This is a genomic window from Dokdonia sp. Asnod1-B02, from assembly GCF_045063955.1.
Taxonomy (GTDB): Bacteria; Bacteroidota; Bacteroidia; order Flavobacteriales; family Flavobacteriaceae; genus Dokdonia.
Map to the genome: position 1 here is coordinate 1,839,874 of NZ_JBEFNW010000002.1, position 115,343 is coordinate 1,955,216.

Below are 115,343 nucleotides of genomic sequence, written 5' to 3' on the forward strand. Positions count from 1 at the left end.
ATTAAACACCTGAGATAAAATCTGAATTTCAATAGGGTTAGCTCCAAAAGCAGGTCCTAGTAATGCAACCACACAAGCGATAGCTGTGATGATTCTAAACTGTTTTGAGTTTGTATCCAAAGTACCTGATTGATAATCTGCGATAAGTAATGGAGCAATTAATAAGCAAGGAAAGATAGAGGATAGGCCTGCACTTAGAGCTCCAAAAAAGAAAATAGTCACAGCCCATTTGCCCGCTGCTGGCTCTAATGTATTTGCCATATCTAGTACATTAGACACTCCTTTACCATCATAAAATAGTGCTCCTGTAGCTACTGCCATAATAGCCCCACTTATTATAAAGATTAAAACAGCTGCAGTGATGGCGTCTCTCTTTTGCTGTTTTAGATTGCTTATGGTCCATCCTTTCCCTTTTACAAATAAGGGTCTAGATAAAAATGTGGCAGATGCCATGGTAGTACCTACAAAAGCAGCTACTAGCATTTTACCATCTGTTACATTAGGAATGGTAGGCACTAATCCCTTGAGCACATCTGCTGGGAGTGGTTGTACAAAGAAGAACGAAAGGAAGAAGGAAAAACCCATGATCGTAACAAAAATGATCAAGACCTTCTCAAAAAAGGTGTACTTGCCCACGAGCATAAGCAAGTAAAAAGTAATGATGATAATGGTAGCTATGAGTAAGACACTCTCATATTTATAAGCTAACAATCCTTCAAAATTTATAGATAGTATCTCGTAAATAATATTTGATGAAATTCCTAAAATACCCATTAGGGAATTCCACTGTCCAAAGGTGATGCCTACAATGATTAAAATTGCTAGCAGCTTACCATATTTAAAGTGTTTTTTGAAAGAATAAAGGGCAGTTTCTCCAGTAAGAAGCGCATAATTTCCATATGCAAATATGAGCACACCAGAAAACAAGCAGCTCAATAAAAGAACCCATAATAATTGCATCCCAAATTTACTTCCTGCAACAATCATAGACGTCACACTACCGGTACCTATGGTATAGCCAATAGCAAAAATTCCTGGACCAAATCCTAAAATCAAGGCTAGTGTTTTTTTAAAGAATGATTTTTTTTTAGTGGTAGTTCCCATAGGAAAAATTGAATTTTACAAAAGTAAATTGATTTGGGCACCCAAACTGGGCACCCAAATATATACTATTGTAATTCAACTTTTAAAGAATAATGTATTAAATAACACCTTATTGTTGCAGTATTTCAATTTTTCTGTTAAAATAAGAAGCAAATGTCAATGTCTGACGCTTGTGTTTTAAACTCTTAATACCAAAATATTTAATCAGATAGCCACGATTTAAATGAAGTATATATAAATGTTACGCTTTCGCGAAAGCGTAATAGAGCTATCTATGCCTAAAACCTTATTATTACGAGGTGAAATACTAGCCAATTCAAAAGACTAGTGAAATGTATTTTTTAGTTTTTTTGTACAAGTAATTACCTTCATAATTGTTTTATTGGTGTCGTTTTTTCTCCAGTGTATATAGAGGTCAATATGTTGCACTAAGTCTATAAAACGAACATTTTTGAATTCTGAATATTTAAATGAATGGGGCAGTATAGAAATACCAAGGCCTTTTGAAACTAGATTTAATATCATCCCACCAAAATCTGACTCAATACTAATCTTAGGAGTAAATCCGTATTGCTTGAATACATTGCGCAGAAGCGTAGAAAAGAACGTAGTCTGGTGTAAGCCTGAGATTATAAATTGTTCTTCTTGCAATCTTTTAATATCATATAGGGTAGTGCTGTCTAGCCAGTGGTTTTCTGGTACTGCAATACATATGGGCTCTGTAAAAAGCTTTAGGGAATTAATATTATGATGCTCAATAAGATCTCTACTAAAAGCGATATCTGTATGATAGCTGAGTAGTAATTTCTCATGATTGCCATCAGTAAGCTCAGCAAGTTCTAATTTGAGTTCTGGTAAATCACTTTTTATAATTGCCAAGAAATCTGGTAATAAACTAAAGGTAATAGAACCAGGGTAAGATATCGCAACTACGCCTAGATCACCATCATTAATTTTTTTTGCCTGCTGGTAAAATTGATCTAAGTCATTTAATGTCTTTGACCAATTTTCCTTAAGAAATTGACCAGCATCAGTAAGTTTTACATTACGCTTATTTCTCTCAAATAATAAGAACCCCAGCTCATCTTCTAGCGCTTGTATCTGTCTAGATAATGTGGACTGTGATATATAAACTTTCTCTGCAGTGTTCCAAAAGTGAAGTTCTTCGGCTAGCACTAAAAAATATTTTATTTGTTGTGTAGTCATAACTAATCCTATTATTGCATTAATGGCATAAAAATATGTATTTCTTAATAGACATTCTCTTATTTTCTTTGTGTTATTAATTACTCATAAAATCAATAACAATGTTGGGAATAGAAAACTATATACTCTTTATGATGACTGCATTATTTTTTATAATGATACCTGGTATTGATACCGTATTTGTATTAAATAAAACAATTACGCGAGGTAGGAGGTCTGGGTTCGTATCTGCTATTGGTGTAAATGCTGGCATATTAACTCATACGGTAGTTTCTGCTTTGGGACTTACCGCTATACTATCAAAATCGGAAATAGGTATGATGGCGATACAATATATAGGTGCAGTATATCTAGTTTTTATGGGTATCAAGCAGCTCAATAATAAAACTGAAGTATTTCAAAATAGTAAGGTAACAGAAAAGTTAAAAAATGACTTTTGGGCTGGTTTTTCTACAAACTCATTAAATCCTAAAGTTGCATTATTCTTTTTGGCCTTATTCCCTCAGTTTATTGTGCCTACTCGCATTAATGATCCACAACCATTTTTATTATTAGGATTCACATATGCAGTCATTGGGATTATTTGGTATATGCTATTGACACTATGTGCTAGTACTTTCTCTAATAAAATTAGAAATAATGCGACTTACGGTCTATGGATTAATAGAGTGAGCGGATTAGTATTTATTCTTATGGGTTTACAAATTGCTTTAGGAAAATAGTCTGTAAGATTACAGTGAGACACTTTTTGTGTAATATGTAATTGAGTTCGTGATATGGGTTAAATCTAGGCTATCATCTTTTTTGAAAGTATAAAATAAGCAGTCGGTTCTTTTTCTTTTATTTTTGTAGAAAAAATAAAAACTCTTTACATTATGTTGTAATAGGGACTTAAACGTATAATTTGCTATGAAAGATACCCAGTCTCACCTAGCTCCTTTTAATGAAGCAGAAAAATTTATTTACTGTCTTGAGGCAGTTCCAGATGTCGATCAGGATGTTGCCACAGAGGTCGTAATAACACTCGAAGATATCGCTCTAAAACAAGGAATTGCTAGTATCTACAAGACTTGCGACACCATAGAAGGGCTAGAGGAAAGTTTAAACACGCTCGTGTATGATGACCATAACTTCAAAGATTATGAACTCATTTACCTCATAATGCCAGGCCAAGCTAACAATATCATGCTCAATGATTATTACTACAGTATTGAGGAAATTGCCGAAATTTTTGAAGGAAGAATGACAGGTAAAATCATCCATTTTTCAAATAAAAAAGCACTCGACTTAACTGACGAAGAATCGCAATATTTCCTTGATGTTACTGGTGCTCGAGCAATCTCTGGCTATGGATCTAGCAAGAACACATTATCGAGCACAGATACCATAGATAGAGTGTTTTTTAATATGTTTCAAGAAAATGAAGACTTTAAAGAAGTGGTAGAGGAGATGTTTCAAAAACACTATAAACTCTGTAAGCTACTTGATTTTAGACTGTATTATTAATCGTTAATTTAGGCAGGATATTATAAAATACGCTTTCGCGAAAATGTGACAACTCAACATTACCTTCTCATTAATTCAGCACATTGATAAGAACAGGTTATAAACTTAATATCAATATAATTGACGAAATATAGTACGCTGTAAAGCACACTAAAGCAATAGCATAACAAGATTCCCTGCAGTTAAAACCTGCAAGACAAAGACTAAGATGCTTAAGTCTTTTTTAAAGCCATAACTGATGCCTAAAGCGAGAAGGACAAGCAGTGGAGGTGCCAGCCCAGACACTACTCTAAAAGAATAGTGGTGGCTCTTCTCTGACGTAGCTAGCTTATACCTATTAACTTCTTTAAAAATCAAAGACACCGCATAAACAACTTGCTTACCCTCCAAAGTGGTTGCAACATCTTTTGAAACCGAAAACTGACGAGTAGGAGTCACGACGCGATAGGTATTATGGGAGTTTCCGCCAGCATTATAATATTTTTCTTTGTTTCTAGATACGGAAACCACATCTTCCGAATACCGAGTTCCAGGTAAAGCAAAATCTATAAGCACTACCAGTGATATGAGTACGGTAATACCATATAATATGCGGTTGGTGAGTGATAGTGGATACATGATTTTAATTTATAACGTTCTGGAGATTTACATAGTTATTAGTTAGTACGTAAATCAGCAATTTTGTTACGGTATTGAGAGTTTTGGGATGTTAGGAACAGTGAATGATAGAAAGAACAAACAATTAAAATTATAGATAGCTATTAGCTTTAAGACTCTGCTAGGAGAATTCAAAGTAGGTATATATTTGACAATTAGAAATCAGTCATATATTTACAAATTGCGTTTTAATTTTCTAAAGCAATAATCAGATTCAAAGATATCAGAGATTGACCTAATTAGTTCTTTTGCTTTTTTCTTATTATTTATTGAAATGTAAACTCGATGAATCCCTTTCCAGTTTTTTGTAAAATTCAGTTCAAGGATCAGGCTTGCTTTACCCCAATCAAACTTTTCTGATGAGTTTATACTTACATATTCGTTATTTTCCATATTCAAGTATAACGTCTTTAATAAGTTTTTATAATTTAAAACTTTGATGATTTTTGAATTTTTTATCGAATCCGTTTTTATATCCCCACATTGTTCCATTGTCAGGTCTTCTACTTCCCATTGCTCTGTATAAATACCAACTGAAAAGTCCTTGTTGGGGATTATTAAATTAGTACATAAAATATTTGAGGAGTTATTTATATCAGAAAGAGCTTTTTCATAAGTTATTTCACTTTGTGAAAATGAATATGTGAAGATTAAAAGGAAGAAGATATTAATTGCAAGCTTCATTTTTTGTGGAACATTTATATTATTGGTAATAGAGAATTACTCTCATGTGCTGTAATTTTTATAATTATTCTATCGTTTAAATTTTGAAGGTCTTTTAGCTTATCCTCTAAACCTATATTTAACTTCGGTCTTACTCTACTATATGTTTTACGATATCTTCTGGCCAAATTATAAACTGACCATACTGACCACTTTTTTCAATCCCTCCAATTTCCTTACCACGCTTAGTAGTTATCCAATCATCTTCCTTCTTATACATTAGTTTTTTATCCTTAAACCAGCTATTTACTTTTCTACTACTTAACCCTGTCAACTGAGATAGTTCTTTAGTGGTTAAAAGATTTGTTTTGGAGGAATCTTTTGTTTCAACAATTTCTGAGATTGTTTTTTCAGATTGTCTTTCAAAATCTTTGTTCACTTTCTTGACGGATACTCTTATCTCCTCACTAATAGATAAAAGTCTCAAAGCCTCTTTTCTAATATCATTGTATAAATCTTCGTCATCTTCTCTTCTTACATAAATGCCCATCTCATCATTATTCTGTTGAGAAAAAGAATATAAGTTCATAGAAGTAACAATGGCTTCATTTTTATTCAGATAGCACTTAGCGTGGAGAGAATTACAAAGACTTGTTCTTATACCAATTTGACTTTCCAGCCAATTACTTTCTTCAACCTGCAGCTTGTTCTCTCTATAAATAATTCTAATATCTATTTTTTGGATATGTAAATATTCTAAATTATCCTTTACTCTTTTGTGAAATTGTAGGTAGGGACTTATTAGAATTAATTGATCCTTTGTATTTTTTATTAGTTGTTCTAAGTGATATGAAACACCAGTGGTGTCTAAAAATTTTGCCATTCTAAATAGTTTTTACGATTTTCTAACTTCTTACTAAGCAACATAGATATCAAACGTATCCTTAAAGTGCAAGTCGTTATGATCTTTATCTAAAATAGAGAGCTCAGCGCTACCTGCAGCAACTGTGATATAATTGTTATTATAATAAAAGCGTATAAATGTAAAAAGGTCTTTTTGTCCTTTTACTATATTACCATTTATCATAAACTCATCTTTATCTATTCCATATTCGCACTTTGCTATAGATTGATGTATTAGCTTTCCAATGGTTTCAGTTTGTCTGGCTTCATATACTTGCCATAAGTCGGGAAAGTCTTTGAAATCATTTTCCTTAAGTCTAAAGTTAAGCTCCGACAAGGCATTCAAATCTAGTTTTATGTGATCACCATCAAAACCGCCTTCAATTTCAAGATACTTATCAAAACGCACAAATGTTATAAATAAAAGCCATGGTAGGTGAGTGTCTTTATTTTCATTGAAATCTACTTGATACACGCTCTCAACAGTCTGCCCGATAATTTGATTTAAGAAGTGATCTGGTGGTGATTTCATTAGTGTAAGGTCATTCAATGTTTTATAGTCAACTTTACGATTTTAATTATTCTGTTGGCTACCCATTTTTGAGGCACTTTTAAACCATACAAATAAATTAAATGTCACCTCTGGATATATTTTTAATCTTATTTTTCTAGCTTATTTGTAAAATGAATTTTAAAGTTATGTGCCGCGCATAATATTACAAATAAAGCTTTAACATCATCTCAATAGATGTCAAAATAATGCATCCGTCACTTTTTAAAACCCAAAAAGGAGTTGTTAAACATACAACTCCTTTTTGTTCTTTACATACGGTTTTCCGCATTATGGTGGTATTTAATGCAATTATGTGATTAGGATTCACATTTTCGCGAAAGCATACTTTTAGTAACGCACGTCTTTCATATCAATTTCTTCGGCAACAGTTGCTTTGTTATAATTACCTCCTAGATCTGGACATGCCATGAGGGTAGCGGCTCCTTTAAAGGGTACTGCTACTTTATTGTATCCATACACATCTGCTAGGGTCTGGGTAAGGTTTTTATCTCCTAGGTTAATATCTACATCGTCCATGGTGAGCTGGCAAGGGTGCTCGTAGCCGCAGGCGCGAGTGATTTCTAGTAATTCTTTCTTGAAATTTTTAAAGTAATAGTGTGTGCGCTCTGCTTTATCTGGAATGTCTATGCCGCGTTGTAACCACTTATTTTGAGTCGCAACACCAGAAGGGCAGGTGTTGTTATGGCACACCTTTGCTTGTATACAACCTACGGCAAGCATAGCTTCACGGGCAACATTGATACAGTCTACACCCATCGCAAAAGCCATGGCGGCCTTAGCCGGGAAGCCTAACTTTCCTGAGCCTATAAATACCACGCGCTCAGTGAGCTGGTACTCCTTAAAAATCTTATAAATATCTGAGAATCCATATACCCACGGTAGCGCCACATGATCTGCAAAACTTGGTGGGGCAGCACCGGTACCACCTTCACCACCATCAATGGTGATAAAATCTGGTCCCTTACCAGTAGTTGCCATTATTTTTGCTAGTTCGCGCCACGCATCCAGTTTTCCTATGGCAGCTTTAATCCCTACTGGGAGTCCTGTTTCATGAGCAATACTTTCTACAAAGTCAACCAATTCTGGCACATTAGAAAATGCCTTATGATTAGGAGGAGAGAGTACATCTTTCCCTACTTCTACACCACGTATTTCGGCAATTTCCTTGGTGATTTTTGATCCTGGGAGTACGCCTCCTTTTCCAGGTTTGGCTCCTTGTGAGAGTTTTACTTCTATGGCGCGTACTTGAGGATTTTCGTCCACAAGTTTTTTCATTTTTGGCATTGAGAATCCGCCATCTTCAGTGCGCACTCCAAAGTACCCAGTTCCAAAATGAAATACCACATCACCGCCTTTTTTATGGTAAGGTGAGAGTCCGCCCTCACCAGTATTGTGATATGCGTATGCTTTTGCACAACCTCGATTTAAAGATTCTACAGCTTTCGCCGAAAGGCTACCAAAACTCATAGCACTCACGTTAATAATAGAACTAGGTCTGTAAGGGCGCGATCTTCTACCAGCACCCATAACTTTTGCACATGCAAGGAAGTAAGGGTCTTTTGCATTGGGGTGATTTTCTTCTACCTTATATGGCATCATGGCATTATTGATAAAGATATAATGCGACTGATTGATGTCACGGTCGGTACCAAAACCTTCGTAGTTATTTTCATTTTTGGCAGAGGCATAAATCCACCCGCGCTCTATACGATTAAAAGGAAGTTCCTCACGGTTATTTGCGACAATATACTGGCGCAACTCTGGCCCAATACTCTCAAGCATATACCTAAAATGCCCCACAACTGGGAAGTTGCGCGTGATGATATGTTTTTTGTTAAAAAATATATCTCGTATAGCGACAATAACCACCACCAAAATCAACCACATCCACCATGAGATATTACCTAAAAACTCGAGTACTCCTTCCATTTATTCAATTTTTGCACTAAAATACAATTTACTATCTCGTAGTCTGAAATTTTAATTCAAGTTTATTATTTACTTCTCTTGGTAAGTTTTAGTTGATGCGTTATGTGTTACATCTCCCTGACTCCCTCTTCAAAGAGGGACACTGTTGTGTTTTTAAGTTTTTTTGCTGCGCAAAAAGAACTTCTTTAGTTTCCCTCTTCCTTGCATCCGACGAGGGAGGAACGACCGAGAGGAATGCATAAGGTTAGGGGAGATGTTTTTGAGTTTGAGTGAGCCATTTTCATACGTTATGCGCAACATCTCCCTGACTCCCTCTTCAAAGAGGGACACTGTTGTGTTTTTAAGTTTTTTTTGCTGCGCAAAAAAGACTTCTCTAGTTCCCCTCTTCCTTGCATCCGACGAGGGAGGAACGACCGAGAGGAATGCATAAGGTTAGGGGAGATGTTTTTGGGTTCGAGTGAGCCATTTTCATGCGTTATGTGTTACATCTCCCTGACCTCTTCAAAGAGGGACGCTGTTGTGGGGTTTAGGTTTTTTTGCTGCGCAAAAATAACTTCTATAGTTCCCCTCTTCCTTGCATCCGACGAGGGAGGAACGACCGAGAGGAATGCATAAGGCTAGGGGAGATGTTTTTGGGTTCGAGTGAGCCATTTTCATATGCTATGCGTGACATCTCCCTGACTCCCTCTTCGAAGAGGGACACTGTTGCGGGGTTTAAGTTTTTTTGCTTTGCAAAAAGAACTTCTTTAGTTTCCCTTTTCAAAGAGGGGTTAGGGGAGATGTTTTTGAGTTCGAATGAGCTATTTTCATGCGTTATGTGTTACATCTCCCTGACTCCCTCCTCAAAGAGGGACACTGTTGTGTTTTTAAGTTTTTTTGCTGCGCAAAAAGAACTTCTTTAGTTCCCCTCTTCCTTGCATCCGACGAGGGAGGAACGACCGAGAGGAATGCATAAGGTTAGGGGAGATGTTTTTGGGTTCGAGTAATAACATCTTATTAGTTACATCTCCCTGACTCCCTCTTCAAAGAGGGACACTGTTGTGTTTTTAAGTTTTTTTGCTGCGCAAAAAGAACTTCTCTAGTTCCCCTCTTTGAAGAGGGGTTAGGGGAGATGTTTTAGGTTCGAGTGAACACACCAAATCAAACCCCTCCACACCCTCACAAATCAAATAACTTATCATAAATTTACGGAAGACTATAAAGAGCACATCTACATTGAAAAAACATAAAATCTTATTAATTATTGGCTTACTTCTCATTCCGCAGATGGTGTTGGTTCGCTGTCTGGCGAGTTACCCGAAACTGGTAGAGCAATATTATAGCAACGGATTGTATCCTATCATTTCAAAGGCGTCTCGATATGCTTTTGGCTGGTTGCCGTTTTCATTTGGTGATATCATGTATGCGGTGCTTATTGTGCTCGCTTTGCGCGAAATTGTACTACTCATTAAAAATAAGTTTAGAGGATTTAAAACCTTTCTTCTAAAGACGCTAGCCATCATTTCGATAGTGTATGGAGCTTTTAATTTGCTTTGGGGAATGAATTATAACAGGCTTCCATTGCACGAATCCTTAGGAATAGATAATGAGTACACCACCGAAGAGCTTGTACAACTTACTGAGAAGCTTATTGAAAATAGCAATAACCTCCACAATCAGCTCGCCGAGGATAAAAACAGTCGCGTTGTTTATTGTGACAAAATAGAAGGTGAAAATGCTTGTTTGCAAGAAATTTTCAACGGAACGCTTAATGGTTACGAGACGCTTAAAACTCAGTTTCCAAAACTTAGTTACCCACCTAAGAGTATTAAGAATTCGCTATTGCGATACCCTCTGTCTATAATGGGGTATAGCGGTTATCTCAACCCTATTACTAATGAGGCGCAAGTTAATGGGATGGTGCCAGCTCATCGATGGCCAGTGATTTCTTCACATGAGCAAGCACATCAGCTCGGTTTTGCAAAGGAAAATGAAGCCAACTTTATTGCGGTAATGGCAACGCTTAATAATGAGGATTTATATTTTCAATATTCAGGGAGTATTTTTGCGTTGCGTTATGCGCTCAATGATGTGTACAGCCGTGATAAGGAATTAGGAGAAGACTTGAAAGCACGTCTTAATCCAGGTATTTTAGTAAATTATCAAGACTCTAGAGATTTCTGGGATGCGATGGATAATCCGCTAGAGCCGCTGTTTGATCTGTTTTACAGCAATTACTTAAAGGCAAATAATCAGCCAGGTGGATTAAAGAGCTATAGTTATATGGTAGCACTTTTGGTTAACTATGATCAGCGTTTTCCAGATACATTCTGATGTTAAAAGTCTCTTAAAAGTTTCCTAAACCTTAATAGAACGTTAACGCGGTGGCTATCTTTAGGATCTAAACTTTCAACCTATGTTCTTTAAAAAATTACTTGTCTTTGGGCTAGTAAGCTGCTCATTTACGATGTATGGGCAAGATTACTTTCCAGCAAACGCTGGAGTCAAGTCCAAAAACCAAAATTACACGGTGTTTACAAACGCCACGATCCACACAACTCCCACAGAAACCATTAAAAATGGAACACTTGTAGTGCAAGATGGAAAAGTGGTCTCTGTAGGCAAATCTTCATCATATGCACAAAATGCTATTGTTGTAGATCTTAATGGTAAACATGTCTATCCATCTTTTGTAGACATCTATACTAATTTTGGTATCGATAAGCCTAAGCGCGCAGGAGGATCTGGACGTGCTTCACAATATGATAACTCTCGCGAGGGAGCTTACTGGAATGACCATATCTTATCTGAGCAAGATGGCTATCAAGATTTTAAATATGATTCAAAAAAAGCAACCGAATATCTTGAGGCTGGTTTTGGCGTAGTTGCAACACATCAACATGATGGTATTGCACGTGGTACAGGAGCGCTTATCGCACTTAATAATGATGGAAATACCGCAAACCGCGTGATAGAAGATCGCCTTGGTCAGTATTTCTCATTTGATAAGAGTGTAACCTCACGCCAGTCATACCCATCGTCTAAGATGGGTGCAACAGCATTATTACGCCAGTTACAACACGATTTAGACTGGTATGAGAAAGGAAATATAGCTACAAAGGATCTTTCTTTAGAGGCGCTTTCGCGAAACAAAGGTCTTCCGCAGTTTTTTGAAGGTGATGGCTTATATGATGACCTTCGTATAGATAAACTAGGTGACCAGTTTGGTATCGACTATGTAATTATTGCCGGTGGTGATGAGTATAAGCGTATCGGAGAAGTTAAGGCGATGAATCGTAAGATGATTCTCCCACTTAAATTTCCAGATGCATACGATATGGAAAATCCATACGCTGCCGAATATGTAGCGCTTTCTGATATGAAACATTGGAATCAAGCACCTACAAATCCTAAAGCATTACAAGATGCAGGAGTAACATTTGCACTTACTACATTCTCACATAAATCTCCAAAAGATTTTAAAGACCACTTGATGAAGGCAATTAAGTATGGTCTGTCTAAAGAAAGAGCGTTAGAAGCACTTACTACTATTCCAGCAACAATGATTGGAAAGAGCGGACAGCTAGGAGTTCTTAAAACAGGAGCTTGGGCAAACTTCATGATTACTTCTGGAGAAGTATTTGAAAAAGACACAGAGCTTTATGAGCACTGGATTCAAGGCAACAAAACAGTAATCAAGGATATGAACACAGTTGATATTGATGGTGTTTATACAATGAATATTAGTGGAGCTACTTATGAGCTAGAGATTAAAAACGCGCTAGAAAAAGCAAAAGCATCTCTTAAAAAGGGAACAGAAGATGTAAAAAGTGAGTTCGCTTATAAGGATGAATGGGTGACAGTAACCTTCCCTCAAAGCGAAGGAAAATTTGTACGTCTTGTAGCAAGAGCATCTGCAGATGCTTTAAGCGGCAAAGCAATTCTTGCAGATGGCTCTGAGAAAAACTTTACTTCTACTAAGAAAGCACTAGCTAAGAGTGGTGATAAAGACGATAAGAAAGAAGAGGACAAACCTCTTACGGTAATGCCACTTACCTTTCCTAATATGGCTTTTGGTTTTGAAACAAGACCAACTCAACAAGATATCTTAATCACAAATGCCACTGTGTGGACTAATGAAGCAGAGGGTGTTCTGGAAAACACAGATGTCTTAATAAAAGATGGAAAAATCAGTGCAGTAGGTAAAAATCTTTCTGCTCGTGGTGCTATGGTAGTAGACGGTACTGGTAAGCATGTAACTTCTGGTATTATAGATGAGCACTCTCACATTGCGGCTTTTGCAATCAACGAGTCTGGTCACAACTCTACGGCAGAGGTTCGCATGAGTGATGTAGTTAATCCAGACGATTCTGATATCTATCGCAATCTTGCTGGTGGAGTTACAGCTATTCAATTATTACACGGATCTGCAAATCCTATTGGAGGACAGAGCGCAGTAATGAAATTAAAATGGGGAGCACCTATTGATGAGATGGTGATTGCAGATAAGAAGTTTATCAAATTTGCTTTGGGTGAAAACGTAAAGCAAGCAAACTGGAATAGCTTCTCAAGATTCCCACAAACGAGAATGGGAGTAGAGCAAGTATTTGTGGATTATTTTACAAGAGGAAAAGAATACGAAGCAAAGAAAAAGAGCGGTCAACCTTATCGCATGGATGAGGAGATGGAAACTATAGTAGACATCCTTAATATGGATCGTTTAATTTCTTGTCACTCCTATGTGCAAAGTGAAATCAACATGACCATGAAAGTGGCAGAGCAGTTTGGTTTTCATATCAATACATTCACACACATACTTGAAGGATATAAAGTTGCAGATAAAATGGCCGAACACGGTGTAGGAGGATCAACATTCTCAGACTGGTGGGCTTATAAATATGAGGTGAATGATGCTATTCCTTACAATGCAGCCATCATGCACAGAGCAGGAGTAACCGTTGCTATCAACTCAGATGATGGTGAGATGTCAAGACGTCTTAATCAAGAAGCTGCAAAAATTCATAAGTACGGTGGTATTTCTGAAGAGGATGCATGGAAAATGGTAACTCTTAATCCAGCAAAACTATTACACATGGATGATCGCGCAGGTAGTTTAAAACCTGGTAAAGATGGAGATGTTGTAATATGGACAGATCATCCACTTAGTATTAAAGCGAGAGCAGAGAAAACGATTATTGAAGGAAAAGTATTTTTTGATATGAAAAAAGACGAAGAACTTCGTAAGACCGTACAGCGCGAGAAAGCACAACTTACTGCAATGATGCTTGCAGAAAAGAATAAAGGCTTACAGACGCAACCTGCCAAAAAGAAAGAAAAACAACGTATGCATTGTGATACAGAACAAACACTTTACTAAGATGAAAACACTACAACAACTATTAGTAGCCGTTGTTTTCCTTTTAGGAGCAACTGCAAGCGCACAGCAAACACCTGCAGCAGCACAAGCTGCCGCATTTACTATTACGGGAGCAACTGCTCACATAGGTAACGGAACCGTAGTAGAAAACGCCACTATCGTTTTTGAAAACGGTAAAATAAGCACGATTCAAAGCGGAGGAACAGCCACTAAAGGCGAAGTCATTAATGCTACTGGAAAGCATGTGTATCCTGGTTTTATTGCAACAAACACCACATTAGGTCTTGTAGAAGCAGCAGCCGTGAGACAATCTAATGATGATGATGAGATAGGCGAGTTAATACCGCATGTACGTGGTATTATCGCTTACAATGCAGAATCTAAAGTAGTGGAGAGTATGAGACCGAATGGCGTACTTATGGCGCAAATTCGTCCTGTGGGAGGCACCATCTCTGGGTCTTCTTCTCTCGTACAACTTGATGCTTGGAACTGGGAAGATGCTGCTTATAAAACAGACGAAGGTATCTTTATGGAATGGCCTCGCACGATGCGCCGTGGGCGCTGGTGGTTAGGTGAAGAGCCAGGTTATAAACCAAACAAGGATTACAGTAAAGATGTAAACGAAATCAAAACCTTTTTCAAAAACTCACGAGCTTATGGAAAAGGGAACACCTCAAAAAACCTTCCTTTTGAAGCGATGCGTGGTGTTTTTGAAGGAACTCAAAATGTGTATGTTTCAGCAAATGATCAAAAGCAAATACTTGATGTGATTGCTTTTGCAAAGGAGATGAATCTCACAAACGTTGTGCTTGTGGGAGGATACCAGTCCTACAAAGTAACTGCAGAACTTGTAGCCGCAAATATGCCAGTAATTTTACAACGTGTACAAGAACTACCTTCTATGGAGGATCATGATTATGACTTACCATATAAGCTACCTAAGCTTCTTGCAGACGCCGGTGTTACAGTTGCGTTAGGATATGACTCAGAGTACTGGCAAGTGCGTAATCTTCCTTTTTATGCGGGACAGGTTACTCAATTTGGTATGAGTGATGAAGATGCACTTAAAATGATCACTATGAATCCTGCAAAAATAATGGGAGTTTCAAATACTGTTGGGACACTTGAAGTAGGAAAAGATGCAACACTTTTTATAAGCGAAGGAAATGCACTAGACATGAGAGGAAACATTCTTTCGAGAGCATTTATCCAAGGACGTGATATAAGTTTAGAGTCTCACCAGACCAAGCTTGCAAAGCGTTATGCAGAGAAGTACGGACAGAAGGAGTAATCCTTAATCTTAGTTATATTAATTAGTAAAGCCCGAGCAATTGCTCGGGCTTTTGTTTTGGGGTAATTTAGTAACTGCTATTTAATCACTTTACAACCTTCACCAGAAATTCGGCTGGAGTAGCTGTCTACTTGAAGTCCATTACGTTCATAAAGTGCGGTACTTTCAGATAGGTATTTATCTATGTCCGCTTTCGCGAAAGCGAGACAAAACATACTAGGTCCGCTGCCAGAAATACCAAAGGCTATGCATCCATTCTGTTGAGAAATCGCTTTAATCTCATCAAAATGCGGAATCAATTGCTTGCGATGCGGCTCTACGAGTACATCTTTAATACTCTCGGTAAATAATTCCTTATCCCATTCATAGAGCGAGGCAACAAAGCCTGCCAGATGTTGTGATTGTGCAATGGCATCCTTGAGAGGCACGTGCGTGGGTAAAATCTCCCTCGCTTCTTTAGTTTTGATAGTGATATGAGGATGTAAAATTCCAACGTAAACCGTATCCATGGGAGGTAAGGCGATTACCTTAAATGGGTTGTAGCCAGTTACTAGCGTGGTACCTCCATAAATGCAAGGTGCCACATTATCTGCATGCTCATTACCACTCGCCAGTGCTTCGCCTTTCATAGCGTAGCGCGTGAGTTCAAGATTAGATAATGGTTTTTCTAAAAACTGATTAATACCATACACAGCTCCTGCTGCGCTAGCACTGCTGCTACCTATTCCAGAACCGGAGCGTATTTTTTTATGAATCTCTATTTCTACTCCAAAGTTGGCGTTAATGTCTTCTAGCATGGCATTGCCCGCCACACCAGCAACATTATTATGAGCTTCCATGGGGAGCTTGTCGCCTGTGATTTCTGTAATCGTTACTCCGCGACCTTCGGTTTTTTTAAAAACCATCTCATCGCCTATACCTTCGAGCGCAAAACCTAGCGAATCAAAACCACAGTTTACATTTGCCACTGTAGCGGGACAAAATACGCGTATCGCAGTAGGATTATCAAGGCTTTGTATGGTGGCTTTTTTATGTATTTCTTGAGACATATAATTATTATCTAAGTCTTATGATATCGCTAAAGAGTCCGCTGGCGGTAACATCACCACCTGCACCTGCACCTTTTACAATGAGCGGCTGCTCTGGGTAGCGTGCTGTGTAAAATAAAACAATATTGTCAGACCCTTCAAGGTTGTAAAACGGACTGTCTGCACCTACAGACTGTAAGCCTACGCTTGCTTTACCATTATCCAACTGCGCTACATATTTAAGGCGTTTTCCTGCTGCTGTAGCATCGGCAACTAGTTTTTCAAAGTGTGCTGCGTCTTCTTTAAGTGTTTCAAAGAAGTGAGGAACGTCTGTGCTTTCCAGGTTATTTGCTGTAAGAAATGGAGTGTTCACGATATCTTCTAGTTCTAATTCAAGTCCGCTTTCTCTTGCGAGTATTAGGATTTTACGAGCTACATCTACACCACTCAAATCAATACGAGGATCTGGCTCTGTATAGCCCTCCTCTTTGGCTTGTTGTACCACATCATAAAAGCTATCACCACTTTTAAAGTTATTAAAAACAAAGTTTAAACTTCCAGAAAGCACAGCTTGTACTTTAGTAATACTATCACCAGACGCGATAAGGTTCTGTAAAGTATCTATTATAGGTAAACCAGCACCTACGTTGGTTTCAAACTTAAAGGGAGCATTATATTTTCTACTCAATCGTTTAAGATTTGCATAGTATTCTTGTTTTCCAGCGGCAGCAATTTTATTACATGCAACCACTGCGATGCTATTTCTCAAGTATTCTTCATATGCCATCGCCACAGGTTCATTTGCCGTAATATCTACAAAAACTGAGTTGCGCTGGTTGAGAGCAATTACGTTTTCGCGAAAGCGTACAATATCTGCCTTCTCACCTTGAGCAAGCGCCTTTTCCCAATTATCTAAATCAATAGCTTGTTCTGAGACGAGCATCTTGCGACTGTTTGAAAGTCCTAGTACTCTTATATTAAGGTTAAGATGGTCTTTGAGATATTTTTTCTGACTGTTAATTTGATCTAGGAGTTTTGCTCCCACATTTCCTACACCTGTAATGAAGAGGTTAATTTGCTTTCTGTTTCCTTCAAAGAAAACTTCATGCAAGCTGTTAAGCGCTTTCTTTACATCCTTTTCGGCAATTACTGCAGAGATATTTTTCTCACTCGCTCCTTGTGCTATGGCGCGTATATTTACGTTGTTTTTACCAAGTGTGGAGAACATTTTTCCAGAAATCCCTTGATGACTTTTCATAGATTCTCCTACGAGTGCGATTATTGCAAGAGAAGTCTCAACAATCACCGGGTCAATCTTACGTAGCGATAGCTCGTAAGCAAACTCTGTTTCTATTGCTGTTTTTGCACGCAAGGCATCTGCCTCCATTACTCCTATACATATACTATGTTCGCTAGAAGCCTGTGTAATAAGGATCACATTAATCTGCTGTAAAGAGAGTACTTCAAAAAGGCGTTTTGAAATTCCAGAAATTCCCACCATTCCTGCGCCTTCCAGCGTGAGTAGTGCAACATCACTTATATGAGAGATTCCCTTAATAGGGTTTCCATTGCTTCCTTCTTGCTCGCCTATACGAGTTCCAGCTTCATCTGGAGCCATTGTATTTTTGATATAAATAGGGATATTTTTACTAAGCGCAGGCACAATAGTAGGAGGGTAGAGCACCTTTGCTCCAAAATGCGATAACTCCATCGCCTCGTGATATGATATATCACGTATAGGCTTTGCCTGTTTTACAAGCTTCGGGTTTGCAGAGAACATCCCACTCACATCTGTCCATATTTCTAGTTGGTCGACCTCTAGCGCAGCTGCAATTATAGCCGCAGTAAAGTCTGAGCCACCACGACCTAGTGTACTTGTTTCTCCCGTAGCTGTGCTCGCTATAAATCCTCCTAGGATGGTAATGTTTTGTGACGCTTTCGCGAAAAATTCTTTGATATTTTCATTAGTGCGATCATACAATACACTGGCTTTGGTATGATTGCCATCGGTAATGATAAGTTGTCTACTATCTTTCAATGTGGCTTCAATCCCTTGATGGTTGAATGCTGCTGTTATGATACGGCTGCTGGTAAGCTCTCCAAAAGCAGCGAGCTTGTCTAGTGTTTTAGGAGAAAGCTCGTTGATTAAGAAAATACCTTTGAGTAAGTCGTCTAGGTGCGACATAAGCGCACTTATATCTGCCATTACTATGGCATCACCTTCGGTAAGTGCTTTTGCAAAAGCCGTGTGTTTTTGGTGTATTTCTAAAAATACATCCTTATAGGTTTCGTCTTTTTGAGCAGCAAGCGTTCCGGCTTTTAGCAACAAATCTGTAATTCCACCCACTGCCGAAACAACAACAGCTACTGGATGTGAAGCAGCTTGGTTATTTACAATGGCAATTACTTTTTCTATGTTCTTGACACTCCCCACAGAAGTGCCTCCAAATTTTAATACGCGCATAGTATGCAATTTTACATTTTCGCGAAAGCGAAAATGGTATGAATAAACTAATTAATTTGTGTGTGTGGAAGAGATCCTTGCTCGCGCAAGTAATAGATAGATAATATGTACGACTATAACCCCAACGGGGTAATCGTACCAATAGTAATAGTGGTAGTCAAGAAAATCGAAGTGTATTGTGTTGTTCTCATCTTGTTTCTGATATGTTAAATGTAGTACATTTACCTAAGGAGGCAAGATGTAGTTCTGAGTTTTGAGGATATGACAATTCTTGACGTACTTCTAGCACGATACTGATAATGTGATAATTTGAAGTTTACTTTCGTGAATATTTAATGAATTAAAGAACATTTTTCTTCATAAAGATGAAGAAACTACCTAATTATAGCTAAATGAAAATATACAGCGCCAAACAAATTTACGAAGCAGATAAAGCAACCATTGAAAAGGAAGGGATTCCATCTTATAATCTCATGGAACGCGCCGGTGGGTACGTTTATGAGTGGATGAACCAGCGTTTACAAGGACAGCCTGTGCCTATAAAAGTATTTTGTGGTATCGGTAATAATGGCGGTGATGCGCTAGTAATTGCTCGCTTACTTCTTAAAAATGGCTATAATGTTGATACTTATATAGTACACTGTAATGATAAGCGCTCTCCAGACTTCTTAAAAGCGTATGACGCTCTCAAGAGCGAAGTAAAAAAATGGCCAGAAATCATTAAAAGTGTCGAAGACTTTCCAGTAATCACTCCGCAAGATATTGTGGTAGATGGAATCTTTGGGATAGGACTTAACAGATGTCCAGATGATTGGGTAAAAGCACTTTTTGTAAAAATTAATGAGTCTAAGGCTTACACACTTTCTATAGATATTCCATCTGGAATGTATTCAGATAGAGGACCAGCAAAGGATGATGTAATTGTACATGCAACGTTTGTACTAAGCTTTATGTCACCAAAACTTGCTTTTTTCTTGCCAGAAACGGGTAAGTACATTAACATGTGGGATACAATTGATATAGGTCTAGATCCAGAGTTTCTTGCAAAAACTCCTACAGATGTAACGCTAATTTCAAAACCTGAAATCCAGCAGATGTACAAAGGGAGATCACAATATTCTCACAAGGGAATGTACGGTCATAGCTTAATTATAGGAGGAAGTTTTGGAAAAATGGGCGCTGTGCAACTTGCTAGTAAAGCTGCTCTTAGAGCGGGTAGTGGTCTTGTGACGGCTTATGTACCGCAAATAGGAGTTCCTATATTACAAACGGCGCTTCCAGAAGTAATGGTAGAGACCGATAATTATAATGGAAAAGTGTTTGAAGAAATTGATTTTCAAACCGAAGCAAATGCTATTGCAATAGGCCCGGGAATGGGAACCGATGAGAAAACGGTAAGAGCAATGGAGTCTTTCTTAAAGAAGCAAAAGCAACCATTAGTGATAGATGCAGATGCAATTAATATCATCTCAAAACGACCATCACTTATGGAGCAAGTACCTCCATTATCTATTTTTACGCCACACCCAGGTGAGCTGGAGCGTTTAATAGGCAAGTGGGATGACGACTTTGATAAGCTAGAGAAAACGGCAAAATTTGCCAAAAATCATAATGTCATTATCGTAATTAAAGGTGCTCATACAATTACTGTTTATGATATGAGACTTTATATAAATACTACTGGTAATCCTGGATTATCAACTGCTGGTACTGGAGATGTGCTTACAGGAGTTATCACTGGGCATATAGCACAAGGATATCACCCTATGGAAGCCGCTATGATGGGAGTTTATTTTCATGGACTTGCAGCAGATGTTGCCGTAAATCAATATGGAATAGAAGGACTCATAGCAGGTGATGTGACAGAGTTTTTAGGGAGAGCAGTAATGAGTCTTTTTGAAAAACCAGAACAAGAAGGTGGAGCAGCACCACAGCAATAAATTATAGACACATCAAAAAAAAATGGATAGCGTGTAAACGCTATCCATTTTTTTATACATGAAAGTTGTCTTATTCTGTAATCGCTACAGGAAAAGAAACTTGTACATCTGTCTCACCTCCAGCATTACTTAAAGTTCCATCGTTAGGCTTTGTAGGCTCATGACGTAGTGTGATAGTAAGTGTACCAGAACCTGCAGTAGCACCAGTCGTAAGTGTAACTTGAGTTCCTAGTGGATTACCGTTACCATCAAAATCCTCATAAGTCACAGCTGCGTCAAGGCCTGTACTAGGAGTATAGAATACTTGGTGCTCATCTGCCTCTTCTTCTACTTCTTCGGTGATATCCTCGGCTGGGCTTTCTGTTTCATTCAGAAACTCAATACTACCGTTATAAACAGTATTTACATCTAAGTCACCAGAAACGGTTATTGTAGGAGCATTTGGTCCATCTCCATCAAGATCTTGTGATGTGAGAAGAACGCTGCTTGTGTCTGACATCAATGTAAGAGATACTGTTGTGATAATTTCTTCTTCGTTTACAATCTCTGGAATTGCTCCATCATCATCACTAATACAAGAGGTGATTGTTATTGCAGTAAAGGCAAGGAATGTATATTTTATAAAGTTTTTCATTGTTTGTTTTGTTAAGTACGCTTTCGCGAAAGCGTGATTTTAATAATTAATTTTAAGTTGTAGTAAGATATTTCTACCCAAATCGTCTGCAAAATAGCGCTGGCGATTTAGGTACTCCCTGTAAGAGGTGTCAAATAGATTGTTTACCATAAGACCTACATTAAGATCACTTTTATCGTTGATTGCAAAATCAACAGATCCCTTAAAATTTATGAGATGATAGGCATCGGGAGGTGTGCTTATATCTAATAGTTCTGTAGTGTTGGTTTCTGGTATAAATACGTCAAAGTTTGTATCTGGAAATTCATTTTGACGAAATACATAGTTACTTTCAAGTGACAGCTTTAAATTTTTAACTTCAGGAATACGGTATGTAATGGTGTTACGCGTACTCGCCGAAGGCATATTAATTAAAGCATTTTCTAAGGTTATGTCTTTTCCTTTTACTAACGAAAATTGGTTAGAAAATTCAAAACGATCTGTTACTTGAACGTTGTTATCTATGTCAAAACCTAACAGTCTAGCTTGTGTCTGCCTATACTCCCATACAGGAAAACTTCCTCTTATAGTTTGCTGTACGCCTGTAGGCTCAATGAGGATAAAATCCTCGATAAAGTTTGCAAACGGAGCAATAGTAAAACTCCAAGTGTCTGTAGATTTTGTAAAATTTAATGAAATTTTATTTGCGACTTCTTGATTAAAACTTAGGTCACCTAGCTCTATACGTGCAGCACTCTGGTGTAACCCGTCAGAAAATAATTCTGACACGTTAGGTGAGCGAGATGCGAGCGCATAGTTAAAAGATATATTACTTGCGTCAGAGATTTGATAAGATACTCCTACAGTGGCAGATATATTCTTGTACTCAAAATCTGGCTCTACAAAAATTTGGTTATCAAATTCTTGACGTACAAACTGAGCAAAGTCTACATTGTATCCTCTTTCTTCCCATAGGCTCGTAGTATAAAACTTTTCGGCTAAGATTCTGTTATAATCATATCTAGCACCAGCCTCGATTATCCATTTTCCAAGATCTTTAGATGCTAATGCATAAACTCCAAAATCTTGAGCTTGGTAATCTGGTATGAGTCTTCTTACCCCTGTAGATGGATCTGGAAAATGTTTTTGATACCTTCCAGATACGCCTATTTTTGCTGTAAGCGTATTGTCTGCAGTGTAATCAAAATCAATTTTTCCACCTACAGTTTCAAGTTGTAAGTCTATAGAAGGTCGTAAATCATCACTATCTCTACGTATATCAAATTCTAGTCTATTATTGCGCTGGTAATCATACTGTGCGCTTAATTTTCCAAAGTTATCAAAACGATAAAATGATTTTAGTTTTGCAATTTGATGCTTTACTTCCTGTCTAGGGGCATTAATATCGTACGTAAATGGCGCTACCACAAATGGCTCTTGGCTATTTATTGCAACCGAGAGATCTGCAGCATTACCTACGTGTGATGAGCGTAAAATACCAGATTCTTTGTCAAAAATCGAGTAACTAGCCTCCACACCGTAACGATATTTATTAACTCCTATACGTGCAGAAAGGTCTCTCTCATACAAGGCTGTATTACTTAGGACATAATCTGGCGCTTCAAAATCTCCAAAACGTTTTAAAGTCCCGTTTATGCCACCATACCAGCCATTATTATAAGACTTTATTAATGAAGTAGTAATGGAACCACCACGACCATTGGTCGCACCGGTAATAATTGTTCGTCCAAAAAGGGTATCCTTTACAGGTACCTGCTCTGGTTCTATAATTATAGTACCACCTATAGCATCACCGCCATATTGTAATCCTGCGGCTCCTTTAATCACAGTGACTTCGCCAGCAGCATTTACATCAATATTAGGAGCATGTTCTACACCCCATTCTTGATCTTGTAAACGTGTACCTTCTGTAATAAGAACAACCCTACTAGAGTGTAGCCCTTGTATTACCGGTTTTACTACAGAGTTACCTGTATTTAATGAGGTAACCCCGCTCAGATTTTTAAGAGCATCACCTAGTGAGGCTGCACTATTACTTTCAAGTAAGCTGTGATTTACAACAGCTTCTGTCGCTGTACGGCTTTTGCTTTTATGAGCATGTGCAACAATCTGGACATCGCCTAGAGATTCTAGATGATGCTCCATGTTGATGTTGCGAGTAGTATTTCTACTTACATCTACTTTTATAATTTGTGTCTCACATGCTGGATGTGATACTTGTAGTGTGTAATTGTTGGCACAAAGTCCTGTGATAACATATTTGCCTAGGCTATCTGTCATTACAGCGTCTTCAGACCCTGCAACAATAATGGTTGCACCAGATAATACTTCATTATCGTGCAGGTCTATAATATAACCAGATAGGGTATAGGTACACTCTTGTGCTGTACTCGTAATGCTCAGCAAGGCAATGCTAAGCCATAAATAAAATTTCATAAAAAAATGTTTTGCTAATTATTGAATGTAATTCAATGCTTAACAAAACGGGGGACCACGGTCTGAGGAACTTAAGATGGTGGTTGTGTACGATGTCTGTAATAGAACATCTACTTCTTTTGAAATATGTATGATGGGTGATTGGTACGCTTTCGCGAAAGCGTAAACTCCTGCTTTAACGACATGTAAATCACCAAGATCACAATCTAGTTTTGATTCATGAACGTGTACTTCTCCTGTAAATTTACAAGTATCATAATGTTCATGGTCTGCTGTGCTGTGAGAAAAAGATACTACACTAGGTAACAAGAATACAAGCATTGTAAACAATGCTGTAAGTCTTATAATTATATGAGTTTTATCTTTTTTCAAGCTTCTTTTGAAAATAAAAATCCTAGTCCCAATCTGGAAACCATTTTTGTAGCAAACGCTTTAAAGAACGCATACTGACCAAATAGCCAACCAAATATCACTAAAAGCACTTGATAAATGGGAAAAATTAACAAGATTCTAACAGGCCAGTAAATCCAACCAGTTGTAACATCCTTACCTAAGCCTATAAGATCCATTAAAGGATTAGAAAGTCTTCCAGCTGTTGAACCGGTTACTGCAAATGCAAGAAATATTGCTACGAGCTCCCAGCGATAAGTAACTCCCCATCTTGAATAGAGCTTTTTAAATAGCCAAAGCGTGATCCATATAATTAAGAAAGCTATAGGCAAACTAAGTAAAATAGTTGCTACGGGTACAGAAGTATCATATGCAGGCACATAAATAGCTCGAGCAATTAAATATGCCGAAAAAAGAGCAGCTATCAATCCAAGAATAATATGTATAAATTGCCAGTTTTGAGTGATTTCCCAGCGTTTTTTAAAGTCTTTCATAACGCTGCAAAAATACGATTATCGTAGTTTCTGATTGTTGCGTTCTTGAAAAAATTCAAACCAATTATATAATAGGTAATTAACTTCATACCCATAATTGGTATTTGAATTGTAATCTATGCGCTGGATATATAGATTAGGGTCGTATTGTGATATATTATTTACTCTGTTGTTATATTCAGTGACATAAAACCTATTTTTATTTTCTAAGAAAAACTGCCCATAAAACCCTCTAGGTCTTTGTGTAACTAGCCATGTATTAAACCCCGGTTCTATAATAATAATTTCATATTCTAGACTGTCATTTGCAATACGTATCGTGTCTGATGCATTATCTGCAGTATTGCCTATGTCTTTTGTACCACTTGTAGTTGCACAACCTATTATGGTAGCGGTAAGAATTGCTAAGTAAATTATCTTTTTCATAATCTTAAAGTTAAAGATTTTACCTGTGATACAGGTTTGTTTTATCGTAGTATTAACGATAGTACTAATTGTTATACCGTGTAAACTTACTAAGCAGTAACCTCTATTTAAAGCTACAATGAGTAAATGAGACCTCTCAATGAGGGAACAAAAAAAGAGTGCCTGAAAAGGCACTCTTTATATATGAATAGATGATTTATAGATTATTTTCCAAAAAGTCCTCCCAGAAGACCTCCGATACCACCTTCTTTTTTATTGCTTCCTAGTACCATTCCTGCTACGTCATCTAAGATGCTTCCATCTCCATCTGCGTCTAGTAGGGTAGTGATTAGGCTTTGGTTTTCTTGAGGTTGACCACCTAGCATGCTTCCTAGTAGTGCACTCATACCAGTACCATCACTTACATTATTTTCTTTAGTTTGCTTTCCTAATACTCCCATAAGGATAGGTGCAGCAACTTTTAATATTTGAGCTACAGATCCAGCGTCTACACCAGACTTGCTACTTAATGCATTTTCAACAGCAGGTTGTTTGTTTCCTAAAAGGTGTCCTAAAATTCCAGCACCATCATTTACTACGTCGTCACTAGGTCCTCCGTTACCCATAAGGTCTCCAAGTTGGTCTAAAATACCACCACTATGCTTTCCAGATAAAGCGCCCATTAATCCAGCTGCTCCCTCTGGTGTCTGTACGTTTTTCTTCATGGCTCCCATAAGTACTGGAAGTGCCATACTTAAAACCTGCGCAGTTGCACCTTCAGATTGTCCTGATTTTGCACTTGCTCCACTAATAAGAGATTTTCCTATATCACTATTTAATAAATCTAATAATCCTGCCATCGTTGTTGTTTTTTAATGTTTACAAGATTCAAGGTACAAAATATTATAAGTTCTAAAATTGCTGACATAAAAAAACCATCCTTTTGGATGGTTTTTTTAGAATCTTGTCGATTAAAATTAATTTTAAATCGATTAACAGTAATTCTAACATCGAATGTTTAAGCTTACTGCATTTGTAAATGTTATTGTTATTTAAGGATTTTTATGATCTGCTCTGCTAGTTCTGTACCAATACGATCTTGGGCTCCACCAGTTGCTGCTCCAATGTGTGGAGTTAAACTCACCTTAGGATTCATAAGTACTTGTACCGCTGGAGTAGGTTCGTTTTCAAAAACGTCTAGACCTGCAAATGAAAGTTTGTTACTATCTAAAGCAGCTACTAGAGCTACTTCATCTATAACACCACCTCTTGCAGCGTTTACTAGTGCAGCGCCATCTTTCATAAGATCGAACTCTGCTTTACCTATTACATAGTCTTTTTGTGCAGGAACGTGAAGTGTTATAAAATCTGCAGATTTTAAAACTTCCTCTTTTGATACAGAAGTAAGATCAAATGCTACTGACTGTCCGTCAAAGAAAGGAACAGTAACTGTCGCTTTTTCTGTAAACGGATCATGAAAGATAACTTTCATTCCTACTCCCAAAGCAATTTTTGCAGTCTCTTGACCTATACGACCAAAACCAATTACACCTAGTGTTTTACCACGTAGCTCGGTTCCTTTCGCGTAAGCTTTCTTTAATCCTTTAAATTTTGTGTCACCTTCAAGTGGCATGTTACGGTTAGAATCAAATAAGAAACGAACTCCGTTAAACAAGTGAGCAAATACGAGCTCTGCTACAGATGCAGACGATGCTGCTGGTGTATTAATTACATGAAGTCCTTTATCTCTGGCATATTGCACATCAATATTATCCATTCCTACGCCACCACGTCCTATAATTTTTATAGATGGGCAAGCGTCAATAAGTTCCTTACGCACTGTGGTAGCACTTCTTACTAAAATAACATCAATCTGTTTTTCATTGATGTAGTTTTCCAGTTGGTCCTGAGCAACATTTGTTGTAATTACTTCAAATCCTCCAGCTGTAAGAGCGTCTACTCCCGTTTGTGATATTCCGTCGTTTGCTAATACTTTCATAGTAAATGCTATTATATGCGGTTTAATATTGTTGTTTTATCCTTGTGGATTTAAGCTTTTCTTTCTAGTTCGCTCATTACGTCTACTAGTACACCTACGCTATCCATAGATAGGGCATTATACATAGAAGCTCTATAACCGCCTACACTTCTGTGACCATTTAAACCATTAATGCCTGCTTCTTTCCACATGGCATCAAAGGCATCTTTAAGATCACCATCTGTAAGTGAGAATGTAGCGTTCATGGTAGAACGATCTTCTTTGGCAGCAAATCCTTTAAATAGTGGATTAAGTTCTATCTCACTATAAAGTAGTGTTGCTTTTTTATTATTGATCTCTTCAATCGCTTTTACGCCACCTTGTTCTTTTAACCAGCGCATAGTAAGCATTGAGATATATACTGCATATACAGGAGGTGTATTAAACATACTTCCTTTACTTATGTGCGTTTGATAATCCAGCATAGATGGAATCTTACGAGTCACTTTACCAAGAATATCTTCTCTTACTACAATAAGTGTAGTTCCTGCTGGTCCCATATTTTTCTGAGCACCTGCATAGATTAAGTCAAATTGATTAAAATCAATCTCTCTAGAGAAGATGTCACTACTCATATCACATATAAGAGGACAATCAACCTCTGGGAAGTGCTTAATTTGTGTCCCAAAAATAGTGTTGTTACTTGTGAGGTGCAGATAATCTAAGTTTTCTGGAAGTATAAATCCTTTAGGTATGTAATTGAAATTTGCCTCCTTACTAGATGCAACCTCAGCAACTTCTCCAAAAAGTTTTGCTTCTTTGATAGCTTTATCACTCCAAGTTCCAGTGTTTATATAACCAGCCTTTGTTTCTAGTAAGTTGTATGCTACCATTAAAAATTGCATACTCGCTCCACCTTGTAAAAAAAGTGCTTTATAACCTTTACCTTCTAAGCCCAGTAATTCTAATGCTAGATTTCTAGCCTCATCCATTACATCTACAAAGTCTTTACTTCTATGAGAAATCTCAAGAATAGAAAGTCCGGAATCATTAAAGTCTAATATAGCCTGTGATGCTTCTTTAAAAACATCTTGAGGTAAGATACAAGGTCCTGCGCTAAAGTTGTGCTTCTTCATGGTGTGCTATTTTATGCGTTTTGTGCTTTACAAAGATGCCCAAAACGTTATAAAAAGCAATAGATAAATCGATAAAATATTGGCTATAATGATGTCAAAAATGTAATAGTATCAACCCCATCTGCATAATCATAAAGCTCAGGTTTTTGAGTTTTTCCTATTGGAGTGAGCTCCTTAACTTGGCTTTCTAGTGCTGTATTCCCCACAACGCATTGAATACGATCTTTATCTGCTTCAAGCTTTTCAACTAGGCTGTCCATTGACTCATATTTTTCATAAAATAAAGTGGCGATAGGTGAGCCGTAGCTTTCATCTTCCTTGAGCATTAAGAAACCATTCTCTAAGAGCTCAAAGAGGCTCATTAAATATACCGCTTTATTGTAGTCATAATTATTGGCATACTTTGCACCATTCATAATATCGCTCCAGTGATAAATAGCTTTGAAAAAGGCATCAAAATTGTAATCTTCTGGCACATACAATTTTGATACATTACGGCATCCTAAACCGTAGTATCTAAATATATCTTCACCTAGCGCAATAAGCTCATCTTCTGTTTCATTACCTGTAAGTACTGCAACAGAATTTCTGTTTTTACGGATGATGTTAGGCTTTTTACCAAAGTAATATTCAAAATACCTAGCCGTGTTATCGCTTCCCGTTGCAATCACTGCATCGTAGGCTGGTAATTTATCTTCGGTGAAGCTTATGGTTTCCTTAAAAGCAGGTTCTGCATATTCTAGATATTTTGCAAGAAAGGGTAGGAGGTGCTTATCATTAGACGATTGTTTTCCTACAAATTTATGCCCAGCAATTAATACGCACATAAAGTCATGAAAGCCTACTAATGGGATATTACCTGCCATGATTACGGCAACGGTTTGTTGTGGTTGCGCTTTCGCGAAAGCGGTATCATACCCAGCAAGCCACTCAGTAAGTTTTTCTTGAGTAAGTGACTGTGCCCAGCCTTCTAAAGCGAAGAGTATATTTTCTTTAGTGAACCAGCCGTTGTTTTCGCTGGCTAGTTTAAACTGATGCTGCATTCCGTCAAAGAAGAGATCATTGTGTAATACTTCTTCTTTTTGGGCAATTGAGTCACGTGTAAACTGACTTAAAAATTTTCCTAGCTCAATAAAAGCGTTAATTCGTAGTTGAAGTGTCATAGGTTTTGGCAAATCGGTGTCTAGGCGTTATTTTTGTGCAAAGTTACCCAAAAAGAAAACTATGGCAATTATCATAACAGACGAATGTATAAACTGTGGAGCTTGCGAGCCTGAGTGTCCTAACACTGCCATTTACGAAGGCGCAGATGACTGGCGCTATGCAGATGGAACAGACTTAGAAGGAAATGTTGTCTTACCTAACGGAAAAGAAGTAGATGCAAATGAAGCACAACAACCTGTGAGTGATGAGATTTACTATATCATTCCAGATAAGTGTACCGAGTGTAAAGGTTTTCATGACGAGCCACAATGTGCTGCAGTATGTCCAGTAGATTGCTGTGTACCGGATGATGAGCATGTAGAAACAGAAGAGGTATTACTAGCAAAACAATCTTTTATGCATAAAGATGCATAAGTATTATGCTTTATAAAACAACAAAGCCATCCCGTAAGGATGGCTTTGTTGTTTTAAATAACCGCTACAAGTTCTCCGGTAATGTTATGGATAACTTGCTGTAATCTTCTAGCATAGTCCAGCAATGCTTTAATTTCTTTTATAGTAGCAGGTCGCTCTTTGTTAAAAATAAGTAGCTGATCTCCGTTTGATTCTATGTGGTAATAAGGATTGCTCTCTAAGAAATGAATAAGCTCATTAGAAAAGAAACTCTTAATGGCATACTCGTTTTCTCCTAATAAAAAGAATCGATTAGAAAAGTCTGTGTGACCATCAATGTTGATGTCATTCCAACCTGTTATCGCATAAAACTTTTCTAAAAATCCTTCTTTATCTATTGTAAACGATGGAATAGGAGTAGGCAAGTCTATGGTGATCATAGTTGAGCGTACGGTTCCCTGTGCTATAAATTCTCCTTCTGAGTAAATAATATCGAAGAGATGCAGCACATTATCATCATCCTTAAACTCGTTATATGAGTGATTTATATGTTTTGTCTGGAAATAAAGGAAATCTGTAAGCTCATGAACATCTTCATTTTTTTCTGGATGATATTCTAGATTATAGCTTTGAGCAAGTTCTTCAAGTGATACTTGGCGTTTGGTTTTACTCTTTGTAAACATCTTAGGAACTGTTATCATCTTGCGTAGTGCAAAAGGATGTGCAGAGTCTGTATCATGCATATCGAGGCCTACAACCTCAAAGTGCCCGCCTTTTTTACTGAATACTTCTTGAAAGTCGTGAAGATTCTCCATGACTGTGTGATCTACAAAGCTACATTTTGAAAAATCTACCACCACGTCTTGACTCTCAGGAATAGCTTCGAGCCTTTGTTTGAGTTTGTAAAAGTTTAAAAAGGTACAAAAGTGTTTTACACTCACATAATAGTTACTCCCTCCTTTGTCTCCCGTTTCTTGGAACATCAACACGTTAGGCTTAAACATGTTTCTAAGAAATAGCCCTGTGCTTTTATTTAAAAGAATATGAATGACAAATGTGATGACAATACCTGCTAGAATACCAGAGATAAGATCTACAAACAAAGTAGTCAATAGCGTAACAAAGAAAATAAGTACTTGTTCTTTACCAATAGTAAACATCTTTCTCACAACTACAGGTGATGCAAGCTTATATCCTGTATACACAAGAATAGCCATTAAAGCCGGCAAGGGAATACGCGTAAGTTGAGTACTAAATAATGCGATAAAAATGACTAAGAATGTAGCGTGGCTAAAGTTGGCACTTCTATTAGTACCTCCATTATTTACATTTACAGAACTTCTAGCAATTACAGTAACTACGTTAAGACCTCCTAGAAACCCAGAGCCTACAGTCGCAAGACCTAAGGCCTTGAGGTCACGATTAATATTTGATCTACGTTTGAGGGGATCTAGCTTATCTACTGCTTTTATACTAAGCAACGATTCTATACTTGCGATGAGGGTAAGTGACAAGACACTTGTCCAGAAGGTAAATGTCCCAACAGACCCAAAATTAGGTATTGGTAAATCCTCTACGATATCTCCTAGTGCTGGGATACCACTTATCATATATTCTTGAGCAATAGGGTTAGGTAAACCAAGTACAAGCTCATAATAATAACTAAAACCTATAGAAAGCAACACAATCCACATAGGTGCAGGAACGAGTTGTAAATATTTATTTCTGATTTTTCCATAAAAAATCATGATTGCAAGACTGCCTAAGCCAAAGATAGCGGCAAATATGAGTCCTGTATCTGTATAACTGAAAACGCCAATAATTGAATTTGGGATCTCAAGTAGATAGTCAATGCTCCCGTCGCGAGTAATTTTATTCCCGAGCATGATATGGAACTGCTTTCCTAGAATAATAAGACCGATGGCGGCTAGCATCCCTTGTATGGCAGAAGATGGAAAGAAATCTGCTAGTTTTCCCATACGCAGAAAACCCAATAACATAAGTAGTCCGCCAGAACAAATAATAGCAGCATAGGTGCTTTCTAATCCTAGGGCTGTAATTGCTATGAGTACTACTCCCACAAGACCATTCCCAGGTCCTGTGATAGTTACATTACTTCCGCCAAGTATGGATACTAATATTCCTCCTACAACAGCAGTAATAATTCCTGAGATAGGTGGAGCCTCACTAGCCATTGCAAGTCCTAAACCTAATGGTAGTGCAATAAGACTTACCACAAATCCCGAAAAAATATTTCGCGGAAGCGTTTTAAAAAAATTATTTATAGAATTCTCTTTTGGACTCATCGTACAATTAAAACATCTGTAGGGAGTTCTGTGAGAATATGCTCAATATCATGTGGAAATAAACGATCCCAAAATGATGTTTTTGATGGGGCGTTCATGATTAATAAATCTGCTCTTACGACCTCCGCATAATGACCGATGGAGTATCCTCGTTTACCAAAAATGGCTTGAGACCTTGCATCTACACGTTGCTGTATTTTTTGAGGTACTTTATTTATAATTTGCTGTACTCTGCTTTCCTCTCGTCTACGCAGTTTTTCCTTAGCAATATTTGCTCGGCGTAGTGAGGTATCATCATCTACATTTACGTGAATTTCGTTCTCCGTAATTTCTTCTACGATGGTCATTTTATCTGCACTTAGACCGTGAGCAACGTAAAAGGCAGTGGTTATGGTTTGTTCTGTTTTGGGGTCTTCAAGGCCATTTACAACTACATGTTTACAGGGAATACGTGTTACAGAGGGATTGATAAGTAAGAGCACAGAGCAAGAGGCACCTCGCGTTATTTTTCTGGCAATAGACCCTAAGTAGTAATTGACAAAATTTTCTCTTTGAAGCGCACCAACAATGAGTAAATCAATCTTTAAAGTACTGGCAGCTTCTATCATCACTTTAACAGGATCTCCAGGCTTAAATACTATTTCAGATTTAAGGCCTTCTTGATGAAAACTAGTGAGTAACTTCTCAAAAGATTGATATTTCTCATCTGTATAATCACCTACGTGAATCACTACTAACGTTGCATTAAAATGAATACATAGTCTAGCAGCCTCGTACAAGTTTGCTTTGAGGTTAGGAGAGAAGGTGGCGCCTACGCCTATAATTTTAAAGGGATTGGGACTCACAGAGTCGTTTAGTTTTATGAGTGAGTCAAGGTAACATAATTATACGTAACAATGATGTATATCCTGACTTTCCAGATATGATGACAACAAGCTGTTGTAAAACAGAACATCCAGATGCCTGAACATCTGGATGTTATTATAACGTAGTTTTTAATTACTATTTTTTGAGACTACTGTATATAGCATATTGCTCTTTAGTTAAAAACGTTTGCATGTTACCGTCTTTACGCTTAGCAAGTTTAGCAAGCTCTTCTTTTTTATCTGCAGCGCTAAGACCTCCAGCTCTAAGTCTATCTTCTGTAGATTTAAATGCTTTTATAGTTTTTGAAATATTTGCTACTTGTTCTGAGCTAAGATTGAGTTTCTGTGTAAGCATGTCAATCTCACTTACTTTTTCTGTATTTGTAGTACTTATGTTAGGGCTTTGTGCTTGAACATTTGACATTCCAACAAAGGCAAAGAGTACTAATGCGATAATTATTTTCATAATATTTATTTTTAAAATTATAAGCTCAAGAGCTTTTCTATATTTTCTAGAGGTCGTCCAATAACGGCCTTTTTTCCGAGAACTACAATGGGACGCTCTATTAATTTAGGATATTGAGACATAGCGGCTACAACATCCGTATCGCTAAGTTCTTTTCCTTTATAGTTTTCCTTCCAGATAGTTTCGCCTTTTCTTACGAGTTCCATAGGAGCTATATCAAGCATATCAATAAGAGACGTAAGCGCTGTTTCAGAAAGAGGACTATCAAGATATTTTATTACTTCAAATTCTTTTCCGGACTCTTCTAGCAAAGCTAGACCTTGCCTGCTCTTTGAACAGCGAGGATTGTGATATATTTTAATCATATGTAATAGTTATTTTTTTTGTAGTGTTACGTGCACTCCTTTTGATCTAAGTTGGACCGCAAGTGTTTGTGCATCTGTAAAATGAATACCTGTTATTCCACCCACTTCACAACCTTGGATATTTTTTAGACTATCATCTATAAATATAGCTTGAGACGGTTCAATCTTATAACGATCCAGCATAAGATCATAGATATCTCTAAAGGGTTTACGAGTTCCCTCATCTCCAGAGACTAGAATTCCTTCAAACCATTGCAACCAAGGAAACTTTTTAAGCGCAATAGGGAATGTCTCACCACTCCAGTTAGTAAGTGCAAGCACTCTATAGTCGGGATTATCTATAAGTTCTTTAAGAATCTGTAGCGTGCCTTCATGAGCAAAACCGAGCATTTCTTCCCATCGGCCGTAATACATTTTTATGAGCCTTTCATATTCTGGAAACATTGCTATGCGTTCTTGTGTAGCTTTTTCTAGAGAATAACCAGCGTCTTGGTTAACATTCCAGTCCCATGCGCAAACGTGATTGAGAAACCAATCCATCTTTGCTCGATCTCCTCTAAATTCTTTGAGATAAACGTATTCTGGACTCCAGTCTATAAGTACACCGCCTAGATCAAAAATAATAGTATTAATATTTTGTTCTTTCATAGCTCTTTTTTTAGTCAATAATCGTGTGTGGGACGGTATCTAGATTCCAGTCTATCACTAATCCACCCGCTAGTGAACGTGCTATTTCTGCACCATACAAGTGTTCTGTAAGGTAGAGTGCGGCCTCAAAACTTTTGGCACCACCAGCAGAGGTGATGTATTTTCCGTCATGCACAAATAAGGTTTCTTTTCTAATATCAAGGTCTGGAAACTTAGCTCTCATTTTATCTATATCACTCGGGAAAGTAGTAGAAACTTTATCATTGAGAAGTCCTGCCTGTGCAAGCACAAAAGCACCATCACAATGAGAAGTCATAAAAAGAGCTTCTTTATCTACTTTCTGAACAAAAGAAATCATCGCCTCATCATCTAGATCTGTATCTAGGTGATGCTCTGCGCTCGGGATTACTAGAATATCAATCTTAGGCATATTCTCTTGTGTATAATCAAAATCGGGTAGGAGGTACATACCTTCAAATGTTCTAATAGGATCCAGTGTATTTGCAACGGTAAACACATTCATCGCCTTAATGCTATCTCTATAAATTGTGTGTTGAAAAATATCAAAAGGCGCAGTGAGTTCCGTATTAAAAGTGCCATCCATAATTAAGAAAGCTACGTTGTACCTAGATGTATCTAATACAGGTTGCGCTTTCGCGAAAGCGTTATTTTCATTTGTAATATGCTCTTGTAATGACTTTTGATTGTCCTTATTAGTATTGCATGCTTGTACCAAAAGGGCACTTAAAATGATAATAATAATTCTCATAAATCTTATTTTGAAGTTAAAGATACAGGTTCTGGCGGTGTTTCATTTGCAAGCATGCGCTTAACAATATATAACAATAGCCAAGCGATAAGCGTGAGCCCTATCAAAAATATCCACGTCGTTTGAAAACCAAATGCTTCTGTGATTTGCATACCACTATTGTGCCCAAAAATATGCGCTACCGAAAACGACATGCTGTAAACGCCCATGTATGCACCTTGTCTTCCCAACTTGGAGCGATCTAAAGCAAATTTATTACTAAAGGGAAACGAAATCATCTCCCCAAAGGTTGCGATAATCATCCCAATGACTATGATGCCTACCCATGTTTCCCATAGTAATAACACAAAACTAGCACCTGTCATGAGTAATCCCAAGATGGTGCTTTGTACGTTAGAGAGATTTTTCTTTTCCATCCAGGCGATGAGTGGCATTTCAAACACTACAATCAAAATACCATTAAGAGCAAGAATGAGTCCTATGGCATCCTCACCAAGTTTATATTCATCTTTATAATATAATGGCACTGTCGAAAAGTATTGTACAAAGACAATCCCAAATAACGCAAGCGCAACGAGAAACAGCACATAAGGCGTATCAAGTAAAGGTTTTTTAGGATTTTCAATCATGACTTCTTTATCAAGTTCCTTTGTTTTTTTAGGATTTAATACTTGAGTCATCAGGATTGCAGCAAAGAGACACGTCAAGCCGTCTACATAGAATAGCGCATCATATCCTGCAGTGGCAATAAGAATTCCTCCCACAGCGGGCCCTACAGAAAAACCTAGATTAATAGCAAGTCGTATGAGGGTAAGCGAGCGTGTTTTATTTTCTGGTTTTGAGTAGGCACTAAGCGCTACAAAGAACGCAGGACGCCCCATATCTGCTAGTGCCATGAGGATAAAAAATGAGAAACACATTACCCAGAAAGTCTCTACGTGCATCACCCATAAAAAGTTTATTCCAGTAAAAATTAAACTTAAAAGGATGACTTTATAATAACCAATTACGTCACACAATTTACCGCCTAGCCATGCTCCCGCAAAAGAACCAAGACCATAAGACGTCATAATCCATGCAACATCTGGTAGACTAAAATGGAGATCTTTATTTAAATAAATAGAGAGAAAGGGAATCACCATCGCGCCCGCTCTGTTTATCAATGTGATGAGCGATAGCCACCAGATTTCTCTAGATAGTCCTTTAAAAGTATTTGTATAGTTGCGTAGTAGTGTTTTCATAAACGATAGATTAGATGGTAAAGTCCTACGCTAGACCATAAAAGTAAAGAGTCCAGCGTGGTGGCCGGACTCTTTTGTATTGTTACTCTTTATAATCATATAGTGACAACATATCAAGTCTGGCGCAGCGTTGCACACGAGATGAATGTATATGTTGTGATTAATATCATACTATGTGTAAAGTTATAAAAATAATTGAGTTGAGTACGCTTTCGCGAAAGCGTAACGTTTATACAATCTCTCCTCTTGATTTCAATTCTTTTTTGATAGCTTTTCTCATAATAAACTGTAATGGAACTGTACCCAAGCAAGAAATACCAACTACCAGTGTAGCTATAAAAGAATTTGAATCCTCCCTTGTAGTAATCCCGTAAATCGAGATACCAATGAGAAATGATATCACGATAAGCAAGGCAACAATAATCACTGTAATCAAGTTAAGATTAGAGCGAAGTTGGTTCGAGGTTTTATTAGAAAGATCTATTTTCATTTTGACAGATATGTTTTAAAAATAAATTAAATATTACGATTACATCTCGCTACCAAAGAAGATAGCGTTCATTAATAATTTATTGGTACCATACCAGAATGCTCTAAAGTTTGTGTTATCTGTAAATAAAATCACCTCTCCACGTCCAGAACTTTGATGTACAAAAGGTCTAGTTTCTGGAATTGCTTTTAGGTTAATTTTGGAAATATAACCAGCTTGTAAAGGAGTCTTAGTATACTGGATAGGATTCTTATAACTAGTAGAGTCTGCTTTTACAAAAATCGTGGTATTTCTAAATAAGGAAACCTTATCTCCTGTATATCCAAAGTTAATAGGGTGAGATCTATCTTGCTTTGCTTCAAAGATTGCTCCTCCTATTACTTGCGCACCGCTAAAATCTCTGCGCTGCTCAAAGCTCACATTCTTAGCAGGATTTTTAGTTTCCTCAAAAGAAATATTCAGCATTTTGTTACCCTTGAACCAGTTGGCTACATTTTTATATCCTATAAGTGTACCACCATCACGTACCCATTGTTTAATATCTTCTGTCGTGCCTTTATCTATAGCGCTTCCCCAAAGGTTAGGTAAAATGATATCTGTATATTTTGAGAGGTCTGTGCGTCCTAAGTTTTTAGTGTCGAGTTTTGTGATACGCATATTATAACGTGTATCAAATAGATGCCAGATTTCTCCTGCATCGTACGGGTTAATGCCTTCTCCTACAATAATGGCAACTTTTGCAGGCTTAAGCGCTCTAAACTGATTACTACCGAGATCTATTCCTTGTGTAAGTCCGGTGCTCACAGATTTGATAGTTACATGTGCATCTTGAGCTACCTTATTTATAAAGGCATTTAACTCTTGCGGATTCAATGATTGATTTTGCACAGGAATCATAATAGTTCCATAATCATAAGTAGCACCTTCTAGGGTGAATTGCTCCATACCTACTTTTGCTCTTATTCCTTTATTTATGATACTGTTAAGTGCCTTTGGAGTATAGTAGTCATGCCATTCCATCAAGTACGCATAGGTACTTGAAGCTACGGCAGGCGTTGGTTTCATAGATAGTTCTTGAATCTCATTACCTGCATTATTTAACGATGCATTTTCTGAGAAGTCTACACCAAATGCTAGTGGGAAAGACCATGCACTAATATCATAAAACAAACTGTCTTGAAACGTAGTACGTTTTTCAAACATTGCCTTTATCAGGCGGCTTTGTCTTTGGTTTTTTGGAACCATATAGCTCATTCCTTTTTTGAAGTTGCTATTACCTTCGGTAAAGTCTTTGGCTACTTCATGCACTTTAATTTTATGACGCTTTAGTATTTCAGCAAGGTGATAAGAGCTACTTGCATCTTTTTCACTCCCGAAAACGTATGCACCATTCGCTTTTTCGCCTCGAGCGTTATTAAAGAAATCGCGCTGATAGTCTAGTAATTTTGAACGCATTCCTTGCGCTGCTTCTAATGTGGATAAGATAGCAGTAAACTGATTACGTATAGTAAATTTAAATTCTAGTAATCCATTTTCTGTTTCTTGAGCGTGGCCACGACTACTTCCTTGTTCAAAAAGAATCCCAATACCTCCATTTATATCTGGAAATGTTGATCCTTTTCCATAGTAAAAATCATCAAAGCTTTCTTCTGTGTAGTAGAAGCTACCTATTTTATCTAGTGCTGCTGCGTGGTAATTACCTATTTGCTTTGTGAGCTCTTGGTTTAAAGCAGGCGTAAGCGGGTGTGTACGTGATTGTATTCCTGGCTGGAAGAAAAAACTACTGTTAGATCCCATCTCGTGGTGATCTGTAAGAATATTAGGATACCAGTTGTGAAAGGTATTGATACGAGCACGAGATTCTGGAAGTTGTACAGGAAGCCAGTCGCGGTTCATGTCAAACCAGTAGTGGTTAGTACGTCCACCAGGCCATACCTCATTATATTCACGATCCTGTGGATCAGGATTGATGTTTATACTCTTATTAGTATTTGCCCAGTATGCAAATCGTTGTAAACCGTCTGGATTAAAGGAAGGATCAAAAAGGATGATCGTGTTCCTAAGTAAGTCATCGATTTTAGGGCCTTGTGCAGCGGCAAGATAGTAGGCAGCTACAAGTCCAGCATTTGCCCCAGAAGGTTCATTACCATGTATAGAAAGTCCTTGATATACTACGATAGGCATATCACTAGTATTTAAAGAACTGCTTCCGTTTTCTGTAAGTTTTACGTGCTCTGCGCGTATCGCTTCTAGGTTGTTATGATTGCTAGGAGAAGTTATTGTAAGTAAAAGAATAGGGCGACCCTCAAAAGTTTTACCTCTGTTTTCTATTGTAATTCTATCACTAGCAGCTGCGAGTGTACGCATGTACTCAGAAAGTTTATCATGACTTACGTGCCATTCTCCAGGCGTATAGCCTATAATGCTTTCTGGTGTAGGAATAGATTGATCATAAGTAACATCTTTAGGAAGGTAGTAATCCATATCTACACTGCCAGTTTGAGCAAGTGTGTTAAGGCAACTTAATAGTAGGGTAGTAAGTGTAAGTAATAAACGCATTCTGTTGGTCGATTTAAAGTTGTTACGCTTTAAAAGTAAACAAAAGAAATCGTGCTCGCACGTGAGAAGTGTAAACTCAAATAATAACTACTAGTAAATGAAAATTAATATTACTTGCGTTCCATTTTATCAAGATACCCACAAGCTGCTCCTATAATACCTGCATGATTTTTGGTTTTGGCAGCTACGATAGGGATATCTGTAGTAAGATATTTTTCAAATTCCTCCATGTGTTTGCTTATGCCACCACCTATGATGTAGTGGTTAGGAGTACAAATCAACTCTACATTTTTTAAGAAAAAATTAAAACGCTCTGCCCATTCTTTGTAAGTCAAGTCTTCTGCTTTGCGCACAGAGTTTGCAGCATATTGTTCAATAGGCTTTTTCTTGTATGGTAAACGACCTAATTCAAAATTAGGGATGAGCTGGCCATTATAAAACAAGCCAGAACCAATTCCAGTTCCTACTGTAATCACAGCAACAAGACCTTTTAAATCCTTTCCTGCGCCATATCTTACTTCTGCAAGGCCAGCTGCATCTGCATCATTTATGGCAGAGCATGGAAGTCCTGTTTTTTCGGTAAAAAGTTCGTCTATTTGAACACCTTGCCAGCTTTTATGCATATTGCCGTAAGCCATGGCCTTACCATCTACCACTACTGTAGGAAAACCTACACCTATGGGACCAGTCCAATTAAAATGTTCTACAAGTTCTTGTACGCATTGAGCAATAGCCTTGGGTTTTGCGGGACGTGGTGTTTCTATTCTAAAACGTTCTCCTAGATATTCTTGAGTTTCAAGATCTACGGGAACTCCTTTAATTCCGGTTCCGCCTATGTCTATGCCTAGTATTTGCATGTAGTGATGGTTTGCTTTGGGAAGTGAAAGATAGGAATTTTGAATAAAACTCAAAGAATGATCTCTAAGTTACGCTTTCGCGAAAGCGTAAAACAAATACTAGTAGGTAGTTATAGTACTTCTTTTTCTTCCTCATGAACCTCTTTACCGTACTCTTGCTTGTAAATTTTTACAATAAGTAGAAAAATACTCACTACAATAGGGCCGAAGATTAAGCCTATAAAACCAAAAAGCGGCACACCCACAATAACTCCGATAATAGTTACTAACGGGTGTACATCTGCGAGACGTTGCTGTATCACTAGCCTAAATAAATTATCTGTAGATCCTACAACGATAATACCGTATAAGGCAAGCACTATAGACTGCCAAACATCACCAGCCGCATATAAGATAATACATACTGGAATTACCCCTAAAGCGGTCCCTACAAATGGAATCATAGATCCTACGGTTACTATTGCAAACCAAAAAAATGGATCTTCTACACCTAGAATCAGGAATCCGATGAGAGCGACTACACCTTGCAGCAGTGCAACCAGCGGAATACCAATGGCATTAGATTTTACTAGATCTACACTGTCTTTTCCTATTAATTTCAAGTTTTTGTCACTAAGTGGAATGTACTCTAAAAGTGATTCTCTAAATGTTCTCCTATTAGTGAGCATATAGTAAAGCATGAAGTACATGATCCCTATAGCGATAAATATATTAAACGTGCTTCCTACGAGGCCTTGAAGATTATTACTAACCCACTCTGTAATGGAACTTGTATCTATCGAACTAGCGAGATCCATCCCAAACCTAGTCTCTAGAGAAGATAATTGCGTTTTAACAATATCTATGACTTTCCCGCTATTTTCTACTGCCTTACTTATTTTTGAGGTAAGCATAAGTACTAGCCCAGCGATAGGGAGGAGGATTACGAGAAAAGACGCAGTCATTAATAATCCTGCTGCTACTCCTGGATTCCACTTACGTTTTTTTACAAGATATCCTTGCCATTTACGCATTAATACAAATAGCGTGATTGCTCCCAGAACACCTGAAAGATACGTTGCCATTTCTTTAAAAATAAGCCATCCTAATAGTATGATTAGGAAAATAACAAAGGCTTGTCTAAGTAATCCAGGTTTTATTGATTGCATATATTATGTTGCAAAGATTTGAGAATCGTCTTTAAAAGCTTTAAATTCTAAAGCATTACCGCAAGGGTCATAAAAAAACATTGTTGATTGCTCTCCTACAAGTCCTTCAAAGCGTGTATAAGGAGCTATTACAAAAGTTACGTGGGGTGCAATTTCCTCAGCAAATTTTTGAAATTGATTCCATTCTAAAACTACTCCAAAATGTGGGACGGGAACTGCTTTACCATCTACCTCATTGTGAACTTCATCTACGGTAGATTTTTCTTTATAATGTATTACTAGCTGGTGCCCAAAAAAATTAAAATCTACCCAATGATCGCTACTGCGGCCTTCAGGTAGATTTAAAATATCTCTATAAAAAACTCTTGCTTTCTCTACGTCATCTACGGGAATAGCAAGATGGAATGGTCGTACTGTCATAATGGATGTTTTGAAGTACTAATTTACACCATTTTTTGCTTTGTTTATTTTTCAGATGCAATTGCATCTGTATCTTTTCTATGTTTAAGTAATGAGATGCCTGCAAAGAAAAATACTACACCAAGTATTGTAAATGCCCATGGGCTCATCCCTGTGCTCAAACTTCCAAAAATTCCCATAACACCAAGTACTAACATAATGGCACCTGCAACTAACGCTATTACTCCTATAATCTTGATCATAACTTATTCGATTTATTATTTAAAAGTCAAAAGTAATTGAATGATGGAGTGATGATTTACTAGTTAACATCACATTATCACAGTTTTAATAGGAGTTTGTGAATGTGAGCTACATTTTGGCAATCTTTAGGAAAAGCAGTTTTCATTTTGTGGGGTAGTAGCGGCACTTTTATTTAAATTTGCAACCTTAATTACTAATCTTTTAGACGTTCCGCGTGATTACAAAACGAATTATCCCTTGTCTTGATATTAAAAATGGTAGAACTGTAAAAGGAACTAACTTTGTAAACTTGCGTGATGCTGGAGATCCAGTAGAGCTTGCAAAGCTCTACTCTAATACTGGTGCAGATGAGCTAGTTTTTTTAGACATATCTGCAACAGAAGAACGTCGTAAGACCCTTGCAGATCTAGTATTGCGAGTAGCATCACAGGTAAATATCCCATTTACAGTAGGAGGAGGAATCTCTTCTGTAGAAGATGTAGATATCTTACTACAAAATGGCGCCGATAAAGTTTCTATAAATTCTAGTGCCGTAAAAAGACCAGAATTAATAAATGAGCTAGTGGCAAAATTTGGCTCACAGTGTATCGTAGTAGCTATAGATGCAAAGTTTATAGATGGCGAGTGGATAGTGCATTTAGTAGGCGGAAAAGTACCTACAGAACTTAATCTTTTTGATTGGGCAAAAGAGGTGGAAACTCGTGGAGCAGGAGAAATCTTATTTACATCAATGGATAATGATGGTACAAAAGATGGATTTGCAAATGAAGCACTAGCAAGACTTTCTGAAAGTTTAAACATACCTATAATTGCAAGTGGTGGCGCGGGAAACATGCAACACTTTGCAGATACTTTTATAGAAGGGAAAGCAGATGCAGCACTAGCGGCAAGTGTGTTTCACTTTAAAGAAATAGAAATAACAGATTTAAAACAAGAGTTAACTTCGCAAGGAATAGCGATGAGATCATAACACTCGTTCATAAAAAAAAGTAATGGAAATAGATTTTAAAAAATACGAGAATGGTCTCGTACCAGCAATCATTCAAGATTCAAGAACTAAGAATGTCTTGATGCTAGGTTTTATGAATAATGAGGCATACGAGAAAACAATTGCTACAAATAAAGTAACATTCTTTAGTCGCTCTAAGCAACGTCTATGGACAAAGGGAGAGGAGACTAAGAATTACTTATTGCTAGATAACATCAAGAACGATTGTGATAATGATGCACTGCTTATTCAGGTAACACCACAAGGACCTACGTGTCACAAAGGAACAGATACCTGCTGGGGAGAAAGCAATAAAAGTAACTTCAGCTTCTTAACACAGCTAGAAGAAATTATAGAAGATCGTTGGAATAATAAGGACAACGCAGATTCATACATTGCATCACTATTTAATAGCGGTATCAATAAGGTAGCTCAAAAAGTAGGAGAAGAGGCAGTAGAAGTTGTAATAGAAGCAAAGGATGATAATGATCACTTATTCTTAAATGAAAGTGCAGATCTTCTTTTTCACATTATGGTATTGCTACAAGCAAAAGGTTTCCACTTACGTGATGTAGAGAAAACACTTATCTCTAGACATAAATAAAAAATCAATGGAGAAGTAGCAATAATACTACTTCTCCAGTTGACCAGCTATCACACTTAATTAGTTGTTATTTTCAATAATATCTAAGGTTTGAATAATCCAGTCCTTATCAAAACTTAATTTGATTTCTGGTTGTACGCCTACATATTCATAATTGATAAATTTATGAAAATTCATATCTGTAGGGTAAATTGCAAATTGACCAGATGGGGAGTTTATTAGATTCCCATAATTAGAACCATAAGCAAGGGCGCCATAGGTGCGTTGACCTAAATGTTTTGCGTTTTTTAATCCTTTGAGCTTGAGAGTAAATTGCTCACCATTACTTCCACACCAGAAGTTTGTAACGACATAAACATTCATTTTGTTCTTTTTAAAGATTTTATAAAAAGGATCTGAATATTTAGAATTACCTCCGGAATTATCACGTAGATCTACGATAATATTTTTTGCAGTAAACTTATCTTTTGTTTTCTCATAAAACTTTTTAAAAGCGGCTACATTTTTACTATTATTTGAAAATGTCCCCATATATACATACTGCGTGTCTGGTGTAAGTTGTTTAAATTCCCAATCTATTTGGTCTTCCTTAACCTCAGAAATCACATTAGTAGCTTCTTTTTTAAGATGCCATAAGCGTCCGTTAGAATATAGAAGTCCTCTCACATATCTTAACTTTCCGCCAGGAATATCGCTTGTAAGTACATCATACATATTTTCTCCATTTGGCGTAATTCTATAAGCAATCTGTCCAGGAATCCAGCCTTTATTATTAGAGGTAAGGACAACTCCTTCATAAGCATCACCTTTCTTAATAATGCCTACCGTCATAGATTCCTTTTTCTCATAAATGCCTTCTAGACTTTCAAAAGACTTCTCTGATAATTCTGCTATGAGTTCTTCAACGCTCATATTACTCTTAGGATGATTTTTAAATAGTTCGCTTTCGCGAAAAAGTTCTAATTCAACATCTTGGTCTACTATTTCGGAAGTGATTACAGGCTTCATATGACGTATGTGTGCATGTTTATCCTTTACAACAGATAGTAGTGCATTGAGCTTAGAAAAGCAATCTGTCACACTCATTTGTGTAGTTACTTCTCGCTCTAATTGATTTAAGGTAGTTGTGTACTCTGAGAGTTTATTTCCTTTCATTTGTTTCTTAAAAGAAGTCATTCCTTTTATTTGTTCATTAATAAAAGAGAGTTCCTCTACGCAGTTGCAGGTTTGAGTGGATTGCGCTTTCGCGAAAGCGGAAAAAAGAAAAAATACGGCTACTGAAAGTGTGATAAGTGTTTTCATAATAGATGATTTTAAAGATTAATTCTAAATACTTGATGAGACAAATCTAGAATTACAAAATCAACAAGCTCAATAAACACAGTGCTTTGGGGTGAGATGCCCTTAGTTTGTGGTAAAATTTAAGGCTTCTTTTGTGCTAAGTGCAAAAGTTTTTGACACAGGTATAAAAATTTCATGCGAGAGAACGAGACCTAACTTACTAGATTCTGTTTTATAGGATAAAAAATGCGATGGATTTATCAAATAAGAGCGATGCGTTCTCATCATACAAGGTAGTGACTTTTCTAGGTGAGATAATCGAGCTCTAATTAATTGTTTTCTATACGAGCCATTATCTTGAAAATGAATTTCGACATAATTATCTGACGCTTCTAGTGCTATTAAATCTGATAGGAATAATCTGATTCCTTCATAATTGCCATCACCTTTTATTTCTATTTTTTGTTCTTCAATTTGCTTTTGTTTATACTTTCCAAAACCAAAACGCCCTATGAGAACTATAGGGAAAATGGTAAGAACTGCTGGAAGAAAAATAGAAGTTAGATAATAGTAAAGAGAGTACGGATTAGGTTCGCCACGTACTACGACATACATGTAAAAACTACGCATCACGACAAACGACCAAATAACAAACACAAGAAAAAAGCTTATCTCATTAATAAGTAACCATTGATTATTAGTTTTTTTAAATAACCAGTATTGAAATGGAAGTATGGTTACATAGCAAAGTGCGCCAAGAAAACCATAAAGTGATAAGATATACAGACGTTCACTATCATGTAGCTGAGAAACATCAAGTGGCTCTGTAAAATATAGAAATGTAAAAATCCATAAAGCCATGCCTAAGGCTATAATAAGTTGATGTTTTATGGAAGGGTCAAATGGATGTTTTTTCAATTTGAATTAATTTAATTTTGAGATGTAGAGATATAATACTACACATTTATTACGGGTGTAATACTTTTTATGAAGTAATTGCCGTAAAGCGTTTTACAATAGCTCATTAAACTTAAGTATTACTGATTTTACCACCAAACCACGAAGCATTTTTCTATAATTCCACTTGTTTTTTTTATCCATAATAGCGGTGCTCTTTTATGGTTATGTTTTTCGGCTATAGATGTAAGTGCATCCTCGTGCTTTATATAAGTTCTCTCAAGATGAGGCTCATGCAGCCACTCGTTTTTGAGTGTGATATAAAAAGTGTATTCTTTAAAATCACTGGTGTTTAAACCCTTCATACGTATCCAATACCCAACAATGCACTGCTCGTTGAGTGGCTCAATAGTAGGTGATAGCCGGCCGTAAGGTTTAAAAAGCTGTGCTAGGAAATAGGTTTGTTGCTCTAATTCGTCAGGATTAATATCAAGGGTTGAGAGGGTAGTGCGCCCTTCTGGAGTGAATACAAGAGGTAGCTGTTTATCTCTCGTTTTTTCCATTTTGGTAAAAAAACTATCTTTTCTATTGGGTCCTACAAGTCTATGTAGAGGCTCTTTAATCGTGTCTTCCAGAATGTAGAATTTGTAGGTGAGCTCAATGTGGATTTTCTTGCTTTCGCGAAAGCGGTCTTCTACTATAAAATCTAATTCTCCAATAGTATTCTTATCTCGTAAAATCTGAATATTGTGTGCCAGTACTTTATAGCGCTCTGTGTGGTCTAAAAGTTGTTTGAATATATACTCGATTTGATGACCTAATCTAAGTTTTGAGGGAATAGGCTGCGTAACAAACGTAGAAAGATCAATGCTAGGCATTTCAAACTGGGAAAGGCCAAATGCTGTTTGCGTCCAAAGTGGTGGCGTAGCTAAAAATCCATTGATATGCTTCATATGTTAAAAATACTGATTATGAATCCATAACAAACAAAAAGAGCTATCGCAATAATTGGGATAGCTCTTTAAATGATTTGTATTGACCTTACTTGAGCCACCCTTTTGATGCGCTATAACGACTCCACCAGTATTCAAAAATCGCGAGTACAATTATGATTAGTGGAAATATGAGTCCTTCGCCCACACCAAAAAGCTCCATAGCACCTGCAAAACCTATATTGTAAACTGTATGTATAATTACAGCAATAAGAGATATAGCATATGCTTGAACAGCTTTTTTTCTTCTAGTAATCAGTAATATAGCAGCAAGTAGACCGCCTATTGTTGAAATACCGTATAATATTTTTGACCATATAGGTGTTGCATTTATAGCAGCCATTTGTTCCTCATTATAAGTGCCAGCGAGTGTATCTGTAAAGAAGTTGTCTACTATAAAAGCACTGGCTCCCATAAAATTCCAAATAAGTAATACAATAGCTATTACCCAAAATAGCGTAGAGGGTTTTTGTGAAGTCGTCATAGAGATTGGTTTTTAAATAGTTGTGTTTTAATTTACAATTATTTTTTAACTATCAAACTTTAATTGATGTAAGGCTATTACTTTTGAAGAATGTTTGACAAGCGCTTTTATTACCTTCTTAAGATTCAATATTTAGGATTTCGTTATCATGGCTGGCAGAAACAGCCAGACGTTCTTACTGTAGAACGTATGATGGAACGTACTTTTTCATATGTATTAGATCGTAAAAACTTTAAGCTACTTGCTTCTGGAAGAACAGATGCAAAGGTTTCGGCAAATGTGGCTTATGTTGAGTTATTTTTAAATGATAGTCCGCTCCCTGAAGATGGATTTCTCACGCTTCTTAATGATAATTTACCTCAAGATATAAGATGCCTTGAGATAACTCAAGTAGACAAGAAATTTAATGTAATGGATGCTCCTATAGCTAAGGAGTATGTTTATTTATTTTCTTACGGAGAAAAAAATCATCCCTTTGCAGCACCTTTCATGATTAATATCGCTGGATCACTTGATATTGAGTTGATGAAAGAGGCTGCGGGATTATTTGAAGGAGAACATGACTTTAGGTCTTATGCATATAAGCCCAACCCAGAGACAAAGACTATAGGTAATATATCTTCTTCTCTAATAGAGCCAAACGAACTATATACAGCAAATTTTTTTCCTAAGGAAAGTTTTGCCTTTCGCGTAAGCGGTAAAGGTTTTAAGAGACATCAAATAAGATTAATGATGGGGATGCTATTTGACATAGGTGAGGGTAATGTAGATTTAGACTTCTTCAAGAAAACGCTAGATGCTAGCAATGATATTAAATTGACCAGAATTGCTCAAGCCAGCGGATTATTACTTCAAAATGTCCAGATTTAACAATCTTAACAAATTGTCCATTGCATTAATAAAGGTTTAACCCTAAGCTTGTTTTTGTTACAATCTCTTTAACGGCCACAGCTAGAGTGTGCTAGTATCTTTGTATCATAATTAATTGTATAACTAAAAGATAGAAAGATTATGAATAAGAGAGTAGCAATATTAGCAACAGACGGATTTGAAGAAAGTGAGTTAAAATCACCTATGGAGGCAATGAAAGCCGAAGGATTCACCGTAGATATTATAAGTGAGAAATCTGGAACTATAAAAGGATGGGCAGATGGAAATTGGTCTAATTCTTATGATGTAACAGATACATTAGATAATGTAAGTGCAAAGGATTATAATGCACTAATGTTACCAGGAGGAGTTATTAATCCTGATAAATTAAGACGTAATGATGATGCGCTCATCTTCATTAGAGACTTTTTTAAGCAAAGTAAACCAATAGCAGCTATTTGTCACGCACCACAATTACTAATTGAGGCAGACGTGGTAAAAGGAAGAACAATGACTTCATTTAATAGTATAAAAACTGACTTAGAAAACGCAGGAGCTCTGTGGGTAGATAAAGAAGTTGTGGTTGATGAAGCGCTAGTAACAAGTAGAAATCCAGATGATTTACCAGCCTTTAACGCTAAGTTAATTGAGGAAATCAAAGAGGGAAAGCATGATTTACAACATGCATAATTTATTATCAAATTGACAATATTAAAACCATCACATTCATGTGATGGTTTTTTAATGCCTTTACGTTAGATAATGCATACCTTACTTAAGATTGAGGATTGCAGCTCTAATATTAGATAACTAATTTAGTAACTCAGCAAAAACAACATATGACTACTTCGATACCTCAATCTACTTTATCTTTTCTAGAATCCTTACGCGAGAATAATTCTCGTGAGTGGATGACAGAGCACAAGAAAGATTATCAGGCTAGTGAGAAAGCCTTAAAGCAAATTTACGCCTCTATAGTAGATGGACTTAATGAAACTGATGAAATTGAGAAACTTAAGGTCTTTCGTATTAATAGGGATGTAAGATTTAGCAATGACAAAACTCCTTATAACGTACATCGTTCTGCAAGTTTTAGTAGAGTAGGAGCACACCGTCGAGGTGGATATTATTTAAGAATTGAGCCTGGTAATAAATCTGCAATAGCAGGTGGTTTTTTTAATCCAGAACCAGCCGATTTGAAACGTATACGCACAGAATTTCAAATGGATGCTAGTGAGATACGGGAGATTCTTTCTGATACTGCTTTCGCGAAAGCGTTTGGAGGCTCTTTTGATGCATGGAATCCAGTCAAGACAGCACCTAGAGGTTTTGACGTAAATGATCCAAATATTGATCTCATAAGGCTCAAAAACTTCGTAGTAAGGAAGAACTTTACTGATAAAGAAATTACTTCTCCAGATTTCACAAAGATTGCCTTGAGTCACTTTAGATTACTGAGACCCTTTTTTGATTATATGAGTGATGTATTAACTACTGACCTCAATGGGGAATCATTACTTTAGTTTTATTTCTGCTTATTCTTATTCTTGACTCTTCTTCTGTTTACGAAGTAGACAATAATTAAAAGGACAGGTAATATTATGAATATTAATAGCTCTATAGGTGATGAAGGATCTATAGGGCTATTATTTTGAGGTTTCGGTACGTCTGTTGGTATTTGCATAACTATAAAGTGTCTATTGTTTCTTTAGGGATGTCAAAAAGTTGCACTTGACTTATAAGACGTTCCCTTATTAAGTTGGCGATTCGTTTATTATAAGCAGAAGAATCCATATTATATTGTAGATATTCATCTACAGTAAAGTGACCTACAATCATACCTCTCACACTATTGCGAAATTTCATGTCCTTGTTTACTGCATTTTCAATATACAGTAATCGTTTTTCTAAACTCAAATTATGAAAGACATTCTTTCTCTTTATAATGTATGACTTGAATACTTCTATAAGCAGCGGATTTTGAAGCTTTACAATGGGTCTAAGCGTAGCATTCTGAAAGCGCTCTTCATTACTCATTTGGTCATGTACTCTTGCCTTAGGTATTTCCGGTCTAATCCTTTTAATATCGTTTGGTCTATCATTCATAACACTTTGTTTTTATTTAAAGTTAAGCAATGATTAATGGGTTCACAATTGATATATCATAACTTCTCAATACTTTATTAACGAGCAAAGCCCCCGATAAATCGGAGGCTCTGCAATTAACACTTAAAATAATCTTGCGACTAGTTAAGTTTAAAAGTAACTCTACGTACTAACTGACGTGCAGGAGCAGAATTTTTATCTACTGATGCATCTTCACCGTTTCCAGTTGCAGTAAGACGGCTAGCAGAAATTCCTGCAGCTACCATAATATCTTTTACTTTTTGAGCTCTTCTTTCAGAAAGACCTTGGTTAGATCCAGTGTTTCCAATCTCATCAGCATATCCAACTAATTGAGCAGATGCACCTGAGTTCTCAGACATGTACTTAATTAGGTAGTTAATTGACTCTAAGCTATAAGTTTCAGGCTTAGTGCTATTAAACTGGAAGTATACATTTACGTATCCTTCATTGATAAGTTTTTTGATAACGTCTCCACCAGTTTTCATTTCTGGTTGAGTTGTAACGATATCACCTTTCTTAGCGTAACGTGCATCTAAAGAAGTTTCTAATTCATCAGGAACTCCGTTTGTGTTTTTGTCTACAGCGATACCTTTAGTGTTTACAGCTACACCTGAAATTGTGTTAGGCTCACGATCTAAGTAATCTGCAACACCATCTTGATCAGTATCGATAAGATCAGTCTCTACTTTAGTAAGACGGTTTTGTAAGTCTGCAAGTTCATCTTTTGTAGTGTTTGCACTAGAATAGAAATCTGCATGCTTCTCAGCTTTACCTAAGTATATGTTAATACCTGCAGTTGCATTTACGTAAAAACCATCAAATCCTCTGGTTCCTCCAGCTGGAGTACCATTGAATGTTAAATCTTGACGTACGTTACCTACAGCAGTAAGATCTGCAACAAGTGCAATTCTGTTTGAAAGTTTAATTTGTGGAGTCACACCAACCATGAAGCTTAACATTTGATCTGCATCACCGAAATCTCTTTCAACAGCAGGAGCGTCAGTTGTTAATGCAGAATATCCCATACCTCCATGTACAAGTACATTAAAAGTATCTGTCCATTCTCTGAAGCCAAGAATGTTACCAGCGTTTACAACACCTTCTAAAGAGAAGTTGTAAAGTGCAGTATCAAATTCGCGGCTATCATCATCATTTTTGAAGCTGTTGTAAGCAACACCTCCTTTAAGTCCAAATTTTTCGTTAAACATGTATCTCGCTCCACCTGTCACAGTATAAAGAGAAGGAGTGTTTGAGTAAAATCCAGAAGCAACTGGTCTTACAGGCTTGTTTACACCACCAGTAAGCTCTACAGACCACTTATTAAAGTCGTTTGTAGGAGTATCAAGTGTTTCTTGTGCATTTGATGCTAATTGCATTCCAACAAGGGCAACTATAGCAAGTGAAATTTTTTTCATAATAAAGTATTTGTTTTGACAATATTCAAGCCGCAAAAATACCAATATATATGTCTTAATCAAGGGATTTGGCAATTATTAACGCCTTATTATCACAAACTTAACACAAAGTAAATATTGTAGTATTTGTGATAAAATATCACGACATTTTTTGCATTATTGTTAATGAAATCCTTAATTGTTGTGATAGTCCAAATTTATTTTTGGTATTTGTTAATTATTATTAAATAAGAGAGCTATATTGATTCATAAAAATATTTTTGTAAAAAAAAAGAATTATGAAAAAGGCAATTACTGAATTTGAAATACTACCATTATTAGCAACTAGATGGAGTCCAAGGGTTTTTACTAACGATGTGATAAAGGAAGAGGAACTTCGTACGATGTTTGAAGCAGGTAGGTGGGCTGCTAGTTCTAATAATTTACAACCTTGGTTGATTATATGGGGAATAAAGGGAACTCCTGCTTTTGATCGAATCTTTAGTTGTCTTGATGAGTTCAATCAATCTTGGGCAAAAAACGCTCAAGCACTATTTTTAGGTGGCTATAAAAAGACTAATGATGATGGTAAGGAGAGTTTTCATGCTTTGCACGATTTAGGATTATTCATGGGTAACGTTTCTGCACAAGCAGAGCACATGAGTATAGCACTGCATCAAATGGCTGGAGTAAATTATAAAAAAGCAATGTCAGAGTTTAGTGTGCCGGATGATTATCATATTGCGACTGGTATTGCCGTAGGATACTACGGAGGAGATGTTGATAAGCTTCCTGAGGATTTACAAGGAGAAGAAACAAAACCTCGTTCAAGAAAAAAACAAGAGTCTTTCACTTTTAATGGAGATTTTAATGAAGATACTTTTAAAGGAGAATAATTTTAAAAACTGTCCATAACTAAAAGAGCCACATACAAAGTATGTGGCTCTTTTTATTTGTAATAAATTCAATTAATCTACTTGATGCTCATCATCAGTATTAGATGAAATTTCAGGGCTGTCGCCTATAGGGTGCTTTTCAAGACCAGCAGAGTCAACGTCGATAAATTGCATAGCTTGCGACGGAGTTGTGATTTGCTTCGCTCGTTTCCCCTGTATTAATATAGGGTTTTGAATAGCGTTAGGATTATTCTGTATAAATTTAATCCAATGATCATCACTCATTGTCGCATCTTTAGCAAAATCATCTACATCTGGATGGTCTTTAGAAACTAGTTCGTCTATGCTTGCACCAAGTAAATCTGCCACTTCACTCCACTGCGTTCCAGTAAGTCCTGCTTCTGTAATGTTGATTAAATTCAGTTTTGCATCGCTACTTTTTGCATAACCAAGCGTTTGTTTTCCAATACTTGATTCAGAAGAGTAGATTACTATTAGTTCATTATTATCTGTTGCTAGTGTCATATCAGTTGGCATGGTGATTAATGTTAGTGGTGAGACTGCATTTTTTCTTTCTTTTTTCTAAGTTGGCGCTCTACTTCACCTATTGCTTCCTTCAATGAGGGATAAAAATCATCAGAGCTGTGTTCTGCATATAATCTTGGACCAGGCATACTTATTTGTACTCCAGCTATTTTTCCGGTTTGATCACTTGATGTGTTTTCAGTTTTAAAGAAAACATCTGCTCTATGTGCAAATTGATATTTATCACTTAATTTTTTTAATTCCGCTTTCGCGAAAGCTTCTAATTCTGCACTTGCAGTTACGTCGTGGTATTCAAATATTACTTCCATAGTATTTATTTTTAATTAAGATAGTTATTATTTGTCAGCTAGCTGACGAAGGCTAAGCGGAAATTCTTTCACACCGCCATAAAGTTTGATTTCTTGTATATCTGCAGGCATATAATACCCAGCATCTTCTAAAGCTTCTTTTACATTGCGTACTACATTCCCTTTTGTAATCAAAGCTTGTTTTCTAAAGTCTTTAGTATCTACCCAAAAGAATACTTTTAAATTTACTGTACTTGTGGCAAGTTCATCTTCAATGACAAAGTTTTCATGAATTTCATCATTAATTACATTAGGCTCTTTAGCTAGCGCTTGTAATACTGTTTCTTTGGCGCCTTCTATATTATCCTCGTATGCAATCCCTATGATAAAATCCCATCTAAAAAAGCCATCTTCAGTATAATTGGTAACCGGTTCTGTAAGTACATCACTATTGGGTATATAAACGTCTTTACCATCAAAGGTCTTTAACTTTGTATATCTAAGATCAAGTGTTTTGACTTTACCAAAGTTCGAGCCTATTTCAACAGTATCATCAACGTCGAAGGGTCTATTAAAGGCTAGTATAATTCCTGCTATAAAATTTTCACCAATATCTTTAAAGGCAAATCCTAGTACAACAGCACTCGCTCCAGCTGCCGTAAGTATTCCTGCAGCGATACCTCCCAAACCTGCAGCTCGTAATGCGAGCATTATAGCTATGATAATAAAGGTATACCTAATCGCGGTGCCCAAAAATTTACTCATCAAAGGATCTTCTGTTCTGGCAGAAATTCTTCGCCTAGCAAATTTTCCTATCCATCCAGCTATTAAAATCCCCAAGACAACAATAAGGATACCCATTGCGATTTGTGGTAGCTGATCGATAAAATTGCTTACAGAGTTTTGAAATGCTTCTGTAACAGACGTTTTTGTATTTTGTAAAGACATAATTCTGATTGGTTCATTAAAAATACTGCTCCTACCTGCATTTATTCTTAAAACCTTATCAATTCACATTTTGTTAAGACCTTTTAGTACAAGCGCGTTAAAATGCTCTTAACCTTTCTCATTTACGATTAGGCACGTATTAACTTTATAAAAAAATGATTTATGAATATAGTATCTACAAATCCGTACAACGGAACAGAAGTAGCCAAAATAAAAGCACTCAACTTAGAAGAGATAGAAGATAAAATTGAAAATGCTCAACAAACGTTTCTTTCTTGGCGCAATACCACTTTTGCAGAGCGCTCACAACATCTTAACAATGTTGCAAAAGAATTAAGAAAGAATGCTCGAGAATATGCAGAGATGATGACTAAGGAAATGGGTAAACCTATCTCTCAAGCTATTGCCGAAGTAGAGAAGTGTGCCTGGGTATGTGAATATTATGCAGAAAATGCACCATCACAACTAGCACCTAAAGAGATAAAAACAGATGCTTCAAAAAGTTATGTGCGATATGAACCTATAGGAGTTGTACTTGCGGTAATGCCATGGAATTACCCATTCTGGCAAGTGTTTAGATTCATTGCTCCAGCCCTTATGGCAGGTAATATAGGTGTGTTGAAGCATGCAAGTAATGTTATGCAAAGTGCAGAAAATATTCAAAAAGTATTTGAACGTGCAGGACTTCCTAAGGGATGTTTCCAAAATATGGCGGTAGGAAGTGAACGCATTGAAAATATCGTTCGAGATTCTCGTATTAAGGCAATAACACTTACTGGTAGTAAGCCAGCAGGAGCAGCCGTAGCAAGCACAGCAGCAAGTGAGATTAAAAAATCTGTACTTGAGTTAGGAGGTAGTAATGCTCTAGTAGTTTTTGATGATTGTAATTTTGAGGAAACGGTTCAAACGTGTGTGCAAGCGCGCTTTCAAAATACAGGTCAGAGTTGTATCGCTGGAAAGAGACTTATAATTCATGAAAGTATTCAAGACAAGTTTTTAGAAGCTTTCGCGAAAGCGGTAACAGAATTAAAATCTGGTGACCCTATGGATGAAGATACCTACATAGGAGTGATGGCACGTGAAGACCTCGCCGAAGAGCTAGAAGATCAACTCAATAAATCCATTGCCGAAGGAGCAAAAATATTGATAGGAGGGCATAGACAGAAGGCTTATTTTGAGCCAACAATTGTCACAGGAGTAACACCAGAGATGACAATATTTAAAGAAGAAACCTTTGGGCCTGTTATAGGGGTAACAACATTTAAAACTGACGAGGAGGCATTAAATCTCGTAAATCAATCTGATTTTGGCTTAGGTGTATCCATTTTTACAGAGAGTGAAGAACGTATGGAAACGTTGATTCCGCAGTTTGAAGATGGTGCTGTATTTGTAAATGATATGGTAAAGAGTAATCCTAATCTTCCTTTTGGAGGAACAAAAATTTCAGGATACGGTCGCGAACTCTCCATAGACGGTATTCAAGAGTTTGTAAATAAAAAGACGGTATATATTAAATAATAGCCCGCTTTCGCGAAAGCGTAGAACAAAAATAGCCGATTCATAATTCTATGAATCGGCTATTTTATGTTGTAAAGTGTATTACTCTTGAGAGTTTATAAACTCATCTCTAGAGTTAAAAGTAACACCTTCAAGTCCAGATTTTTCTAGAAAGGATTGAAGCTTTGGTAAGCGTTTTGATTTAATTTGTTCAAAACTCTCATTTGCCTTATAAAAACGATCCATTAATAAAGAAATATTTTCTTTTTGTGCTGCACTTGGAGCTTCATAGCTTGAAGCTACATCACTATATACATCACTAAGTTTTTCTTTAAGCTGTGGAGGAGCAGTTCCTACATAATTATCCCCCGTAGTGACTACAAGTGTGTTTTTAAGAGCATCGAGTTCATCTATAAGTGGTTGCGCCGTTTTTTTAGCTTTTACATTATTTGTAATTGCATCTTTTGCCTTGTTTATCATCACATCTGTCTGGTACACTATGTAAGCAAGATCTTCTTGAATATTAAATAACTGCATAGACGTCTTATATTGATCACTGCGCTCTGAGGCTGTGATAAATGACTTTGGGTCATTCTTTACTTGAAAGGTGTTCTCATAACGTTCCTTTCCTTTTGTAAGCACAGCTTTATAACTTCCAGCTTTTACACGCACAGGCGTAAAACCTCCAGAAGAAAATGTTTTTGCAGCTGCAATCTTAGGAGATTTTCCGTTGTAGTTCCAAGAAACAATATTAATACCTTTTGATTTTCCTGGAGCTAGTGTTGTGATTACATTTCCTTCCATATCTTGAATGGTGAGCGTCATTTTTCCGAATGTATGTCGCTTTTTGAGGTAGTATTTAATTTTTAATGAAGTCCCTGGATTAGGTCCTACAAACTCTAATTCTGTACTTCCTCCACCAAAGCCACCTTCTTCTATCATAATACCTGGCTTAGTGTCAAAGAAGTGTACATTTTTATCTAATATCTCTGGCTTAATATCTCTCAAAATACTGATATCATCCACTATAATCACTCCGCGCCCATGAGTGCCTGCAACAAGATCGTTAGTCTTTTTCTGAAGATCTAAAAAGTGTACAGCGGTAGCCGGAAAATTATTTGTAAAGTGTGACCAGTTTAAGCCGCCATCTACCGTAATATATAATCCATCTTCTGCACCTAAAAACAGTAAGTTTTCATTCACATAATCTTCTTGAAGGTTCCTCGCAAACATTGTAATATCATCTGTAGCTAGACTCTTCCACGTAGCTCCATAGTCTGTAGTTTTATATACATACGGTTTCATGTCTCCATGTGCATGGCCTTCAAAAACCGCATAAGCCTTTCCTGCTCCATGCACAGATGCTTCGATGTGATATACCCAAGTGTTTGCAGGAAGTCCAGGTACATTTGCAACAACATTTGTCCAGTTTGCACCTCCATCTTTTGTTACCTGTAAATTACCATCATCGGTTCCTACCCATATTACTTTCTCATTTACCGGAGACTCTGCAATGGTGAATATGGTAGTATGTGTTTCTGCTCCAGAGTTATCTGCAGAGAGTCCGCCAGAGTTTTTCTCTTGCTTTTTTGGATCATTAGTTGTTAAGTCTGGAGAAATTACTTTCCAAGTATCTCCCATATTTTCACTCACATGTAAAAACTGACTACCCATGTAAAAACGATCTGGCTGGTGTACACTAGTTGCCATAGGAGCATTCCAGTTAAAACGTAAATCTGCGCTTCCCTTTGCTGGAAGTGGTTTTACATTTTTAGTGTAATTACGTGCCATGTCATAGCGCCATACATTTTCTGCGCCTTGCATTTCAGAATATAAGATATCTTTAGTAGGGTGTGGTAACACTCGGAAACCATCGCCTACACCCACACGTACCCAGTCACGCGCTTCAATTCCTCCAGGAGATGAAGATGGGCCATACCATGATCCATTATCCTGAAGTCCACCATAAATATTATAAGGTTCTGCATTATCTACAGAGATGTGATAGAATTGAGAAAGAGGTAGGTTTGACACAATTTCCATAGTAGTTCCGCCATTCCAAGAGCGATAAACACCACCATCTGTTCCCACGTGCATCACGTCAGAATTATTTATGTCAAATACAATATCATGTATGTCGGAGTGCATATTACCTAGCGTTTTAAAAGTGTTACCACCATCACGAGAGATGGAACCACTTAAACCGCCTTTTACCACCACATCAGGATTACGAGGATCTACAACGATTCTTGAGAAGTAGAAAGGACGCACGGTGAGCGAGAAATCTCCATTAGTACGTTTCCAGCTATTACCACCATCTTCAGAACGATAAAGTCCTTTATCTTTTTCTTGTTCAGACTCTATGACTGCATATACGATATTAGGTTGAGATGGTGCCACTGCAACACCTATACGTCCTAATTTTCCTTCAGGAAAACCATTGTGGATTTTATTCCACGTCTTTCCTCCATCTGTAGATTTATGTAAACCAGAGCTTACGCCCCCAGAATTAAAATCCCAAGCAGTACGTCTATGTTCCCACATGGAAGCATAAAGAATGTCTGGATTTGTAGGATCCATAATAAGATCTGCAACGCCTGTTGTATTATTTATGTAAAGAATTTTGTCCCATGTAGCACCGCCATCTGTTGTTTTATAAACGCCACGGTCTTCACTATCGCTCCATAAAGCGCCTAGTACACCTACGTAAACAGTATTACCATCTTTAGGGTGAATTTCTATTCCAGAGATACGCTCACTCTTATCAAAACCCGGTATTTTATCCCAGTTAGAACCACCATCTTTTGTACGGTAGAGACCATCGCCCAGAGAGACAGAATTACGTGTCCATATTTCACCTGTTCCTACCCATACGGTTTGATCTGGATCTGTAGGATCAATTGCTACTTGGCCTATAGATTGTATATAATCATCAAAAATAGGGGAGTAGCTAGCGCCACCATCTTGAGATTTCCACACACCACCACCGGCTGTACCTGTATAAATTACTCGTGCATTTGTAGGATGCACTTCCATATCTATAATTCGGCCAGACATAAGTGCGGGACCTATTTGTCTAGCACTTAAATCTCCGAAAAGCTCTTTTCCTTTAAGAGCCACTTCTTGAGCTTGCGTAGGTATGCTTATGGCAGCAATACACAAGCCAAGAAAAATGTTTTTAGTTTTCATATTGGTTGGTTATTAGAATTTTTGCGAAAACAGTAGTTACATCTGCTTTCGTAAAACTGTTATTGGTTGTATTTGATATGCTTACGCGAAAATGTGAGTACTCCTATACTCGCGATTTTTTAAAACAAGAGCTAAAAAAATCCCCAAGGTGTATTGGGGATTTTGATTGTTTCTTACTAATTATTTTTGTTCAGGAAAAGCAAACATAGCATCTGTCACTTCCGGATTGAGCTCGATTTTCTTAATAACGATTTCCATTCCTCCAGGTTGTCCTTTTGCTCCTTGTACAATAGAGTGTGCAAAATAAAGTCCATCTACTTCTTGATAATCACTCATTTTTGCCTGTCCTACCATTCCTTTACCAGGACCAGACATTACTTCTTGTTCGACAACAATAGGCACATAGTTTTCTGTATCAAAATAGTAATAAGCAACAGAAGGTACCTCTTGTCCGTCTGCCATCATAGGTTCTTTGGTAAGTTTAATTTTGAAAGTTTCTGTACCCTCAATAGTTTCTTTCCCTACTAGTTCAAGACCATATCCTTTTTCTTTATAGTTTATAAAAGGATCGACCATATCATTCATATCAAGCTTTGCGTTTGCTGTAGTTTCTGCATCACTTTTTTCGGCAGCCATAGACTGTTGGTTTGTATTCCACAGTGTCTCACCATCAAAAACGTTTTGATAAAATTTCATTCCCTGAAACTCACCTACAGACATTTGCTTTCCATCTGCCGTTTGTACGATGGTCATAGGGATTTCCATTCCTTGCATATTTAATGCACCTTCCATCTTTACTCCTTTTACTGCCTTCCAGTTTTCTTCACCTCCCGTATTCTCAAAATAGTTAGAGATAATTTCATCTGCTGTTTGTGCTTGTGTCAAAGCAGAAAAACTTACGATTGCAGCAGTGACAAATAATTTAATTGTTTTCATATGTAGTCGTTGTTATTGTTTAATGGTTAGTGATAAGACTATTACCACACTATTTTGTTACAATTTTCACATAAAAAGATACATTTTTACGTAGGTATTAAGATAATGAATTTTAATTACTAGATGTATGATTACTTATTTTAGGCTTGTATTGCTTTGAGATGCAGGGCAATTCAGATGAAAAATAGTTTCAAATTCTTGATGATGAAACATAAAAGTTGACAAAAGGTATTTAAATCTATTATATAAGTAGAAGAGATTAGTAAGATGTACTCTAATGTTAAAATGTACGCTGCTAGACTTATGAAATGTTTATAAAAATAGTATATGAAGCCAAAAAAAGATTTTAAAGTTTGTGAAAACTCTTTAGAGTATAAATTATTATCATTTTTAATCAATTATGATGATGGTACATATTTAAATATGTCCAATTTCATCGAGGATAAAAATCTCTTAAAAATTAAGCTACAAAATTTAGCAAAGGAAGGACTCATATATTTTGATGGAGGAAGTCATATGTTTTTTGGAGATGGAGACGATTTTGTGAGAGTAGCATGTTTAGCTAAGATTAAGGCTGAAGGAAAGAGATATTTACAAACCTTAAACCAGACAAATAGTGTTAGTAACCATTATTACAATAATGTAAAACAAATAAATCAAGTTTCTGAGTTGTCAATTAGTCAAAATAATAGCAATACAAAACAAGATGATAAATCTACATTAGAAAAAATACTTCATTTTCTATCCTCTAAGGAATTTATAATATTAATTCTTGGTGTCTTTATGGATGAAATAATTAAAATACTATTCGCCATTATATGATATTTGAACAACTAAGTTTCACAGTAACCTTATCTTAGCTACACAAAATAGAGTTTATGAAATTTGGCGTAGTAGAGCAACCAGAGTTAATTGATTTTACATTACCTCCTGATCATCCAGATACTAAGGGTGTGATTGAGAATACTTTCGCGAAAGCGGAAAACAAAGATTTACAAGTCTTCGTAGGTTGTGCAAAATGGAATAAAGCTGAGCTTAAAGGCTTCTATCCGAGAGGTACAAAAGACGAGCTAGGGTATTATGCAAGTCAGTTTAACAGTATAGAGCTTAACGCTACTTTCTATAGATTATTTCCAAAGGAGCAGTTTCAAAAGTGGTATGATAAGGTTCCAGAGGGTTTTAAATTCTTTCCTAAAATTACAAATATGATAAGCCATCGCAAGCGGCTTATAGATTCTCAAGATTTTATTCCGGAGTATGTAGAACACGCAACAATCCTCAAGGAAAAGCTTGGTACTGTATTCTTGCAGATGCACAATAATTTCCAGCCTAAGGATTTTGACCGAGTAGATAATTTCGTAAATCACTGGCCAGAAGATTTACCTATTGCCTTAGAGTTTCGTCATACAGATTGGTTTAACAATCCAGAAGTGGCAGAGCGTCTTTATCTTTTACTTGAAGAACACAATATGGCAAATGTGCTCGTAGATACTGCTGGGCGTCGCGACATTATGCATATGCGTCTTACTAATGGAGAGGCTTTTATACGATATGTAGGAGCAAATCACCCTAGCGATTATGCTCGGCTAGATGCATGGGTAGAGCGCTTGAAGTATTGGGTAAGTCTAGGATTGCGTAAAATTCATTTTTTTATCCATCAAAATGTCGAGGTCGAGTCTACATTACTATCTGCATATTTTATAGAGAAGCTCAATCCAGCGTTAAACATTAATCTGCACATTCCTCATAGTGCGAGCGGTGGAGTAAATACCTTATTTTAATGAAGAATGTTTACATAGTTATGGGCGTTTCCGGTTGCGGAAAAAGTACCATAGGTAAGATGTTATCAAAGCAATTACAAATTCCTTTTTACGATGCAGATGATTTTCATCCCCAAGTTAATGTAGATAAAATGGCATCTGGGACACCATTGCAAGATGAGGATAGATGGCCGTGGCTCGATAGCCTTGCTCTAGAGATGCAGCAGTGGTCAAATGATAAGGGAGCGGTACTTGCTTGCTCTGCACTTAAGGAGAGTTATAGAGAGCGTTTATTTTCTAATTCCGCTTTCGCGAAAGCAAAACAAAACTTTATCTATCTTGATGCAAATTTTGAAGCATTAAGCAAACGGCTAGCTTCTAGAAAGAATCATTTCTTTGATCCTTCATTATTGCAATCGCAGTTTGATACACTAGAAGCACCCAATTATGGTGTTCATGTAGAAGCGACTCTAGCAAAAGAAGACATCATTAGAAGAATACAACAAATTATAGAACAATAGGTTTATGGATTATCAACTACTTCTGGCAGTAATTGTTGGGATTTCGGTCTTACTTTTTTTAATCCTTAGGCTCAAAATTCAGGCATTTCTAGCACTGCTTATTACTTGTATTGTTGTAGGTGTAATTGCTGGTATGGAACCGAAATCTATTCTCGATTCTGTAAAGAATGGAATGGGAGGGACCTTAGGTTTTGTAGCAACGGTAGTGGGGCTCGGAGCTTTATTTGGCGCTATTTTAGAACGATCAGGTGGAGCACAGCGACTAGCAGAATCCTTATTAAAAAAGTTTGGGATAGATAAATCTCCTTGGGCAATCATGCTCACTGGATTTTTTGTGGCTATTCCCGTATTTTTTGACGTAGCATTTATCATTTTGATACCTATTGTTTACGCATTGCAGAAGAAAACGGGAAAATCCCTACTTCTATATGCAATTCCATTGCTAGCAGGACTAGCAATCACGCATACCTTTATACCACCCACACCAGGACCTATTGCTGTCGCCGAAATTTTAGGAGCCGATCTTGGCTATGTCATAATATTTGGCTTTTTAGCCGGTTTACCTGCGGCTGTTATTGCTGGGCCATTACTTGCAAGATATTTATCAAAAAGGATGCATATCACATCTCCAGAAGATATGGTGACCGAAATGGAAGTGCCAGCAAATGCACCAAGTGCCGGAACAATTCTCTTAATAATCGCAATTCCTATTTTCTTAATAGTGTGCAATACCGTGTTAAACAGTCCGCTATTTGAGGAAGGAACTTTACCTAGTTGGCTGATTTTTGGAGCAGATTTACTAGGTCATCCATTTGTTGCACTTATCATTGCAAATGTTGTTGCGTGGTATTTTTTAGGAATCAAAAAAGGATTTACTAAAGACGAACTTCTTGATATTTCTACAAAATCTCTCTATCCAGCAGGAGTTATTATTTTACTAACGGGTGCTGGTGGAGCTTTTAAACAAATACTAATAGATACCGGCGCAGGCACCATGATAGCAGAGAGTTTAAGCGGTGATTTCTTTCCTCCTGTAGTTTTCGGTTTTCTCGTTGCGGCTATTGTAAGAGTATTACAAGGAAGTGCTACAGTTGCTATGATTACGGCTGCTGGGATTACCGCGCCTTTATTAGGGCTAACAGAAACTAGCGCGCCACAGCTAGCCGTGCTTGTAATTGCAATAGCTTCAGGTGCTAGTATATTTTCTCACGTAAATGACAGTGGCTTCTGGCTTGTAAAGCAATACCTAGGTCTAACAGAGAAAGAAACATTTAAGTCATGGACGGTGATGACTTCACTTATCGCAATTGTAGGACTTATTGTCTCTACAATACTTTGGTTTATAGTATAGTTGAGATTTTCCTAATACATCAAAAAAAAAGGGATAAGCATTGTGCTTATCCCTTTTGTAATTTTATAACGCTTTCGCGAAAGCGAACTACTATATCCCCGTATAATTTTGAGGAGTGATTGCTTTCAATTCTTTTTTAATAGCAGCGCTTACCTCAAGTGTATCTACAAACTCAGCCATAGACTTTTTTGTGATTTTACTATTTACTCTAGTAAGTGCTTTAAGCGCTTCGTAAGGATTAGGATATCCTTCTCTTCTTAGAATAGTCTGGATAGCCTCAGCTACTACAGCCCAGTTATTCTCTAGGTCGGCAGCGATTTTTTCTTCGTTTATTAATAGTTTATTCAATCCTTTTACGGTAGAACGTAATCCTATTAATGTATGTCCTAATGGAACACCTATGTTTCTCAATACTGTACTATCCGTAAGATCTCTTTGTAATCTTGAGATAGGTAGCTTTGCAGAAAGGTGCTCAAAAATAGCGTTTGCAATACCTAAGTTTCCTTCACTGTTTTCAAAGTCAATAGGATTTACTTTATGTGGCATTGCACTAGAACCTACTTCTCCAGCTTTAATTTTCTGTTTGAAGTAATCCATCGAAACATAGGTCCAGAAATCACGATCAAGATCTATTAAAATCGTATTAATACGTTTTAATCCATCAAATAACGCCGCCATGTGATCATAGTGCTCTATTTGTGTAGTAGGGAAGGAGTGGTGCATTTTTAGCGTATCATGTACAAATGACTTACCAAATGCTCTCCAGTCTATAGATGGGTATGCTACTTTATGTGCGTTGAAGTTTCCTGTAGCACCACCAAATTTCGCAGCACTAGGAATATCATTTAATAAATTAAGCTGCTCCTCTATGCGAACTACAAAAACCTCAATCTCTTTCCCTAGTCGAGTAGGAGAAGCTGGCTGTCCGTGTGTACGAGCCAATAAAGGAATGTTTGCCCACTCGTCTACAAGTTGCTTAAGGTGATCTACAACCTCCAGTAATTCTGGAATATATACTTGATTCATCGCGTCTTTAAGAGACATCGGGATCGCAGTATTATTAATATCTTGAGACGTTAATCCAAAGTGGATAAACTCCTTGTAAGATGCAAGGTCAAGTGCATCAAACTTTTCTTTGATAAAGTATTCAACCGCTTTTACATCGTGGTTTGTTACTTTCTCAATGTCTTTTATTGCCTGCGCATCTTCTGTAGTGAAGTCTTGGTAAATTTCGCGCAAAGCGGTAAAAACACTTTTATCTACGCCTTCAAGTTGTGGAAGTGGTAGCTCACACAAGGCGATAAAATATTCTACTTCTACTTTTACTCTGTATTTGATAAGTGCGGCTTCAGAAAAGAAAGGAACTAAAGTTTCTGTTTTTGAGGCGTAACGACCATCAATAGGTGAGATGGCTTGAAGTGGTGACAACGACATTTGTTGTGATTTTAGTTAAGGGACAAATATATATAGAAGACTTCGTCTATCCGAATTCTAATGCAAAAATCGACAGATTATAATAGGCCTCTTGCTTTAATTTCTAGATATTTATTAATAGTACTTACCGTGAGATCATCTGGCTTGGTTAATATGGTTTGAATACCGTATTGTTCAAGTCGTGCAACCATTACTTTTTTATCAAGATCTGCTTTTTGGGCAATCGTTTTATGATACACCTCGGGAAGTGTTTCGGCAGGTGCTGCAATGAGCTGATCGAGTTCTGTGTTTTGGAAAAAGATAACCACCAAGACATGTTTTCGCGAAAGCGCTTTTAAATAAGGCAACTGTCTTTCAAGCGCAGTTATGTGCTCAAAATTTGTATACAATAGTAGTAAGCTGCGCTGTGTGATTTTACGTTTTACTTGGTTGTATAACGCACCATAATCACTGTCTAAAAACTTAGTATCAATATTGTAAAGCACCTCTAGAATAGTCTGCAAGTGCGTTTTTTTACTACTCGCAGGAAGGTGATTTTTAATAGTCTCTGCAAAGGTGAGCATGCCCACTTTGTCTTTTTTCTTTAAAGCAATATTAGAAAATGCCAGCGTACTGTTAATCGCATAATCCAGAAGCGTCAGGCCTTTAAAAGGCATCTTCATCACACGGCTAGCATCTATGAGCGCATATACAGGTTGCGACTTCTCGTCTTGAAACTGATTTACCATCAGGCTCGCACGCTTTGCCGTTGCTTTCCAGTTAATGGTACGTGCATCATCACCAGGGACGTAATCTTTAATTTGCTCAAACTCCATCGTGTGTCCCAGGCGGCGTATTTTTTTCATGCCGTGCATAGTAAGTCTATTATCTAGGGCAAGAAATGCATACTTTTTCATCTGGATAAAAGATGGGTACACCTTTACCATCTGATCTTTCTCAAAGCGGTAGCGACGTTTTACAAGTTTGAGCTTTGTACTCACATACACATTGAGATGCCCAAAAGTGTACTCACCGCGCTCTGTAGGACGCAAGGAATATACAAATGATCTTGTTTCTCGTGCTGGGATCTCAATTACTTTACTAAAATCACGTTTTTGAAACTGCTCTGGTATTTCATCTATAATATCAAGCGTTACTGCAAATGGGTATTTATTCTCAAGAATTACAGGTAGCTCGTTTGCATCACTGTTTGAGAATTTTTCTGGTAGTTCTCTTACACCTTTTATTTTTCCGCTTGCGCGAAAAAGAACTAATGCATCCACAAAAAATGCGAGCACCAATAATAGCAGTAAGATATTAGTGATTCCAAATAGGCTATTAAACCAATAGGAAATCAAATAAAGTACGCCGATAACTCCCAGCGCATAAAACAAACGCTGGTGAACAAAAAAACCTTTTATAAATCTTATAATACCCACTATTATCGTGGTATTTCTACAGATTGTACAATCATATCGATCACTTGCTCTGTGGTCATTCCTTCCATTTCACGCTCTGGAGCGAGTATAAGGCGGTGACGCATTACTGGTATAACCGCACGTTTTACATCTTCTGGAATCACAAAGTCTCTACCTGCAATAGCAGCAAATGCTTTTGAAGCATTCATGATAGCAAGTGATGCACGAGGAGATCCACCAAGGTATAAATGTGGGTGCGTTCTAGATTTTACAACAATCTCTGCGACATAATTTAAAATCTTTTCTTCTATAAGCACTTCTTGCGTTTGCTTTCTAAAATCTGCAAGCTTAGCTGGATTAAGTACGGCTTCAATACCTTTTTGTGGAGCACCACCTTTGCGATCGTGATGACTTTGTAGTATAGCTACTTCTTGCTCTAGTGTAGGGTAATCTACTTTAATCTTAAATAGAAAACGGTCTAGCTGTGCTTCTGGTAGTGCATATGTTCCTTCTTGCTCTACTGGGTTTTGAGTTGCAAGCACCATAAAAGGAGGTTCCATAGTATACTTTGTGCCATCTATAGTAATCTGGCGTTCTTCCATAGATTCAAAAAGTGCAGCTTGTGTTTTAGCAGGTGCACGGTTAATCTCATCAATAAGGACGATGTTTGAAAATATAGGGCCTTTCTTGAATTCGAATTCGCTAGTTTTCATATTGAGAATCGAAGTTCCTAATACGTCACTTGGCATCAAATCTGGTGTAAACTGTATACGTCCAAACTGTGTGTCTAGAGTTCTTGCAAATAACTTTGCCGTTATTGTCTTTGCGATACCAGGAACACCTTCTATAAGTACATGACCATCAGAAAGTAAAGCAACAATGAGGAGCTCTATAAATTCGTGTTGCCCAATAATAATTTTACCAAGCTCTGCTCGTATTGATTCGGCTGCATTGCGTAGTTCTTCTAATGGGATTCTATTAGTAAACGCGATTCCTTCATCTGCTTGATTTACATCTTGCGATGGAGTAGCATTAGTGATTCCATCTGTTGTATTATCTGGATTTTGTGGTGTGATATCGTCCATTATTTTTGATTTTTAAATGCTTCTATGCGTTTATTAAGTTCTAATAATTCTTCCTGACTTATGATTTGCTTAGCTCTTAAAGCCACCATATAATTAATCAGTAATTTAGTTTGCTCTAGTGTGTTGCTGCTTTTGGATGCTAGCTTATTGATAAATCCTTCACTTATCACATTGGTGTCTAGGGCATAGTTACTGCGTATGAACTCTAGAAAATGACTTATTTGATGGCTCACGATACTCTTGTGATCTTTCTTATCAAGATACATTCCCGCAATAGTCTTTGTAAATGTGAGCGTCTGGTTAGGTAGTGGTTTTATAATTGGGATAGCTCGCTGCTTGCGCCTTCCTTCAAAAACCACCCATAAAAAAGCACCTATAAGTAGGATGTAATATGCCCACTTCAAATATCTATTTTGAAAGAATATATACAGCGGACTCGTATAAATAGTTTTACCATTTTTATAATGATTATCCCAGTAAAGCACTTCATTCTGATCTAGATAGGAGAGTACATTTTTTGTGTACGTATAATTATCCTCTCTCAGTATAAAATAGTTGGTAAACGTCTCAGGCATAAGATGGATGATAATCTCACCTTTACCAAAATCTTGTTTTATAAAATTTATTCTAGGCTCTGCGACGGTTATGGTGTCTTTGTCAACCATGAGGCCAAACTCCCCTAAAGCAACCGTATTAATAGTATCTACCTCTTCAAAAAAGCCAGCGGTGGTCTCTACATCATGATAATAAGGAGTTTCTCTACGTAAGCTTGGATTTACAAGGTTTACAAGAGGCTTGCGCTCAAAATTATCATAATCGTAATATAGATCAGTTTCTAGTGATAAGGTATCTAGTATCGTCTCTCCAATACCTCTTGCTGCAATAAATAGCGTGTTACCCTCACTTACCCACGATAACAATTTGAGCGATTCATCTTCACTAAAAAGGATGTAATCATTTACAAATAAATAAGTGCCATGCGCATCCGAGCTATCTGACATAAACTCATAAGGAGGTATGCGCACTTCCTTAAACTTATCCTTTTTCCAGTTGTTTTCTAGTAGGTCATGTAACACATACGTTCCGTAAGGGATTTTATCTGTCTTCGTATAACTTGGATACCAGTTTATATCTTCCTTAGTACTTGACTCCATATAAATAACGAGTGCAAGAGCAAGTAGTAGCACACCAGCAATTACTTTAAATTTATTGCTCATAGCTCATTATTTATTTGGGTGAAAGAGGTTTTTGCTTTCGCGAAAGCGGTCTCATCGACCTCAAAATTTCCATACCAGATATAGTCGTAAATATCTGTCACTTTTCTGAACTGGTTTCTTAAATTAAGATCTTCTATCTCGAATAAATAGTCATGATTTGTTTTCTGTACTTGCCAGTCTATAAGATCTTGAGCACTCATTTTCTGAAGTACACGTAGATAATAAAAACGCACAGCTAGTCTATAATTACCAGCAGCAATAGCCTGCTCAATGAGTTGGTCCAGGTCTTGTCGCTGTATGAGTTCCTCATCATCAGATAATAATGTCTCCGGAGCTTTTATTTTTTCCATTAATAAGGAACCGCTATCTATTTTCATAAATAGCCATACAAAGAATACTAGTAAACCTATGATTAGCAAATAGGGTAGTAGTTCTACTACGACTGCCCAGATACCAGATGCTTCATTACCACCAGTAAGCCAGCGTATGAAGGCGCTATATAAGTCATCAATTTTTCTTTTAAAGCGTGTCCACCAGGTATCTTCTGGAGTCGCTTCTTTATAATTGAACTCATCGTCTTGTTTGTACTCATCAAGACTATTTTCAGAGATGGGAAGCTGTGTTACTGTTCCCTCATCATAAGAAACAATACCACGAGGATCATGATAGGTGTTTTCGGGATAGATTACTTCCTCTTCAACGATTTCCTCTGTTGTAGTTTCTTCTTGAGTTTGTTGTATAGCAGTAGCTTTCGCGCAAAGCGAACATAGAATCAGTATACAAAGCAACCACAGTTTATGCATTATCGCTGCCTATATTGTTTATTTGATCAAGACTTCCTGTCTGATTTTTACGCTCGTTAAGGTTGAAATAAATAAAGTTTGTAGAGATAGCGAGTATAGTGTATAAGATATAGTTCATTGCAGAGGCAAGAACCTGTAACACAAGATAAACATTGTCAAAAAGCGCTGTAGGATCACCCATAGAACCAGATTGTACACTAGTTATGGTCTTAATAAGCGTATAAATAACCACGGGAACTTGAAAAACAAAGCCAATTACCCCAATTAAAAAACCAATGATGATAAGCGTTATAAACGTCATCCACCATTCATCTTTAATCAAGCTTGAACTCTCTTTTATAGTTTCCTTTATGCTAAGATTCTTGTTTATAAGCGTAGGAAAGATCACACTAAGCTTCACATAAACATAAAGTAATGGGAAGATAGCTAGTATCACAACTAAGACACCTATAGCCTCAGATCCTGTTGCAAATATGGCACCACCTAATCCCACAGGAACTAATGCGACAACTAGGATGATCAATAAGTTTGTAAAACCTAGACCTAAAAAGGTTCCAGTTTTTGACTTAATAGTATCTACTACTGTAGTAGGATCAGGAACGTCACCTCCAGCGATGTAAGCTTTTATATATTCAGAAACGCTTCCATAAAGCATTGAGTTGTATATAATACCCACAATGGCAAGGCATGCAACCGAGATGAAGAAGCTGCTCATATCTGATCCATCACCAAAACTTGTTAAGAAATTTGCACCCGCTGTAGATTTTGTATAGAATCCCACCGCGACAATGAGAAGAATAAATGGGATGGCACAAGTGCGCACAAGTACAGAAAGAAGTGGTTTTGCATTACGGCGTAAGAAGGTGAATGTATCACTTATGATCTGGCCAAGTTCACGCTGTTTTCTAAATTCCACTAGTTTAGTTAAGGTCATTAATTATAAATTTTCAAGATTAGGAATAAGCGCTAGTCTAGCAGCTTCTTCTTTATGTTTTTTAATAGGGTAGTACACGTAATAAAATATGATTAAAGCGAGAGAGCTTGCGATAATTACAATTGCAAGCCAGTCTGGCATTTCTGTATGTCTTGTTACAAACCCTTCTAGAAAGCCTGCTATCACAAAAAGAGGTATGGTGCTTACAACGATTTTGAGACCATTTTTCATTCCTCTTTTAAAAGATTCTAGGCGTGTGTATGTTTGAGGAAATAAAATAGAATTACCTAGCACCATGCCTGCGCATCCTGCTATGATTATTACTGAGATTTCTATAGTACCATGTATCCATATAGTACGCACAGATTCCCAGCCTACGCCTTGCTCAAAAAAGAAATATTGAAAACTGCCCAGCATGATAGCGTTGCGCATGATGATATACAACGATCCTATGGTTAAGAAGATTCCATACACAAAAGCCATCAACGCAACTTTTATGTTGTTAATGGTAATTCCTAAAAACATATTGAGCTCTCCTTGCTTCTTATAAACACCCATGGGGTCTCCTTTCTCAATGTTACTGAGGGTCATATTGACATAACCATCACCCATAATGCCCCTTACAAAAGACCCGTCATTTGCAGCGCTGTAAGCGCCTATAATACTAAACAGTAAAAAGGTTAAAAAAGCGATAAGCAATTGTCGCTGGTAGCGATACATAATAAGTGGGAACTCCTCTGTGAAAAATGTTATAAAGCGCTTGCTTGACTCACGCTTTGTTTTGTAAATGATTTGATGTGACTGAGAGGCGAGGTGATTTAAATACTCTAAAGTCTTGCTTTGAGGGTAAAATGTTTGCGCATAACTTAGGTGATCTGTCACTTCCATGTAAAGACTAGATAGCTCATCTGGATGAATCTGATCTTTGTTGACCAGAACACTTTCAAATGTTAACCATTTATCCTTATTTTGCTTGACAAAAGCAGCTTCACGCATATACACCTTGTTATAGAGGTAAAGAAAAAGAATATATGGATAACTTTCAAATAGAAACCGCCCAAAATGTAAGTATTTATCAGAATGTTGCGAGCATAGGCGATCGCATTCTTGCATTCTTAATTGATGGATTGATTTTGATTGCTTATTGGATTCTTTCTTTGTTTTTAATAGCACAGTTTGGGTTAGACTCCCAGTCTATGGGTGATTTATGGGTTTACTATATGGTGCTGGGCTTGCCTATTTTTCTTTATTACATTCTTTTTGAAACATTCTGGGACGGAAAAACACCGGGGAAAGCGGCAATGAAAATTAGAGTAGTCAAGCTAGATGGTTCAAAACCAGGATTTGGAAGCTACTTTGTACGGTGGATTATGCGCATTGTTGATATTGCAGGTTCCTCTGGGGGAATTGCCGTAGTTAGTATATTAATAAGCGAGAAAGGGCAACGCTTAGGAGATATGGCAGCAGGTACTACCGTAATAACAGAAAAGAAACGTGTGCGTCTTTCTGATAGTCTCATAGTAGATATTCCCGTAGATTACGTGCCCACCTATCCTCAAGTTACCGTCTTTAATGATAAAGATGTGCAGCTTATTAAAACACTATTCTTAAACGCTAAGCGCAATGGTAATCACAATGTGATTGTAAAACTAGCAGATAGGCTCAGGGAGAAAATGGATGTAACTACTCCAGACGAGAACAATATTCAATTTGTAGAGCGTGTCCTTGCAGATTACAACTACTATACACAGCAATAATGGAGATTACTACAATTATTGATATACTCGGGACAATATCCTTTGCAATATCTGGTGCGCTCACGGCTATGCGCAAAAAGATGGATGTTTTTGGTATTCTTATTATCGCGCTTGTCACTTCTGTAGGTGGTGGTACTTTGAGAGATATACTCATAGGGAAAACCCCAGTGAGCTGGATGCTCAATATGACGTTTGTATACGTGATTTTTGCAGCAACTATTGTTGCAATTATTTTTAGAAGTCAGCTTAAGTATGTGAGACGTTCTTTGTTCTTGTTTGATACTATTGGAATTGCTTTATATACGATGGCAGGAGTTCAAATAGCAAGTGCAGCAGGTTTACATCCCGTTATTTGTGTAGTGCTAGGTACTATTTCTGCATGTTTTGGTGGAGTGTTGCGTGATATATTATGTAATGAAATCCCTGTGATTTTTCATAAAGAGATATATGCCACCGTATGTATACTAGGCGGAAGTATCTATTTGTCACTTGAAACTTCTGGCTTACCTAAAGTATATGCGATGCTTATTGCAGGCAGTATCACTATTCTTATAAGAACACTCGCTGTAGTAAAGAAATGGAGCTTACCTAGTGTTTATAGGAAACAGCAAGCATAAAAAAAGGTTTCTGCGCTAGCAAAAACCTTTTAAAACCTAATAGACTCTTTAGAAAACAGGTTTAAAATATTTTAAAGGCTAATTCAAATAATTTATAAAACCAAAAGTTAGTTCCAGTGTTGAGACTACAGTATATACTCATAGACGAGAAAAAGTGAGCAAAGTTTCAAGGCATGTATTGAATTAACAATTTTTTAACCTGGGAAGGCTTATTTGGACTGAAAAGCCTCAAAAAACAAAATCCCGAGACTCGAGTTCTCGGGATTTCTTTGCTAGGTATCGTTTTTAATAAACACTAACCATCAAAACGAATTAAAAACGTTCCTAACAAATAAGTTAACTTACCCTATAGACGGTTTAATTGAGTCAACGTTACACCATAATTATTATTTAACTTTACCTTATGTTAAAAGCTACCATGGTCATAGGCGCTTCATTGAAGCCACAAAGATATTCACACAGTGCAATTATACGTTTAGACGCTCTAGACATTCCTGTCATTGCTATAGGTCTAAGAGAAGGAAAAGTAGGCACTACGCAGATTATTACATTTGATACAGCGGTCGCACAATGTGATACTTTAAAAGAAAATCTGGACACCATTACTTTGTATCTCAATCCACAGCGTCAAGAGGAGTATTATGATTTTATTATAGACCTCAGCCCTAGGCGTGTGATTTTTAATCCAGGAACAGAGAATCCTGCATTTGCCATGAAATTACAATCTAAAGGTGTTCTTACAGAATCTGCATGCACCCTTGTTATGCTCGCTACGGGTCAATATTAAAGCGGTAGTTTTTCTAATCACGCTTTCGCGAAAGCGTACCCATTATTTCTTAATAAAAAGTAGTCCTAAGAATGTTAAGGCGCCATTCAAGATCAATATAAAGAAGCCAAATTCAAACCCAACCGTCGAAGCAAAAGCGCTTATAAAGTAGGCTAGAATAGGCGAAGCAATCGCAACGACAGGAACATACTTGTCTTGCACATTCCACTTTGTAAATAAGCCGAAGGCATAAAGTCCTAATAACGGACCGTAAGTATATCCCGCAAACGTAAATAACTTTGCAATTACCGTAGCATCTGCAATCACATATTTAAATATGATGATTACAAGAATAAGTACTATAGACATAGCGATATGTATGCGCTTGCGTATGGTAACTTGTTTGATTGCGTCGTATTTCTTTTCAATCTCTAGAATATCTATACTAAAGGAAGTAGTAAGTGAGGTAAGCGCGCTATCTGCGCTAGAATATGCCGCCGCAATTAATCCTAGTAAGAAAACAATAGCCAGCCCAATTCCTAAGCCGCTATTTACAGCAATGGTAGGGAAGAGTTGGTCTTTGTGCGCATCGATGCCATTTTGAGAAGCATATACAGTTAGCAATAACCCTAAAGCAAGAAAAACAAGATTTACAATGGTAAGCACGATGGTAAACCAGAACATGTTTTTTTGAGCATCGCCTAGATTGCGACAGGTAAGATTTTTTTGCATCATATCTTGATCAAGTCCTGTCATTACAATAGAAATAAAAGCTCCAGATAAGAATTGTTTTACAAAGAAGTCACCGCTTTTCCAATCGTCAAAAAAGAAAATCTGACTCATATCACTTTCAGAAATAAGATTGACTAAGGCACTTGCACTTAGTCCCATCTCGTCACTTACAAAGTAAATAGCAACACCCACTGCGATGAGCATAAAGAGTGTTTGCAAGGTATCTGTCCACACAATAGTTTTGATACCTGCTTTAAAGGTATATAACCAGATAAGCAGTATAGTGATCGTAACTGTAACAAAAAACGGAACACCCATCTCATCAAAAACGAGTAGTTGTAAAACGTTTGCTACTAAATACAATCTAAAACTTGCGCCTATAATTCTACTTAATAAAAAGAAGGAGGCTCCCGTTTTATAAGAGTATGTACCAAATCTTCCTTCAAGATAAGTATAAATAGAGGTAAGGTTGAGCTTATAGTAGAGAGGTAGGAGTACAAGACTTATGACTGCATAACCCACAGTGTAACCAAGTACGACTTGAAAGTAGCTAAAACTAGAAGCCTCAATCCATCCAGGCACAGAAATAAAGGTAACTCCAGATAACGAAGCACCTATCATCCCGAAAGCTACAAGATACCAAGGGGATTGCTTTCCAGCTTTAAAAAAGTCTGTGTTAGAATCTCCTCTACTTGTAAGGTAACTTATAAGCATTAAGATACCGAAGTATCCTCCAATGAGAAGTAAAATATGAATGGGTTGCATATATGAATCGTTAGGTCATACGAATATAGCCTTTTGATAAATAATTGCAGATTGTGAGAATAAAATTATCTAGATAATTACTACGCACTACTCATAACGCAATGACTCTACAGGATCAAGCTTAGCTGCTTTTATAGCAGGAAACAATCCAGATAGAATAGCAATGACAAAAGTGATAATTGTGGCCGAAATGATTGCTCCCCAAGGAGTTGTAAATACAAACCCAGCGACAGAGGCTATTAGTGCACCTATACTTATACCAAGTATGATTCCTAGAAGTCCGCCTAACTGTCCAACGATAATTGCTTCATAAAGAAATTGAGCAGCAATTACAGATTTTTTGGCGCCCAGAGCTTTTCTCACACCTATCTCCCGTGTACGCTCCGTTACAGAAACGAGCATAATATTCATAAGAGCAATACATGAACCAAAAATGGTGATAATACTAATTACCCAGGCAGCAACACCTAGTACACCAGTAATCTCACTAATCTGATTAATCAGGTCATCACTGCGTCCTATCCCAAAGTTATTCTCTTCTATAGGTGAGAGTCCGCGTATGTTTCTAAAGGTGAGAATAGCTTCTTCCTCAGCACTATCTATGTATTCGGCATCTTCTACCATCACACTCACATTATAATTAATGTTTGCTTGAGTATACATTGTTCTCGCCACTTGTATAGGGATAAGTACGCGTAAATCTTGATTGTTACCAAAGGTGGCACCCTTTTCCTCAAGCATCCCGATAACGTTAAACTTAGTACCACGTACACTTATCGTTTTGCCTATGGGGTTGTCATCTTTAAAGATATTTTTATAAAAATCACTTCCTAGTATACACACTCGTGTATTATTATCGATGTCAAAAGAAGTAAAGTTTCTTCCTTTTTCTAGCTTGAGTCCGGAGTTGTTTAAGAAGTTCTCATTTACACCCACCACACTTGCTTCTGGATCTGTTTTGTCACTTTCGTACTTCACTTCAGCACTACGTGTTCCTTGAAAAGAGATAGCTGTAAGCGCAGTAGGGTAGTTATATTGTTCCGTAAATTCTTTTACTTGACGATAGCCTATAATCGGGTTAATTACTTGCTTCTCATCAGAGCGTCTAGAGGTAAACTCATAACGTTGCACATTAAACGTATTACTTCCCATACTTGCAAAATCTGAGCTTATCGTATTCTCAAGCGCCTTTACAAGGCTAAGTATACCTACTAAAGCCGTAATTCCTATCGCAATAATAAAAACGGTTAAGACAGTTCTAAGGAGCTGACTTTTGATACTATCAAAGGCAATACGAAGATTCTCGCGGAAGAGTGAAAACATATTTTTAGATCAGAATTGGTTGGAACAATTTACAATAAGACTATCAAGTGGTCAAAACGTTACCGTTATTTCTAGATTCTTTTAAGTTTTAGCTAGAAGGAGCATAAATTGTAATGCGTATTTGCGAGGGTTTCTTCCCGCTTTCCGTTGCAATTCCTCAGCATGGCTAAGCCATTGCTTGCGGGATTTACACTACAATCGGGGCTAGAGAGCATTGTTTTTGCGTAGCGACTCACATGAGTAAAAGAGAATGAAATAAGAAGTCTTGTCAAAGTTTAAAAATCTTGCTCGCAACCCCTCATTTTTTAAGATATTTGTGCAATGCCGTTTGGTAATGTTGGTAGTGGATTTGCAGGGATTTTACTGTAAACATCTTCTCAGCAATGATTAATGTAAAATAGCTTTTGGTGGGTGTTTATCACGTTTTCGCGAAAGCGTAAACAGATCATTTTCCGCAACAGTATTTCTCTATGAAGAGAGAGTCAGGGATGAAAGCAAGAGTAATAGCTTCTAGCATAAGTAAAATGTAGGTAATATTTTAATAGAATCAATTACCAGATTACCAAAATAAAAACGTAAAGGATTAACGTCTAACATATAATATGAGTACAAAACCTTCTATACCTAAAGGAACCAGAGATTTTTCACCAGAAGAAGTTGCAAAACGCAGCTATATTATGAACACCATACGCACGCAGTTTCAGCGTTTTGGTTTTCAGCCTATCGAGACGCCTAGTTTTGAAAACAGCAGCACATTGATGGGTAAGTACGGAGAAGAAGGTGACCGCTTGATATTTAAGATTCTTAATAGTGGTGACTATTTACGTAAGGTGAAGGATGACGCTTTCGCGAAAGCGGACTCAACAGCACTCACACCACAAATCTCAGAAAAAGCACTTCGTTACGATCTTACCGTGCCTTTTGCGAGATACGTAGTACAACATCAAAATGATATTGTATTCCCATTCAAGCGTTTCCAGATGCAACCTGTATGGAGAGCAGACCGCCCACAGAAGGGACGTTTTCGCGAGTTCTATCAGTGTGATGCAGATGTGGTAGGAAGTGATTCTCTATGGCAAGAAGTAGAGTTTGTACAGTTGTACGATGCTGTTTTTACCGCACTAAAGCTAGAAGGAGTAACTATCAAGATGAATAACCGCAAGGTGCTTTCTGGTATTGCAGAGGTGATAGGCGCGAGTGATAAACTCATAGATTTTACCGTAGCGCTAGATAAGCTTGACAAAATAGGAGAAGAGGGCGTGACTAAAGAAATGCTTGAAAAAGGCATTACAGAAGAAGCAATAGCAAAGGTTTCTCCTTTGTTTACACTATCTGGAACGTTTGGTGATCAGCTAACAACACTTAAAACTTTGCTCGCAGATTCTGAGACAGGAATGGAAGGAATTAACGAACTGCTTTTTATCAATGATGCTATAGAAAACTTAGGTTTACAAACCGCAACACTACAATTAGACGTAACACTAGCCCGCGGACTCAACTATTACACGGGAGCTATTTTTGAAGTAAGTGCTCCAGAAGGTGTAAAGATGGGAAGTATAGGTGGCGGTGGTCGCTATGCAGATCTTACTGGTATTTTTGGACTTAAAGATATGAGTGGTGTAGGGATCTCTTTTGGTCTAGATCGTATTTACCTTGTGATTGAGGAGCTAGGCTTGTTTCCAGAAGAGGCGACAGAAGGTGTAAAAGTGTTTTTTGTAAACTTTGGTGATCAAGAAGCGGGTTATGCAATGCAAGCGATAAGTAAGCTACGCCAATCAGGAATCTCAGCCGAGTTATATCCAGATGCCGTGACGAGCAATAAGCAAATGAAAAAGCAAATGACGTATGCAAATCGTCGTAATATTCCGTTCTTGGTACTTGCAGGAAAAGAAGAGATGGATGCAAAACAATACACGCTTAAAAATATGGCAGAAGGCTCACAAGAGACTGTAAACATAGATGAGCTAGTAGCAGCTTTGAAATAAAATTTTTATTTCCCCAGCCCTAAAGGGAGTAAAAATTATAATGAATAAACAGAGCCACCCTTCAGGGACGGGGAAAGCTCGGTTAGAAATTTTTATTTCCCCAGCCCTAAGGGGGAGAAAAATTACAATGAGTAAACCGAGCCACCCTTCAGGGATGGGGAAAGCTCGGCGATAAATTTTTATTCCCCCAGCCCTAAAGGGAGTAAAAATTATAATGAATAAACCGAGCCACCCTTTAGGGATGGGGAAAGCTCGGCGATAAATTTTTATTTCCCCAGCCCTAAGGGAGAAAAATTATAATGAATAAACAGAGCCACCCTTCAGGGACGGGGAAAGCTCGTCGAGAATTTAAAACAGAGCCACCCTTCAAGAGCGGAAAGCTCGTTGACTAACGACTATTGACATAACACCTATGAACATCGATTTTAAAAAACTCCTTCCGCATATTCTAGTTGTACTTGGCTTTATAGTCGTGGCGCTGGTTTATTTCAATCCGGTGTTGTCTGGAAAGCGTATTTATCAAAATGATATCAAGCTCTATGAAGGGATGGCAAAGCAGCATCGTGACTTTAGGGCAGAGACGGGTGAGGAGACCTACTGGACTAATAGTGCCTTTGGAGGGATGCCTACCTACCAGATGGGAGCGAGGTTTGAGTATGATATGATGGATAAGTTGGACCGTGTGATTCGCTTTTTACCACGCCCAGCAGATTATCTTTTTCTATATTTTATATCCTTTTATGCGTTAATGCTTGTGATGCGCGTCCCTTGGAAGCTCGCCGTAGTTGGTGCGCTTGCCTTTGGCCTGTCTACGTATCTAATTATCATTATAGGCGTAGGGCATAATTCAAAGGTGCACGCCATAGGTTATTTTCCGCTCGTACTTGCGGGTATTATACTCACGTATCAGAAACGATATCTCTGGGGATTTTTACTCACTGCCGTTGCAATGGGGCTAGAAATACAGGCTAATCACTACCAGATGACTTATTATCTAGGGTTGCTTTGTGTGATTTTAGGGATTGCATACCTCATAGATGCTATCAAGAAAAAACAACTTCCACATTTCTTTAAAGCTTCGGGAATATTAGTAATTGCCGTACTATTAGGTCTCGCTACAAACGCAACCACCTTACTTGCTACTGCAGAGTATGCAGAGACAAGTATACGTGGCGAGCAATTATTAAAAGATGACCTAGCCAAAGACGCCGTAGAAGACGGTCTTGGTTTTGATTATATCACGCAGTGGAGTTATGGGAAGCTAGAGTCTCTCAATCTCATCGCTTCAGATTTTATGGGAACTGGTACCGCTGCCGATTTGGGTCGTGATTCCGCTTTCGCGAAAAAGTTAAGCGAGTTAGGAGTACCTCCTAATGAAGTAAGTTACTATGCCCAAGGAACGAGATTGTACTGGGGAGAACAACCCTTTGTAGAAGCTCCTCCATACCTCGGAGTTACCGTTTTTGCACTTGCATTATTAGGACTTTTTCTAGTAAATGGAAGATTACGCTGGTGGTTACTAGCAGGTATGATTGTTTCCTTAGTATTGAGTTGGGGAAAGAACATAGAAGGAATTACCCGTTTCTTTATCGACTACGTGCCGTTGTACAATAAGTTTAGGGCGGTTACGAGTATACAGGTGATTTTAGAACTACTGTTACCTATCGCTGCAATGGTAGGTTTACACAGATTTTTAAACGACAGAGTAGATCAAGCCGAAAAGCAAAAGAAATTACTCATCGCTATAGGTTCGTTAGCAGGTCTTTTTGTGATACTCTACCTTTTTAGCGGAAGTTTATTTAACCTACGCTCTGCCGCCGAAGGACAGATGGCCATCGAGCAACCAGAAATATTAAATGCCATAAAAGAAGATCGCCTTGCTGTATTAAAAAGTGATGTGTTGAGGTCTTTACTCTTTGTTCTTTTTATAGGAACCGCTTTGTGGCTAACGCTCAAGAAAAAGATTTCAGAAAATATTGCGATTATTACCATAGGTGCGCTCATAGTTTTTGACCTTGTAGGTGTAGATAGACGTTCTGTAAATGAAGAAAACTTTATCACTCAGCGACAGTATGATCAAAACTTTCAGATTACTCCTATCGATGAAGAAATAAGAAAGGATGATAGCTACTTCCGCGTGATTGATCTTGCCCGAGGATTTAATAATAGCCATACTTCATACTATTTCAATTCGCTCAACGGGTACTCTGCCGTACAACCGCGTACTATTGACGACTTATACAATCGGCAGATTGCTCAAGGGAATACGGAGGTGCTCAACATGTACAATGTAAAATACATTCTTCAAGATAGTGAGCAGGAAATGAGTATTAGCAAAAACCCAGAAGCAAACGGTCCAGCTTGGTTTGTAAATGAGATACAGTACGTACCAGATTATAATGCAGAGTTTGATGGTCTCACTAAAGTAGATACAAAAAATACAGTACTCATCCGTGAAGAATATCGTGAGGAACTAGGAAACTTCCAGCCGCAACGTGATACCACGGCTGTGGTAAAAACTAAAGAGGTGCAGCCTAATAAACTCGTGTACCAAGTAGAAAATGGAAGCGACGGCTTTATGGTTTTTGCAGAGAACTATTACAAAAATGGGTGGATTGCCACCGTAGATGGTGTAGAAACTACCATTTTACCGGTGAACTATGCCTTGAGAGGGATTAAAGTACCTGCAGGAACTCACGAAGTAGTGATGACTTTTGAGCCACAAGTGGTAAAAACCGGAGGGATGATTATGCTAGGCAGTAGTTTATTACTTTTCTTACTAGTTGCCGGAGGAATATTCTACACGGTAAAAAACCGTGATACAGAAGCACAGGCTTAATGAATAACAAGGTACTCATCATCGCTTATTATTGGCCGCCTGCGGGTGGTCCAGGAGTACAGCGATGGCTCAAGTTTACGAAGTACCTGCCAGAATTTGGTGTAGAACCTATAGTTTATGTTCCAGAAAATCCTAGTTATCCTATCGTAGATGATTCTTTGGTTGCTGAGGTTTCAGGTAAGGTGACTGTGATTAAACAACCTATTAAAGAGCCGTATGGTTGGGCAAGTACGCTTTCGCGAAAGCAAACTAAAACCATCTCATCGGGCATTTTACCAAAGGAAGGAAAGCAGAGCTTGTTACAAAAAGCGATGCTCTACGTGCGTGGAAACTTCTTTGTGCCAGACGCAAGAGTAGGGTGGGTAGCACCTTCTGTGGAGTACTTGAAAAAGTATATCGAAGAAAACGATATTGAAAAAATTATCACCACAGGACCGCCGCACAGTCTACATCTCATAGGCAACCAACTTAAAAAATGGAAACCCAACCTTAATTGGTTAGCCGATTTTAGAGATCCGTGGACGACTATTGGGTATCACGATAAACTCCTAATGACCGCCAAAACAAAAGCGCGTCACAAGCAGTTAGAAAAGCAAGTACTTACCACTGCAGATCACATTATTGTAACCAGTCCAGGAACAAAAAGAGAATTTCAAGCGATTACCGAAAGATCTATTACTGTTATTACAAATGGTTTTGACGATAGAGTAATCACTCCGCATCAACCTACAGAGAGGTTTGTATTATCTCACATAGGTTCTTTACTCTCAGACCGTAATCCGCAGTTGTTGTGGAAGGTGTTGAGAGAATTATGTGATGAGTTACCAGCTTTTTCTAGAGCGTTAGAAATACAGCTTGTAGGGAAAGTAAGTCAAGAAATCATTGACGCAATAACGGCAGCAGGTCTAGAGTCACAATTGAACCTTGTAGGTTATGTAAGTCATCAAGAAGCACAGCGATTACAAGAACAAGCAAATGCCTTGCTCCTCATAGAAATTAACGCCGAAAAGACAAAAGGCATCATAGCAGGAAAACTTTTTGAATACCTAAGCGCACAGCGACCAATAGTCGCTATAGGTCCAAAGGGAGCGGATATAGGAGCTATTATAGAAAAAACAGCAACAGGTAGTTTTGTAGATTACAGTCAAGAGAAAAAGTTGAAATCAGTGATTGAAGCATTATTTACTGGTGACTACAAGTATGAAAGTAATACAACCGAAGTAGCCAAATATCATAGGAGAGAGCTCACAGCACAACTGAGTAATTTAATAGCGCAACTATAATGTCATAACGTGGGAATTGTATTAAAACAATCTTTTCAGAATCTTATAACGACTTACTTAGGCTTTGGACTAGGAGCTGTAAATACGTTGTTTCTGTACGTGAATTTTATGAGCGATACGTACTATGGTTTAGTGAGCTTTATTCTTTCTACAGCTTTTATTTTAGTGCCGTTTCTAGCTTTTGGTGTTCAAAATACGATGGTGAAGTTTTACTCATCTTTTGAAGGAGAAGATCAAGATCGTTTTTTGAGTTGGATGCTGTTATTGCCATTATTCTTAATAATACCTCTTACGGGAATCACCTATTTCTTACATCAACAAATAGCAGATTTCCTTTCGTCAAAAAATGAAATTGTTTCTGGGTATGTTTGGTATATTTTCATAATAGCCTTGTCTTCGGCATATTTTGAGATTTTCTTCTCTTGGTCAAAAGTGCAGCTCAAAAGTACATTTGGTAATTTTCTTAAGGAAGTGTTCCATCGTTTGGGAGTCACACTGTTACTCGTTTTACTAGCACTATCTGTTATTAATGTAGATACCTTTATAATTCTTATAGTTGCGATTTATATTGTAAGAATGATCATCATGATGGTGTATGCCTTCAAGCAGCGTAGGCCGGTAATCACATTTTCGCGAAAGCGTGCAAATACCACTTCAAAACTGGATATACAGCGTTCTGCAATTGTCAAATATTCAACACTTATTATCATCGCAGGTTCTGTGGCAACTTTACTCATAGACATCGATAAGTTTATGATAGGAAAGTATGAATCGATAGAGAATGTGGCTTACTATGCCGTTGCTATTTATATCGCTACGGTTATTGGTGTGCCTTCTAGAGCGATGCACCAGATTACATATCCTATGGTGGCAGAGATGCTCAATAAAAAGCAGTGGAGTGAGATGCGTGTGCTCTATAAAAAGAGTAGCCTGAGCTTGCTGGTAATTTCTGGTTTGTTGTTTTTACTTATAGTCTGTAATATTAAAAGCTTGTACTTAATTGTGGGTCCAGAGTATGCCACTGGCTTGTATGTGGTGCTTTTTATAAGTGCTTCAAAATTATTAGATAATTGCCTGGGTATCAATAATGCCATCATTTTTAATAGCGACTATTATCGCATCGTGCTAGTAATAGGTGTGGTTGCCGTGATTGTAGCAATCATATTGAATATGATTTTGATTCCAGCATTAGGTATTAATGGTGCAGGAGTTGCTACGCTTATTGCTACAGTAGGATATTCTGTTGCTAAGCTTCTTGTAGTAAAATCTAAATTCAAGATGCAGCCATTTTCAAAAAATTCGCTTAAGACTTTTGGGCTGATTATAGGTGTGTTTTGTATTTGTTATTTTTGGGATTTTAGCATACATCCTATAATAGCAATTGCCTTAAAAGGTTCGCTTATCACTATTGGATATTTATTAATTTCTTACGTATTTAAGTTATCCCAAGACATTAATACCGCCATGGATAAAGTACTTAATATCGTTAGAAAAAGAGATTAATTTATTCCATAGAAAAACCCCAGCCTGTAATGAAACAGACCGAGGCTTTAAAAAACCAACCAAAGTTATCGTTTAGTCATCGTCGGGATTATTTTTAACCTCTGAGACGCTTATTATTTTTAATTGTTATCTGTCTTTTATTAATGTTATACTGAGGGTTATTAGAGAGCTTTACAATTACTCCATATCTGTTATAAATAACATTCTTTGTACCTACTTGTGTAAGTCTTCCATTTTGATATCTTAAAGCGATAGTGCCTATCTTACTTACTTGACCTTTTCTGTTATAACTAATATCATTACGACCTACTTGATAGATATCTCCTTTACGATTGTATTTTACCGAAGTTTTATTTGTACTTGCATAGGTCACTCTATTAGTTTGTCCTGGTGTGCTACGCGTATAGACTCTGCGCCCTCTATTAGAAACTTCGATACGACCTTGAGAACGTTCAAAATCAAAATGTCCATTTATAAAAACTTCAAATTCAACACCACGTTCTGTAAATGTGATAGACTGTGGTTGATTGTAACGTTTCCCTTTTTCTATAGATAGATCGAGATCTGTCACTGTGTTTGCTTGTGCAGTCATTCCTCCTAGGAACAATACTGCGAGTAATAGCTTTTTCATATTAAAAGTATTAGGGTTTGTACGTTACCGTCTTTCGGTATGCGCTTGTTAGATAGTTTGCAATCAGCGTGCCAAAAATGAAAAACCACTGTTATGTCCTGTATTCATAGGTGTTCATGCTTTCGCGAAAATGTGAAATGAATCATACATTTGCAATTTGTTGTGTACAGTGCGAAGACCTTCTTGTAGGTTTTAAAGATTTACTCTTTTATGTTTTGGATATTTTAGCTCGTAACTAAACTCCTTTTTAGAACTATCTGATGGTGCAAGCTTTATTATCCATTCAAGCAAACCTGTATCCTTATCATAAGTTGCATCAGAGGTTTCGATATCATCTACTTTGATTTCTTTGTTTTGAGATACAGGAACACGATCTACCATCTTTAGATTGATACCTGTACTTTTATTATTCTTCACTGTTGTTGAGTACGCCATATCGACAATGCGTTGCGAACCAATAAAAGAAGTTGACTTAAAATTATCTAACTGTTTGCGCTTTACAATAATATTAGGATCTACACCAAGTGATACAGATAACTCCTCTGTAGTCTCTAGCGGATTGATATATGTTTTACCGGAGAAGCTACCTTCAAAGTAAATATTAGCCTCTCCAGGAAGTAAACTATAACGTACCCAGTCTTTTATAGAAGCGGTAAGAAATACATTTTCATTAATAGCAGGAGCGACAAAATATTCATAGGTTGCTGGCACCTCAAACTTGTCAATTTCTATAACTGTCACATCTCCGTCGGAGTCAATTGAGTATTTCTTATTGATTTCAAAAGTGGTGGTGGTGATTCCCTCTGTTTTGGTGTCTCCAGTGGCTGTTAATATTGAGTTCTCAAATCCATTCTCGGTTTTAATGATTACCACTCCATTTTTTGCTTTAGCGCCATAAATCGATGTAGCGCTTAGACCTTTGAGTACTTTTATATCTTTTATGTTACTAGCATCTATATCATTGATTTCTCTAATTGATTTTTGAGAACTAAACGGAACTCCATCAATAATAAATAATGGGGGATTACTAGAACTTATAGATGAATAGCCTCTTATTACAACATTTGTTGAGCCACCAGCCAAACCTGATGAGTTATTTATAGCCACACCTGAAGCTTTCCCTGAAAGAATATCATTAAGTGTATAATCTTCTTTCTTTGCAGGTTTTGGTGATTGCCCCCTTTGAGACCCAGATGTTCCATAAGCGACAACAACTACCTCTTCCAGCGCATTATCTGCTTCTAGGTTTGCATTGATAATACTCGCATGAATGGGAATTTCAGTTGTATTGTACCCTACAAAAGAGAACTGTAACGTTTCTCCTTCGTTTACTTGCAGTGTGTACTTTCCATCAAAGTCAGTTTGCGTCCCGTTTGTTGTTCCTTTTACGATAACATTTGCCCCTGGTAACGGTCCATTAGTTTCAGTTACTATCCCTGTGATGGTTTTAATAGTTGGATTGTATTTATAGTTGTAGGCCTTTGTAGCATTACTATTATTACGGTAATTACGATTTACAAAACGCAAGTATTTTGTGTCAATAGTTGGCTTAAGATTATTAGTGTTAGGATCTCCTGTTGATAATACAAGATTCACATCATCCCAGTCTATTCCTGTTTTTTGATATAAATGAGCTTTATAAGATAATTGTAAAGGTGCATCTGTTGCAATTGCTTTTAAGTCATATTCTGGATACCAGCCTGCTTCGCTTACATTATAGGTGATTTTAAGTTTTAAAGTCTCTCGCTGCTCACCGTTAAGTTTTAGAGTAATCTGGCCTTTGCTTTTTTCTTCTGTGACATTAAACTCATTAAATTGCTTCGTGAGATCATTCACACGACGCTGTAAGTTAGTTTTTTCAATTTCGGCATCGAGAATGCCATTTTTAATTTCGGTTACTCGTTTCCTGTAGTAGGTAGATAGTTCTTTGATTTTAGCTAAATCTATTTCTGTGGTGTTGCTTCCTAGTCGCTGGTTTGCTGTTATTACTTCTTCCTCTTTATGTAAACCACTCATGAGACTATTGAGCTTAAGGATATCTGTCTCAAGTTTTGTTTTTAAACTTCGCAGACTGTCTACTTTCTTCGTATTAAGTTGTTCTGTGAGATAGTTAATTCCGAAGTTAATAGAGAGTATAGAGGCATTTTTTAAGCCAGAAATCTGGATGCTACTTTCATCAATATCATTTGAGAGGTTCTCAAATAGAAAGCTATTTGTTCCCTCTGTTACCATAACATCCGCAGTACGCTCTATTTGTGCGCCGCTTAAGTAAACAGTTACTTTTGATAGGTTAGTACTTTTAGTTTGTGGTGGGGTAGAAGACGCTTTCGCGAAAGCGTAACTCATCAAACATACGGCGAGTAATAATGTAGTTCTTTTCATTGGTGTGATTTTTATAGTTGGTCAAATCTATAAGTACACCATTGGAAATAAAATAGCTATTGAGCGAGTGGGTCATCTCAATGAGTGAACGAGCTATTGTGGCTGTTCATAATCCAGAAACTTACTTTTAAGCTCAGGAGTAGGGATCATGCAAGCATCTTTTTTACCAAACCACTTATAGCGATTGCGGGCTATAAAATCATACACAGCATTGCGCAAGAACCTAGGAAGAATTAAAAATACTGTGAGTAATGGCCACCCACCAGAAAGTTGCTTTGCGATACGGAGTGCTGCCGTAGACTTTGCGACGGCACTTTGATCTGTAACAAGGATGATAGAATCTACTTTATCTAAATCTATCTCGTGTTTTTTGGCAAGATTTTTACCCACTTCGCTTTGCAAAGGCGCATATCTAAACACATCATTTTTATCACGTTGTATGATAAAAGTGATGGCGCCGTTGCACAAGTTGCAAACTCCGTCAAAAAGGATGATTTTTTTATTTTGCATTCTTCTTCTTGCGTTGTACAAGTTCTAGTTGCTCCACAGAAACTTTTGTAGTAAACATTCCGTAATCTACAGTGGCTTTACCTTTTTCTATATTATCAATAACACCAACAGCCTTCCCATCAAACATGCGCACGCGATCTCCTTCTTTTAAAGTCACCTTTGGTTTTACAGCTTCTGGTTCTTTTTTCTTAGCCTCTTTCTTTTTCTCGCGTATTACTTGTACGTGTTTTTCGGCCTCCTTTTTAGTGGCTCGTTCTTTTGCTTTTTCGGCTTTTGCTTGTTTAGCACTTTGTTTTTTACGCTTGCTATTTTCTATCTGTACGATTTTCATAAACTCGTCCATGAGGTCGCGCTTTTTCTTATCGTGATAGAATTTTTTACTGATTCCATCTAGTTTTGTACCTAGATAAATCAAGCGCTGATTGCTATCGTAAAGCTCTTGATAAGCCTCTAGCTTGCTTTGTACTTTCTCATTTATTTCGGCAAGCTGTTCTTTTTCTTTTGCCGCTTGTAGTTCTTTCGCTTTAAGCGAACTAGTTGTTTTTGAGAGTTTGCTGCGTTCCTTTTGTAGGTTTGCTATACTCTTGTCAAAACGTATTTTGCCGCGCTCTACCTTCTTCTTAGAGCGATTGATAAGCGAGTAGGGGATGCCATTTTTTTGTGCTACCTCAAAAGTAAAGGAGCTACCAGCTTCTCCCATATGTAGTTTGAAAAGTGGCTCCAGCGTGCGTGCGTCAAAAAGCATATTTGCATTTACAATCTCTGGCGTTTCATTTGCCATCATCTTGAGGTTTGCGTAGTGCGTGGTAATAATTCCAAAGGCCTCACGCTCGTGAAAAACTTCTAGAAACGTCTCTGCCAGTGCACCACCCAGCTCTGGATCTGATCCAGTACCAAATTCGTCAATTAAGATAAGCGTGTTTTTATCGCACTTCTTTAAGAAGTAATTCATGTTCTTAAGGCGATAACTGTAGGTACTCAAGTGATTTTCTATACTCTGGTTGTCACCTATATCTGTGAGGATTTTATCAAATAAGCACATGCGTGAATACTCGTGTACAGGTATGAGCATCCCACTTTGTAACATTAATTGAAGTAATCCTACGGTTTTAAGTGTAATACTCTTTCCACCTGCGTTAGGTCCAGAAATCACAATAATTCGGCTTCCTTGATCTAGATGAATATCTTGTGGGTAGGTTTTTTCTTTTTTCGCATTATTACTTAAAAGCAATAATGGATGATAGGCTTCTTTTATAGTGAGCTCTCGATCTGTAGTGATTTTAGGCAGTAAGCCATTCATCTTTTCGGCGTACTTCATTTTAGCCGCAATCAGATCAATATCACTGAGTAACTCTTGATATTCTTCAAAAAGCGGAATATAAGGTCGCATTCTATTTGTAAGCTCTTTGAGTATGCGCTTAACCTCTTCATCTTCTTCAAAAACTAAGTTGTTAAGTTCCCTTTGTGCCTGTAATGTCGCTTCTGGCTGGATGTAGGTAATACTTCCAGTCTTTGAGCTTCCCATAATAGAACCTTTGACTTTGCGTCTGTGCATTGCAGTAACAGCAAGCACGCGCACGTTATCTACTATAGTCTCCCGTATATCATCTAGGTATCCATAACCGGCATATTGACCTAAAGCGCTAGCAAAACTAGAATTGATTCGTCCTTTGGTTTGATTTATAGCTCTACGTAATGTGCCCAGCGTAGGCGTTGCATCATCACGTACCTCACCGTATTTATCAATAATGCGCGTGATGGTATCTATAATATCTGTAGTATATTCTGTCTCTCTTACCGTATTATATAAAGTAGGGTAGAGCTCTTCAAATTTCTTAAAGAATTTGAGGTGAATATTTACAGTCTCAGAAATACTAGAAAGTTTTTTAAAACTTCCTTTTTCTAAGGTACTATCTTCAATAGCAAGATACTTTATTTCATGATCAAGGCTGTCAAAACCATGATTAGGGATCGCAGCATCTGCAGTGCGAGAAGAGAGATATTCATTAGTTTGATGAAGTCCAAAAATTGCCTGCTTAGGTGTAGGGTATGGCTCTATTGCTAGTGCCTTTGCCTTACCTTTATCTGTAGTACAGCGCTCTGAGACTTGCTCACATACAGTATCAAACTCTAAATCTTGTAATGTTTTATTAGTGATCTTTATCATAGGGATCTCGCTTTCGCGAAAGCGTAATAGAGCCACAAACGACTCTTGTAATTATTTTCTTTTTCTATAGCTTTGGGTTGTCTAATAATAAGAATAAACTCCTTAACAAAAATACGGATAATGCACGTAAAAATAGAAGCAAGCTGGAAGCAAGAACTTAAGGAAGAATTTGATAAGCCATATTTTAAATCTCTTACAGATTTTGTAACACAGGAGTACCATACACATACATGTTATCCACCCGGTGAAGAGATCTTTTCGGCTTTTGATCATTGTCCCTTTGATAAGGTTAAGGTGGTCATTATAGGTCAAGATCCGTATCATGGAGCAGGGCAGGCTAACGGATTATGCTTTTCTGTACAAGATGGAATTGCTCATCCACCGTCACTTAAAAATATTTTTAAAGAAATAGAGACAGACGTAGGAATTGAAACACCTGTATCTGGCAATCTTGATAGATGGGCAGCACAAGGCGTTTTACTTCTTAATGCAACGCTTACGGTACGAGCAGGTGAGGCTGGGTCACATCAAAAACAAGGCTGGGAGCAGTTTACAGATGTGGTGATAGATACGCTTTCGCGAAAACGTGAAAACATCATATTCCTGCTTTGGGGAGGTTTTGCAAAGAAGAAAGGAAAGAAAATCGATGCTTCAAAACATTTTATACTGTTATCTGGGCATCCTTCACCACTAAGCGCAAATCGCGGATATTGGTTTGGGAACAAGCATTTTAGTGCAGTTAATGATATCTTACTGAGTAAAGGACAAGCTCCTATAAAATGGTAGATTAAGACATAAAAAAACGACGCCGAAAGTTTTAATTGCTTTCGGCGTCGTTTTGTTTTAAAGGTTGAATTTTTATTCTTCTTCTTCCTCTGCTTCAGGATCTGTAACTTCATTACATGAAAATTGCAATAGCAGGAAATTGATAGCAATAAGGATTGCTATCACACTAAAAAAAATGGTCATTAGAAAAAATATGTAGTTTGTACCCTATAGATGCATATCTATGAGAAAGGTTGCGTTAGTATGTAGTAAATATTATAGCGCTGCTTTAAAGAGACTCGCTTCAAGCTTATTTTCAATCATTTTTAAATCTGCTAGTCGAGATTGTATGCGCTCAATTTCTTTGTTTGTAATTTGCTCTTGAGACCAAGTGGTCATCGTGAGCCATTTTTGAATATCTTCTAGCTGCTGCTCATATCTATTAGCCAGCGTGCGGTCTATGGAAGGTATATTTTTAAAATCTGCAGAAACAGTATTGATAGTTTCTAGTACGATATTAATAGCCTCGCTATGTTCAGAAATAAAATCTTCTCTACCCGCAATTACAAAGCAACTCCAAGGTGTAGGAAAATCACCTAATCTCTTGAAGACTCCTTTATCTACAATAGGTTTTGTAGTAAAGTGTTCCCACATAAAATAATCTGCAGTACCTTCTGTAAGTGCTGTAATAGCGCCATCTAAGGTGTTTATTACTTTAAATTTGAGTTCATCCGTATTCCACCCTCTTTGTTCCGCTTGAACATGAGCCATCACATGCGATCCAGAGCCATAACGGCTTATTGCACATACTTTGTCCTCAAGTTCTTCTATAGATTGTAATGTACTGCTGCCAGCAACGTGAACACCCCATTGCAGTGGAGAAGAAACAAATATTTGTAAAATTTTTGACGGGTTACCATTTGCGATATCTTTAATGATTCCACCAGTTAAAATAACTGCAAGATCAATCTCGTTATCACGTAAAGCTTTATTCATAGCGCCTGTACCTTCTGGAAAATCTATCCACTGTACATGTACTCCTTGCTCAACAAACATTTCATCCTCTATTGCTAGATGCCATGGAAGGTTAAAATGTTCTGGTACTCCACCTATTCGTACTGTAGTCATATGCTTAATTGTGCTTCGCTTTTAGATAGTCAAAAATAGCATATTGTGATCTAATTTTTGGTGTTTCTTTTTCTGCTTTCGCGAAAGCGTTATTCTCTTCTTTATTTTGAATACGAGCCTTGACATTATCTGATAGCTGGATGTCAAAAATATCTTTCAACTCCTTGCGACAATCTGCGTCTGTAATAGGAACAAGTACTTCAATACGTCTATCCAAATTTCTAGTCATCCAGTCTGCACTGCCCATAAAAAGTTGCTCATCGCCATCATGATTAAACCAGTAAATGCGACCATGCTCGAGATATCTATCTAAAATTGAAATCATATAGATATTCTCGCTCAGTCCTTTTACTCCAGGGATAAGAGCGGTAAAGCCGCGCACAAGCATTGTGATTTTTACTCCGGCTTGACTCGCTTTATAGAGCAATTTAATCATATCCTTATCCTCAAGGCTATTCATTTTTATCTTGATCTCTGCGTGTTTTCCAGATTGAGCAAAATCAATCTCGTCATTGATGAGCTTTTCAAAAGTGCGTCGCGTGGTAAAAGGCGAGACCAATAAATGCTTGTTACGAGGTACAATGAGGTCTCCTTCTAGCACTTTAAACACACGGTTTAATTCTTTGCCCAGTTTCTTATCTGCCGAAAAGAATCCATGATCTGCATAGATTTTTGAGGTTTTTGCGTTAAAGTTGCCTGTTCCTATGTAGATGTATCTTCTATTTTTTCCTTCCTCTCTGCGCTTTACAAGTAATATTTTTGAATGTACTTTGATGCGCGGGTAGCTATAAATAACGGTGGCTCCTTTTTCTTCAAAAGTGCGGCCCCATGTGATGTTATTCTCTTCGTCAAAGCGAGCTTTTGCTTCTATAAAGATGAACACCTTTTTACCATTATCTAACGCCTTAAGAAGCGCCGAAGTAAGTGGAGATTCACTTGCAACACGATACAAGGATATCTTTATTTCTGTTACATCTTTATCCTCTGAGGCCTGCTCTATAAAACGCTCCACATAATGAAAAGACATAAAAGGAAAGTGTACGAGATGATCACGTTCTTTTAATACTTCAAAATAGTCTGTAGCTTTCTCGAGCGCATTATGTTTTATTAATGGTTGTTTTTTAAAGTGTAGCCTAGGATTATCAGTAGGATCCGGAAAAGCAAAAAAGTCATTAAAGTTGTGATAGCGACCGCCTGGCATCATATCAACTTTACCGACACGCAAGAGCTTGCGCAATTTTTTTGCGTCATCTTTATCCATAGATGCATCATAAAGTAACCTTGTAGGCTGCCCTTTGTGGCGTCTCTTTAAGGATTCATAAATACGATCTGCAAGAATACCGTCAAGCTCATCATCTAGATATAACTCTGCATCTCTAGAGATTTTCACTTCAAAAATCCCACGTATTTCCTCATCAGGAAAAATAGTATCCATTTTATAATGAATAATGTCATCTATAAAAGTTAGATAGTGCTCGCCATTATCTTTAAGTAGATGTACAAAACGATCTACTTTATGAGTAGGGATTGTGACAAATCCCACCTTTGAGCTATCCTTAAAAAGTACGTAAAAGTATAGTGACTGATCTTCTAGAAAAATATCATTCTTGGCCTTAAGGTCAACCTTTTTTACATCAAGATGTTCTCTTATGGTAGAAGTGTACCAGCCATCTGCAAGAATTTTATGCTTGTCTGTGTAGGTTTTTGAGGTAAGTATGTGGATGTGATGCTTTTCAAGTTCTGGGATAATCACTTTTCTAAACGTGTGACCAAAACGTTGCTGCTGCTCATGTACCGTTGCTTTTATCTCCTTTACAATCTTATTAGGTTGCAATGATAATTGCTTTCTAATTTCTTTTTTTACTCTTTTGAGTTGGCGCAATTGTGACACGCGCACTCTAAAAAACTCATCTAGATTAGTAGAATATATCGCTAGAAATTTAAGACGCTCATACAGCGGATTATTCTCAACATCCTCAGCTTCTTGAAGTACTCGCTCGTTAAAACTAAGCCAGTTTAAATCTCTATGTCTAAAATTTTCGTCGGTAAGTTTAATCATCTCAGGGTATTTACTCAAATGTACAAAAGCACTACCCCTGAAAGGATTAAGTCTATGTTAAAAGAGGAGCAATAAATGCTCCTCTTAAAGTAAATGATATTGACCTAAAGCGTATTAATCTTTAGTAATCGCGTCAAGTGTATATTGGATAAGAGCTTCGGTCTGCTCTGTAGGTTGCTCACTAAACGTCATATTGGCTCTATTGGCAATAATACAATTAAGAGACACGGCACGGTGTCCTAGTAATTTTGCAAGGCCATAGATTCCAGAAGTTTCCATCTCTAGATTAGTAACCTTAAGTTCTTTGCTAGTTGCGCTTTCGCGAAAGCAAAAAGTTCCCAATTTGTCATTCATGGTAGCGTCAGTTGTTTTAAGTCTTAACACTCTTCCTTGCGGCCCATAGAATCCAATATTTGTAGCAGTAAATCCATCGACCATTTTATCTGAAGCAAATTTATCTGCAAGTTGCTCATCGCAAGCCACTACATAAGGATCACTTTTTTCTGGTGCCCATGACATGTGCTCTATAAAAGCTTTTTGAATTGCTGGATGCTGTACGTGTTTACTATCATAAAAGTGGAGTAGGGCATCTAGTCCTATCGCATAGCGGCTCATTAAGAAAGAGTTTACAGGAATATCTGATTGGATAGAGCCACTTGTACCTATACGTACAATATCTAGGCTAGTGTGTACCTCGTTGATTTCTCTAGTCTCAAGATTAATATTTACCAGCGCATCAAGTTCATTAAGTACGATATCAATATTATCTGTTCCTATACCTGTAGAAATAACAGTGATTTCTTTTCCTTTATAAGTTCCGGTGCTTGTTTTGAATTCGCGCTTTTGCGTGATAAAACGCACACTGTCAAAATATTTTGTCACCGTATCTACACGGTCAGGATCTCCTACAGTTATTATGGTAGATGCTAGGTGTTCTGGTCTTAAATTTAGGTGGTAAATACTACCGTCTGGATTAAGTATAAGTTCTGATGGTGCTATTGCCATGTATTAAGCTTTTGTAAGTTGGTGGTTATCGTTGTTGTAAACATATTCATACTTTGATGCACCTCCTAATGTGCAGGGGTACTTTATTTCCTTAAAAACATTGTATGAATTGTCTAGAATGTTATTTGCTTTCTCTGTGAGAGTAAGACGACCTTCTATGTCCGTAAAAAATGGAGACATGCGAGTTATCATTTTTTTGATTTGTATATCACCGTAGCCATAGTAACCTTGGTAATTGAGCATATAACCACATAATTGATGTGGTGTTTTAATATCGTATTTTCTTATGAGTCTAAGCATATTTGTCTCTAACGTATTGAGACCTGTAATTGCGCTAGGAAAACGTTCTTTATGAGCGCTTATACAATTAGATAGATAGGTGAAATTAGAATCTTTGGCTCTTTTTGGATCCAACTTAAGAGGGTCTTTACCACAATATAGTCTCCATAAGTCATCTGCAATAAAAAGGTCGTGATTATTGAGTAGCACTTTATCATTATAATGACTTAGTAATTGCATTTCAGATAATTGAGAGAGCGCAAATAAATCCTTTTCACCAGATACTCTGCCACTGCATACTAGATAAACGTTTCCTTTATATCCACGAGATTTTATGAAACTTATGCAGGCGAGCATATTAATATGGCAGTAAAGATCATATTCAAACCACAATACAATCTCTTCATATTGATGAGCATCTGCAATAATCGCTAGCTGACTACCAAATTTCTCATCATAATCTCCTGCTTGGTCAGGGTAGTTGTTTTTAAAAAAATCAACACGTGTTTTTCTAAAAGCGCTACTCGTAAGATCTACTATGGTTTTTCCCTCACAAAGCATTTCTCTCCATACTGCATAATCACCTTCTATTTTCATAGTTAATAGGCGGTCATTAAGACTGTCACCATTAGTAACGTGTAACGTTTTCTTCATAATACGGAGGGATATTTTAAAATGGCAACAGGTTAAATAATAGATGTACTAGCCGCCTACACGTTTTGTTTTGAAGCCTTTTTCTTTTAAAAAGCTCATGATGCGATCTCTGTAATCGCCTTGAATGATAATACTTTCATTTTTAAAACTTCCTCCTACACCTAGTAAGACCTTAATCTCTTTAGCAAGGATTTTGAAGTCTGATGTTTCTCCAGTATAACCTTCAATTATTGTAATGGGTTTGCCTTTGCGTTTCTCATATTTACAAATGAGTGGGTCATTTTGAATCCAGAGCGTATCTTCTATGTCAAGATTTTCTATAGGATCTTTTTCCGGAGTGTGATCTGGAAAAAGATTCTTTAATTGATCGCCTAAGTCCATACTTATTCTTTAATCAATCCTATTTCTACAAGGCGCTGGTGTAAAAACTCTCCAGCTGTAATATCCTCAAATGCTTTAGGGTGCTCTTCATTTACACACTCATCAAGACAGTTAAGTTTCATATCTGATCGTGGGTGCATAAAGAAAGGAATGCTGTAACGAGCCGTTCCCCATTCTTCTTTAGGTGGATTAATCACACGGTGTATGGTAGAACGTAACTTATTATTAGTATGGCGCTCTAGCATGTCACCTACATTAATCACAAGCTCATCTTCGTTAGGGATAGCGTCTATCCACTCTCCATCTTTACGTAATACTTGAAGACCTCCAGCAGATGCTCCCATTAATAACGTAATCAGGTTAATGTCTCCGTGCGCTCCTGCACGTACCGCTCCTTTAGGCTCTTCACTGATAGGTGGGTAATGAATAGGGCGCAAGATGCTATTTCCATTATTTGCCCAGTGATCAAAATAAAACTCATCAAGTCCTATATATAATGCAAGTGCTCTAAGTACATAAATACCTGTTTTTTCAAGCATGCGATATGCTTCCATACCTTTTTCATTGAACTCAGGTAATTCTGCTACTTCAATGTTTTCTGGATATGCTTCGGCAAGGTTTGCGTCTTCGTCTGCTTCTTGTCCAAAATGCCAAAATTCTTTTAAATCTCCTTCTTTCTTTCCTTTTGCATGTTCTTTACCAAAAGAAATGTAACCACGCTGGCCACCACCACCTTCTATTTCGTATTTTTTCTTAGTATCTTCAGGAAGGGCAAAAAAGCCTTTCACATTCTTATATAATCCGTCTACAAGTTGGTCATCTAGAAAGTGATTCTTCAGTGATACAAATCCTATGTCTTCATATGCAGAACCTATTTCTTGAACAAATTTTGCTTTACGATTAGGATCTTCACTTAAAAAATCTGCGAGATCTACACTTGGTATATTATTCATCTTTTCCTTCTTTAGGGTTGTGTTACGAAGATAAGAATTTTCTATAGGTTTTATCAGTAGTTAATAGGGGTGAAGACGTGATTTTTTAGGGTTACGCTTTCGCGAAAGCGCACTCTTAAAAGTTTCCTCATAGTGTTAATAACTTTAATGAATAACTTAAATATTGTCGTATTACTATTAAATCATAGTTAAACTGAGTCCCATTTTTTTCAAAAGATGCGGTAAGCCCGTACCTTGAGGTCATGGAACAGATATTAGTAGCCGGTGCACATGGCACCACAGGAAAAAAAATAGTTAACTTATTAAAAGAATCTCAATATTTCAATCCGATTGCAATGGTGAGGAAAGAAGAGCAAAAGAGCTTCTTCGAATCACAAGGAGTTGATACGGTAATGGGGGATCTTGAAGAAGATGTGTCACACGTATTTAACACCAACATAGATAAAGTATTATTTGCTGCAGGTTCTGGAGGAAAGAAAGTTGTAGAAGTGGATCAAGAGGGTGCAAAACGTCTTGTAGATGCTTCAAAGAAGAACAACATCAGAAAATTTGTGATGTTAAGCTCCATGGGAGCAGATAATCCATCTGAAGCCGAAGATTTACAAGATTACTTGAAAGCAAAGCATAATGCAGATGAATATCTGAAAGATAGTGGATTGAATTATGCTATTGTAAGACCTGGAAGTCTTACAGATAACGAACTAACAAATAAAATCGAGCTTGCCGAAAAACTTAATAAAAGAGGTGAGATAAGCCGTAATGACGTTGCACAAACTTTAGTGCGTACATTAAATGATGATGTAGCTAATAAGTCAACATTTGAAATTATTAAAGGTGAAACAATCATTGCAGACGCTTTAAATAAAGTAGCCGTACATTAATAAAGTACGACTGACTAAAAAAAATGCGACTTCCTTAGGGAAGTCGCATTTTTTTTGCTCTTTATTTTCTAGTGTAATTATCTAAGACGAACAGGCAGGTGATTATAAGCTTAATCTTTTTATGATTTTGGTAGCAGTTTCATTTGCCGATGAAATTGCACCATCCATATATCCTGGAAACTCTTTAGCACTTTCTGAACTTGAGATAAATAAACGGTTATCCCATAGAGATTCACGAAACAACGGATTACCATTGTTTTGATGCGGGAATAATGGACTCTCAGATACTACATGAGTTTGTGGCTCTTTGCTCCATAAGCATTCATGATATGCTGTATACTCTTGAGCACCTTTACCAAAAACACTCACCAGCTGATTTATAACAAGCTTTTGACGATCATCACTACTCAGTTTGCTATAAGAGGCGTTCATAAAACCGCAAAGGGCAAAGCTTGTTTTTTCTACATTTTCATGGTTGTAAAATTCAGTTACAGGTCCTATGTTGCTAAAGAGCGTACTAGGCTTTTGCTCTTCTTTCCAGAAAGGTGAAGGATAGGTAATCGCCACTTTTATGGAGTCTTCCATCCAAGTGTGGGTTTGTAATGAAAGTTCTTTTAAGTTATCTGATAATTGTGGTTCAAAACTAATTTGAGAACCCCAAAGTTTAGGCGGTAGTGCCAGAACGACTACACCTCCTTCAAAGGTGTCCTTACTTAAAACTTGTACTTTGTCATTTATGTAGCTAATGGATTTTACAGATTGATTCAGTAATACATTTGTGCTATCTAGCTTATCATAAATCGCATTGATTAAGGCAGATGTTCCGCCGGCTACTCTATAACTTGCGGCTTGTGGTGGGATTTCTACTTGCTGTGCTCCATTGCTTCCCACAGGCTCATAAAAAACAGTTGCATCCATGTGCTGTTTAAATTTAGGAATGTCTAACTCTTCTAAAAGTCGAACCACTTCTGTATGATAATCTCCAAACCAGGTTGCGCCCATTTCTACGGGAGCTTGATGCTCATTGTAAAGTGTGTTTATTCTTCCTCCTATGCGAGATCTCGCCTCGAGAATGGTGTAGGGAATCCCTTGTTCTTGTAACCGATATGCGGTAAGTAATCCTGATAATCCAGCTCCTATAATTATAACCATCTCACAAAAGTAGAAAAATAGCGTATAGGTTGAGATTATTAACTATGTCATTTATTATAAAGAAATGGGCTGTTTTACTCACATTTTCGCGAAAGCGGTAACATTATTATAGTCATCCTTAAATACTTCAATTACTTTATATATCACCTTATATCGATCGGTTTTAATAGCGTACCTTTAAGAAGCAGTTTATATCTTCGCGCACTGCAATAATTGATTATGGGATGTTCTCTACAACTTATAATTATAGAGTTCCAATCCCAATACTAAACGACATAACAGCATGAGTACAGACATACCATTACATAGACCGACTCCTATTACTTCTGAAAAGAGAAGAGGTACTTTTGAGCGTGATACAGATGTAAAACGCACCATTAGGTTACTAGAGCAAGGTAAGGAGGTTTTAATTTCTGCATTTTATAGTGATGGATTGACGCTACTTAGAGCACTCAAAGTTCACTTAGACAGAACAATGCCTAATGATTCTTTTGAAGAGCAGCGTGCGAACCGTGAAGCGTATCACAGAATGTCAAATTTTATTGTGATAGAAGTGGTTAATCATGCGCTTGCTGTAAAAAAAGCACCTTCTATAGGTTGGTTTGCAAAGTTATATCCAGAAACAGAAGACTTTTTACTTACGTTTCCTCAAGTTCAAGGACTTAATAGTGCATGGCAGTGGTATAAAAATGGAATTGTAATCCCTGTGTTGCGTAATAAAGTGCATCCATATTATGGAACATATTTCCCTACGCGTTTTGATCACCTCAAGCTTTTTGATAACTGGTTGAAGCGTTATGAAGGACCTAAGAAAACGGCTATTGATGTAGGTATAGGCAGTGGTGTATTATCATTGCAGATGGTACAGTCTGGTTTTCAAAAAGTATTTGGTACAGATACAAATCCTAATGCAATTATAGGATTAAAAGAATCTATGGGAGACACAAAGCTCTCTCGTAAGATTGAGCTGGATTATGCGCCGTATTTTGGTAAATTTAATAAGCCTACTGAGCTTATTGTTTTTAATCCGCCGTGGTTGCCATCTTCTCAAAAGCTTGAGAATATTGATGAGGCAATGTATTACAATGAAGATCTTTTCCCAACATTTTTTGCTAAGGCAAAAGAGGCATTATTGCCAGACGGAAAATTAGTACTCATATTTTCAAACCTTGCAAAAATCACACACCTCATTGACACGCACCCTATAGAGCAAGAGCTTGAAAAAGGCGGAAGGTTCCAATTAGAAAAATGTTTGAAGAAGAAAGTTAGAAAAGCCTCTGAAGAGACAAAACGTGACCAACACTGGCGCGATGATGAGGAAGTTGAACTATGGATACTTACTCATAAAGAATACGTAGCACCTGAATAGGAGAATTTTTTGAATATAGACTAATAGCCCATTATGGTACTCGTATCATAATGGGCTATTTTATGCAATAGAGGTAACAGTAAATTAGAAACGAAATCAAATTAAAATCGCGATATCGTTTTCGTTCTTATAATTCGCTACATTTGAGGTAATAGACAACAACCTAATGGCGACTACAACAAAATCTAGCATACCCTTTATTTACAATAGAGCATCTTTAGATAACGATACCTTACTTAGACTATATAGAGCAATGCTTAAACCTCGATTAATAGAGGAGCGCATGCTTATTTTACTAAGACAAGGAAAAGTGTCAAAATGGTTTTCTGGAATAGGGCAAGAAGCAATCTCCGTAGGAGTTACTGCTGCGATGAAGCCAGAAGAGTACATATTACCTATGCACCGTAACCTCGGTGTTTTTACCACTCGTGAGATTCCTTTGTATAGGCTATTTACACAGTGGCAAGGTAAAATGAGCGGCTTTACAAAGGGACGCGATCGTAGTTTTCACTTTGGTACACAAGAGTTTAATATAGTAGGTATGATCTCACACTTAGGGCCACAACTCGGCGTGGCAGATGGTATTGCTCTTGCACATAAATTGCGCAATGAGAAAGCAGTAACCGCCGTTTTTACTGGGGAAGGAGGTACAAGTGAGGGAGATTTTCATGAGGCTCTCAATGTGGCTTCTGTATGGCAGTTACCTGTACTATTCTGCATAGAGAATAACGGTTATGGATTATCTACACCTACAACGGAGCAATATAACTGTGAGCATCTTGCAGATAGAGCAAAAGGCTATGGGATGGAATCTCACATCATTGATGGGAATAACATTCTAGAGGTTTACACTAAGATTTCAGAAATTACAGAAGATATACGTAACAATCCGCAACCAGTTTTAATAGAGTTTAAAACCTTTAGAATGCGAGGTCATGAGGAAGCAAGTGGTACCAAGTATGTACCTGAAGACCTTATGGAAGCATGGGGAGAAAAAGACCCTTTACTTAATTTTGAAAAGTACTTGATGCAAGAAGAAATTCTTTCTCAAGAGACAAAAGATTCTTACGAGCTTTCTATCAAAGAAGAAATCACAGAACACCTAGATAAAGCATATGCAGAGAAGAATATTGCTCCTAATCTAGAAACAGAAATAGCAGATGTGTATGCACCGTTTAGCTTTCGCGAAAGCGTGCCTAGCAAAGACACAGAAGAGCTTCGATTGGTTGATGCCATTTCTCAAGGACTGAGACAGTCTATGGAGAAGTATGATGATCTTGTGATTATGGGACAAGATGTAGCCGAGTATGGAGGTGTTTTTAAAATCACAGATGGTTTTGTGGAGCAGTTTGGTCGTGATCGTGTGCGCAATACTCCTATATGTGAAAGCGCCATTGTAGAAACAGCTATGGGTCTTGCTATCAATGGTAAAAAAGCGCTGATGGAAATGCAATTCTCAGATTTTGCAACTTCTGGCTTTAATCCTATTGTAAACTACCTTGCAAAATCACATTATCGCTGGTCACAACCAGCAGATGTGGTGATACGTATGCCTTGTGGTGCTGGTGTGGGGGCGGGACCTTTTCACTCGCAAACTAATGAAGCATGGTTTACGCATACACCAGGATTAAAAGTGGTATATCCAGCGTTTCCTGCAGATGCAAAAGGATTACTAGCGACTGCGATAGAAGATCCTAATCCAGTCCTGTTTTTTGAACATAAAAAACTATATCGCAGCATCCGTCAAGAGGTGCCAACTAACTACTACACATTACCGCTAGGTAAAGCTTCATTAATAAGAGAAGGCGAGAGGCTTACTATTATCACCTATGGCGCAGGCGTACACTGGGCAATTGAGTTGCTTGATAGTATGAATGTCTCTGCAGATTTGATAGATCTACGCACTTTACAGCCGTTGGATAAGGAAGCTATTATTACTTCTGTACGTAAAACGGGAAGAGTGTTACTACTTACAGAAGACAGCGCCTTTGGATCTGTAATGTCTGATATTTCGGCAATGATTATGGAAGAATGTTTTGAAAGCCTAGATGCACCAGTGAGGCGAGTAGCGAGTTTAGATACTCCCATTCCTTTTGATGTGGAACTTGAGAAACAGTATTTACCTGTAGAGCGATTAGCTACCAGACTTCAAGAGTTACTAGACTATTAAGACAAGGATAAAAAAATTAAAAGCCCCAAACTACGTCATGCAGTTAGGGGCTTTGTTTTTATACGATGATGTAGGATGTTAATATTTTAAGCAAAAACCAATGTTTGCTATTATTATTGGCGTATCGTTAACAGATCCTAGTTAAAAGCTGCTAAAGCATAAAAATAAAACGGTATATCTAGATACTTTTACATCATACTAATCAATAAAAACAATATATTATGTTACGCTGGACAGTTATTTTTATCATCATTGCAATCATCGCAGCAGTATTTGGATTTGGAGGAATCGCAGAAGGTGCAGAAAGCATTGCAAAAATATTATTCTTCATTTTTATTGTACTCTTCTTACTTTCTTTAGTAAGTAGATTATTTAAAAGATAAGACTATTTAAACATACTTAAAACGCAGCCTTTCACTTATGAAAGGTTGCTTTTTTTAATTTAACCCTAACTATTATGAAATATATAAAATCAGTAATACTCGTTCTTTTAGTTGCTACTATAGCAAGTTGTGGACCATCTCAAGTGGTAAAGCAATCTAAAAAAACACTTAAAGGAACTTGGACGCTTAACGAAGTAAGTTATGATCGTCAAGGAACTTTTAATATCAACCTTTTTAATGACGCATCACAAGAATGTATGGAAGGAAGTACATGGCGTTTTATTCCTAATAATAATTTTGGAAACTACGAACTTTCTGGAGTAGGTTGCGATACGGAGAAACGTTACTTCGTTTGGAGTATTCCAGATACAGAAGGTGATGATATGAATTATAATATTCTTGTGAAGCCAACGGATGCTAAAATGAAGTCTGAAACTAACGCTGGTTTTAGAGTAGCGCTTTCTTACCTTTCTGAAGACCAATTACAAATGTCACAAACAGTAAGCTTAGAGGGTAAACCTTTTAACATTACAATGAATTTTACCAAAATTGCAGAATAGTCTGTAGTTAACAATCAACCTAAAGAATTAAGATTATGAAAAATATAGTAAGAAATATTACAGTAATAGCACTAGGAGCAGCAATGCTTACAGGTTTCACAAGCTGTGAGGCTACTAAAAATGCAAACAATAAACAGAAAGGTGCTGTTATAGGTGCAACTGGAGGAGCTATCCTTGGAGCAATTATAGGGAACAATGCCGGTAAAGGTGGCAATGGAGAACTAGGTGCTGTTATAGGTGGCGTAGTAGGTGGTGGAGCAGGTGTCCTCATTGGTAACAAAATGGATAAGCAAGCGCAACAAATCGAGCAAGAACTTCCAGGAGCAACTGTAGAGCGTGTAGATGATGGTATCGTAGTAACTTTTGATGAGAACTCAGGAGTTTATTTTGATACAGCAAAATATAATGTGAATCCAGCTAGTCAGACATTACTTAATAAAATGTCTAACATTATGAAGGAGTATAACCAAACTAATGTTATTGTAGCAGGTCATACAGATAGTGTAGGATCTGATGTAAATAACATGACGTTATCTCAAAACAGAGCAAATGCTGTGACTAACTATATGGTAAGTACAGGATTATCTGCAGGAAGATTTACAACGGTATGGTACGGTGAAGCGCAACCAGCAGCTAGTAATGATACAGCAGAGGGACGTGCTCAAAACAGACGTGTACAACTTGCTATTGTTCCTAACGAAGAGATGAAGCAGGACGCGATGAAAGAAGCAAACGGAGGGAACTAATTCCTTCTGTTAAACAGAAATCACAAAATCCTCAAAACTTATGTTTTGGGGATTTTTTATGCGATCTAACCTGTAAATTCACATAGTGGAACAAGATTGTGATATCATAATAATAGGTGGGGGTCTTGCCGGACTCACAGCCGCTGTACACTTACTGCAAGCTGACTTCTCTGTGATGCTTATTGAGAAAAATTCATACCCTAAGCATAAGGTCTGCGGTGAGTATGTTTCAAATGAAGTATTGCCATATTTAGACGCGTTGGGTATTTATCCCATAAACAATGGCGCTAAGAAAATAAATCGTTTTCAATTTTCTGGACTCTCTGGCAATGCACTTGAAATCAAACTTCCTTTAGGAGGTTTTGGTATGAGCAGGTATGCTTTAGATCTAGCTTTGTATGATCGAGCTATACGCCTAGGATTGGTGTTTGAGCAAGCAACCGCTACAAATGTTACTTTCGGGAGAGAGCAATTTGAGGTTACCACAAAAGATAAAAGTTTTAGAGCACCGTATGCTCTTGGAGCCTATGGTAAGAGGAGCGGATTAGATATTACGCTTTCGCGAAAATTTATAAGTACAAAATCCCCTTGGATGGGTGTAAAAGCACATTATGCTGGACAATTCCCAGAAGATTTGGTGGCATTACATAATTTTTCAGGAGGTTACTGTGGATTATCAAAAGTGGAAACAGATGGGATAAACGTTTGTTACCTAGCAGATGTAAATTCGTTTAAGAAGCATAAAGATTTAGATACTTATCGAGTTGAGGTATTAGAGCAGAATCGTCATTTAAAAGAATTTTTCGCGCAAGCGGAACCAATTTTTGAAAAACCACTCACCATTAGTCAGATCTCATTTCAAGATAAATCTGCGGTGGAGAATCACTTATTAATGATAGGTGATAGTGCAGGACTCATACATCCTTTATGCGGAAACGGTATGGCAATGGCAATTCATAGCGCAAAGATTGCAAGTGAGTGTCTTAGTAACCATATAAGTACTTCAAAAAAGCGGGAGCAGCTAGAAAAAGAATATACGAAGCAGTGGAAGCAAACCTTTGCGACTAGAATGCGCAATGGGGCGCTTATACAACGTGGCTTGCATAACGCAACAATAACTAGAGTAGGAGTAGGAATACTTCAAAAATCACCTAGATTATTGAGTAGCGTGATACAGTCAACACATGGAAATCTTATAACATAATGAATTTTAAAAATCGTAGTACTACTCCTGAATTAATGGATGATCCCAGTCTTCCAGAGGTAGACTTACATCTAGCATTAAAGGATCTCGCTACGGTAAATAAATACCTAGGTGGTAATCATATTACGATTACAGCGCTAGAAGATTTAATAAGCGCACATCCTGAGAAAAAGAAATGGAACGTTTTAGATGTGGGCTGTGGTGATGGAGAAGTATTAAGACACATAGCAAAGCACTTTAAAAATAGTGCTATTGATATTTCATTTTATGGGGTTGACATTAATGATAAAAGTATTGATAGTGCCCGAGAGAAATCTAAGGACTTTGATAACTTAACCTTTAGTCGTCAGAATATATTAACGATAGATGAGACTACGTTTGAATGTGATGTGATTATCTGTACCTTAACAATGCACCATTTTTCTGATGAACAACTACTTGTGTTTATGGAGAAATTTAAAAAATTGGCAAGTATTGGTATCATAGTAAACGATTTACAGCGAAGTAAGATAGCGTACCGTTTATTTCAGCTTTTTAGCGGTATATTTATGAAAAGTAAGATTGCCAAATACGACGGAAGAGTGAGCATTGCCCGCTCTTTTAGAAGAAAAGAATTAGAAACCTATTCAAAACAACTTGCACTAGACGACTATTCCATACAATGGAAATGGGCGTTTAGATATTTGTGGGTGATAAAAACTATATGAGCGTAACCATTACGACGGTAGCAAAACAGTTACCACAATATTCACGTACTACAGCAGAGATAATGCCTTTTCTAGACTTATGGCTAGATGGGCAAGAAGACCGTTTTAAACGAAAGGTTAAGAAGATTTTTGGTAATGCAGCAGTAGATAAGCGCTATAGCATTATGGCGCCAGAAGAGGTATTTACAGCTACTAGTTTTCAAGAGAAGAATGACATTTATACTCGTGAGGTTGTAAAGCTAGGAGAGCAGGTATTATCTAAAGCGCTTACTAAAGCTTCATGGGATGGTACTAGCCTTGACTATATTATTACGGTTAGTTGTACGGGTATTATGATTCCTTCCCTAGATGCATATTTAATTAATGCGCTCAAACTACGCCAAGACATTGTGCGATTACCGGTAACGGAGATGGGGTGTGCTGCTGGAGTAAGCGGTGTGCTATATGCAAATGAATTTCTTAAAGCAAATCCTGGAAAACGAGCAGCTGTTATAGCGATAGAAAGTCCTACGGCTACTTTTCAACATGATGATTACTCGATGGTAAACGTGGTGAGTGCAGCTATCTTTGGAGATGGTGCGGCTTGCGTTCTCATGTCGAGTAAAGAAGAAGATAGCGGACCGCAAATAGTGGATACAGAAATGTATCACTTTTATGATGCGCAGGAAATGATGGGCTTTAAGCTTGTAAATAGTGGTTTACAGATGATTTTAGACCAGCGAGTGCCACAAAAGATAGCAGATAAGTTTCCAGATATAATTCATCCTTTCTTAGAAAAGAATGGATATACTATAGCAGATGTAAACCATCTTATATTTCATCCAGGAGGGCGTAAGATTGTTGAAACGGTGGAAGATCTCTTTGGTAAGCTTGGGAAAAATATAGATGACACGAAGGAGGTGCTTAAATTATATGGAAATATGAGTAGTGCTACTGTGCTGTACGTTTTAGAGCGTTTTCTTGATAGAGATTGTGAGGAAGGTGATTTAGGAATTATGTTGAGTTTTGGCCCAGGGTTTTCGGCTCAACGTGTATTATTAAAATGGTAAGTGATGAGTCAATCTTATAAGAATAAATACGCAGTAATTTTAGGAGGTAGTTCGGGTCTTGGGCTAGCCACCGCAAAGAAACTAGCGCATGAAGGAATGAACATTATCATCATTCATAGATCTCGTCGTAGTGTGATAGCAGCTTTTGAAGACGCTATGCGCGAGATGGAAGTTTCTGGAGCGACCATATTATCATATAATACAGATGCCCTTAATGCAGGTAAGCGTCAAGCTACTATCTCAGGAATAAAGGATACAGTTGGCGCAGGAGCAATAAAAGTAGTGGTGCATAGCATCGCCCGTGGTAATTTGAAGCCATTATATTCAGAAGATAGTGCCACACTTAGCAATGAGGATTTTAAAGGTACTCTAGACGCCATGGCGGTGAGTTATTATGATTGGGTATCCGCTTTCGCGAAAGCGGAATTATTTACCCCATCTGCTAGAGCCATTGCATTTACAAGTGAAGGAAGCAGCAAAGCATGGCCACAATATGGCGCAGTTGCTGCAGCCAAAGCTGCTCTTGAAGCCATCTCGAGAGGGATTGCATTAGAGTTTGCACCCTTAGGACTTACGTCTAACTGTATCCAAGCAGGAGTGACAGATACAGAGAGCTTGCGCCTCATACCAGGGAGCGAGCATATGAAAGAAATGGCACAGCAACGTAATCCTTACAAGCGATTAACACTGCCTAAGGATGTAGGTAATGCTGTGTATTTGTTAACACGTGATGAAGCAGCCTGGATTAATGGCGCTGTGATTCCCGTAGACGGAGGGGAACACATACGATGAGCAGTGAAGAGATCATAGCGTTATTGCCTTATACGGCGCCTTTTCTATTTGTAGATCAGATAGAAGAGCTGGGCGACTCATATATTGTTGGTTCTTATACATTTTCTAGAGAATCTTATTTTTATGAAGGACACTTTAAGGGTAACCCTGTTACACCTGGCGTGATACTCACAGAATGCATGGCGCAAATAGGTTTAGTAAGTCTGGGTATTTCTAAGTTGGCAGGTCAAGATTTAGCTGCTTTAAAAGTAGCATTTACTAGCGCAGATGTTGAGTTTTTAAAACCTGTGATGCCTGGGGAGAAAGTGACCGTTGTATCAGAGGAGGCCTATTTTAGATTTAATAAATTAAAATGTAATGTGAAGCTTCTTAATGCACAAGATGAGGTCTGTGTAAAAGGAACACTTGCAGGAATTTTTAGCACTAAATAATGAAGCATAGAGTAGTTATAACTGGAATGGGCGTTTGTGCACCTAATGGAATAGGGCTCAAAGCATTTTCTGATGCCATTTTCTCTGGTAAAAGTGGAATTAAATTTCACCAGAAACTAGCAGACCTTAATTTTGGGTGTCAGATTGCTGGACAGCCAGAAATTCCAGAGGGAATGCTCAAAAAATACTTTACGGCATTACAACTGCGAGATTTACAGAGCTCTGGTATTGAGTACGGGATGATAGCAGGAGTAGATGCCTGGACAGACGCTGGGCTTGCGCCTACAGATAAAGATACTGTTGATTACGATAGCGGAATCGTCTTTGGAGTATCACTACTAGGCGCCGAAAAATTTAGAAGTGCTATTTACCTAACTGATGAAGGCAAAGTACGCCGCTTAGGTAGTACTTCTGTCGTGCAAACGATGGCAAGCGGTATAAGTGCATATCTAGGAGGATATCTAGGTTGTGGAAACCAAGTCACTACAAATTCTAGTGCCTGCACTACAGGATTAGAAAGCGTACTTATGGGCTATGAGCGCGTGCGCAACGGTGATGCAGTGCGAATGCTCGTGGGCAGTTGTAATGATAGCGGCCCTTACATTTGGGGAGGTTTTGATGCGATGCGCGTACTCACAAAAAAATATAATGAAGATCCAGAAGCTGGAAGCAGGCCTATGCAAGAAGATGCAAATGGTTTTGTGCCAGGCGCTGGAGCCGGAGCATTAGTGCTAGAAACTCTCGAAAGTGCACAACAACGAGGGGCAAAGATATATGCCGAAGTTTTAGGTGGTGCAGTAAATAGTGGAGGACAGCGCAATGGCGGTACTATGACTGCTCCTAATAGTGAGGCTGTACAGCATTGTATAAAAACTGCGGTTAAAAATGCAGGAGTATCTGCGACGGAAATTGATACCATAAATGGGCATCTCACTTCTACTGGGATGTGCCCAACAGAAATTGCAAATTGGAGTGAAGCTCTTGAATTGAAAGGAGAGGATTTTCCTTATATCAATTCGCTTAAAAGCATGACTGGACACTGTCTCGCGGCGGCTGGGAGTATTGAGACCGTAGCGACTATTTTAGAACTTGAGGAAGGTCGTATTTTTGGAAATATTAACTCTGCTCACATACATCCGGAAATATTAGAGCGAGTAGCTCAGGGTAAAGTACTCACACAAACCATTGATATGCCTGTAAAGGTGGCGGCAAAAGCTAGTTTTGGTTTTGGCGATGTGAATTGCTGTATGATTTTTAAGAAATTTGAATAACTAGAGATAAAAATAACATACTGTGTTAATTATCACAGTTTACACATAAGATTATGAATAACGAACACTACGAAGCCTTAAAGAATATTATTAAAATTTATCTACCAGAAGATGTATCTGTAGATGATATAAAACCTACAAGCCACTTAACTCAAGAACTTAATGTAAACTCTGCAAACCTTGTAGATATTGTGCTTGACGTAGAAGATCACTTTGATATTACTATTGAAGATGACGAGATAGAAAAGATGGAAACAGTGCAGTCTGCTATCGAAGTTATCGAGGCAAAAGTACAGTCTTAGGTTACTTTATTTTATAATTAGAGTAGTCGTAATCTGCTCTTAGATATTGTCTCACTTTTAAAGAATCTGTGCGATAACTTGTACGCTTTCGCGAAAATTGGAATCCATCCACCTCTGTCATTTCATCATTAGTAACGAGGCTGTAGTGATCTGAGGTTTTCACCCAGTAACCTAGCCATGCAAACGTTGTTGGCTCATAATAAAGACTCCAGATATCTTTGCTGCCTGTAAATGTAACGACCAGTTCATGTGCTTTTACGCCTTCAAAATCTTGTAAGCCATTGTATGTTTTTGTCGAACTATCACTATCTAAAGTGTAGGGCAGTCCTAAAACGAAAGTAGCGGCGTTTAGTTTATTTTGCAGTGAAACTTTTGTTGCGGTAGTGTCTGTCGCTCCATTTATAGTCTGGTATATATCTGAGTCCTTTTGTATGAGCTCATAATTTATAGTACCTGATGTCCAACTTACATTGTGTTGAGTTCCCTCACTAAAATCATATTGATGTAACTCTGTACGGTCTATTTCTATAGTTCCATCTTCATGGTATAGATGAAAAGCTTTTTTAAAGCGTATGTTTTTTATGTTGTTGTAACGCTCTTTTGTCCCACTGGCGTTCATTACTTTTTCTAATAAATCTTTGGCAGTATGAACTTCGGGTGAGGTTGTTGTTTGGTTTCTATAAATCAGTAATATAGCGATAGCACCACCTACAAAGGCAATTAATAATAATCTTCGATTTAATCCATTTAGTACTGCCATAAAATCTAACTTTGTAAGGATAGAAAGATACAAATCGCATGGTTTGTAAAGAAAAAGAAGAGAGAATAATTTAATCACATTCTCGCGAAAGCATAGAGAATTTCGTAATCAACAATGCTATTTTTAAAATTGTTAATTATTTCTTTATTTTGGGGTTCTTTAAGCCATTGCAAGTCCTTATATTAGCGACTCCACGACATTTTATGACTCAAGAAACACAATACAACGAAGATAATATCCGATCGCTCGATTGGAAGGAGCACATCCGCATGCGTCCAGGGATGTACATAGGTAAACTAGGTGATGGTTCTAGCGCAGACGACGGTATCTATATCCTTGTAAAAGAGGTGCTTGATAACTGTATCGATGAGTTTGTGATGGGAGCCGGGAAGACCATAGAGATTTCCATACAAGGAGAAAAAGTAATCGTACGTGATTACGGTCGTGGTATTCCGCTTGGAAAAGTAGTGGATGTTGTTTCAAAAATGAACACGGGAGGTAAGTATGATTCGCGTGCATTTAAAAAATCTGTAGGTCTAAACGGTGTAGGTACTAAGGCGGTAAATGCATTATCTAGCTACTTTAGAGTAGAATCTACTAGAGATGCAAAATCTGCAAGTGCAGAGTTTGAGCGTGGTGAATTACAGAATCAAGATTTACTAGATGAGACTTCGCGCAGGCGTGGTACTAAAGTGTCATTTGTTCCAGATGGTGAGATATTTAAAAATTTCAAATTTCGCTCTGAGTATGTAGAACGTTTGATTAAGAACTACGTATATCTTAATCCAGGACTAACCATTGTTTTTAACGGTGAGAAATTCTTTTCTGAAAATGGACTGAAAGATTTACTTTCAGAAAGCATCGCAGAGGGAGATCGTCTTTATGATATTATCCACTTAAAGGGAGAAGATATTGAGGTTGCCATAACACACAGTAAATCGCAATATTCTGAGGAGTATCACTCTTTTGTAAATGGTCAAAATACGACGCAGGGTGGAACACACCAGGCAGCTTTTCGCGAAAGCATAGTAAAAACCATTCGTGAGTTTTATAATAAGAGTTACGAGGCATCAGATATTAGAAAGTCAATTGTATCTGCGATTAGTATTAAAGTGATGGAGCCTGTTTTTGAGTCGCAAACGAAGACCAAACTAGGATCTACAGATATGGGAGGTGAGTTACCTACCGTGAGAACGTATATTAATGATTTTCTTAAAACTGCACTTGATAACTTTTTACATAAAAACACTCCTGTAGCCGATGCCTTACAACGTAAAATATTACAAGCAGAACGTGAGCGAAAGGATCTTTCTGGAATACGTAAGCTAGCAAAAGACAGGGCAAAAAAAGCAAACCTTCACAATAAGAAATTAAGAGATTGCCGTATCCACCTTACAGACAGTAAGAAAGAACGTAACCTGGAGACTACGTTGTTTATTACCGAGGGAGACTCGGCTTCTGGATCAATTACAAAGTCACGTGATGTTAACACGCAAGCTGTTTTTAGTCTTAAAGGAAAGCCTCTTAATAGCTACGGACTTTCAAAGAAAATCGTTTACGAAAACGAGGAGTTTAATCTCTTGCAAGCTGCACTTAATATAGAAGAGTCTATAGAGGACTTACGTTATAACAACATTGTGATAGCAACAGATGCCGATGTTGACGGTATGCACATACGATTATTACTAATCACCTTCTTCTTGCAGTTCTTCCCAGAACTCATAAAAGAAGGACATTTATATATTCTTGAAACACCTCTTTTTAGGGTGCGTAATAAGAAAGAAACAGTGTACTGTTATAGTGATCAAGAAAAGGCAGATGCTATGGCGCGCTTAGGCGCAAAACCAGAGATTACTCGATTTAAGGGACTTGGAGAGATATCACCAGATGAATTCCAGTTTTTTATAGGAGAAGATATAAGGCTAGCGCCAGTAATGCTAGATAAAGCCTTAATGATTGAAGAATTATTGTCTTTCTACATGGGTAAAAACACTCCAGATAGACAGAAGTTTATTATTGAAAATCTCAAGGTAGAATTAGATAGAGTAGTGGAGGAGGATTAGTAGTCCGCTTTCGCGAAATCGTGAATAAAGAAAGATTGAGGCAACCATTATAAGTTTTTAAGCGTCTATAATTATAGAACTTTAAAACAAGAAATATGATAAGGAGATTTACATTTATTGCGATGGCGAGTATTTTATTGATGGGGTGTGCCTCTGCAGTAATTAATACGGTAATGAAGATTAATACAGGAGAAGCAAAACGATTTGCCAAAGCCGTAATGAGGGATGAGCCAATTGATTTCAGAAAATTTTCTGTGTCTAGCGATTTGAAGGGATATTTGAAGAGTGATGAAGGTGTAGCTTATTATAAAACGATAAGAAACGAAACAGGTGCTCTAAAAAAGTTGAAATTGAAAAGCGTTAAAGGGACGACCTCAGATACTATGAACTATCGCTTTATTGCAAGCTTTAAGGAAAATGAAGCCAAAAGGGAAGTGCGAGTTCAAACCTATGGCGACCATAGATTTATAAATGTATTTGTAACGCCGTGGCAAGACACGATGGAACCATTAGAAAAGTAAGTGTTATTACAACCAATTAATGAGCGAAGAAATAAACGACCATAACGAAGACGAAGAATTAAACCCAGAGACACTTCCTGCTGAAGTAGTGGACGGTGGAGGAGAAACCATCACTCGAGTTTCGGGGATGTTTGAAGACTGGTTTTTAGATTATGCATCTTATGTAATCCTAGAGCGTGCCGTTCCATCTATAGAAGATGGTTTCAAACCGGTACAACGTCGTATTATGCATGCTCTCAAGGAGCTTGATGATGGTCGTTATAATAAGGTTGCAAATGTAGTAGGTCACACGATGCAGTATCACCCTCACGGTGATGCGAGTATAGGTGATGCTATGGTGCAAATAGGGCAAAAAGATCTACTCATTGATACACAGGGTAACTGGGGAAATATTCTAACTGGCGACCGCGCAGCAGCTTCTCGTTATATAGAAGCAAGACTTACCAAGTTTGCACTTGATGTTGTCTACAATCCGAAAATAACAGAATGGCAGGCATCATACGATGGTCGTAAGAAGGAGCCTATAAATTTACCTGTAATGTTCCCAATGCTTTTAGCATCTGGAGCAGAAGGTATTGCCGTAGGTTTGAGTACAAAGGTACTTCCTCACAATTTTATAGAACTAATAGATGCTTCCATCAAGCATCTTAAGGACAAGAAATTTACATTATATCCAGACTTTCCAACGGCTGGTATAGCCGACTTTACTGACTATAAAGATGGATTACGAGGTGGGAAAGTACGTTGTAGAGCTCGTATAAGTCAGCAGGATAAAAATACGCTTGTCATTACTGAGTTGCCTTTTGGACAGACCACAACATCACTCATAGATTCTATCCTTAAAGCAAATGATAAGGGTAAGATTAAGATTAAAAAAATAGAAGACAATACCTCTGCAAACGTAGAGATATTAGTACATCTTCCTGCTGGAATTTCACCAGATAAAACAATTGATGCATTGTATGCATTTACAAATTGTGAGACATCAATATCACCGCTTAGTTGCGTTATAGAAAATAATAAACCACTCTTTGTGGGAGTAACAGAAATGTTACGTCGCTCTACGGATCGTACAAAAGACTTATTAAAAGCAGAACTTGAGATTCAACTAGGTGAGTTTGAAAACCAATGGCATTATGCTTCACTTGAACGTATTTTTATTGAAAATAGAATTTACCGTGACATTGAAGAACAAGAGACTTGGGATGGCGTTATTAAAGCGATAGATGATGGTTTAAAACCACATATAGGTCACTTAAAAAGAGCGGTTACCGTTGAGGATATCACAAGATTAACGGAGATACGTATAAAACGTATTTCTAAGTTTGATATAGATAAAGCACAACAGAAGATAGATGCACTAGAGGATCAAATCACTCAAGTAAAATATCACTTAGATAATCTTACGCAGTATGCGATAGATTATTTTACAAGGTTAAAAAAGGACTACGGAGCTGGAAAAGAACGTAAAACAGAGATTAAAATCTTTGATGATATTCAAGCAGCCAAGGTAGTATTGAGAAATACGAAACTTTACGTAAACCGTGAAGAAGGATTTGTGGGAACATCCCTCAAAAAAGATGAGTATGTAACCGACTGTTCTGATATAGATGATGTAATTGTATTTACAAAGTCTGGAACGATGATGGTGGTAAAGGTGGAATCTAAAACCTTTATTGGTAAAGATATTTTACATGTAGCCATTTTCAAGAAAAAGGATAAGCGTACAACATACAATATGATTTATAGAGCAGGTAATGGATTGCCTACGTACGTTAAGCGCTTTAACGTTACCTCTGTTACACGTAATAATGATTACAAGCTGGCTGGAGACCAGAAGAGCGCTCAGGTACTTTATTTTAGTGCAAATCCTAATGGAGAGGCAGAATTAGTTACAGTATACTTGAGAGCAGTTGCCTCCATAAAGAAGCTCCGATTAGAAATAGACTTTGCAGATGTTATTATAAAAGGCCGATCTTCTAAAGGTAACATCGTTTCTAAAAATGCAGTAAAATCTGTAGAGCTTAAAGA

At 37.4% G+C, this 115,343-nt stretch carries 105 protein-coding genes (2 of these 105 only partly in view); 42 read left to right on the forward strand and 63 right to left on the reverse strand.

The window, feature by feature from the left end:
• Both ACJJVU_RS08410 and ACJJVU_RS08415 read right to left on the reverse strand, forming a co-directional pair.
• Positions 1-1,104: the 5' portion of an Nramp family divalent metal transporter gene (locus ACJJVU_RS08410; protein WP_405224150.1), read on the reverse strand. Its footprint begins 168 nt before the window's first position; the window shows 1,104 of its 1,272 coding nt (coding positions 1-1,104); it begins with the start codon at positions 1,102-1,104; its stop codon lies beyond the left edge, outside the window.
• Positions 1,105-1,428: 324 nt separating this feature from the next.
• Positions 1,429-2,310 carry a LysR substrate-binding domain-containing protein gene (locus tag ACJJVU_RS08415; protein ID WP_405224153.1) on the reverse strand — a complete coding sequence of 294 codons (882 nt, stop codon included), beginning with the start codon at positions 2,308-2,310 and terminating at the stop codon, positions 1,429-1,431.
• 101 nt (positions 2,311-2,411) lie between these two features.
• Between ACJJVU_RS08415 and ACJJVU_RS08420 the strand changes: the two genes are divergently transcribed.
• Positions 2,412-3,032 (forward strand): LysE family translocator, encoded by a 621-nt coding sequence (locus ACJJVU_RS08420; protein ID WP_405224156.1) that lies wholly within the window; start codon positions 2,412-2,414, stop codon positions 3,030-3,032.
• Positions 3,033-3,219: 187 nt separating this feature from the next.
• Positions 3,220-3,816 (forward strand): DUF6642 family protein, encoded by a 597-nt coding sequence (locus tag ACJJVU_RS08425; protein WP_405224159.1) that lies wholly within the window; start codon positions 3,220-3,222, stop codon positions 3,814-3,816.
• 150 nt (positions 3,817-3,966) lie between these two features.
• On the opposite strand, the gene ACJJVU_RS08430 is transcribed toward ACJJVU_RS08425, so the two are convergent.
• The 5 genes from ACJJVU_RS08430 to ACJJVU_RS08450 all read right to left on the reverse strand — a co-directional run bounded on the left by ACJJVU_RS08430 (position 3,967) and on the right by ACJJVU_RS08450 (position 8,542).
• Positions 3,967-4,434 carry a hypothetical protein gene (locus ACJJVU_RS08430; protein ID WP_405224162.1) on the reverse strand — a complete coding sequence of 156 codons (468 nt, stop codon included), beginning with the start codon at positions 4,432-4,434 and terminating at the stop codon, positions 3,967-3,969.
• A gap of 213 nt (positions 4,435-4,647) precedes the next feature.
• The gene (locus ACJJVU_RS08435) at positions 4,648-5,157 is read right to left on the reverse strand and encodes a hypothetical protein (RefSeq protein WP_405224165.1); all 510 of its coding nucleotides are present in this window, start codon (positions 5,155-5,157) and stop codon (positions 4,648-4,650) included.
• A gap of 130 nt (positions 5,158-5,287) precedes the next feature.
• The gene (locus ACJJVU_RS08440; protein ID WP_405224168.1) at positions 5,288-6,019 is read right to left on the reverse strand and encodes a phospholipase D family protein; all 732 of its coding nucleotides are present in this window, start codon (positions 6,017-6,019) and stop codon (positions 5,288-5,290) included.
• 33 nt (positions 6,020-6,052) lie between these two features.
• A complete protein-coding gene (locus tag ACJJVU_RS08445) occupies positions 6,053-6,571 on the reverse strand; it encodes a hypothetical protein (protein WP_405224171.1) in 519 nt (172 codons plus the stop codon).
• Positions 6,572-6,940: 369 nt separating this feature from the next.
• Positions 6,941-8,542 (reverse strand): FMN-binding glutamate synthase family protein, encoded by a 1,602-nt coding sequence (locus ACJJVU_RS08450; RefSeq protein WP_405224174.1) that lies wholly within the window; start codon positions 8,540-8,542, stop codon positions 6,941-6,943.
• Positions 8,543-9,757: 1,215 nt separating this feature from the next.
• On the opposite strand from ACJJVU_RS08450, the gene ACJJVU_RS08455 reads away from it, so the two are divergent.
• From ACJJVU_RS08455 to ACJJVU_RS08465, 3 genes are all read left to right on the forward strand, one after another.
• The gene (locus tag ACJJVU_RS08455; RefSeq protein ID WP_405224177.1) at positions 9,758-10,855 is read left to right on the forward strand and encodes a DUF3810 domain-containing protein; all 1,098 of its coding nucleotides are present in this window, start codon (positions 9,758-9,760) and stop codon (positions 10,853-10,855) included.
• Positions 10,856-10,937: 82 nt separating this feature from the next.
• The gene (locus tag ACJJVU_RS08460) at positions 10,938-13,898 is read left to right on the forward strand and encodes an amidohydrolase family protein (RefSeq protein ID WP_405224180.1); all 2,961 of its coding nucleotides are present in this window, start codon (positions 10,938-10,940) and stop codon (positions 13,896-13,898) included.
• Position 13,899: 1 nt separating this feature from the next.
• On the forward strand, positions 13,900-15,189 hold the full coding sequence (locus ACJJVU_RS08465; protein ID WP_405224183.1) for an amidohydrolase family protein: 1,290 nt from the start codon (positions 13,900-13,902) through the stop codon (positions 15,187-15,189).
• A gap of 77 nt (positions 15,190-15,266) precedes the next feature.
• On the opposite strand, the gene ACJJVU_RS08470 is transcribed toward ACJJVU_RS08465, so the two are convergent.
• Positions 15,267-16,238 (reverse strand): homoserine kinase, encoded by a 972-nt coding sequence (locus ACJJVU_RS08470; protein ID WP_405224186.1) that lies wholly within the window; start codon positions 16,236-16,238, stop codon positions 15,267-15,269.
• A 7-nt stretch (positions 16,239-16,245) separates the two neighbouring features.
• Positions 16,246-18,681 (reverse strand): bifunctional aspartate kinase/homoserine dehydrogenase I, encoded by a 2,436-nt coding sequence (gene thrA, locus ACJJVU_RS08475; protein WP_405224189.1) that lies wholly within the window; start codon positions 18,679-18,681, stop codon positions 16,246-16,248.
• A 392-nt stretch (positions 18,682-19,073) separates the two neighbouring features.
• On the opposite strand from thrA, the gene ACJJVU_RS08480 reads away from it, so the two are divergent.
• Positions 19,074-20,621, forward strand: coding sequence for an NAD(P)H-hydrate dehydratase (locus ACJJVU_RS08480; RefSeq protein ID WP_298327784.1), 1,548 nt, complete (start codon positions 19,074-19,076; stop codon positions 20,619-20,621).
• A gap of 70 nt (positions 20,622-20,691) precedes the next feature.
• On the opposite strand, the gene ACJJVU_RS08485 is transcribed toward ACJJVU_RS08480, so the two are convergent.
• The 9 genes from ACJJVU_RS08485 to ACJJVU_RS08525 form a co-directional block, all read right to left on the reverse strand.
• Positions 20,692-21,255, reverse strand: a complete 564-nt coding sequence (locus ACJJVU_RS08485; RefSeq protein WP_405224192.1) for a type 1 periplasmic binding fold superfamily protein — start codon at positions 21,253-21,255, stop codon at positions 20,692-20,694.
• Between the two features lie 39 nt (positions 21,256-21,294).
• Positions 21,295-23,691, reverse strand: a complete 2,397-nt coding sequence (locus tag ACJJVU_RS08490; protein ID WP_405224195.1) for a TonB-dependent receptor — start codon at positions 23,689-23,691, stop codon at positions 21,295-21,297.
• A 39-nt stretch (positions 23,692-23,730) separates the two neighbouring features.
• Positions 23,731-24,063, reverse strand: coding sequence for a hypothetical protein (locus tag ACJJVU_RS08495; RefSeq protein ID WP_405224198.1), 333 nt, complete (start codon positions 24,061-24,063; stop codon positions 23,731-23,733).
• Complete coding sequence (locus ACJJVU_RS08500) at positions 24,060-24,575, reverse strand: DUF6787 family protein (RefSeq protein ID WP_298327799.1); 516 nt, start codon at positions 24,573-24,575, stop codon at positions 24,060-24,062. Before ACJJVU_RS08500 ends, ACJJVU_RS08495 begins: the two co-directional genes overlap by 4 nt.
• 18 nt (positions 24,576-24,593) lie before the next feature.
• Positions 24,594-25,001 carry a DUF6146 family protein gene (locus ACJJVU_RS08505; RefSeq protein WP_405224201.1) on the reverse strand — a complete coding sequence of 136 codons (408 nt, stop codon included), beginning with the start codon at positions 24,999-25,001 and terminating at the stop codon, positions 24,594-24,596.
• Between the two features lie 203 nt (positions 25,002-25,204).
• Entirely contained in the window at positions 25,205-25,840 is a 636-nt protein-coding gene (locus tag ACJJVU_RS08510) for a DUF937 domain-containing protein (RefSeq protein WP_339848985.1), read from the reverse strand.
• Positions 25,841-26,028: 188 nt separating this feature from the next.
• Positions 26,029-26,979 (reverse strand): D-2-hydroxyacid dehydrogenase, encoded by a 951-nt coding sequence (locus ACJJVU_RS08515; RefSeq protein ID WP_405224204.1) that lies wholly within the window; start codon positions 26,977-26,979, stop codon positions 26,029-26,031.
• Positions 26,980-27,029: 50 nt separating this feature from the next.
• A complete protein-coding gene (serC, locus tag ACJJVU_RS08520; protein ID WP_013751938.1) occupies positions 27,030-28,094 on the reverse strand; it encodes a 3-phosphoserine/phosphohydroxythreonine transaminase in 1,065 nt (354 codons plus the stop codon).
• 83 nt (positions 28,095-28,177) lie between these two features.
• The gene (locus ACJJVU_RS08525; protein ID WP_405224207.1) at positions 28,178-29,257 is read right to left on the reverse strand and encodes an acyl-CoA reductase; all 1,080 of its coding nucleotides are present in this window, start codon (positions 29,255-29,257) and stop codon (positions 28,178-28,180) included.
• 61 nt (positions 29,258-29,318) lie between these two features.
• Here ACJJVU_RS08525 and ACJJVU_RS08530 point away from each other — a divergent pair, with 61 nt between their 5' ends.
• On the forward strand, positions 29,319-29,672 hold the full coding sequence (locus ACJJVU_RS08530; protein WP_013751940.1) for a 4Fe-4S dicluster domain-containing protein: 354 nt from the start codon (positions 29,319-29,321) through the stop codon (positions 29,670-29,672).
• Positions 29,673-29,725: 53 nt separating this feature from the next.
• Here ACJJVU_RS08530 and ACJJVU_RS08535 read toward each other — a convergent pair whose 3' ends face one another.
• The 13 genes from ACJJVU_RS08535 to ACJJVU_RS08595 form a co-directional block, all read right to left on the reverse strand.
• Positions 29,726-31,957 (reverse strand): SulP family inorganic anion transporter, encoded by a 2,232-nt coding sequence (locus ACJJVU_RS08535; protein ID WP_405224210.1) that lies wholly within the window; start codon positions 31,955-31,957, stop codon positions 29,726-29,728.
• Positions 31,954-32,802: a universal stress protein gene (locus ACJJVU_RS08540; protein WP_405224213.1), complete on the reverse strand. Its 849-nt coding sequence runs from the start codon at positions 32,800-32,802 to the stop codon at positions 31,954-31,956. Before ACJJVU_RS08540 ends, ACJJVU_RS08535 begins: the two co-directional genes overlap by 4 nt.
• Before the next feature lie 157 nt (positions 32,803-32,959).
• The gene (locus tag ACJJVU_RS08545) at positions 32,960-33,289 is read right to left on the reverse strand and encodes a hypothetical protein (protein WP_405224216.1); all 330 of its coding nucleotides are present in this window, start codon (positions 33,287-33,289) and stop codon (positions 32,960-32,962) included.
• A 17-nt stretch (positions 33,290-33,306) separates the two neighbouring features.
• Positions 33,307-33,654, reverse strand: coding sequence for an arsenate reductase (glutaredoxin) (gene arsC / locus ACJJVU_RS08550; protein WP_405224219.1), 348 nt, complete (start codon positions 33,652-33,654; stop codon positions 33,307-33,309).
• 9 nt (positions 33,655-33,663) lie between these two features.
• Positions 33,664-34,302 (reverse strand): HAD family hydrolase, encoded by a 639-nt coding sequence (locus ACJJVU_RS08555; protein ID WP_405224222.1) that lies wholly within the window; start codon positions 34,300-34,302, stop codon positions 33,664-33,666.
• A 10-nt stretch (positions 34,303-34,312) separates the two neighbouring features.
• On the reverse strand, positions 34,313-35,071 hold the full coding sequence (locus ACJJVU_RS08560) for a DJ-1/PfpI family protein (protein ID WP_405224225.1): 759 nt from the start codon (positions 35,069-35,071) through the stop codon (positions 34,313-34,315).
• A 5-nt stretch (positions 35,072-35,076) separates the two neighbouring features.
• Positions 35,077-36,312, reverse strand: a complete 1,236-nt coding sequence (locus tag ACJJVU_RS08565; RefSeq protein ID WP_339849010.1) for an MFS transporter — start codon at positions 36,310-36,312, stop codon at positions 35,077-35,079.
• A gap of 229 nt (positions 36,313-36,541) precedes the next feature.
• On the reverse strand, positions 36,542-36,802 hold the full coding sequence (locus ACJJVU_RS08570; RefSeq protein ID WP_405224227.1) for a hypothetical protein: 261 nt from the start codon (positions 36,800-36,802) through the stop codon (positions 36,542-36,544).
• Positions 36,803-36,841: 39 nt separating this feature from the next.
• Positions 36,842-39,361, reverse strand: coding sequence for a M14 family zinc carboxypeptidase (locus tag ACJJVU_RS08575; RefSeq protein ID WP_405224230.1), 2,520 nt, complete (start codon positions 39,359-39,361; stop codon positions 36,842-36,844).
• 110 nt (positions 39,362-39,471) lie between these two features.
• Positions 39,472-40,218, reverse strand: a complete 747-nt coding sequence (gene ppgK, locus ACJJVU_RS08580; RefSeq protein WP_405224233.1) for a polyphosphate--glucose phosphotransferase — start codon at positions 40,216-40,218, stop codon at positions 39,472-39,474.
• A 110-nt stretch (positions 40,219-40,328) separates the two neighbouring features.
• A complete protein-coding gene (locus ACJJVU_RS08585) occupies positions 40,329-41,366 on the reverse strand; it encodes an AI-2E family transporter (RefSeq protein WP_405224236.1) in 1,038 nt (345 codons plus the stop codon).
• A 3-nt stretch (positions 41,367-41,369) separates the two neighbouring features.
• Positions 41,370-41,786, reverse strand: a complete 417-nt coding sequence (locus ACJJVU_RS08590) for a VOC family protein (RefSeq protein WP_339849023.1) — start codon at positions 41,784-41,786, stop codon at positions 41,370-41,372.
• Between the two features lie 44 nt (positions 41,787-41,830).
• The gene (locus ACJJVU_RS08595) at positions 41,831-42,028 is read right to left on the reverse strand and encodes a hypothetical protein (RefSeq protein WP_405224239.1); all 198 of its coding nucleotides are present in this window, start codon (positions 42,026-42,028) and stop codon (positions 41,831-41,833) included.
• Positions 42,029-42,243: 215 nt separating this feature from the next.
• Between ACJJVU_RS08595 and hisF the strand changes: the two genes are divergently transcribed.
• Together hisF and hisIE are read left to right on the forward strand one after the other, a co-directional pair.
• Entirely contained in the window at positions 42,244-42,999 is a 756-nt protein-coding gene (gene hisF, locus ACJJVU_RS08600) for an imidazole glycerol phosphate synthase subunit HisF (RefSeq protein ID WP_108879017.1), read from the forward strand.
• Positions 43,000-43,021: 22 nt separating this feature from the next.
• Entirely contained in the window at positions 43,022-43,621 is a 600-nt protein-coding gene (gene hisIE / locus ACJJVU_RS08605; RefSeq protein ID WP_298327865.1) for a bifunctional phosphoribosyl-AMP cyclohydrolase/phosphoribosyl-ATP diphosphatase HisIE, read from the forward strand.
• A 60-nt stretch (positions 43,622-43,681) separates the two neighbouring features.
• On the opposite strand, the gene ACJJVU_RS08610 is transcribed toward hisIE, so the two are convergent.
• The 4 genes from ACJJVU_RS08610 to ACJJVU_RS08625 form a co-directional block, all read right to left on the reverse strand.
• Positions 43,682-44,923, reverse strand: coding sequence for a S41 family peptidase (locus ACJJVU_RS08610; protein ID WP_405224244.1), 1,242 nt, complete (start codon positions 44,921-44,923; stop codon positions 43,682-43,684).
• 102 nt (positions 44,924-45,025) lie between these two features.
• A complete protein-coding gene (locus ACJJVU_RS08615; protein WP_405224246.1) occupies positions 45,026-45,820 on the reverse strand; it encodes a LytTR family DNA-binding domain-containing protein in 795 nt (264 codons plus the stop codon).
• 128 nt (positions 45,821-45,948) lie between these two features.
• A complete protein-coding gene (locus tag ACJJVU_RS08620; RefSeq protein WP_405224249.1) occupies positions 45,949-46,752 on the reverse strand; it encodes a DUF1853 family protein in 804 nt (267 codons plus the stop codon).
• 88 nt (positions 46,753-46,840) lie between these two features.
• Positions 46,841-47,275, reverse strand: coding sequence for a hypothetical protein (locus ACJJVU_RS08625; RefSeq protein WP_405224251.1), 435 nt, complete (start codon positions 47,273-47,275; stop codon positions 46,841-46,843).
• Positions 47,276-47,365: 90 nt separating this feature from the next.
• On the opposite strand from ACJJVU_RS08625, the gene ACJJVU_RS08630 reads away from it, so the two are divergent.
• From ACJJVU_RS08630 to ACJJVU_RS08640, 3 genes are all read left to right on the forward strand, one after another.
• Positions 47,366-48,145 (forward strand): tRNA pseudouridine(38-40) synthase TruA, encoded by a 780-nt coding sequence (locus tag ACJJVU_RS08630; RefSeq protein WP_339849042.1) that lies wholly within the window; start codon positions 47,366-47,368, stop codon positions 48,143-48,145.
• Between the two features lie 141 nt (positions 48,146-48,286).
• A complete protein-coding gene (locus ACJJVU_RS08635) occupies positions 48,287-48,835 on the forward strand; it encodes a type 1 glutamine amidotransferase domain-containing protein (protein ID WP_405224254.1) in 549 nt (182 codons plus the stop codon).
• Positions 48,836-48,984: 149 nt separating this feature from the next.
• Complete coding sequence (locus ACJJVU_RS08640) at positions 48,985-49,668, forward strand: DUF2461 domain-containing protein (RefSeq protein WP_405224257.1); 684 nt, start codon at positions 48,985-48,987, stop codon at positions 49,666-49,668.
• 163 nt (positions 49,669-49,831) lie between these two features.
• On the opposite strand, the gene ACJJVU_RS08645 is transcribed toward ACJJVU_RS08640, so the two are convergent.
• A complete protein-coding gene (locus ACJJVU_RS08645) occupies positions 49,832-50,251 on the reverse strand; it encodes a glyoxalase (protein WP_405224260.1) in 420 nt (139 codons plus the stop codon).
• 140 nt (positions 50,252-50,391) lie between these two features.
• Positions 50,392-51,687, reverse strand: coding sequence for an OmpA family protein (locus ACJJVU_RS08650; RefSeq protein ID WP_405224263.1), 1,296 nt, complete (start codon positions 51,685-51,687; stop codon positions 50,392-50,394).
• 278 nt (positions 51,688-51,965) lie between these two features.
• On the opposite strand from ACJJVU_RS08650, the gene ACJJVU_RS08655 reads away from it, so the two are divergent.
• Positions 51,966-52,562, forward strand: coding sequence for a nitroreductase family protein (locus ACJJVU_RS08655; protein WP_405224266.1), 597 nt, complete (start codon positions 51,966-51,968; stop codon positions 52,560-52,562).
• A 72-nt stretch (positions 52,563-52,634) separates the two neighbouring features.
• Here ACJJVU_RS08655 and ACJJVU_RS08660 read toward each other — a convergent pair whose 3' ends face one another.
• From ACJJVU_RS08660 to ACJJVU_RS08670, 3 genes are read right to left on the reverse strand one after another with little or no spacing between them, the layout of a single operon-like run.
• Positions 52,635-53,099 carry a hypothetical protein gene (locus ACJJVU_RS08660; protein WP_339849054.1) on the reverse strand — a complete coding sequence of 155 codons (465 nt, stop codon included), beginning with the start codon at positions 53,097-53,099 and terminating at the stop codon, positions 52,635-52,637.
• An 11-nt stretch (positions 53,100-53,110) separates the two neighbouring features.
• Entirely contained in the window at positions 53,111-53,416 is a 306-nt protein-coding gene (hpf, locus tag ACJJVU_RS08665; protein WP_298327901.1) for a ribosome hibernation-promoting factor, HPF/YfiA family, read from the reverse strand.
• Between the two features lie 27 nt (positions 53,417-53,443).
• Positions 53,444-54,343 (reverse strand): mechanosensitive ion channel family protein, encoded by a 900-nt coding sequence (locus ACJJVU_RS08670; protein ID WP_339849056.1) that lies wholly within the window; start codon positions 54,341-54,343, stop codon positions 53,444-53,446.
• A 162-nt stretch (positions 54,344-54,505) separates the two neighbouring features.
• Here ACJJVU_RS08670 and ACJJVU_RS08675 point away from each other — a divergent pair, with 162 nt between their 5' ends.
• Positions 54,506-55,861 carry an NAD-dependent succinate-semialdehyde dehydrogenase gene (locus ACJJVU_RS08675; protein ID WP_405224271.1) on the forward strand — a complete coding sequence of 452 codons (1,356 nt, stop codon included), beginning with the start codon at positions 54,506-54,508 and terminating at the stop codon, positions 55,859-55,861.
• Positions 55,862-55,942: 81 nt separating this feature from the next.
• On the opposite strand, the gene ACJJVU_RS08680 is transcribed toward ACJJVU_RS08675, so the two are convergent.
• A complete protein-coding gene (locus ACJJVU_RS08680) occupies positions 55,943-59,029 on the reverse strand; it encodes a WD40/YVTN/BNR-like repeat-containing protein (protein WP_405224273.1) in 3,087 nt (1,028 codons plus the stop codon).
• A gap of 180 nt (positions 59,030-59,209) precedes the next feature.
• Positions 59,210-59,965, reverse strand: a complete 756-nt coding sequence (locus ACJJVU_RS08685) for an outer membrane lipoprotein-sorting protein (RefSeq protein WP_405224276.1) — start codon at positions 59,963-59,965, stop codon at positions 59,210-59,212.
• A 327-nt stretch (positions 59,966-60,292) separates the two neighbouring features.
• On the opposite strand from ACJJVU_RS08685, the gene ACJJVU_RS08690 reads away from it, so the two are divergent.
• The 4 genes from ACJJVU_RS08690 to ACJJVU_RS08705 are packed head-to-tail and all read left to right on the forward strand — an operon-like array spanning position 60,293 to position 63,597.
• The gene (locus ACJJVU_RS08690) at positions 60,293-60,787 is read left to right on the forward strand and encodes a hypothetical protein (protein WP_405224279.1); all 495 of its coding nucleotides are present in this window, start codon (positions 60,293-60,295) and stop codon (positions 60,785-60,787) included.
• A 56-nt stretch (positions 60,788-60,843) separates the two neighbouring features.
• Positions 60,844-61,746 (forward strand): DUF72 domain-containing protein, encoded by a 903-nt coding sequence (locus ACJJVU_RS08695; protein ID WP_405224282.1) that lies wholly within the window; start codon positions 60,844-60,846, stop codon positions 61,744-61,746.
• On the forward strand, positions 61,746-62,246 hold the full coding sequence (locus tag ACJJVU_RS08700) for a gluconokinase (RefSeq protein WP_405224285.1): 501 nt from the start codon (positions 61,746-61,748) through the stop codon (positions 62,244-62,246). The genes ACJJVU_RS08695 and ACJJVU_RS08700 overlap by 1 nt, the downstream gene beginning before the upstream one ends.
• Positions 62,247-62,250: 4 nt before the next feature.
• Positions 62,251-63,597, forward strand: a complete 1,347-nt coding sequence (locus ACJJVU_RS08705; RefSeq protein WP_405224288.1) for a GntP family permease — start codon at positions 62,251-62,253, stop codon at positions 63,595-63,597.
• 90 nt (positions 63,598-63,687) lie between these two features.
• On the opposite strand, the gene purB is transcribed toward ACJJVU_RS08705, so the two are convergent.
• From purB to ACJJVU_RS08740, 7 genes are all read right to left on the reverse strand, one after another.
• Positions 63,688-65,031, reverse strand: a complete 1,344-nt coding sequence (purB, locus tag ACJJVU_RS08710) for an adenylosuccinate lyase (RefSeq protein WP_405224291.1) — start codon at positions 65,029-65,031, stop codon at positions 63,688-63,690.
• 77 nt (positions 65,032-65,108) lie between these two features.
• Positions 65,109-66,443, reverse strand: coding sequence for a DUF58 domain-containing protein (locus ACJJVU_RS08715; protein ID WP_405227490.1), 1,335 nt, complete (start codon positions 66,441-66,443; stop codon positions 65,109-65,111).
• Positions 66,444-66,451: 8 nt separating this feature from the next.
• Positions 66,452-67,513, reverse strand: coding sequence for an AAA family ATPase (locus tag ACJJVU_RS08720; protein WP_405224294.1), 1,062 nt, complete (start codon positions 67,511-67,513; stop codon positions 66,452-66,454).
• A complete protein-coding gene (locus ACJJVU_RS08725) occupies positions 67,513-68,730 on the reverse strand; it encodes a DUF4350 domain-containing protein (protein WP_405224297.1) in 1,218 nt (405 codons plus the stop codon). The genes ACJJVU_RS08720 and ACJJVU_RS08725 overlap by 1 nt, the downstream gene beginning before the upstream one ends.
• On the reverse strand, positions 68,727-69,533 hold the full coding sequence (locus ACJJVU_RS08730; protein WP_405224300.1) for a DUF4129 domain-containing protein: 807 nt from the start codon (positions 69,531-69,533) through the stop codon (positions 68,727-68,729). The genes ACJJVU_RS08725 and ACJJVU_RS08730 overlap by 4 nt, the downstream gene beginning before the upstream one ends.
• Positions 69,526-70,467 (reverse strand): hypothetical protein, encoded by a 942-nt coding sequence (locus ACJJVU_RS08735; protein ID WP_339849074.1) that lies wholly within the window; start codon positions 70,465-70,467, stop codon positions 69,526-69,528. The genes ACJJVU_RS08730 and ACJJVU_RS08735 overlap by 8 nt, the downstream gene beginning before the upstream one ends.
• 3 nt (positions 70,468-70,470) lie before the next feature.
• On the reverse strand, positions 70,471-71,463 hold the full coding sequence (locus ACJJVU_RS08740; protein WP_405224303.1) for a stage II sporulation protein M: 993 nt from the start codon (positions 71,461-71,463) through the stop codon (positions 70,471-70,473).
• A gap of 35 nt (positions 71,464-71,498) precedes the next feature.
• Here ACJJVU_RS08740 and ACJJVU_RS08745 point away from each other — a divergent pair, with 35 nt between their 5' ends.
• The 3 genes from ACJJVU_RS08745 (at position 71,499) to ACJJVU_RS08755 (ending at position 73,628) form a co-directional block, all read left to right on the forward strand.
• Positions 71,499-72,224: an RDD family protein gene (locus ACJJVU_RS08745; protein WP_405224306.1), complete on the forward strand. Its 726-nt coding sequence runs from the start codon at positions 71,499-71,501 to the stop codon at positions 72,222-72,224.
• Positions 72,224-72,841, forward strand: coding sequence for a trimeric intracellular cation channel family protein (locus ACJJVU_RS08750; RefSeq protein ID WP_108878989.1), 618 nt, complete (start codon positions 72,224-72,226; stop codon positions 72,839-72,841). The genes ACJJVU_RS08745 and ACJJVU_RS08750 overlap by 1 nt, the downstream gene beginning before the upstream one ends.
• Positions 72,842-73,244: 403 nt before the next feature.
• Complete coding sequence (locus ACJJVU_RS08755; protein ID WP_405224310.1) at positions 73,245-73,628, forward strand: CoA-binding protein; 384 nt, start codon at positions 73,245-73,247, stop codon at positions 73,626-73,628.
• Between the two features lie 42 nt (positions 73,629-73,670).
• On the opposite strand, the gene ACJJVU_RS08760 is transcribed toward ACJJVU_RS08755, so the two are convergent.
• Positions 73,671-75,104, reverse strand: coding sequence for a sodium:solute symporter (locus ACJJVU_RS08760; RefSeq protein WP_405224313.1), 1,434 nt, complete (start codon positions 75,102-75,104; stop codon positions 73,671-73,673).
• Between the two features lie 87 nt (positions 75,105-75,191).
• Positions 75,192-76,427: an ABC transporter permease gene (locus ACJJVU_RS08765; protein ID WP_405224316.1), complete on the reverse strand. Its 1,236-nt coding sequence runs from the start codon at positions 76,425-76,427 to the stop codon at positions 75,192-75,194.
• 602 nt (positions 76,428-77,029) lie between these two features.
• Between ACJJVU_RS08765 and hisS the strand changes: the two genes are divergently transcribed.
• The 4 genes from hisS to ACJJVU_RS08785 all read left to right on the forward strand — a co-directional run bounded on the left by hisS (position 77,030) and on the right by ACJJVU_RS08785 (position 84,037).
• Positions 77,030-78,412: a histidine--tRNA ligase gene (gene hisS, locus ACJJVU_RS08770; RefSeq protein ID WP_405224319.1), complete on the forward strand. Its 1,383-nt coding sequence runs from the start codon at positions 77,030-77,032 to the stop codon at positions 78,410-78,412.
• A 412-nt stretch (positions 78,413-78,824) separates the two neighbouring features.
• Positions 78,825-81,251 (forward strand): YfhO family protein, encoded by a 2,427-nt coding sequence (locus ACJJVU_RS08775; protein WP_405224322.1) that lies wholly within the window; start codon positions 78,825-78,827, stop codon positions 81,249-81,251.
• Entirely contained in the window at positions 81,251-82,534 is a 1,284-nt protein-coding gene (locus ACJJVU_RS08780; RefSeq protein ID WP_405224325.1) for a glycosyl transferase family 1, read from the forward strand. Before ACJJVU_RS08775 ends, ACJJVU_RS08780 begins: the two co-directional genes overlap by 1 nt.
• Before the next feature lie 9 nt (positions 82,535-82,543).
• Positions 82,544-84,037, forward strand: a complete 1,494-nt coding sequence (locus tag ACJJVU_RS08785; RefSeq protein ID WP_405224328.1) for a lipopolysaccharide biosynthesis protein — start codon at positions 82,544-82,546, stop codon at positions 84,035-84,037.
• A 94-nt stretch (positions 84,038-84,131) separates the two neighbouring features.
• On the opposite strand, the gene ACJJVU_RS08790 is transcribed toward ACJJVU_RS08785, so the two are convergent.
• From ACJJVU_RS08790 to ACJJVU_RS08805, 4 genes are all read right to left on the reverse strand, one after another.
• Complete coding sequence (locus tag ACJJVU_RS08790) at positions 84,132-84,668, reverse strand: hypothetical protein (RefSeq protein ID WP_405224331.1); 537 nt, start codon at positions 84,666-84,668, stop codon at positions 84,132-84,134.
• A gap of 192 nt (positions 84,669-84,860) precedes the next feature.
• A complete protein-coding gene (locus ACJJVU_RS08795; protein ID WP_405224334.1) occupies positions 84,861-87,050 on the reverse strand; it encodes a mucoidy inhibitor MuiA family protein in 2,190 nt (729 codons plus the stop codon).
• Between the two features lie 93 nt (positions 87,051-87,143).
• A complete protein-coding gene (locus ACJJVU_RS08800) occupies positions 87,144-87,560 on the reverse strand; it encodes a thiol-disulfide oxidoreductase DCC family protein (protein WP_405224337.1) in 417 nt (138 codons plus the stop codon).
• On the reverse strand, positions 87,550-89,727 hold the full coding sequence (locus ACJJVU_RS08805; protein ID WP_405224340.1) for an endonuclease MutS2: 2,178 nt from the start codon (positions 89,725-89,727) through the stop codon (positions 87,550-87,552). The genes ACJJVU_RS08800 and ACJJVU_RS08805 overlap by 11 nt, the downstream gene beginning before the upstream one ends.
• Before the next feature lie 120 nt (positions 89,728-89,847).
• Between ACJJVU_RS08805 and ung the strand changes: the two genes are divergently transcribed.
• Positions 89,848-90,513, forward strand: a complete 666-nt coding sequence (ung, locus tag ACJJVU_RS08810; protein WP_298327999.1) for a uracil-DNA glycosylase — start codon at positions 89,848-89,850, stop codon at positions 90,511-90,513.
• Positions 90,514-90,768: 255 nt separating this feature from the next.
• On the opposite strand, the gene ACJJVU_RS08815 is transcribed toward ung, so the two are convergent.
• From ACJJVU_RS08815 to ACJJVU_RS08840, 6 genes are all read right to left on the reverse strand, one after another.
• Complete coding sequence (locus tag ACJJVU_RS08815) at positions 90,769-91,620, reverse strand: substrate-binding domain-containing protein (protein ID WP_405224345.1); 852 nt, start codon at positions 91,618-91,620, stop codon at positions 90,769-90,771.
• A gap of 4 nt (positions 91,621-91,624) precedes the next feature.
• On the reverse strand, positions 91,625-93,679 hold the full coding sequence (gene ppk1, locus ACJJVU_RS08820; protein WP_405224348.1) for a polyphosphate kinase 1: 2,055 nt from the start codon (positions 93,677-93,679) through the stop codon (positions 91,625-91,627).
• Between the two features lie 114 nt (positions 93,680-93,793).
• A complete protein-coding gene (locus ACJJVU_RS08825) occupies positions 93,794-94,684 on the reverse strand; it encodes a nucleoside phosphorylase (RefSeq protein ID WP_405224351.1) in 891 nt (296 codons plus the stop codon).
• 3 nt (positions 94,685-94,687) lie between these two features.
• Positions 94,688-95,617: a DUF1835 domain-containing protein gene (locus ACJJVU_RS08830; protein ID WP_405224354.1), complete on the reverse strand. Its 930-nt coding sequence runs from the start codon at positions 95,615-95,617 to the stop codon at positions 94,688-94,690.
• 48 nt (positions 95,618-95,665) lie between these two features.
• Entirely contained in the window at positions 95,666-95,998 is a 333-nt protein-coding gene (locus tag ACJJVU_RS08835; RefSeq protein ID WP_013751998.1) for a translation initiation factor, read from the reverse strand.
• A 2-nt stretch (positions 95,999-96,000) separates the two neighbouring features.
• Positions 96,001-96,951 (reverse strand): isopenicillin N synthase family oxygenase, encoded by a 951-nt coding sequence (locus ACJJVU_RS08840; RefSeq protein ID WP_013751999.1) that lies wholly within the window; start codon positions 96,949-96,951, stop codon positions 96,001-96,003.
• Between the two features lie 242 nt (positions 96,952-97,193).
• Here ACJJVU_RS08840 and ACJJVU_RS08845 point away from each other — a divergent pair, with 242 nt between their 5' ends.
• A complete protein-coding gene (locus ACJJVU_RS08845; protein ID WP_298328016.1) occupies positions 97,194-97,832 on the forward strand; it encodes an SDR family oxidoreductase in 639 nt (212 codons plus the stop codon).
• A gap of 102 nt (positions 97,833-97,934) precedes the next feature.
• Here ACJJVU_RS08845 and ACJJVU_RS08850 read toward each other — a convergent pair whose 3' ends face one another.
• The gene (locus ACJJVU_RS08850; RefSeq protein ID WP_405224359.1) at positions 97,935-98,984 is read right to left on the reverse strand and encodes a flavin monoamine oxidase family protein; all 1,050 of its coding nucleotides are present in this window, start codon (positions 98,982-98,984) and stop codon (positions 97,935-97,937) included.
• Positions 98,985-99,267: 283 nt separating this feature from the next.
• Here ACJJVU_RS08850 and ACJJVU_RS08855 point away from each other — a divergent pair, with 283 nt between their 5' ends.
• From ACJJVU_RS08855 to ACJJVU_RS08910, 12 genes are all read left to right on the forward strand, one after another.
• Positions 99,268-100,353, forward strand: coding sequence for a methyltransferase (locus tag ACJJVU_RS08855; RefSeq protein WP_405224361.1), 1,086 nt, complete (start codon positions 99,268-99,270; stop codon positions 100,351-100,353).
• Between the two features lie 166 nt (positions 100,354-100,519).
• Positions 100,520-102,523 carry a thiamine pyrophosphate-dependent enzyme gene (locus ACJJVU_RS08860; protein ID WP_405224364.1) on the forward strand — a complete coding sequence of 668 codons (2,004 nt, stop codon included), beginning with the start codon at positions 100,520-100,522 and terminating at the stop codon, positions 102,521-102,523.
• A gap of 221 nt (positions 102,524-102,744) precedes the next feature.
• Positions 102,745-102,906, forward strand: coding sequence for a DUF1328 domain-containing protein (locus ACJJVU_RS08865; RefSeq protein ID WP_108878968.1), 162 nt, complete (start codon positions 102,745-102,747; stop codon positions 102,904-102,906).
• Between the two features lie 74 nt (positions 102,907-102,980).
• On the forward strand, positions 102,981-103,466 hold the full coding sequence (locus tag ACJJVU_RS08870) for a lipocalin family protein (RefSeq protein ID WP_405224366.1): 486 nt from the start codon (positions 102,981-102,983) through the stop codon (positions 103,464-103,466).
• Positions 103,467-103,501: 35 nt separating this feature from the next.
• Positions 103,502-104,212, forward strand: a complete 711-nt coding sequence (locus ACJJVU_RS08875) for an OmpA family protein (RefSeq protein WP_035336740.1) — start codon at positions 103,502-103,504, stop codon at positions 104,210-104,212.
• An 85-nt stretch (positions 104,213-104,297) separates the two neighbouring features.
• On the forward strand, positions 104,298-105,416 hold the full coding sequence (locus ACJJVU_RS08880) for an NAD(P)/FAD-dependent oxidoreductase (RefSeq protein ID WP_405224369.1): 1,119 nt from the start codon (positions 104,298-104,300) through the stop codon (positions 105,414-105,416).
• Positions 105,416-106,123, forward strand: a complete 708-nt coding sequence (locus ACJJVU_RS08885; protein ID WP_405224372.1) for a methyltransferase domain-containing protein — start codon at positions 105,416-105,418, stop codon at positions 106,121-106,123. The genes ACJJVU_RS08880 and ACJJVU_RS08885 overlap by 1 nt, the downstream gene beginning before the upstream one ends.
• Positions 106,120-107,172 (forward strand): type III polyketide synthase, encoded by a 1,053-nt coding sequence (locus ACJJVU_RS08890; protein WP_405224375.1) that lies wholly within the window; start codon positions 106,120-106,122, stop codon positions 107,170-107,172. Before ACJJVU_RS08885 ends, ACJJVU_RS08890 begins: the two co-directional genes overlap by 4 nt.
• Before the next feature lie 3 nt (positions 107,173-107,175).
• The gene (locus ACJJVU_RS08895) at positions 107,176-107,964 is read left to right on the forward strand and encodes an SDR family oxidoreductase (protein WP_405224377.1); all 789 of its coding nucleotides are present in this window, start codon (positions 107,176-107,178) and stop codon (positions 107,962-107,964) included.
• A complete protein-coding gene (locus tag ACJJVU_RS08900) occupies positions 107,961-108,395 on the forward strand; it encodes a 3-hydroxyacyl-ACP dehydratase FabZ family protein (protein WP_405224380.1) in 435 nt (144 codons plus the stop codon). Before ACJJVU_RS08895 ends, ACJJVU_RS08900 begins: the two co-directional genes overlap by 4 nt.
• Complete coding sequence (locus tag ACJJVU_RS08905; protein ID WP_405224383.1) at positions 108,395-109,666, forward strand: beta-ketoacyl-[acyl-carrier-protein] synthase family protein; 1,272 nt, start codon at positions 108,395-108,397, stop codon at positions 109,664-109,666. Before ACJJVU_RS08900 ends, ACJJVU_RS08905 begins: the two co-directional genes overlap by 1 nt.
• 53 nt (positions 109,667-109,719) lie before the next feature.
• The gene (locus ACJJVU_RS08910) at positions 109,720-109,968 is read left to right on the forward strand and encodes a phosphopantetheine-binding protein (RefSeq protein ID WP_298328049.1); all 249 of its coding nucleotides are present in this window, start codon (positions 109,720-109,722) and stop codon (positions 109,966-109,968) included.
• Between the two features lies 1 nt (position 109,969).
• Here ACJJVU_RS08910 and ACJJVU_RS08915 read toward each other — a convergent pair whose 3' ends face one another.
• A complete protein-coding gene (locus tag ACJJVU_RS08915; protein WP_405224386.1) occupies positions 109,970-110,728 on the reverse strand; it encodes a hypothetical protein in 759 nt (252 codons plus the stop codon).
• A 203-nt stretch (positions 110,729-110,931) separates the two neighbouring features.
• Here ACJJVU_RS08915 and ACJJVU_RS08920 point away from each other — a divergent pair, with 203 nt between their 5' ends.
• From ACJJVU_RS08920 to ACJJVU_RS08930, 3 genes are all read left to right on the forward strand, one after another.
• The gene (locus ACJJVU_RS08920) at positions 110,932-112,791 is read left to right on the forward strand and encodes a DNA topoisomerase IV subunit B (protein WP_298328055.1); all 1,860 of its coding nucleotides are present in this window, start codon (positions 110,932-110,934) and stop codon (positions 112,789-112,791) included.
• 95 nt (positions 112,792-112,886) lie between these two features.
• Entirely contained in the window at positions 112,887-113,312 is a 426-nt protein-coding gene (locus tag ACJJVU_RS08925; RefSeq protein ID WP_405224391.1) for a hypothetical protein, read from the forward strand.
• A gap of 19 nt (positions 113,313-113,331) precedes the next feature.
• A protein-coding gene (locus tag ACJJVU_RS08930) for a DNA gyrase/topoisomerase IV subunit A (protein WP_405224394.1) crosses the window boundary here: on the forward strand, positions 113,332-115,343 show its 5' portion. The gene runs 673 nt beyond the window's last position; only the first 2,012 of its 2,685 coding nucleotides appear in the window; it begins with the start codon at positions 113,332-113,334; its stop codon lies off the right edge, out of view.

Bases quoted from the DNA above. Each gene is read 5' to 3' on its own strand.
- ACJJVU_RS08415 (WP_405224153.1), bottom strand. From the start codon at position 2,310: ATGACTACACAACAAATAAAATATTTTTTAGTGCTAGCCGAAGAACTT.
- ACJJVU_RS08420 (WP_405224156.1), top strand. From the start codon at position 2,412: ATGTTGGGAATAGAAAACTATATACTCTTTATGATGACTGCATTATTT.
- ACJJVU_RS08425 (WP_405224159.1), top strand. From the start codon at position 3,220: ATGAAAGATACCCAGTCTCACCTAGCTCCTTTTAATGAAGCAGAAAAA.
- ACJJVU_RS08430 (WP_405224162.1), bottom strand. From the start codon at position 4,434: ATGTATCCACTATCACTCACCAACCGCATATTATATGGTATTACCGTA.
- ACJJVU_RS08435 (WP_405224165.1), bottom strand. From the start codon at position 5,157: ATGAAGCTTGCAATTAATATCTTCTTCCTTTTAATCTTCACATATTCA.
- ACJJVU_RS08440 (WP_405224168.1), bottom strand. From the start codon at position 6,019: ATGGCAAAATTTTTAGACACCACTGGTGTTTCATATCACTTAGAACAA.
- ACJJVU_RS08445 (WP_405224171.1), bottom strand. From the start codon at position 6,571: ATGAAATCACCACCAGATCACTTCTTAAATCAAATTATCGGGCAGACT.
- ACJJVU_RS08450 (WP_405224174.1), bottom strand. From the start codon at position 8,542: ATGGAAGGAGTACTCGAGTTTTTAGGTAATATCTCATGGTGGATGTGG.
- ACJJVU_RS08460 (WP_405224180.1), top strand. From the start codon at position 10,938: ATGTTCTTTAAAAAATTACTTGTCTTTGGGCTAGTAAGCTGCTCATTT.
- ACJJVU_RS08465 (WP_405224183.1), top strand. From the start codon at position 13,900: ATGAAAACACTACAACAACTATTAGTAGCCGTTGTTTTCCTTTTAGGA.
- ACJJVU_RS08470 (WP_405224186.1), bottom strand. From the start codon at position 16,238: ATGTCTCAAGAAATACATAAAAAAGCCACCATACAAAGCCTTGATAAT.
- thrA (WP_405224189.1), bottom strand. From the start codon at position 18,681: ATGCGCGTATTAAAATTTGGAGGCACTTCTGTGGGGAGTGTCAAGAAC.
- ACJJVU_RS08480 (WP_298327784.1), top strand. From the start codon at position 19,074: ATGAAAATATACAGCGCCAAACAAATTTACGAAGCAGATAAAGCAACC.
- ACJJVU_RS08485 (WP_405224192.1), bottom strand. From the start codon at position 21,255: ATGAAAAACTTTATAAAATATACATTCCTTGCCTTTACTGCAATAACA.
- ACJJVU_RS08490 (WP_405224195.1), bottom strand. From the start codon at position 23,691: ATGAAATTTTATTTATGGCTTAGCATTGCCTTGCTGAGCATTACGAGT.
- ACJJVU_RS08500 (WP_298327799.1), bottom strand. From the start codon at position 24,575: ATGAAAGACTTTAAAAAACGCTGGGAAATCACTCAAAACTGGCAATTT.
- ACJJVU_RS08505 (WP_405224201.1), bottom strand. From the start codon at position 25,001: ATGAAAAAGATAATTTACTTAGCAATTCTTACCGCTACCATAATAGGT.
- ACJJVU_RS08510 (WP_339848985.1), bottom strand. From the start codon at position 25,840: ATGGCAGGATTATTAGATTTATTAAATAGTGATATAGGAAAATCTCTT.
- ACJJVU_RS08515 (WP_405224204.1), bottom strand. From the start codon at position 26,979: ATGAAAGTATTAGCAAACGACGGAATATCACAAACGGGAGTAGACGCT.
- serC (WP_013751938.1), bottom strand. From the start codon at position 28,094: ATGAAGAAGCACAACTTTAGCGCAGGACCTTGTATCTTACCTCAAGAT.
- ACJJVU_RS08525 (WP_405224207.1), bottom strand. From the start codon at position 29,257: ATGACACTTCAACTACGAATTAACGCTTTTATTGAGCTAGGAAAATTT.
- ACJJVU_RS08530 (WP_013751940.1), top strand. From the start codon at position 29,319: ATGGCAATTATCATAACAGACGAATGTATAAACTGTGGAGCTTGCGAG.
- ACJJVU_RS08535 (WP_405224210.1), bottom strand. From the start codon at position 31,957: ATGAGTCCAAAAGAGAATTCTATAAATAATTTTTTTAAAACGCTTCCG.
- ACJJVU_RS08545 (WP_405224216.1), bottom strand. From the start codon at position 33,289: ATGAAAATAATTATCGCATTAGTACTCTTTGCCTTTGTTGGAATGTCA.
- arsC (WP_405224219.1), bottom strand. From the start codon at position 33,654: ATGATTAAAATATATCACAATCCTCGCTGTTCAAAGAGCAGGCAAGGT.
- ACJJVU_RS08555 (WP_405224222.1), bottom strand. From the start codon at position 34,302: ATGAAAGAACAAAATATTAATACTATTATTTTTGATCTAGGCGGTGTA.
- ACJJVU_RS08560 (WP_405224225.1), bottom strand. From the start codon at position 35,071: ATGAGAATTATTATTATCATTTTAAGTGCCCTTTTGGTACAAGCATGC.
- ACJJVU_RS08565 (WP_339849010.1), bottom strand. From the start codon at position 36,312: ATGAAAACACTACTACGCAACTATACAAATACTTTTAAAGGACTATCT.
- ACJJVU_RS08570 (WP_405224227.1), bottom strand. From the start codon at position 36,802: ATGAAAATAGATCTTTCTAATAAAACCTCGAACCAACTTCGCTCTAAT.
- ACJJVU_RS08575 (WP_405224230.1), bottom strand. From the start codon at position 39,361: ATGCGTTTATTACTTACACTTACTACCCTACTATTAAGTTGCCTTAAC.
- ppgK (WP_405224233.1), bottom strand. From the start codon at position 40,218: ATGCAAATACTAGGCATAGACATAGGCGGAACCGGAATTAAAGGAGTT.
- ACJJVU_RS08585 (WP_405224236.1), bottom strand. From the start codon at position 41,366: ATGCAATCAATAAAACCTGGATTACTTAGACAAGCCTTTGTTATTTTC.
- ACJJVU_RS08590 (WP_339849023.1), bottom strand. From the start codon at position 41,786: ATGACAGTACGACCATTCCATCTTGCTATTCCCGTAGATGACGTAGAG.
- ACJJVU_RS08595 (WP_405224239.1), bottom strand. From the start codon at position 42,028: ATGATCAAGATTATAGGAGTAATAGCGTTAGTTGCAGGTGCCATTATG.
- hisIE (WP_298327865.1), top strand. From the start codon at position 43,022: ATGGAAATAGATTTTAAAAAATACGAGAATGGTCTCGTACCAGCAATC.
- ACJJVU_RS08610 (WP_405224244.1), bottom strand. From the start codon at position 44,923: ATGAAAACACTTATCACACTTTCAGTAGCCGTATTTTTTCTTTTTTCC.
- ACJJVU_RS08620 (WP_405224249.1), bottom strand. From the start codon at position 46,752: ATGAAGCATATCAATGGATTTTTAGCTACGCCACCACTTTGGACGCAA.
- ACJJVU_RS08625 (WP_405224251.1), bottom strand. From the start codon at position 47,275: ATGACGACTTCACAAAAACCCTCTACGCTATTTTGGGTAATAGCTATT.
- ACJJVU_RS08630 (WP_339849042.1), top strand. From the start codon at position 47,366: ATGTTTGACAAGCGCTTTTATTACCTTCTTAAGATTCAATATTTAGGA.
- ACJJVU_RS08635 (WP_405224254.1), top strand. From the start codon at position 48,287: ATGAATAAGAGAGTAGCAATATTAGCAACAGACGGATTTGAAGAAAGT.
- ACJJVU_RS08640 (WP_405224257.1), top strand. From the start codon at position 48,985: ATGACTACTTCGATACCTCAATCTACTTTATCTTTTCTAGAATCCTTA.
- ACJJVU_RS08645 (WP_405224260.1), bottom strand. From the start codon at position 50,251: ATGAATGATAGACCAAACGATATTAAAAGGATTAGACCGGAAATACCT.
- ACJJVU_RS08650 (WP_405224263.1), bottom strand. From the start codon at position 51,687: ATGAAAAAAATTTCACTTGCTATAGTTGCCCTTGTTGGAATGCAATTA.
- ACJJVU_RS08655 (WP_405224266.1), top strand. From the start codon at position 51,966: ATGAAAAAGGCAATTACTGAATTTGAAATACTACCATTATTAGCAACT.
- ACJJVU_RS08660 (WP_339849054.1), bottom strand. From the start codon at position 53,099: ATGCCAACTGATATGACACTAGCAACAGATAATAATGAACTAATAGTA.
- hpf (WP_298327901.1), bottom strand. From the start codon at position 53,416: ATGGAAGTAATATTTGAATACCACGACGTAACTGCAAGTGCAGAATTA.
- ACJJVU_RS08670 (WP_339849056.1), bottom strand. From the start codon at position 54,343: ATGTCTTTACAAAATACAAAAACGTCTGTTACAGAAGCATTTCAAAAC.
- ACJJVU_RS08675 (WP_405224271.1), top strand. From the start codon at position 54,506: ATGAATATAGTATCTACAAATCCGTACAACGGAACAGAAGTAGCCAAA.
- ACJJVU_RS08680 (WP_405224273.1), bottom strand. From the start codon at position 59,029: ATGAAAACTAAAAACATTTTTCTTGGCTTGTGTATTGCTGCCATAAGC.
- ACJJVU_RS08685 (WP_405224276.1), bottom strand. From the start codon at position 59,965: ATGAAAACAATTAAATTATTTGTCACTGCTGCAATCGTAAGTTTTTCT.
- ACJJVU_RS08690 (WP_405224279.1), top strand. From the start codon at position 60,293: ATGAAGCCAAAAAAAGATTTTAAAGTTTGTGAAAACTCTTTAGAGTAT.
- ACJJVU_RS08695 (WP_405224282.1), top strand. From the start codon at position 60,844: ATGAAATTTGGCGTAGTAGAGCAACCAGAGTTAATTGATTTTACATTA.
- ACJJVU_RS08700 (WP_405224285.1), top strand. From the start codon at position 61,746: ATGAAGAATGTTTACATAGTTATGGGCGTTTCCGGTTGCGGAAAAAGT.
- ACJJVU_RS08705 (WP_405224288.1), top strand. From the start codon at position 62,251: ATGGATTATCAACTACTTCTGGCAGTAATTGTTGGGATTTCGGTCTTA.
- purB (WP_405224291.1), bottom strand. From the start codon at position 65,031: ATGTCGTTGTCACCACTTCAAGCCATCTCACCTATTGATGGTCGTTAC.
- ACJJVU_RS08720 (WP_405224294.1), bottom strand. From the start codon at position 67,513: ATGGACGATATCACACCACAAAATCCAGATAATACAACAGATGGAATC.
- ACJJVU_RS08725 (WP_405224297.1), bottom strand. From the start codon at position 68,730: ATGAGCAATAAATTTAAAGTAATTGCTGGTGTGCTACTACTTGCTCTT.
- ACJJVU_RS08730 (WP_405224300.1), bottom strand. From the start codon at position 69,533: ATGCATAAACTGTGGTTGCTTTGTATACTGATTCTATGTTCGCTTTGC.
- ACJJVU_RS08735 (WP_339849074.1), bottom strand. From the start codon at position 70,467: ATGACCTTAACTAAACTAGTGGAATTTAGAAAACAGCGTGAACTTGGC.
- ACJJVU_RS08740 (WP_405224303.1), bottom strand. From the start codon at position 71,463: ATGCGTGAAGCTGCTTTTGTCAAGCAAAATAAGGATAAATGGTTAACA.
- ACJJVU_RS08745 (WP_405224306.1), top strand. From the start codon at position 71,499: ATGGATAACTTTCAAATAGAAACCGCCCAAAATGTAAGTATTTATCAG.
- ACJJVU_RS08750 (WP_108878989.1), top strand. From the start codon at position 72,224: ATGGAGATTACTACAATTATTGATATACTCGGGACAATATCCTTTGCA.
- ACJJVU_RS08755 (WP_405224310.1), top strand. From the start codon at position 73,245: ATGTTAAAAGCTACCATGGTCATAGGCGCTTCATTGAAGCCACAAAGA.
- ACJJVU_RS08760 (WP_405224313.1), bottom strand. From the start codon at position 75,104: ATGCAACCCATTCATATTTTACTTCTCATTGGAGGATACTTCGGTATC.
- ACJJVU_RS08765 (WP_405224316.1), bottom strand. From the start codon at position 76,427: ATGTTTTCACTCTTCCGCGAGAATCTTCGTATTGCCTTTGATAGTATC.
- hisS (WP_405224319.1), top strand. From the start codon at position 77,030: ATGAGTACAAAACCTTCTATACCTAAAGGAACCAGAGATTTTTCACCA.
- ACJJVU_RS08775 (WP_405224322.1), top strand. From the start codon at position 78,825: ATGAACATCGATTTTAAAAAACTCCTTCCGCATATTCTAGTTGTACTT.
- ACJJVU_RS08780 (WP_405224325.1), top strand. From the start codon at position 81,251: ATGAATAACAAGGTACTCATCATCGCTTATTATTGGCCGCCTGCGGGT.
- ACJJVU_RS08790 (WP_405224331.1), bottom strand. From the start codon at position 84,668: ATGAAAAAGCTATTACTCGCAGTATTGTTCCTAGGAGGAATGACTGCA.
- ACJJVU_RS08795 (WP_405224334.1), bottom strand. From the start codon at position 87,050: ATGAAAAGAACTACATTATTACTCGCCGTATGTTTGATGAGTTACGCT.
- ACJJVU_RS08800 (WP_405224337.1), bottom strand. From the start codon at position 87,560: ATGCAAAATAAAAAAATCATCCTTTTTGACGGAGTTTGCAACTTGTGC.
- ACJJVU_RS08805 (WP_405224340.1), bottom strand. From the start codon at position 89,727: ATGATAAAGATCACTAATAAAACATTACAAGATTTAGAGTTTGATACT.
- ung (WP_298327999.1), top strand. From the start codon at position 89,848: ATGCACGTAAAAATAGAAGCAAGCTGGAAGCAAGAACTTAAGGAAGAA.
- ACJJVU_RS08815 (WP_405224345.1), bottom strand. From the start codon at position 91,620: ATGACTACAGTACGAATAGGTGGAGTACCAGAACATTTTAACCTTCCA.
- ppk1 (WP_405224348.1), bottom strand. From the start codon at position 93,679: ATGATTAAACTTACCGACGAAAATTTTAGACATAGAGATTTAAACTGG.
- ACJJVU_RS08825 (WP_405224351.1), bottom strand. From the start codon at position 94,684: ATGGCAATAGCACCATCAGAACTTATACTTAATCCAGACGGTAGTATT.
- ACJJVU_RS08830 (WP_405224354.1), bottom strand. From the start codon at position 95,617: ATGAAGAAAACGTTACACGTTACTAATGGTGACAGTCTTAATGACCGC.
- ACJJVU_RS08835 (WP_013751998.1), bottom strand. From the start codon at position 95,998: ATGGACTTAGGCGATCAATTAAAGAATCTTTTTCCAGATCACACTCCG.
- ACJJVU_RS08840 (WP_013751999.1), bottom strand. From the start codon at position 96,951: ATGAATAATATACCAAGTGTAGATCTCGCAGATTTTTTAAGTGAAGAT.
- ACJJVU_RS08845 (WP_298328016.1), top strand. From the start codon at position 97,194: ATGGAACAGATATTAGTAGCCGGTGCACATGGCACCACAGGAAAAAAA.
- ACJJVU_RS08850 (WP_405224359.1), bottom strand. From the start codon at position 98,984: ATGGTTATAATTATAGGAGCTGGATTATCAGGATTACTTACCGCATAT.
- ACJJVU_RS08855 (WP_405224361.1), top strand. From the start codon at position 99,268: ATGAGTACAGACATACCATTACATAGACCGACTCCTATTACTTCTGAA.
- ACJJVU_RS08860 (WP_405224364.1), top strand. From the start codon at position 100,520: ATGGCGACTACAACAAAATCTAGCATACCCTTTATTTACAATAGAGCA.
- ACJJVU_RS08865 (WP_108878968.1), top strand. From the start codon at position 102,745: ATGTTACGCTGGACAGTTATTTTTATCATCATTGCAATCATCGCAGCA.
- ACJJVU_RS08870 (WP_405224366.1), top strand. From the start codon at position 102,981: ATGAAATATATAAAATCAGTAATACTCGTTCTTTTAGTTGCTACTATA.
- ACJJVU_RS08875 (WP_035336740.1), top strand. From the start codon at position 103,502: ATGAAAAATATAGTAAGAAATATTACAGTAATAGCACTAGGAGCAGCA.
- ACJJVU_RS08885 (WP_405224372.1), top strand. From the start codon at position 105,416: ATGAATTTTAAAAATCGTAGTACTACTCCTGAATTAATGGATGATCCC.
- ACJJVU_RS08890 (WP_405224375.1), top strand. From the start codon at position 106,120: ATGAGCGTAACCATTACGACGGTAGCAAAACAGTTACCACAATATTCA.
- ACJJVU_RS08895 (WP_405224377.1), top strand. From the start codon at position 107,176: ATGAGTCAATCTTATAAGAATAAATACGCAGTAATTTTAGGAGGTAGT.
- ACJJVU_RS08900 (WP_405224380.1), top strand. From the start codon at position 107,961: ATGAGCAGTGAAGAGATCATAGCGTTATTGCCTTATACGGCGCCTTTT.
- ACJJVU_RS08905 (WP_405224383.1), top strand. From the start codon at position 108,395: ATGAAGCATAGAGTAGTTATAACTGGAATGGGCGTTTGTGCACCTAAT.
- ACJJVU_RS08910 (WP_298328049.1), top strand. From the start codon at position 109,720: ATGAATAACGAACACTACGAAGCCTTAAAGAATATTATTAAAATTTAT.
- ACJJVU_RS08915 (WP_405224386.1), bottom strand. From the start codon at position 110,728: ATGGCAGTACTAAATGGATTAAATCGAAGATTATTATTAATTGCCTTT.
- ACJJVU_RS08920 (WP_298328055.1), top strand. From the start codon at position 110,932: ATGACTCAAGAAACACAATACAACGAAGATAATATCCGATCGCTCGAT.
- ACJJVU_RS08925 (WP_405224391.1), top strand. From the start codon at position 112,887: ATGATAAGGAGATTTACATTTATTGCGATGGCGAGTATTTTATTGATG.